The sequence below is a fragment of the Apilactobacillus intestinapis genome, assembly GCF_049166695.1.
Classification (GTDB): Bacteria; Bacillota; Bacilli; order Lactobacillales; family Lactobacillaceae; genus Apilactobacillus; species Apilactobacillus kunkeei_C.
Map to the genome: position 1 here is coordinate 115,343 of NZ_JBMHFD010000002.1, position 81,887 is coordinate 197,229.

Genomic DNA, 81,887 nt, shown 5'->3' on the forward strand with positions numbered 1-81,887 from the left:
TGCCAGCGATGCATTTAGTGGTGCGAATGCCGGATTTGCGGATGGTACATTAGGAAACAACAATTATCCAAGTGATACAACTGCTAAACCAGTATACTGGGCAGCTTATAAGAAGGCCCAACAAGCTGCAATTAATGCGGCAATTAAGGGTGTTCAACAATTTGCAGCCGGTAATTCTCAACCTGATAGTTCAGGTCAAAGTGATCAGGTATCTAACGCTGAAAACTATGGATTTAATCAAGCTCAATCTGGATACCAAGATTTCTTTAATGATGGAACAGCTAATAGTACAAATGTTTCATATATGTCAGGATATAAGTTAGCTAATGATCAACAAAATGGTATGAATGATGCTCTATCTTCAAACCCAACATATGATGATTCTAAAGCTCAATACAGTAAGGATGCTTATAAAGCAGCCTTTGATGGAACTAAGAACGGTTTTGTTGATGGAAGTCAAGGTAATACAGCACACATCAATCCTGAAAATTCAGGTCAAAGTTTAATTTATAATTCAACCTATGGACTTGCTATTACTAGCGGTAAGTATTGGTCTCAACAAGGGGTAAGCGGCTTTATTAATGGATCTCCTGATGATCTAAATAATAATGTTCAATCTAATGCATACCATCAAGGTTTTGTTGATGCATCTAATGCTAAACGCGATGCATTTGCTAACTACCCAGGCACTAGTTCCTCTGGAAATACCAATTACCAACAAGTATATGCTGGATACCATGATGCAATTGATGATGTTGTAAATGGTAGAGCACAAAAGCAAATCTCTTCACTAGATATGTATTACCCAGCGTACGTAAATGGTTATAGATATGCTACTAAGTTAGCTACTCAGGGGGCAAAAGACTTCTTGACTACTGGAACACAAAGTAATCAAGCTTCTGCTGCTGAAAATGCGGTATATCAAAAGGGATATCAAGATGCATCCAATGCTTACACAGCTGCGGTAACTGATCCTAACCAAACTGAACCTGCATCATATGTTGCAGGTGGTAACGCTGATAATACATTCAATGGTGCGGCTCTAGCATTTAATGAAATAGCTGTCGGAAGTACTGACTTAGGTACAAATGGCAACACAAATCCAATATTCATCGCTGCTTATAATAAGGCATTGAGTGAGGCTAAAACTTATTCAGATAAAGGTGCGATTGCGTTTGGTAATTTGACTAGACTAAATGATGTAGTTAATACAGTTCATAATCAAATTGCATTTAGTAATGCTTTAGTAAGTGGATATATCACTGCTCAAAGTGCATATGCTGAAGCTCAAGCTAACTTGAATGAAAATCACAGCACTGATAGTACTTATGATCAAACCTATCAGGGTGCTACAGCAGCATTCAAAGCCGTCATTGATGGCAACGAAAGTGACACGCATGCTAAAGATAACAAGTCTGCAGTATTTAGTGCAATTTATGATCGAGCACTTAGTCATGGGATTGCCCAATCTAAGAAGGGTGCCATTGCATTTGCTAAAGACAAGAAACAATCGGCTAATGATACTGCTAACGCAGCAATGTATAACAAGGGATACACCGATGCACAATCAGCTTATGCATCTGCGCAAACTAATCCTAACCAAGCTGCACAACACACTAATAACACGAATGTGGACAATGCATATAACGGTGCCGCTGCAGCATTCAATGATGTAGCAAAAGATACGCCAAATGCTCACCAAGATAATGATAGTGCTGTTTACAAAGCTGTTTATGATAAGGCAATAGTTGAAGCTCAACAAAATGCCCTTGCCGGAGCTAATGCTAGACTAACTGGTGTAAACCTTAACGATGGAATTAAGAACATGAGTACTGCTTCTGCTCAAAACGCTTATACCACTGGTTTCCAGGATGCTGATAAAGGTTATGTAGCTGCTCAAAATGATATGACACAGGCTAGTGCTCATGGAACTACAAGTAATGTTGATAGTTCATACCGTGGAGCTGCAGCAGCATTCAATGATGTTGTAAACAACACCATCAATGCTGGTAAGAACGCCGATAGTAGTTCTGTATATCAAAATGCATACAATTTGGCATTGGCAGAAGCCGTTGCTCATGCCAATGATGGTGCTCAAGCATTCTCTAATGGTCAAACATTGGCTGATAGCTTGAAGAACCTACTAAACGATTCTGCAAAACGTGCATTCACAACTGGATTCAACGATGCTAAGAATGCTTATGCAGCCGCAACTGCTAACCCAGCAGATACCACTCATACTAGTCAAAGTAACTTTGACGAAACATTCCGTGGTATTGCGGACGCATATAAAGCTGTAGCAAGTCATAAGTCATCAGATGCTGGTAAGGCTTCAGATACTAACAAGGCTTACACCGCTGCATACAACAAGGCATTCGCAGAAGCTACCAAGTTTGCTCAAACCGGTGCAATTGACTTCGGTAAGAGCGTCGATGCAACCCTTGGTCGTACCCAATTTGGTAACAACCAAGCTGCAAAGACTGCTTACACCACTGGATACAATGACGCTAAGGTAAGTTATGCTAAGGCACAATCTAACCCAGGTGATCAAGGTAACCACACAAGTCAAAGCAACGCTGATGAAGCATACAATGGTGCTGCCGCCGCATTTAACGATGTTGCTAACAACCAAGCTGGTAAGAATGCTACAAATGGCAACTCAGTTTACGCATCAACTTACGCTCGCGCATTGAACGAAGGTAAGGCAATCGCAAGTAAGGGTGCTCAAACTGCACCACTTGGTAATGACGCTGTCAACCAAGCGCTTGCAGTTTACAAGAACAACCAGGCAGCTCAAAAGATGTTCAACACCGGTGTAACCAACGCTAACGCTGCTTACGCTGATGCAAGAACCAACCCTAACAACACAATCGATCACAACACTACAAGTGATTACGATGAAGCTTACAAGGGTGCTGCTGCCGGATTCAATGATGTCGCAAGTGACCAATTCAACAGTCAATTTGCTAACGATAGCAACCCTGTATACCAAAACGCTTACACTAAGGCTGCAAATGAAGCAACTGCTTATGCAACTCAAGGTGCAATCCTAGGTAACACTGGTAAGCAAATTACTGATGGTTTGAATGGCTCAACTGACCAAGCTGTAATCAACGCCGTAACTTCTGGTTACAACGATGCTTACACTGGTTACGTTGCAGCTATCCAAGATCCAAGCAAGAACTTCAACCATACTTCAAATAGTAATGTCGATAAGTCATACAGCGGTGCTGCCGCAGCATTTAACGATATTGCCGGAAACAATGGTAAGGCTAGTCGTTCAATTAGCTCGGATCCTGTATACACAACTGCTTACGACAAGGCATACGCACTTGGTTTGCAATACCAAAACCAAGGTGCCGCTGATGCTGCTAACAATGTCGATGAACAAACTGGTATCAATGCTTTGAATGGTAACCAAGGTTTGATTGACGTATACGACCGTGGTTACAGAGATTCAGGCGATGGTTACAAGCTTGCTCAACAAAACAGAAACGACCAAGCTAACCACACATCAGACAGTAACTCCGATGTATCATACAACGGTGCTGCTGCTGGATTCACCGACACAATCAACGGTGAAGTTGGTAAACATCAAAACGATAACCAAACACCAACTTATCAAAATGCTTACACTCGTGCTGTTAAGGAAGCCCAAGCACAAATCCATCAAGCAACACTTGATTTCAACAATGGTTTGAATAGAGACACTCAAGCTCAACAAATCAGTGCTGGCTCTGACAAGGATGCTTACGTAACGGGTTACAACAACGCCAGTGACGTATACAAGAGCGTCCAAGACTCAGGTGAAAACGATGGTAAGCACACATCAGACAGTGTTGACGATGAACAATACCGTGGTGCAATGAACGCATTCACAGATGTCATCAACGGCACTCCTGGAGCTAACGCTTCAACTGATAGTGTGGCTGCTTCTGAAAAGGAAACCACAAGTGACGTCTACACTAGTGCTTACGCTAAGGCTCAAGTCGAAGCCACTCAAGATGCCTTGAATGGTGCAACTGCCTTCATCTCACCAAACGCCGCTGGTAATGCACCAACTGCTGCTGGTAAGTTGAAGGCATACGACAAGGGTGCAAGTGATGCACAGGATGCTTACGAATTAGCTCAAAACGATAGAACTCAAGGTTCAACTCATTCAACTGATAGTAACTTTGATGTTGTCTACACCAATGCTGTTGCTGGTTTCAATGATGCTATCAACGACCCATTAGCACCTGCTAAGAGTGGCAATGACCTAGCAACATTGACTTACAACAAGGCATTAGCACAAGCTAAGCAATCAGCCCTAAACGGTGTATTGGCATTCAATAACGATGACCAAGATGCTGCATTGGCTAAGGAAACTAAGCCAAGCGATCGGGATGCATTCAACGTTGGTTACAACCAAGCACAAAGTGGTTTCACTGCTGCTGAAATCAACTACTTGGATGCAGCTCATCACGACACTAACTCTTATGCTGATCAAGTCTACACCAATGCTGCTAAGGCATTTAAGGATGTTAACAACAGAACTGGTCAAGTTAAGGACAATGCCGCAAACGACGTTGCAGGATCTGCTTACAACAAGGCCTTCAACGAAGCATTCACCATCGCAAACAATGGTGCTGATGATTCAGTTAAGGGTGTAGCACAAGCTACTAATGTTGCTCAATATGCTGGTAAGAAGGCATTAGCTGATGCCTACAACGCAGGATACGATGATGCAACTAAGGCCTACGCGGATGCTGAAAATGACCACAGTAAGGCAAACGACCATACTAGTGATAGTAACTACGATCGTGTCTACCGTGGTGCCGCACTTGGATTTGGTGATATTATCAACCATCAACCTGGTCAAAACGCCAAGGTTGATTCCAACAAGGCATTTGTTGATGCATACAACAGAGCATCACAACAAGCATTTGAAAAAGCTCATGATGGTGCTATCGATGCCAACGGTCCAAAACAAGCTCATCAATTGAACATCAACGCCGACAAGCAAGCTTACCAAGTTGGTTTCAATGATGCTACCAACGGATACAGCGAAGCTCAAGGTAACCCTGATGATAAGTCTAAAGCCGATGAAACAACCAATGCTGGTCTAGTATATGCCGGTGCCGCAGCGGCATTTAACGATGTTGCGGATGGCAAACCAGGTGAACATGGTCAAACAATCGCTGATCTTGTTTACCAAAATGCTTACAACAAGGCATTGACTGAAGGTAAGGCTAATGCAAATAGCGGTGCTACTGCATTTGGTCTTGGTCACACACTAAGTGATGACACTAAGCAATTTGCAAGTTCTGGCGCTAAGGTTAAGGACTACACCAAAGGGTACGATGATGCTCAAGCTGCATTTGCTGCAGCCCAAAGTGATGCTAGTCAAGTCGACCAACACAGAAGTGGCAGTGATTACGATGAAGTCTACTCTGGTGCTGCAAACGCCTTTAACGACGTTTCCAACCACACAGTTGGTCAACACAGAAATGACTCAAATAATCCAGCATACGTTGCCGCATACGACAAGGCATTAACTTCTGGTCAATCAAACACCCAAGATGGTGCTTTGACATACTTGACTGATAGCCAAGATTACGACCACAAGATGGATTCATTCGCCACTCAAGCTGAAAAGAGTTCATTTACAACTGGATTTAACGATGCTAAGAAGGGTTACGAATTAGCACAACAAAATCCAATGCTTCAAAGTCATATTGATCAAAATGATCTAGATGACACTTACCGTGGAGCAGCTGCCGCATTTAACGATGTGAAGAATGGAAATGCTGGACAACACGCTAAGAGCGAAGATAATCCAATTTACCAAAAGGCATACGACAAGGCATTAGCTGAAGCCATGAATTCATTCACCGATGGTGCTAACGAATTCAATGACAACAAGCCAAACTCTGCAAGTGGTGTTGATGCAAATAGTCTAGACCACAACAAGGGTTACCAAGATGCTAAGGCACAATACGAAAACGTCTTGGTAAATGGCGATGATAACCTTCCTGACAATGCAAATCCTGCACAAAAGATTGGTTACCAAAAGGCTAAGTCAGTCGTAGCCGGAATTATCGACGCAACTAGTGGTAACAAGCAACAATCAGATGATCCAAACTATGTATTGGGTTACAATTCTGCTCAAGCCGCATTACGTGATGGTCAAGCATTTGCTCAAGCCAACGGTAAGCTTGATAATGTAAATGACATTCCAGTTCCTGATGGATTAGATCCAGATGCATATCGTCAAGTATTTGCCGGTGCTTATGAAGGTTACAAGACTGGTGCAGGACTACAACCTAAGAAACCAAGTCAAAATAACCCAGCATTCGTCAATGCTTACAACAATGGTTACAACAAGGCTGCCAGCGTTATTCCAGCTAAAGAAGATTACCTATACAATAGTAAGAAGACTGACTTCGACAGCAGAACCGACAAGAGCTCGTATGACCAAGCATACAAGCAAACCGGGGATGGTTTTGCTGATGGAATTAAGGATGTCGGCATCAAGAACCCTGATTCTGGTTACTACGTAAATGGTTACAACGCTGCCAAGATTGTGATTGCCGCAATGAAGAAGGCTAAGACCAACGCTAAGTTGACTAACCAAGAACTAAAGGCTCTAGGTGGAGTAACTTACGTCAATGCCTTTAACGGATACCGTCAAGGTGTTAAGGCAGCTCAAGCAAGTGCTCGTACCCACAAGAAGTTAACTGCTAAGCAATTGGCTGCTAAGGGTGAAGTATTCGCATACACTTACAAACAAGGATTCAAGATTGAAACAGCTCATCAAACTAAGATTGGTAAGAAGTCCGGAAGTGCCCGCGCAATCAAGCGTAGTCCAATTCCAATGAGTATTACCAAGAACCACTCAGCAGCATATGCTAAGGCATATATTGCAGAGTACAAACGTCAATTCAAGGCTCACATGCCAAGATATATTTACAACGTTAAGACTATCTATAGTCACAGAAGAACTAAGTTCTCCAAGGGTTCTAGAATCATCAAGTACAAGTACTCAAGAAGATACAACGCCCACGTATTCAAGGTTATCGGTATCAAGTACTACAAGAACCGTGTACCAAGATATGTTGTATCTGGTGGTCGCCTAGTTACTGCCGGTCAAATGGTCCAAGATGCATATTACCGTGGTGATACTGCTAAGACTACTAAGAATAGTGGCAACAAGAAGACTAAGAACAAGCCAATGGTATTCCGTGTAATTAAACCTACCGGTGCATTGATCCATACAAGTAAGAAGTACAGCAAGCACAATGTAATCAGAAGAGTTCGTCAAGGACAATTGATTCACGTTGTTAAGGTTGTTAAGTACTATGGATTGACAAGACTATACCTAGGACACAACAGATACTTTACTTCAAACAAGACCTTCGTTAAGAAGGTAAGATAGTCGAAAAAAAGACCTAGCAATTTTTGCTAGGTCTTTTTTTAATCTAATTTATACAGTTTGTTTAGCGTTTTTTAAGTTTTCCTTAAGGTTGAGCTTGATAGATTAACTAAAGGTTATAGTGGTAGTAGAATGAAATTGTGAAGCTTAAGGACGTTGATTTCATAGGCATTTAACCAAATTTAATCGACAATCAGTTTTGTCATTCACAAGGCATTTACGTGAATATTATGTTCAAATTTAAAGGGCTTCAACTTTTGAAATTGGTTAATTTAGTTGTTCTGTTTGTATAAAACACTAAATTAAAAATCCAGAGAGTCAAAAATAATGGGGAGGGCTTTCTTTTGCAATACAATAAGAATGAAATTCAAAAAACCAATGATAAAAAGATTCTACGTAAAGTAAAGAAACAATGGGTTGTAGTCTCATTAGCTTCTTTTGCTTTTCTAGGTGGAACTTCGTTGGCATTAATGTCACACGGAGTTTCTGCTCACGCTGATAACAATACATCAGTTGTTCAAACTAATAACAATCAGCAATCATCGACCAATCAGTCCGATGATAATAATCAAACTGCATCAAGCAATGATCAACAAAATCAAAGCAACCAAAATGATGCTAACAAGGATAATGGTCAAAGTACTACTAACAATAGTACTCAAAGCCAAACCCAAAACGATAACATCAACAATAATGATGATCAACAACTATCAAATCGTTTAGGTTCTAGTGACCAATCCAACAATCAAACTACCGACATTGTTAACAATCAATCTGCAGATGCTGCAGCTAACTACCAAAAACATCTTCAAGGTAATACTAAAGATGATAATGATAACAATGCTCAATACACTCAAGCCATTAACAAAGGTGTTAATGACGCTTACAGTAATCGTAAAGCCGACAATGATGACATAACTGATAACAACAGCAAGGAACTATACAGTGCTGCTTACGAAGGGGTTAATGCCGACCAATCAAAGAGCGTATCTGATAACATGGCAAGCTCATCAATCAATGATATCAAGAATGCAGCTGCCAACACTTCTTCAATGCTATACATTGCCTACAAGTATGGTGTTGATTTCAAGAAGACCGCAGATGCTGCATTTAACGATGCTACTACATCAGGTTCAGATGATTACACTCAAGGAAGCAATCGTCCTAGTGCTGATTCTGGTTTGCAAGCTATGTACGATAATGCCTACATGGGTGTTAGAAACGCTTTAAATCAACAATTCGATTCAAACAACAAATTTAACGTCTCTGGTTATGACGCCAGTCCAGACGATAAGAACGTACCACACAACAACACTAATACCAGTGCTGCTCAATACAAGGCAACCTTCAACAAGATGGTTAATGACTTTAACAACGGGATTGTTTACGCTAATAACAATGCTCAATTTAATAGTGCCATGGTTGCCTCAGGTACCAACAACATTCAAAAAATTGTTTTAACTAACAACATCTCTTCAAACGGAACTGTTACCAACCTAGGTAACTTGACTATTGATGGTCAAAACAAGTTCTCACTAAGCGGTGCTTATACTTTCAACAAGTCTGATAATGGATCTGTTGTCAAAATTCAAAACGTTACCAGTTTAGGTAGTCCCTACGTTGTAAACGGTAATGGATTCGTTGAATACGATAACGTTAGATACAATGGTACTTTCGATAACCTATTCAATCCAAGTAACGGTAATGGTAACTATGTATTAGGTGCCAACGTTTACACTTCAGACGCAACTAACAACAATGGTGTAATTACTTACAATGAAACCTACAAGAACTTAAATACTTTAGGTGGTAAGTTCGTTGTTGGTGCAGATGGCCAATATTCATTTAATTCATTGATTGCCAATTACATCGTGTTCCAAGAAGGCTCAACTGTTAACTTGAACCCAGTGGAAATTGATAATCATGTATACAAAAGTAGCTGGGGAAAAACAGTTCAAACTAATAATTTGGATTCAACTATCATGCCTAGCTACGGTATTATCGCCAATAACAACATTAACGTGCACACCGGTGCTACCGTTAACATCACATTGAGTAATAATACTAACGGTATCCGTGTTGGAAACATTAACGATCCTTCAGATACTGGATCAGGTGATAGCGGAAACGTTGTTATCAAGGGGATTATCAACCTAGTTGTTCCAGACGGAGTTACACCAACTGCTTTGGATCCTAACTTAGTTAATAGTTCAAAAAACACATCATCTGTTGCTAGTGGATGGAACAACAAGCGTACTGACGCCGTTGTGTGGCTAGGTCACGGCATGCAAATCCTAAGTGGTGGTACATTTAAGGTTGACGCCAAGATTCCTACTACCACTAATGGTGGTTTGTACAACGCCTTTATCTATGGTCCATACTCAACCATGAACAACGGTAGTCGTAGAAACCAATCAACAAGTAAGATTATCGTTCAACAAAACGGTACTTTAGATATTAACATGAATACTGGTTCGAAGGATCACCCACTTCGTGTTGCCTTTCTACCAATCGTGGCTTTCAATCCAAAGAAGTTTAACTTAACATTGAATGTTACACCGGGAACCGCATTAACCGGTGCGGCTGGTCCTAAGCTAAGTCTATCTTCAATCGATGTCTTTGGTGCCATTTTGGATAATGGAAACATTGACAGTATTAGAACTAGCAGTGGTTACCAACTAAACCCATACATTTATCACTACCGTCGTAACGGTACTGCATTGGGTGAAAATGATGATAATTTTAACAGTAGTGAAATTTTCCAAGATATTAATGGGGTAACCAATGGATACAAGCCAGCTGGATCTGATAGTAGTAAGAAACGTTTCAGTTTCAGTTATCCATACACATGGTCAACAATTCCATCAACTGGTGTTACAGACAATGGGGTTAGCTTTGATACTGCTTTTGATTACCTACAATACTTCGTTCAATTGTACGAAGACATTCTTGCAAGTAAGCAACAATACAGCGATCAAGTCCAAAATGGTAACATTGTAACCAACGATACAAGTCGTTCAGGTGCATACAATCCTGATAAAGCTAAGAATGGTGACAATCCAACTCAAGCTGAAATCAATACAGCAATTGCTAATGTTTGGAAGAATGATGTTAGCAGGGTAAATGGTCAAACAGGTGTCTTAAATGATACTACCTGGGCAAGTGGCCTTAATAGTCAAAGAGCTTACTTGAATGGTCAAACATTCCAAGAAGTTGCTGGAATGAGCAAGAAGGAATTCATTAATAAGCTTAAGAACATTAATGATCCTCAACTACCAGGCATTATCATCAACATTGCCAACGCACTAGGTAAGACTGTTGCAAGTATGTCTAATAATTCAAAGGTTATCAGCAGATTCAATGAAGCCTTTAATGGTAATAATCCAAAGGTTATTTCAGGACAAAACGCCAGAAACGATACTTCCATCGACTTCTCTGGTTCTCCTTCAATTGAATTTGACCACAATATCGAAGTTTACCAAGATAATAATGGACACTACCATGCTAGGTTTGACGCCACATTAAACAACCCAGGTGACGATGCTAAAGAACACCAAGTTGAAATTCACTACGTTACCGGTTCATTTGATGCGAAGTCAAACAACGGTGATGTTTACCGTAATATGTACAAGGCTAATAACAATAGTGAAACATTAGCCCAAACCATTACACTTGATTCAAGCAATTCTACTACCCAAAGTGATGGCAGCATCAATTTCAGTGGTGATATTGATTTAGGAACTAAACCAGTTGATACCGTTGGTATTCGTTTGAATACATTCATGGGTACCGATTTAGCTGATTGGCAAGGATCCCCATACCAACCAATTGCCAGTGTAACTAGTTCCATTCGTCCAGGTAACAACAGTTACCAAACTAACGTTGAAGGTTTCAACAGTGTATGGACTCGTCTAGATGATGGACAAGAACTTAAGTTAAAGGGTAACTACGGTTCCGATAACGATATGCACTCAATTGCTGCTATGCCTACAGCACAAGGATTCTTGAACAATATTAGTGGTATCTTGAGTCACTTAAACGATAGTGATCAAAGTCAATCACAATACTACACAAACAAGACTTCAAGTGATCCACTACCAAGTCCTGAATATCGTGAATATTTAATTAATAACCAAAACATCACGCCATTTGATGATTCATCATACAGTGGTGCTGATAGTAATAACACAGATACAAGCTACGCCACAGTTAGAGTTATCGCTTCTAACGGTGCCAAGACTAGACTAGTTGGTATTACTAAGCTACCAATTTCAACAATCCTAGGAAACGGTACCCTAGATACCTCTAACTACCAAGCTAAGACTGCCTTTACCAAGCTAGCTAGTGACGTATCTAACAACAACAAGGGTTACGCACTTGATTTATCTAAGACTCCAATGAAGCAATACGATAAGTCAACTTACGACATCTACGTTCCGGATGTTCAATTCATGCAAGATGGTACATTGCTACCAATCGATACTCCTTCAGGAAGCAGAATTCCATTCAAGGGGATTGCTAAGGTTGATAAGAATACTGGTAACGTAATTTCCGTAACTCCACAACTACCTGGTTTCGCCGTTGTCCAAAACAACACAGGACTAAACCCTGATAGTTACGGTATGTACACAGTTCAACCAGCTGTTGGTACTGCCAATGTTTACCTAGATGATGCTAATGGTAACCCAACTGGATTAACCGCATCAGTTCAAGTAAAGGGTAACAGTGATGGCTCAGTTAACGCTGTTAAACCCGTAACTATTTCATCAGGTAAGAACGACGGATTACAATACGTCATTGATACTAAGACCAAGATTGGTATTGTTACCGATGCTAACGGTAACCCAACATACCACGTTCAATTAACCGCAACCAGTGACAAGAAGTACGTCAATGTTGTTACTCCTTCAGGTAGCCCAGTTGATCAAGGTGGTTACAGACGCCAAGATGCCGATGGTACTTTACACACCGTAACCTACCTACCAGGATTCGATTCATCTGCAAGTACTCAAACCACTGGTTCAGGCGCTAACCAAAAGGATGTTGTGACTCCATCTGCTACACCAGTAACCGTTAAAGTACCGGTATATCAACCAAACTCAACAACTCCATTAACTGTTAACGGTCAACCAGTATACGTTGACGTTTCTGCTCAAGGTCAAAATGACGGTACTTCAAAGATTACCGATGTGAAGGGTAGACAAGTCTTCAACACTGATTCTGGTAAGTACAAGGTTAATGTTGGTGATAATGTGAAGGCATACACTGACAACTCAGGAAATGTCATCACATACGTTGAAGGACAAGTTGATAAGGACGTCATCACCAAGACTCCAGCCGTTCTAGCTGACGGGCCAAGTGTTGATGGTGGTGCTACCGTTACAAATAGTGATGGTACATTGACTATCAAACCAGGGATGCCAGGTTTCGATGGTACTAACCCTGGTCAAATGAAGGGTAACAGTGCTGTTGTGGCTCCATCTGCTAACCCAGTTAAGGTTAATGTTCCAGTAATCAGCAGTGTTGACGGAAGTCATGTTGGTAAAATTGATGTGGATGTTCAAGGTAGAAACGATGGTCATTCATACGTTACTAATGTTGATTCACAAAATAGTTTCACAGACAGTAATGGTAATACCTACACCGTTAATACAGGAGCAGTATTAACTCCTCAATACAATGGTGGTAGAGTAACTCCAACAATCATAGTCACTCCTGAAACACCAGCAGACGTCGATTTAGGTGCGGTTACTGACAAGGGTAACCCAATCGCAGCAGGTGCAACTATTCATACAGAAAACGGTGTAAAGAGTTCAATCTCTAAGATGCCAGGTTTCGATGGCAGCACTCCAGCTAACATCGATGCTAACAACCACGCTGTATTGACTCCTTCAAAGAGTCCGGTTCAAACAACTATCAATGTTTACGATGCTCAATCAGGTAAGAACATTGGTACCATGACCGTTCATGTCCAAGGAAACTCTGATGGTAATTCATACATTACATCCGTAGATACTCCAAGCAATGCTACATTGACTGATGGACACAACGGATACAACGTTACAACCGGAACTGCAATTAGTGTGGACCCTAATGATCCAAGCAAGGTCAGCGTATCAGTTAACCCAACTTACGTTGGTACGGAACAAGTCAACGCTGTTACCGATTCAGGTAACGCAATCAAGGGTGGTGCTACCATCTCAGCTAACGCTTCAGGTGGTAAACAAGCTACTGCTAATATCCCTGGATTTGCTACAGCAACCAATGCCCAATTTGACAACAACGGTAACGCTGTCTTAGTACCTGCTACTGCACCAGTTCAAACTAACGTTGATATTGTCGATCCTGTAACCGGCAAAAAGGTTGGTACAGCGACCGTAATGGTACAAGGTAACGAAGACGGTAATTCATACATTACCAGTGTCGTTAGTGGCGGTTTCGTCGGAACTCAAGATGCCGATGGTAAGCACTACAGCTACACCGTTACTCCTGGTACTGCACTTGACTTGAACAAGGATAGCCAAGGTAACTACACACCAATTGTTAACGTAACCAAACAAGCATTTAACTATCAAACAGGTGATAAGGTTCCTATCCAACGTGAAGATGGAACCACACTTCCATTCCCTGGAACAATCAGCTATGACAAAAACGGTCATATGATTGTTACTCCTGATTTGCCAGGATATAACGCAACGCAAAATGACCAAGGTGGTTCATTTAACGTTACAACTAACCAAACACCTCAAGCTGTCAATATTCACATTTACAATGCTTTGACTGGTAAGGATACTAACAAGGTTGTTAATGTTTTAATCACTGGGCACAGTAATGCAAGCAAGTTAGATACAAAACCTGTTTACATTGATATTACAGCTCTATCAGACCAACAATCGTCAGGGGTTACTGCAGATAACAGTGATACAAGTAAACCAGTTGCTCAGATTACCGATAATGATGGTAACAAGTACACAATCAGTAATGTTCTAACAGTTAATAAGAATGTCTTAGTTCACGTTGCTGCAAATTCTTCTGATTCAAACTACTACTACCTATCATTGCTACCAGACGGTACGCCAGCTGACCAACAAACAGTTGATGTTGTTACTGCAAATGGTTCAAGCGTAGGTAAGGGTACTTACAACGCTAATACCGGAAACGGTGCACCATTTGTAACTCCAGACAATCCAGGTTTCACATCATCAAACGCTAAGAAGTACAACGGTCAAGACAAGTACATCGTTACACCAACCACAGCGCAAACTAACATCTCTGTTACAGATGGTAATGGAAATGTGATTGCGCAAAACGTCAGTGTAACAGTAAGTGGTGATAATAACGGAAATACTACAATTACCAAGGTACCAAACAACGGTACTATTACCGGCTCTGACGGTAACACTTACCAAATCAGCACTGGTCAAATCATTCAACCAAACCAACCAAACACTGTTGGTAATGGTTACAATACCACTGGGCAACTAGTGGGAATGGGTAATGTTCCTGTAACTTCTGATGGTCAAATGACTAACTCAACTATTAGTAATCTTCCAGTGACAACTGATGCTGACGGCAATCAAGTGGTTACAAAGAACACAGCAAGTGCGGATGGTTCATACATCATTCCTGCAGGAACTGTTGTAACTAAGGATGCTAACAACCAACCAAGTGTTGATGGTTTTGCATACAACCCAACTGATCAAACCGTTACAATCAGCAATGTTCATTTCATGCACAGAAAGAAAGACACTGGCCTAACTTCAGATATCAAGGGTGTACTTGGCCCAGATGGTACTATTACTGTTCAGAAAGACACCACATTAGTCGGCAATGACAACAATGCTTACACCGCTAAGGCTAAGACATTAATCAAAAAGGATGTTAATGACCAAGGTAAGATTGAATATCATGTTGAAACTGTTACTCACAAGATTAAGCAAGATGTTCCAGCAATTGCCGGAGCAAACGGTCCAGTTGTACCAGGTGGGGCAACCGTTAACTACGATCCAAACACAGGTGTAAAGACAGTTACTTCAAACGTTCCTGGATTTGGTTTGGATAACGGTCAAAAGACCGAAACAGTTCCGGCAAACACTGACACTACTCAATTCAAACTAACACCAATCAAGGAAACAATTGATGGTGTACACAACGACCAAAACGGTACAGAAACCGGCTCAACTACCGACCAACTACCAATTCAAGGTCATGATGATGGTACTGTCACTGTTGTATCCAACACAACTTCAAAGGATGGCAAGTACGTCGTTCCAGCAGGGGCTAAGGTAACCAAGAATGCTGATGGCACTTACCATGCTGAATCATTATCAAGAAACCCAGACGGCACTGTTACTATCAACAATGCTTCATATGATGGTGCTAACGGTACAAGTGTTGTTAAACCAGTTGTGGCTCATCTAAATGATGATGGTTCATTAACCGTTAACAGCGATACTGCCGTTGAAGATGGTAACGGTAATGTTTACGTTGCTAAGAAGGGCAGCAGCATTACTCCAGTAGTTAACCCAGACGGATCAACTACTTACCACATCGCCAGTCAAGTTCAACAACAAGACCAAGTCGTTCCAGCCAAAGCTGGTGAGAACGGTCAAACTGTTCAAGGTGGTGCAACCATCCATACCAACCCAGATGGAACTAAGACAATTACATCCAACGTTCCAGGATTCACTGGCGCTAATAACGTTTCAATGGACACTGACACCAGTCTTCCAGTTCTAACTCCTGGTATTACTACATTACCAACTACTCATGCTGATGATGACAAGAGTAATGACACTGGAAAGACAATTACCAACATGAGTGTTCAAGGACACGATGATGGTTCAATTACAGTTGTTAAGAACACCAAGACCGATGATGGTGCTAATGTTGCCATGGCAAACTCACCAGTTACCAAGAATCCTGATGGAAGTTACCATGTTCAAACTCTTCCATTGGATAACGATGGTAACGTTTTGATTAACGATGCAGCTATTACCGATGACAAGGGTAACAAGATTAACAGTCAAAATATTACTGCTCATCTAAATGATGATGGTTCATTAACATTGAACCAACAAGGCGGCGGTATTCACACCATTACTCAAGACGGTTACGCATACCAAGCTAACAATGGTACTTCAGTCGTGAAGACCGGTAACGGTTACCAAGTTAAGAGTGAAGACGATACCGCAAGAATTACTAATGCCACATTAATCGACGAAAAGGGTAATAAGGTTGATGGAACAGCCTCAATCAATGTTGATAAATCAACTGGTAAGGTGCTACCAAGTTCAGACCTATCAAATGTTGCTACTCTAGGTGGTAACCACGAAGGATACCACATTAGTAATCCTGATACTCAAACCGTTAAGTGGAGCGACGATAATGGTAATGTCGACACCAACGCTTCTGTTAAGGTTGTTGAAAACTATCCATATGATTTCATCAATGATGTTAAGTTCAAGAACTCATATACTGGTGAAGTCTTTACCGATGGTTCCAAGAAATATACTTTGAAGGTTACTCATTCAGATGGAATGCCAATTAATTACGGTACCAAGAATGTTTCCCAAGCAATTGATCAATTGCCAGATAACTATCTATACGATGCTGGTAAGAACATCATTGTTAACAAGAATGCTGACGGCAGTTACGAATATGTAATTCCAGTTGTTCCAACACAAGCTCAACTACCAACAGCCGTTATTGACGGTAAGGATAACCAAGAAAAAGCAGTTACCAAGTTGCCTGTAACCACTGCTAGTGATGGCTCAATCACCACTTCAGAAGATCACGTGGCTAAGGGAATGAATGATGATCCTAACTACTACTTCGTTCCAAAGGGTTCAACTGTTCGTCATGAAGCAGACGGCACTTACCATGCTGACGGATACACCATCCCCGCAAATCCAGATGGTACATTTAACATTACCAATGGACAATACGAAAAGGATGAAAACACTTCATACCCAGGTAAGATTACCGCAAACGTTGATCCAGATACTGGTAAGATTACCATCGCCAAGGCCTCAGTAACTAAGGCCCCAGATGGCACAATCTACCAAGTTGATGCAGGGGCTACAGTAACTCCTAAGTATGAAAACGGCGACGTTCAATACCACGTACCCGCACATGCAGTTCCAGCTACTCAAAATATTCCTGCTAAGACCGGTACTAACGGTCAACGCATCGATAATGCAGCCACAGTCATCATCAACCCAGATAATGGTACCAAGACAATTCAATCTAATATCCCAGGATTTGCTGGTCAAACCAATGTCCCAGTTGATCAAGATACTGGAAACGTTGTTTTAACACCAACTAACGATGTAGCCAAGGGTGTTCACTTTAACGCTGATGGCAAAGACACTGGTTCAACCGGTGACGTTCCTGTTAAGGGTAACCAAAATGGTGACATTGTCGTTACTAAGAACACTAAGTCAAGCGATGGCAAGTACATGGTTCCGGCTGGTTCTACTATCACCAAGGGAACTGATGGTAATTACCACGCAGAATCATTCCCAGTCAACCCGGCTGGAACTATTAACATTCCAAATGGTAGTTATGATGCTTCCGACAACACATCACAACAAGGTAAACTAATTGCTAAGGTTGATGACAATGGAAACATGACCGTCGCTAAGGCAACTGTTGCTAAGGATGATAAGGGTAATGTTTACATCGCCCACACCAACTCACCAATTACCAAGGAAGTCGGCCCAGACGGCACCGTTTCATACCACGTTAACGCTGAAAAGGTTGCTCAAGATCAACCAGTTCCAGCTAAGGCTGGTCAAAACGGAACCATGGCAGATGGCGCTGCTAAGATTCATGTAAATGATGACGGTAGCAAGACTGTTATTTCAAACGTTCCTGGTTTCAAGGGTTACGATATTCCAGAAGGTCAACCAGTATCAAACCCAGTAGTGCTAACACCTAGTGCAGGCACTATTAATGGAGTTCACATGGATGACATTAATGGTAACGACACTGGTTCAACCACCGATAATGTTCCTGTAATTGGACAAGACGATGGTTCAATCAAGACAACCAAGTCAATCACAACTCCAGACGGTAAGATTATTCTTGCTAACACAACTCTTACTAAGGATAAAGATGGTAACTGGCACGCTCAATCATACCCATACGATGCCGGAAACAGACAGGTAACATTGTCACAACTTCCAATCAAGGATGACAGGGGCAACGTTATCGATCACCAAGACGTAGTCGCAAATGTCGACCTAGCAAGCGGAACACTTTCAGTTGCTAACCCACAAGGAGTTCACGCAACCACAAGTACCGATGCATACCAAGCTGATGCTGGAACTCCAATCGTTTCAGATAACAACCACTTGTATGTAAACACCAAAAACGATACTGCCGTTATTCATAACGCTACATTGATTGACGTTCTAAATAATGCCAATGTCGGAAACGGTGAAGTTAGAGTTGATAAGACTACTGGTAACGTCTTAACCGCAAACCTACCAACTACTGGTGGTAACCAAAACGCAGGATTCCATGTTTATGACCCAACCGGTCAAATCGTTAAATGGAGCGATGCAAGTGGTAACGTTGATGACAACGCAATTGTTAGAGTTACCGACAATGCTCCATACCACGAAAACAACCATGTGAAGTTCCTAAACGTTTACAACAACCAAGTATTTACTGATAACACTAATAACCCATCAGTTAAGGTTAACGATGATGACTTACTACCAATCTTTGCTGGTAGTTCAAATGCTTCTCAAGCTGTCACTGGTATTCCAAGTGGATACAGCTATGCTAAGGGTAAGCAAATCACTGTTCAACAAACTAATAATGATGATGACAGTGATAAGGACAAGCGTACCTACATTGTTCCAGTTGTCCCAGCACAAGGTGAAATCACCAATGCTAGTGTCTTGGATCAAAAGGGTGACGTTAAGGTCGACCACAGTCAAACATTACCAGTTCAAACCAACGATGATGGTTCAATCAACACTACCAAGGATGTTATTTCCAAGGGTAAGGACGGCAACTACTACGTCATCACTAAGAACACCACAGTTGTACCAAATAGTTCTGGCGATGGTAGTTACACCACTCAAGGTAGCAAGTTAGTTGCTAACCCAGATGGTACTGTTGATATTGATAAAGCTCATCTAGATGACAAGACTGATCCTTCCAAGTCTGTAATTGGCAAGGTTTCAGCAAACGTCGATCCATCAAACGGCACAATGACTGTCAACAAGACCACTGTCGTAACTGATCCAACCGACCCAACTAAGGCATACCAAGTAAATCCTGGTGACCCAATTACTATCACTAAGGATGACAACGGTGAACCTGAATATCACATTCCAGCTACGATTATCGAACAAGATAAGAAGGTTCCTGCCCAAACTGGTCAAAACGGTACAGTTCAAGACAATGCTGCTACAATTCATGTAAATAATGATGGTAGCAAGACAATCATTTCAAACGTTCCTGGATTTACCGGTGACACCATTCCAAATGGTGAACCACTACCAACTAACCCAGTATTGAAGCCAACTACTGGTACCATCGATAATGTTCATATCCTTGATAACGATGGAAAAGATACTGGATCAACCATTGATAAACTTCCAATTCAAGGTCAAAGCGATGGCACAATTAAGGTAACTCAACCTGTAACTACTCCAAACGGTAGAATCATTCTACCTGGTAGTGAAGTCACCAAGGATAGCAATGGTAACTGGACAGTTCCATCATATCCATATGATGCAGGTACTCGTCAGGTAACATTGCCAAACGTTGCTGTGAAGGATGAACAAGGTAACGTTATCGGTGTTCGTGATGTCCACGCCAACATCGACTTGAACAAGGGCACAATGACTCTTGCTGATGAAAACGGTGTTCACATTGTTAAGGGCAAGCAAGCATATCAAGCAAATGCTGGTACCCCAATTAACAACAACAATGGGGCATTTTCATTGACTGCCAAGGATGATACCGCCGTAATCAATAATGCTACATTCATTGATAATAACGACGGTGCGCCTAAGGGTAACGGTCAAGTTATCATCGATAAGACCACTGGTCATGTTCTAGACGCTAACTTACCTAGTGGCGGATATGAAAACAATGGATTCCACGTTTACAACCCAGACTCACAAGTGGTTGATTGGATGGATAACAACGGAAACGTTGATCCAAATGCCAAGGTTGTAATTGCTGATAACTCACCTTACTCAGCAAGAAATAACGTTCAATTCATTGATATCTACACCAACAAGCCAGTTTCAGCTGACACTACTAAGTACTTCATCTACGCAAGTGATAAAGATAATACTCCTATCTATGCAGGTGGTGCGGACGCCTACAAGGCTGTTCCATCAATTCCAGATGGATACAAGTACGCAACTGGTAGACAAATTCAAATGGTTACTGACCCAACTGATAAAACTAAGACCTTATACCAAGTACCAATTTACCCATCTAAGGGTCAAATTGATAACGCCTCAGTTTACGATCAAGCCGGTAGTGTTCAAGTTGACCACGGTCAAACACTACCAGTAACAACTGACGATAACGGTAACATCACCACAAATGATAACGTCATTGCTAAGGGTAAAGATGGTAACTACTACATCATCCCAAGTGGTTCCAACGTCAACATGAACCCATCTGACCAATCATATGAAGCTGTTGGTAGCAAGTTGAACTCACCAAGTGATGGAATCGTTAATATTCCAAATGCTCACTACGATGACAAAGATGATAAGACAATGTCTGCTGTTGGACCAGTAACCGCTAAGGTTGACCCTGAAAAGGGTACAATGACAGTTGCTAAGACGGCAGTTGTCAACGATCCAACTAACCCAGGCAGAGCTTACCAAGTCAACGAAGGCGACCCAATTACCATCAAATCAGATGGTAAGGGTGGTGTTGAATACCATATGGATGCCACTCCAATTGTCCAAGATAAGTCAATCGATGCTCAATTAGGTGACAATGGTAAGACTCAACCAAACGGTGCCAAGGTTCATTACAACAGTGATGGTACTAAGGATATCGTTTCAAACGTTCCTGGATACACTGGTCAAACTGGATTGCCAAACGATGCTGATACAAGTCATGCTAAGTTGACTCCAGTTAACGATGTTGCTCACGACGTATCATTTGATACTGATAAGAAGGCCACTGGTTCAACTGGTGACGTTCCAGTTAAGGGTGATAACGATGGTAATATCGTTGTAACTCAAAACACCAAGTCAACCGACGGTAAGTACATGATTCCAAAGGGAACCAACATTACCAAGGGTGACGATGGTAAGTACCATGGTGATTCTCTACCAGTCAACGAAGACGGCACCGTAACTATTAATAACGCTAACGTTAACGATAGTAAGGGTGATACTAAGGCTCACAAGGACTTAGTAGCCAACGTTGACGATCAAGGTAACATCACAACTGCCAAGAATGAAATTGCTAAGGGTGATGACGGCAATGATTACATCATTCCTGCCGGTTCACCTGTAACCAAGAACCCTGCAACTGGTCAATACCAAGTAGCCGGAAATCCTCTTCCAATTAAGGATGGCAAGGTTACAATCGACAATGCCCACTATGATGACAAACTAGAACCAGGTAAGGGTGTCATCAACAGTATCGTGGCAAACGTCGATGAAAACACTGGTAAGCTAACCGTAAGTCAAGACACTGTTGTACCTGATCCAAGTGATCCAAGTCGTGTCTACAAGGCAACTGCCGGTGATCCAATTACCATCAAGCCTGATGGTAAGGGTGGTGTTGAATACCACGTTGATGCAACTCCAATCGTTCAAGACGAAAAGGTTCCAGCACAACCTGGGAAGAATGGTAAGTCTCAACCAGATGGCGCAACCATCCACTACAACGGTGATGGTACTAAGGATGTCATCTCAAACATCCCTGGTTACGCTGGCCAAACAAACGTACCATTTAGTCAAGACACTACTAAACCAGTATTGACTCCAACTCAAGGTACTGCTTCTGATGTCCACTTCGATAACGGTGGTAAGGATACCGGTTCAAAGGCTGACCTACCTGTTAAGGGTGATGACGATGGAAACATCATCGTAACCAAGACTACTAAGTCAACCGACGGTAAGTACGTAATTCCAGCTGGAACTACAATTACTAAGAATGATGACGGCACTTACCATGGTGATTCACTACCAATCGATGCAAACGGTGATGTTGATATCGCCAACGCTAACATCGTTGATGATAGTGGTCATCCACAAGCTCAAGCTGACTTTAGGGCCAGAGTTGATGACAATGGAAACATCGTGACAACTAAGACCAAGGTCATTAAGGGTAACGATGGTAACTACTACATTGTTCCTGCTGGTTCATCAATCACCAAGAATAAAGACACTGGAGCATACCAAGTAAACGGTACTAAGATGTCAGCCAACGCTGATGGTACTCTAAACATCGATAATGCATTCTACGATGATAAGAATGACAATACTAAGTCAGTCATTGGACCATTGGTTGCTAAGGTTGATCCAAATACCGGTGACTTAACAGTTGCTAAGACCTCAGTTGTAACTGACCCAACCATTCCACACCGTGCTTACCAAGCCGATGCTGGTGAACCAATTACAATTGAAGTTGATGAGAACAACAATGTTTCATACCATGTTGCCGCAACCCCAATTCAACAAGATGAACCACAACCAGCTCGTCCTGGTGAAAATGCAAAACCTGTTGATGATGCGGTAACTATTCACACTAATAACGATGGCTCAAAGACAATTGAATCCAACGTCCCTGGTTACGCTGGAACTACTATTCCAGAAGGTCAACCAGTACCAAGTGATCCAGTATTAACACCTGTTAATGATGAAATTAACGATGTTCACTTCAACCACGGTGGCAAGGATACTCAATCAATTGGTAACATCCCAGTTAAGGGTGACGGTAATGGAGCAATTATTGTAACTAAGCCAACTCGTTCAAGTGATAACAAGTACTTGGTACCTGCTGGGTCAACAGTTACCAAGAGTCAAGATGGAAGCTACCATGTTGAATCATTCCCAATCAACGCTGACGGCACAATTACAATTGACAATGCGCATCTCGATGCCAGTGATAAAACCTATGCAATTGGAAAAGTGATCGCCAAGCTTGATGGCAATGGCAACTTGATTGTTCAACACAAATCAGTTGTTAATAATGGTCATGGTTACAACTACACTGCTAATGAAAATACAATCATTAAGGTAGTTGTTAATAGCGATGGTACAACAACCATGCATGTAGTTGCGCTTAAGAGTCGTGCAGGTGAATCCCCTGAATCTGCCGGTAGAAAACGTGCTGCTAAGCTATTACCAGTTGAAAACTTGAAGCACAAGGATGCCGATTATGTATCTAGATACATGAAAGCATACAAGGCCGAATTGAAGAGAAAGGCTCCTTCATATGTATACAGTGTGAAGGGACTATACCTACACAGTTCAGCTCACTTCACAATCAAGAATCGTGTGAAGGGTTATGCTAAGAAACCAAGAAGATTAGCACATGTCTTCAAGGTTAGAGGCGTTGTTCTAGATCATAACAAGTACCCACGTCTAAAGGTTAATGGTGGTTACATCTACTTCAACAAGAACATTAGGGATGCATACTACCGTACTAACCATCCATTATTCCGTGTCATCAGAAAGACTGGAGTATTGGTTCACACAGACAAGAAGTTCCATTACGGCAAGAGACGTGTAATTAGACTTCGTCGTGGTGCATTAATCCACGTTAAGAAGGTTGTTAAGTACTACAGCATTACTCGTCTATACATTGGTAATGGCCAATATGTAACTTCTAACAAGACTTATGTTGCGCTTGCTAAGAAGAAGAGAGCACCACTTTACGTTTACTGGACAAACAAACGTGGAGTTTACGTAAATACTCACTTCACTCGCAAGAATGCCGTTAAGTACTTCTCTAAGAGACCAAGAAATAAAGCTAACGCATACAAGGTATTGAGAATAGTCAAGACTAAGAACGGTACTAAGTACCGCATTAAGAAGGGCTACATCAATGCTAAGAGCACAATTCCAGCATATTACGTTCGTCGTACTAAGCTAATTCGTGTCATCAGAAATAGGGGCATCTTAGTTCACAATGCTAAGAAGTTCACTAAGCGTAATGCAGTTAAGCATTTCAGAAAGAACGCATTGATCCGAGTACAAAGCGTAGCAAGATTCTACGGAATTACCAGATTCTACATTGGACATGGTGAATACATCACGGCTAATAAGACCTGGGTTAACAGAATTAAATAGAATCTAAAAATACCCGTTAGGATTTTTCCTAACGGGTATTTTTTATACTTTTGTCTAAATTTGGACCATCACTCCAGAAAAATAAGAAAAAATCTCAGCGAAATATTAAGGAATTATTTACTTTTTTAAGATTTTATAAAATCGATGTTTTAAGCGAGAAATCGCGGTATTAATAGGATATTATATTCGTTGTATAAAAACGATTTTATAGGTTTATCACTGAAAATTTAAAGAGGAGGTGCCTTTTCATTGAAATACAATAAGAGAAAAATAAGAAAGCTAAACGACAAGAAAATGTTGAAAAAAGTAAAGAAAAACTGGGTTGTAGTATCCGTTTCTTCTTTTGCGCTTTTTGGTGCGGCTAGTTTTACTTTGATGACAACTCAAGTTAGTGCAAATGCTGATGAAACGACAAAAGGTCAAGCAGCCGCAGTTGTGGATCAAAGTACTTATTCAAGCAATCAATCAAAGAGCCCAGTAGTAACAAGTAACACCAGTTCAACATCGTCTTCACAAAGCAGTTCAAGTAGCGTTCAAGCTAGTAGTTCAGCTTCAAGTGTAAACACATCGGTAAGTAGTGTTAGTAGTTCAAATGTGCAATCAAATTTAGACACTAGTACCAATAATAGTCAAAGTAGCGATTCTAATAATTCACTAACAGGGGTTAGTTTGTCCGAAGCTCAAGCCATCATTGACCAAATGGCTTCATCAGCACAAAGTGATATTGATAGTAATGCTGCCGTGTATCGTGCTAACTTGGCGCAAGGCTTAAGCTATCGTGATAACTTTGGATCAACACCTCAAACTGTTTATTTCAATGATGCCAATGGAATGCAACAACTTGGTGGTGGTGCATCCCGAGGTTTTATGGCGAACAACACCAATCCCAATAATTATCAAATTTTAAATTCAGCAACACCTAGTGCAAACAACGTTAACCAATTAAATAACGCTAACAATATTAATAGTCCAGGTACGACTTATGTTATAACTGCCAATGCACCACTAAATATAAGTTATTTAGGAACACCAACTGTAACAGTTGAAGTTAAGGGGACTAACCCAACTTTCCTAACACCAGTAACATTCGTTGATGCCAACGGAAATGCAATTACAGGAACAGATGGTAATAACGCTGTTGGGATGGCCGTTTTAAATAGTTCAACTAATGCTTTGCAAAAGGTAACTAGTTACTACAATCTTAACGGTACTAACTACGTAGCAAACGTTGGATCACAATTGAGCATGAACTCAAACTACGTCTACGTTGTAACATTGGTACCTGCTGCAAAACCAAAGCCATTGAACTTCTATAACACTAGTGGTCAATTGGTCGCAACCGGTACAGTTAACATTAATAACGACGGTAGCATTACTAACACATACACATTGGGGAACTTGCAAACTCAATACTACTATGTACCAAATGCTTCAACTCCAAACATTACTGCAGATGCTAAAAACAACGGTCAATACGCTGTCACTGTTAACCAACAAACTGCAACATTGAACTTCGTAACTCCAAACAATCAAATCCTAACAGACAGCAACAATAATCAATTGACTGGTTCTGTTTATCTAAACTCCGATGGATCAACCACCATCAACGATACTACCAGCATTAATGGTAGTGGATACCACGTAGCACCAAATGCTAAAGCCGTATCTAACGGAAATGGAACTTATTCAATTGCCGTCCTAAAGAACGCTAGAACATCAACAGTAACATTCACTAGTAAGGGTGTACCGGTAGTCGATAACAGTGGAAACACTGCCGTAGGTCAAGTTAACGTTAACGGAAACAACGTTCCACAATTAGTTGACTACGGAAACCTAGCGAACAGTAACTACCACATCAGTCCTAACGGTCAATTGATTAAGGACGCAAATGATGACAACTTCACTATGGAAGTTGTTTTAAACAAACTAAGCAACTTCTCAAGTGCAACTTTTGTTGATGGCAATGGTGGTACCCATGGTCAAGGAACAATTGCATTTGATGCTAATAACAATCCTAAATTAATCGATAACGGTAGTTTAGATATCAACAACTACTACGTCGTCAATGGACAAGTTACTAACGTTAATGGACAATACCAAGTATTGGTAAATCCTGACGTAGTGAATAATCAAGCGTCATTAACATTCGTTGATGCGAATGGAAACGCTCATGGTACAGGGCTAGTTGCGTTTGATGCCAACAATAACCCAAAGATTGCCAGTGTTGGAACTTTTGACAGTAATAACTACTACATGGTTAACGGCCAAGTGGTTACAGTAAATGGTCAATACCAAGTAGTCGTTAACCCATACTCAATCAGCAGTACTTTACCGGTATACTTTGTTGATAGCAATGGTGGAAACCATGGTCAAGGATCCATCGTTTTAAATGCAAATAACACACCTAGATTGGTTGATAATGGAACTTTTGATAGTAATAACTACTACATGACAACCGGTCAAATTATCAACAATAATGGTCAATACCAAATCAACGTTACTCCAACAGTAAACGTTGTTTACTACCCAATCCAATTCATGGATTCAAGTGGTAGATATGTAAGTGGACAAGGACAAGTTGCAGTGTACAACGGTAATACTAATAATCCTGTTGTAACTTCAGTTACATCTTTGGATAATAACTATTACCTAAACAATCAAAACTCTACAGGTCATGTAATACCACAATTGTGGAACGGAACAGCATATATCTATGTTCTTCCAAAACCACAAGTGGCCGATTCATTGGCTGCTGCAAGCAGTTCTTCTGCAGCTGCTTACATTCAAAGCTCACAGGCTGCACTTAGCCAATCAATCACAAACGCAATTAATTCAGCTTCTAGCCAAGCAAATTCAATTGCTAACAGTATTGCAGCATCCAATTCTGCAATCGCTAGTGCAAACTACCAAAACTCACTAACAACAATTCAAAACCAATCATTACAAGCTGCTCAACAAACAGCTCAAGCATCACAACAAGCTTCAAGTTATGCTCAATCATTGATTGCTTCTGCTAACAGTGCATTACAAAGTTTGAGTAGTTCAGCTTCAATTGATAAGGCTAACGCAATTAGTCAAACATTGACTTCAGTGCAATCATCAGCCCAATCAGTCCAAGCTTCATTGAACACACAAAACGCCCAACAGTTGGCACAACTACAAACTCAATACAACAACAGTTTGGCTGCCGCATCCAACCAAGCAGTCATCGATAAGAGTAATGCGGTTCAATCAGCGACCGATTCAATGAATGCTGTTAACCGTCAAAAGATTAACGACATTAACGCGCAAATTCAACAAATGCTAAACGGATTGGCTCAAAAATCCATCGCTGATTCACAAGCTGCTAAAACACTTGCCGATTCATTAAGATCAAGTGCTGTTGCCAGTGTTCAACAATCAGCTGCCGGTGTAATGACTCAATTAACTAGTCAAAACCAAAGCTTGACTAACAGCTTGAACACCAGTTACCAAACCGCGCTACAAACATTGAGCGATTCTGCCAACAATGCAATCAACAGTGCTGCTACATCAGCTGCTAATTCAATGAGTGCATCAGCACAAGGTGTATTGACTAGCACAATTGCTTCACTACAAGCACAATACGCTCAAAGTAGTTCAGCACAACAAGCGCAATACCTTGCAGCTTCAACTGCCGCTTCACAAGCTGCCCAAACTGCACTAAACAACGCAATTACAAGTGTTACTAGTTCAGCTAATGATACTTTTGCTAAACAAAGTGCGGACAACTCTTCAGCAGTCCAAAGTTTACTAAACAAGAGCACTGCCGATTCAAAGGCAGCATCACAACAAGCAGCACAAAATCTTGCTGACGCATTGTCTGCTGCTAGTGTGACTGCAAAGCAAAATGCCGATAGTTTAGTTAAATCAATTACTGATGCTAACAACGCAGCAATTGCCGCACTTCAACAAAAGAGTGAAGCAGATTCAAAGGCAGCTGCTGACAGTGCAACCGCAGCAATCAACAGAGCAGTTCAATCTGCAATTGATGATGCTAACGCTAAATCAACAGCAACATCAATTGCCAACTCACAAGCAGTTGATCAATTGAAGGCTAAGTACCAATCAGACTCAATGCAAGCATCTAACGATGCACAATCAGCAATGAGTAGTGCGGTGAAGTCAGCCCAAAATTCAGCTAACTCTTTAGCTCAATCTGTTGCTCAACAAAATCAAGATGAGATCAATAATCTACAATCAAAGGCTAAGCAAGATGCAATTAACGCATCTAACAGCGCGGATGCAGCAATTTCACAAGCTGCTGATAACGCTAAATCATTAGCTGAAAGCAAGGCTGCCGAAGATTCAAAAGCCGTTTCTTTAGCTAATGCACAAAAGATTAACGATCTTCAAACTCAATACAACAGCAGCATGCAATCAGCTCAAAATTCAGCTGCCGAAGCAATGAACAGTGCGGTTAAGTCAGCCCAAGACTCAGCCAACTTACTTGCACAATCAGTTGCACAACAAAACCAAAACGCAATCGATAGCTTACAATCAAAGGCAAAACAAGATTCAATCAATGCATCTAATAGTGCTCAATCAGCAATCGCTCAAGCTGTTCAACAAGCCCAAAGCGATGCTCAAGCAAAGGCTGATGCAGATTCAAAGGCCGTTTCTTTAGCGAACTCACAAGCCATTGTTGATTTACAAAGCAAGGCCCAAGACGACCTAAACAACGCTTCACAACAAGCAAATAGCGCAATGAGAAGTGCTATCAAGTCAGCCCAAGACTCAGCAAGTATTGAAGCCACACAACTATCTTCAGCTAACGCTAAAGCAATTGAAGATCTAACAAACAAATCAATTGCTGACTCAAAGGCCGCAGCTCAAAAGGCTCAAGACGACATGAATTCTGCTGTTGCCTCAGCGATTTCATCAGCGCAAAATGATGCTGATTCAAAGATTGCTTCATTATCTGCTGAAAATAGTAAGGCAATTGATGCCATCAACGCTCAAAAGAGTCATGAATTGAATCAAGCCCAAAGCAGTGCTACCACTGCAATTAGTGACGCTGTTTCAAAGGCATCAAGTGAAGCATCTAGTCAAGCTTCAACAGAATTCTCTGCTCAAAGTAGTGCCAACTCTGTTGCTATTGATGACTTAAACAAGAAGAAAGAACAAGACCTATCAAGTGCAGCCGACAGTGCGCAAGCAGCAATTTCCAGTGCGGTTAAGTCAGCTCAAGACATTGCATCTCAACAAGCTGCTCAACAAATTCAATCAATTGCCGATTCAAACGCTAAAGCAATTAGTTCATTGAACCAAAAGGCAATTGATGATTCAAATGCTGCCGTTTCACTAATGAACTCAACTGTGAACGATGCTGTATCACAAGCTAAGAGCCAAGCTGAATCAATTGCAGCTGCTAAATCAACTGCGACTTCAATTGCCAACTCCAAGGCAATCGACGATTTGATTGCTAAGTCACAATCTGATTCTTCAGCTGCCTCAGTAAATGCTGAAAATGACAAGAACAGTGCCGTATCATCAGCACAACAAGTTCTAAATGATTCATACCAAGCTCAAATTAATACTTTGAACACTGACTATGACAAGATTATTAATGAATTGCGCAATGAAATTAGCAAGGCTAACCAATCACTTTCTAACTTGGAATCAAGTGCAAGCGCGCAAAATAGTTTGAATTCATCAGCAATCACCAGTCTATCTTCAGCTAGTTCAGCTGCTTCTAGTCAAGCTACTTACGATAGTTCTGTTGCGGCTAGTTCCTATGGATCAGTTGTTGCCTCATATGAAGCTGTCATTAACAGTCTAGAAGCTGATAAGAACACTGCTTCTAACGAGGTAACTAAGTACCAACAACAACTAAGCAGCATGCAAAATGATTTCAATACAACCATCTCATTAGCACAAAGTGCTGCTGAAGAAGCCGCAAGACAATCTTCAGCTGCAATTTCAGATGCCGCTTCAACAGCTGCTTCAATTGCCGCACAGCAATCAAAGAACTCATATGAACAAAGTGTTGCTGCTGATAACGCTAGAAGTTCAGCAATTGCTGAAAGACAAAGAATTGCCAACTCATACAGTGATTACATCAGTACCCTACAAAAGGAATCACAAGCTAGTTCTTCCGCAGCGCAAGCTAAGATTGATAGTGCTACCTCTCAAATGAACAGTTACTCAAGCAAGATTACTAGCTTGATGGCTGACAGTTTGGCTGCTGCACTTAAGAATAGTTTAGCGATTACCGAAGCCAATGATAAGGCTGACAGTATTGCTAGTTCATATGCAAAAGAAGTAACTGATCTAAATACCAAGTACGCACAAGATTCTCAAAATGCTGCAACCAGCATCAGTGCGCTTCAAAGTTACGCTAGCAGCTTATCTTCTGCTAATGCCAACTCAATTAGTTCATTGAACAGTTCTTATGCTACTAAGCAAAATCAACTGGCTCAATCATATGAAGCAGCGCAAGCAGACGCAGTTAAGAAAGCTGTCGATGCCGCTAATAGTTTAGCAGCGCAACAATCAACAGCTGCTTCAATTGCGAACTCACAAGCTTTGGATGCTGCTAGAAGCAAAGCAACCACTGATAGTCAAAACGCTGCATCATCAGCCCAAGCAGCTATTCAAAAGGCTGTCGACGATGCAATTGCCCAAGCCCAATCCGTAGCTGCTGCACAATCTAGTGCAACATCAACTGCGAACTCACAAGCATTATCTGCAGCAATCTCAAAGGCTAATGCTGATAGTTTACAAGCATCATCACTTGCTAAGTCCATCATGGATTCAGCAATCGCTTCAGCTCAAAAATCTGTGCAAGATTCAGCCAACTCAGTTTTTGCTAACCAATCATCAGCTAACTCACAATCATTGTCTGATGCCAAATCAAAGGCCGCAGCAGACAGTATTGCAGCTTCAAACTATGCTGATTCATTGATGAGTCAAGCAATCGCTTCAGCCCAATCAGCTGCCAAATTGGTCACCGATGCGCAAATTAAGCAAATTGAAGACTCATACGCAAAGATGCTAAACGAACAAGCTGATCAATACCAAGAAAGCCTATCTGAAGCTAGTCAAGCAGCTGTTTCAGAAAGAGAAAGTGCGGTATCATCAGCTCAATCAGTTGCTAGAAGTATTGCAGAACAACAATCAATTGCGGTCGCTGCTGAGAACTCACAAGCATTGGTTGATGCCCAAAGCAAGGCTAAACAAGATAGTTTGATGGCTGATAGTCTATACAACATCAAGCTAAGTGCTGCTAGTATTGCTGCTCAACAATCAATTACAGCAGCATTGAACAGTCAATCAGCTGCTAACTCAATTGCATTGAGTTCTGCTCAACAAAAGGCAATTGACGACAGTTCAGCTGCATCAAGCCGTGCCGAATCCGTTAAGAATTCAGCATTGGATTCAGCTAGACAATCAGCACAAGATTCAGCCAACTCTTTGGTTTCTTCACTAAACAGTGCTAACCAAGCTGTTATCTCAGCCGCTCAACAAAAGGCGCAACAAGATAGCTTGGCTGCGCTAGAAAGTGCCCAAAGTGCTATCGATGCTGCTCGTGAGGCACAAAGAAGTATCGCTGCATCACAAATTGCTTCACTACAAGCTAAGTATGAAGATGAATTGAGCTCAGCAAGACAACAATCAACTGCTAACAGTATCGCAGCTCAAAAGAAGGCAGAAAGCGATATCGCTGACGCCGTTTCTGCTGCGAAGAGTCTAACTTCATCACAAGCTCAAGTAACAATTGATTCAATCAATGCTGCCAACTCACAAGCGCTAAGTTCAGCTAATGCTAAGTCAGTAGCTGACAGTATCGCAGCATCTAACAGTGCTCAAGATGCTATTTCAGCCGCCAAATCATTGGCAGAAAGCATTGCTAACTCAAACATTGCTTCATTGAATACTGCCAACTCACAAGCATTGAGCGATGCCCAACAAAAGGCATACAACGACAGCGTTTACGCTTCAAATAATGCCGATTCAATTCGTAGTTCAGCAGTTTCAGCAGCAAAATCAGCTGCCGAAAGTCTAGCTAGTTCACAATCAACAGCTACTTCAATTGCGAACTCACTAGCACTATCAAGTGCTAACTCAAAGGCTAAGGCAGACAGTGAAGCCGCTTCATCAGTTGCTCAATCCGTAATGGATTCAACAATTAACTCAGCTTCAAGTCATGCTGCTAGCGTTGCGAAGTCAATCGCTGATTCCTACGCTGACTCATATGCAAAACAAGTGCAATCATTGAATGATCAAACTTCATCTCAATCATCAGCTGCTAGTCAAGCAATTGAAGATGTGAGAAACACTATGAACAGTTCAGCACAAGCTCAACTAGATAGTTTGGCTCAATCAAATGCCTCAGCTCAACAAGCTATCAAGAGCCACTACGATAGCCTAGTTGAAAATGAACGTAGTAAGGCTCAATCAGCAATCGACAGTGCTGCATCAAGTGCAGCCAGCGTTGCCAAGAGCATTGCTGACAATGACATGAACGCCCAAAAGGCATCATTGGAAAGTCAATACTACGCTTCATCAAATGCAGCTAACTCAACATTTGCTAGTCAAATGGCATCATTGAGTTCACAAGTGGAAAGCGATAAGCAATCAGCAATCGCTCAAGCTAACTCACAAGCAGACAGTATGATGGCAGAAAAGAGAGCTGAATACTCAAGTGCAGTTGCTTCATTGAACGCACAAAGAGATGCCGAATTAAGCTCTCAAGCTAAAGCCAACCAAGAAGCAATGAGTAGCGCACAAAGCGTTGCAGCTAGTCAAGCTGACTCACAAGCTCAAGTAATTAGAGATTCAATTGCCAACAAGTATGAAAATGCAATTAGCATTATCAAGGCGCAACAAGAAGCAATGTCTATTGCTGCCATGAATAATGAAGAATCAAAACTAAGCAGCCAAGCTGCTTCATTGAATGCCCAATATCAAGCTCAATTGGCAGAAGTAACCAAGTCATTAAATGATAAGAATGCAGGTAACGAAGCGTTGATTAATCAATACAAAGCACAAATTGATCAACTAAATGCTCAATTGAATGATGTGAAGGCCAACAACAGTAAGTACTACTCAACTAACGAACCTTCAAACGAATACATCGTATCCGCTCACAAGGGTGTTTGGGTATACGGTAGTACAGAATTCGGTAAGCACGAACGCAAACGTTTCATGCGCTATGGTTCCGAATTCAAGGTTGAAAAGGTAGTTGAATACAATGGAATCACTAGACTATATCTAGGTAATGGTGAATACGTCACTTCCAACAAGAAGTACGTTGCGCTAAGAAATGATTTCGATAACGTTCCTAAGTATGTTTACAATCTAAGCGAAGATAGAAAACATTCTTCTGTTCGCAAGGTCTCAGGATACAGATATGTACACGGTCGTTTACAATTGAAGATCCATGGCCACTTCGTGGATAGTTCCGATTACACAGATGGTTATTACGCCGTTGAACCACAAAACAACGACAGATACTATCGCGTAATTAGACACCAAGGAATTGTTATTTACAACAGTCCAGTTTTTGCCAAGAAGCATGCCGTTGGAAAGATTAGTTCTAACAGCAGAATAAAGGTCGAAAAAGTTGTTCATTACAAGGGCATCACCAGACTATACATTGGTAAAGGTAGATACATTACTGCTAACAAGACCTGGGTTAACAAAGAATAATAAAGAAGCTCCTATCGAGTAGATAGGGGCTTTTTTTATTTGGCTTAGATGATTTCAAATAATTGATTCCATTGTTTCATGACATTGTCAGCACTGAACTTATCAGCTTTTTCAATGGAGTGTTCACTTTGTTGCTTGTGCTTTTCATCGTTAGCTAGGATATCGATGACTTTGCTAGCAAACTTACCTAGGTCACCTGATTCAACTAGTGCTCCGTTCTTATCGTTGTCGATAATTTCATTTGGACCATAGTTAACGTCGTAGGCAACTTCAGGAATTCCGTAAGATAAACCTTCGATAAGTGCCATGCTTAATCCTTCACCCTTGGAGGATTGGACTAGGACACGGGTCTTTTCTAAGACGTTTTGCTTATCTTGACCGGTCTTGTAATCGATCATTGAAACGTTGTCGGCAACGTCTAGTTGTTTGATGATTTCGTCTAATTCATTCTTGAATTGAGCGGATTCGAAGTATCCCATCATGGTTAAGTGGACATCTGGGATGGTTTGCTTAACGGCAGGGATGATAGAGATTAATTCGGCAACGTTCTTGTCTCTAAATACACGACCCATGTAGGTGATTTCATGATTGGTTACGTCTGAAGTAGGCTTGTGCATTTCAAAGATGGCAGTATCAAAGATGTTGTAAAAGTTCATCTTTGGATAGCGTTTTTCTAAGTCCTTCTTTTGTGCTTCAGTAGGGGTGATGACGCCCTCGTAAGTGTTTTGGTATTTATCAAATAGTGGGGTTAAATTGTCGAACAGCTTTGCCTTAGGATTACCAGCTTGTGATGGATCTTCGGTATGTTCGTTATGCATGATTTGGTACTTATGCTTGGTAGCTTTTACTTCACCCACGGCAACAGTCAATGAAGGACGGTCATTGATAATGACAGTGTCCTTATCTGAGATTTCGTTTATGAAAAATGTGTATAGTTCATCTTCGGTGTTGAAACGAAGAGTCTTACCCTTGTAGTTTAACAGCTTGTACATTGTAGGCATTAGTTGTTCACCAATGTTCATGTGGGTGATTTCCATGACCGGATCCCCAGCCTTGTTTAAGACTAGTTCGTGTCCGATGTTGCCATCTGGATGCATGTAGATGGTCTTTGATTTGAAACCACGGTAGTCAAAGACGTCTCGACTGGAGACATTACCGAAGTTATCGTAGTAATCGACGTTTCCAATTTCACCAACAGTAAGTGGGAAGATGGAAACCTTGGCCACGCGTTGACCTAATTTTTCAATGTATGACTTGTTGTTGTCGACACCGTTAATCTTGTATTCATGCTTGTCGACTAGGTTAGAGTATCTTAGGTACTCATGGTGCTTCTTAGGACCCATTTCACCTTGGAAGTAGTCGTACATGTTAATGATATCGTCATCTGCGATACCGTATTTTTGAATTTCTTGATGCAACGAAGGGTTGTAATTTCTGGTAACAATCTTGGCATCAACGTTATTTTGTTTAAACAGTTTGATTCGGTTCATGGCTGAAAATTCAGTTCCCGAATTGAATGTAAAAATGTTTTCATTCACGAATAAAAATTTCTTGCTCATGATTATGCCTCCTCAGTGTGTTCCATATCACTTAGACCCTTTTTGATGTCGAAGTGGTATGTCTTTAGTTTGTCTTGCCAAGTCTTCTTAGCAGAATCGATTAGTTGTTTCCAATCTGCCCAAACACTGTCTTCTGAGAAACGGTTTGATAATTCATAAGCTTGATCTGACATCTTTTGTAATAATTCGTCGTCTGTAAACAGTTTGACCATTCTATCGGATAGGGCCTTGGTGTCGTCGTAATCAACGACGTAACCATTTTCGTTATCGACGATTAATTCGTTTGGACCGTAATTGGTATCAAAGGTTACACCAACATCACCTTGAGCTTGAGCTTCCATTAGAGCAAGGTTGAAACCTTCCATGACAGAGGCTAGGGCGTATAGTTGGGCGTTTCTTTGCACTCCAGTAACGTCATTGGTGTAGCTGTGTAGATGAACAGCATCCTTTAAATCGTATTCGTCTAATGAGGCGTTAATGCGCTTCATTGCGATATCGTCGTTGGAGTGGTCAACATATCCGTAGACATCCATGTTGATGTCAGGGACTTCCTTTTTGGCCATTCCCATAGCGTCGATAATCTTGTTGATTTGTTTTTCAGGAGCGACTCTGGCAGTTACGACGATACTGTGTTTCTTACGATTCTTCATTGGAATGCGTTGACCTTGTAGGTCTTCGTTTTTAATCACACCAACGGGGATGGTGAACATATCAACTGCTGGGTCGAAACGACGTTTAACGTCTTTAGTTTGTTTTTCAGTAGCAGAAACAATTGCGTCGTATCTGTTAGCATCGGTTAGTGAGTATTCGTAGTTGTTGTTCATGATTGAAGTATCTGGTTCTTGAGCGTCACCGGCATGTGAGTTATGTAGATGCAAGACGGTGTAGGTAGGAGAACTCAAGTTTTCTAGGATTTCTTCGAAGTAATCAGAACGATCCATTACGTAGATGTTTGGATGGTCTTGGTCCATGAATTCAACGTTGACTTCTTCTAAGAATTCTTGAAGTAATCCCACAATGTTGTTGTGAGTACGAACAGTGTCGTTTTCATCGATGGTCTTAAAACCAGATTTTTCCATTTTACCTTGGGCGTTTAATCTGAAGTAGTCTTCGATAGCTGGACGACCTTCAGGAGTGTACCAAGTTTCAGTGGCAATCTTGTTGTCAGGAGTATACCATTGAGCCATTGATAGAAAACCGCGGTAGTCGTAGAAATCAACACGGTAAAGGTTGGCAAATCCATCGAATAGTTCAACAGACTTAACGATTTGATCGTTGGTAACTTCCTTATCAAATAGGTTGATACGAGCGACGATTTGGTTCTTGCTGTAGACAATCACTCGATTGTGATCTTTTTCGTCTTCGTATCTTAGATTAGAGACACCAAAATTAATGTCTTTTGGACGGATTGTCTTTTTTTGTACGTCGGTAGCTTTTTGGAAATAATCGAAAATGCTTAGGATATATTTATCCGCAATTCCGTTATTGTTTAAATGGAAGTGTAGTAGTGGGTTCCATTCACGAAAGACTAGGCGGTAGTCTTCGCCGAATTTTTCGAATAGTTTTGCGCGTTTTAACTGGGCGTGTTCAATCCCGGAGTTTTTTGCATTAAAGCTAGAATTTAAGAAAAAATTCATATCGGATACTCCTTTTTATGTAGTTACAATTATTATAACGCAGTGAGAGTTAAATTGGAGTAAAGAAAATCTTAAGAAAGATTTTTACATGATTTTTTAACAAAAGTCTAAATTAGTTTTACAATAAATAATGAAGTATTATTGGGAGGATAATTATGACAGAAAGACAATTAATTCAACAAATTCTAAACACAGTGGATGTGGAATACAATTTCGTCAACGTTGACTCAGATAATTCCGCTTACGACATTAAGGCGTTCCAACAAAAAGAAGATCGCCGTCCACTAAAGAATGTGAATGATGAATTAAAGAAATACTTCAAAGAAGCTGGCTTTAATTACACCGAACACATTGGTGACGATTTAGACTTAAAGATTAGCAAATAATACTAATAACAAATCTAAAATAAAAAGACTCAAGATATTATCTTGAGTCTTTTCTTTTAAAGTGTTGGTCCTTGATGATTGATTTCATCAGGGTTCATGTCAGTTAGTTCACAGTCAATGCGATGTTGTTTTAAAACATTTTGAGAATCAACATCAATTGGTTTGAATCCTTTGTTCACTAGGCGTTTGATGTACATAGTGTTGTAACCCAATCCCCAGATAACAGCACCTACAAAGTAGGTAATGTTTGCGGCGTTGCTTGGGTCAACGTTTAGTACAAGTTGTAAGAACATGTGAGTCGCCATGTAGATACAAGCATCAACACCGACGATACATGCAGTGTTGTAGTAGTCAGAACGCAAGATGGAAGGAATCCAATGTAACAAGAATGATAGAATTGAAAATCCAAAACGACCAAACTTGATGCGATCATCGCGCTTAATCATGAAGACGAAGTTTTGCTTGAAATCTGGTGGTTTAGGGAAGTTATCCATTTGAATACCTACTTTCTATCGATTATTTTCTAGTAAATTTAACGACCGCTTCACAACGTGGTGTTTGTGGCATCATGTCGATTGGTTGAATGAAGTCCACCTTGTACTTACGAGTTAGTTGGACTAAATCAGCAGCCATGGTTGAAGGGTTACATGATACATATACGAATTTTTCTGGCGCACTCTTTAAAATAGCGTCAATTAATTTATCGTCTAGACCAGTACGTGGTGGATCAACGATGATGGCATCCGGTTTGAAACCTTCTTCTAACCATTCTGGAAGGAGGTCTTCAGCCTTACCAACTTCGTAGTATGCATTTCTAATCTTGTTGATGATAGCATTGTGGTTAGCATCTTCAACGGCTTCTGGAATAATATCCATTCCACGAATTTCTTCAGCGTGTTTAGCTAAAGGTAAACCGATGGTACCAACACCGGAGTAAGCATCAACGATTTTTTCGTTTCCGGTAAGTTCAAGTGCTGAGATGGCAACTTCGTATAGACGAGGAAGCATGATTGAATTCAATTGTAGGAAAGCACGAGCTGAAAGTTCGAAGCTTAGTCCCTTAATCTTTTCAACGATGGTATCCTTACCAGCTAAGTGCACTGTCTTGTCACCCCAGATAAGAGGGGAGTCACCAGGATTGATGTTTTGCATAACGGAAGTTACTTCTGGTAATTCCATCATGATCTTCTTTAGCATGAAACCTTTTTTAACGAACTTAGGAGTGTTGGTAACAAAGACCACTTGAACGTCGTCGGTGTTTAATGCGGCACGGACGATGACAGTCTTTACGATTCCAGAATTGTTTGATTCGTCAAAAACAGGAATTTCTAGTTCTTGGATGAATTCGACAATCTTTCTCATTACCTTCATGGTAGCAGGGTATTGAACTGAACATTCTGGAAGGTCGACTAAGTCGTGAGTTCCTTCTTTGAATAGTCCGGCGATGACCTTGCCATCCTTCATACGGACTGGGAATTGAGCCTTATTACGGTATTCGTATGGATCTTCCATTCCCATAGTAGAACGGATTTTGAAGTTCTTGTAACCTTGTGGTTGGAACTTTTCCAGTGCTTGTTTGATTAGATCACGTTTGAAACGAAGTTGTGCGGGATATGATAGTGATTCAAGTTCGAATCCACCAACACTGCCGGCATAACTATCACGAGGTTCAACACGGTCTTCGGATACACGGTTAATCTTGACGGCTTTTGCCTTGATGTAATTAGGGTAGACCTTAGTTACTTCAGCGACGACTTTTTCATCGGTAAAGGCACCGGTAACAAACACAAGCTTGTGTTCGTAAAAGCCAATTCCTTCACCGTTAATGCCCATTCTTTTGATGGTCATTTTAAATTGTTGGCCAACTTCGACTTCAACGTCGTTATAGTTGGAACGATTATTGCGATTTTGGTATGCCATTAAAAACGTCCTTTTCATTTATACAATATTAATTTACATTATATCATGTTAAAAATGTTTTTAAATTATCAGTGTATCATTTAGCGATTATTTTATTGCAAAACGGTGTCCAAAGCGTTTAAATAGATACAGTAATTAAATTTGAGAGGGGCGACTTTTGACATGAAAAAGCTAAGAAATCTGTTCTTACTTTTGACAATCATTGCAATGTTAGTTTCGTTACCTTCAATTGACTTTGGAATTAAGGTATCCGCAGATGCCAATAGTAGTTCCAACATCATCGATGATAAGGATCCAGAAGCTATCGATGGTGATGCAACAAAGCCAAACGAGGGGACACAAAAGTCTGGTGATCAGTTCAACGATAACAAGACCATCAGTGATTCTATCAACACCGATGGAATTGCAACTACCACCAGCGATAATGCTTATGTTGATAACAACACTAAATACCATATTATCGACACCAAGCTACCTAATATTACGCCAACATGGGGTAACTACACCCGTGTTCGTGACATGGATGTGCCAAGTAATTACGCATCCATTGATTCAATTAACACCGGTTCAACAACCTTTAAGACTAAGTGGTTCCTACCTGAAGGATTCCACGTTAGTCCAGAAGAACACGGAAACTACCAAGGTGGAATCATTGCTAACAACAGTATCTACTTTGTAGAATCTGCCGGAACCAACACTAACAAGGGTGCAATTGTAAAGATTGGCCTAGATTCCTTAGATAAGCTAGGGATTGATGATAGTACCCAACAAAACATCTTAGCCAAGGTCTTTAACTTCTTTAACAGAAACTCTGTTTACGGCAGCGACCACAGTAAGAATTTGTCTGACTTCATCGTTGATACTGATGGCTACAGAAAAGATAACGATAATATTCAACAAAAGATTACCGACATGAAAAATGAAATTGCTGCTGCTAACTTGAATATCAAGAATAATCAACAGACCTTTAACAACGCAACTAAACTAGCTAAGAACCAGTTAACTAAAACAGTCAAGGCTAATCGTAAGACGGTTAAATCTAATCGTAAGGCAATTAAGGTTAACCGTAAGGCAGCAAAGAAACTAAATAAGAGTCTAAAAAAGGCTTTAAAAAAGAGACATACAAAAGCTAAGATAATTAAAAAGCTTAAGAAGCAAATTGCTAAAATTAACAAATCGATTACTAAACTTAACAAGCAAAATACTAAACTTAACAATGCATACAAGAAGTTAAATGCGCAAAAGAATAATATGCAAAAGCTTACGCCAAAGGCATTTAAGACTTACAACAGTGTTAAGCAAGCTCAAGGGAAATTAATCGATAAAGATAATAAGGAGATTGATGCTTTCAACGCCAAGATTGATCATAACAACCGTGAAATTGATAGCATTAGTCAACGTAATGACTTGTTTAGCAAGTACTTTGACTTATCCAAACTACTAACAATCAGTCCAGTTACCAATATTGGTCACGGTCAAACATTGTCATACAACCCAAGTAACAACCACGTTTACTTGGCCCAAGATGATAAGTTAGGGGTCGTTGGAGACGACTTCTACAACCAAGTAACTGAAATGGATGCAGAAACCATGAACCCAGTTCACGTTTACCGTTTCAAACTAAACAACAAGGGTCATTACTACGCTGTCCATACTTTGACATTCGATAACGATGGTAATGCATACTTTGGTGTTCGTGGTGGTCCTAAGAAGATGAAGGGTACCTACACATTATTCCATGGAACAATGAACGGAAATGGTATTCAATTCACTCCGGTCAAAGGATTAATCAAGTGGCCAGGAAGCTTTAACCAACAGGTCACCTACAATCGCAACAACAATCGTCTATACCTACTATCAAACGATATGATTATTTCCATTCCGGTAGATGAAGTCAGAAATGACAACATCCAACCACAAGATGTTCACTACACTACCTTTGGTACCAACCGTGAATTCGAAAGTCTATCATTCGATAGCAGTGGTTACGGTTATCTAGTCGTACTTTGGAGATCCGAAGTATTGAAGTCAACCACACCAATCGATTAATAAAAAAAGCAACCACACAATGTGGCTGCTTTTTTATTATGGATTATTAGTAAGAATATTAATTACGTAGAAGATGATGATACCGATGATTAGTGGTTTGTTGGTAAAGAAGAATTTGGAAATTCCCGATAACCATGATTGGAAATAATTGTTTCGATCAATGTGATTAACGATATTGTTGACTATCATTGTGAATTCAAATGCTAACCAGATATATAGCAAGCCGACTAATAGGTTAAGAGAAGCGGACCAGTATAGTCCAGCTAATACTCCTAGAATTGTTGAAGCTAAATGAGTAGATGCGGATAGTAAATAAAAAGTGTAGACAATGATGGTCACGATTTTATTTGTAAACAGTGAAGCGATGGTGTAGTAGAGAAAGAACATAACGATTGGTAGTAGACCGTGGTAAAGAGACGCTAGGTTAAATGATATTCTTTCGTCTAATAGGATTGGAAATATGTAAGTGTTAAAGAATGTGAAAAGGACCAAAATTACGCCACCGTAAATTAGAATGCTCTTTTTGAATGCTTGGTTATTCATTAAACTTGCTCCTCGTTGACTTATTTTTGATAATTATAATACAAAGGATTTCTTAATCAATACAATCATAAATAAAAATGTTATGATTTGATTAATTAATCTAAATGATTTTTAGGCGCTAAATTCATGAAGGAAAGGGGATGCTTGAATGCATTTAGAACCACTAAGTTGGAACGACATCTTCGAGCTAGCAAGTGCGATTGGAACATTTATCACCGCATACATTGCGTTGTATTTGAATCGCCGCCAGCCCCCAATGAGAATCAGAGTCGATCGTTCATCCGTTAATGGTCAGGGAGTCTTCATCTACTTCTTGGATGAAAAGTTAAACACTAGTGGCTTTATTAAGTTAAACCGCATCTATATGACACTACATGGTGAGGAGTTGGCTCACAGTGTGAACTTGGATTTGTTTAGGGAAGGATTAACGAGGTGGCGTCCGATTTCCAACGACTATATCGTTACAATTTCAATCAAACGTAGCAGTGATGACGAACAATTGAACCGTATCATTGCCGAGGCCTTCTCGATTGCCAAACACGAACACGATGACATTTCCCACAACGATATCTCAAAAAAGGATTTCCAACTGGGATTCGAATTTATGGTTAACGATCCGAGGGTCCATTTGAATCCGGTTGAGTTTAACTTGAAGAAGCTAGAAGAATCTAGCGTAATCGATATGAATAAAATTAAGGAATTTATGCACTAAAAAATGCATGTAGATAAAAATTATCTGCATGCATTTTTTTATTTGTTCAAAATCATTTTAATGTGTGGAGTTTGGTGGAACTCGTATACATCACCAACTGATTTGAAACCAAACTTGGCATAAAAGCCTTCTTTATCATCTTGTGAATCGATTTCAACTCTTGGATGATCGAAGTGTTCGTCGATTTCCTTTAATACGCGTTCAATTAATTGCTTGCCCAATCCTTTGCCACGAGCGGCAGGGGTGGTAAGTACTCTGCCAAATGAAGTGTGGTCTTCCCCATGAAAGACCCTGGCATAGGCTAGTAGTTGCCCATCTTCTTCAGCCCAGATATGTAGTGCTTTTTTGTCGACATCATCGACTTCTTGGTAAGGACGTTTTTGTTCCACCACAAAGGTTTGAACACGAGCAAAGTAGATGGCCCATAGTTCATCACGTGTGATTTCATCAAATGTTTTTACTTTCCATTCCATGACACAACCTCCTAGATTGATTATTTTCATTCTACTATTTTTTATATTGAAAGTGTAAGATTTTGCAGTTTTATGCCAAAAAAGCGCGGTGTTATTTTTGCGAATCGATGCTATTTTTTTAATCGTTCAAGGGCCCTTGATCAATACGCAAAAGGATTGATTAAGATGAATAATTTAGATGCCGGTTTTGATTTCTTAATGAAAGAAAACCATGTTGGCATTGTCTATGGAGTGTTAAAACGATTAAACATTAGAGTTGATAACCCACAATTTGATGACCTAAAGCAGGAGGGCTTTATCCACCTGGCAACAAAATACAGTCAATATAATGACGAACTAGATGACGATCGGGTTTGCGGCTACCTATTTCAGGCGGTCTATTGGCACCTGCTAGATATTTTAAGAAAGCAGCAACGTACCAACGATCACGTTATTAATGTCGAATCTGAAGTAGATGGTGATGGCTTTTCACCACATGATGAGATTGACGGCATTGATTTGTTGAACCAACTTTGGCTGCACTGTACCACTAACCAAAGAAAGTTTTTATGCTGTGCCTATAACGAATCGATGACCGTTACCGAAATTGCCAGAAAGTATCACGTTAGTCGAAAGACGGTCTATCAATGGAAGAAGGGCGTCCAAGAAGAATTTTACAAATTGGGGTAACACTTTTTTAGGTCGGCACGTTATTAATAGTGTAAGGGTTGGCGCTAATCACTTATGAAAATTGGAAAAAGAGGTAAATCACAATGGAAAAGAAATGGAACAAGTCAAAGATTACAGTTAATACTTTAGGAAGCGACAAGGTTATGAGAAAACGTAACATTGCCAACGCAATCCAAGAAGTATCACCTGAACAAATGGCTCAACTAACCGCAATTGTTGCCGAATTAACCGGTGGTAAAGTCGATGGAGTAACACTAGTACAAGAAAGTAACTACTTGGGCTAATTTTAATTGGAGGACAAATTAATGAAAAAACTAGAATTAACATTTAAGAGCGAAAACGGTAAGAACAAGAACTTAGGTTTTAACTATGTAGAAGGTGATCTAAGTGCTGATAAGGTAATGCCAGCCATGCAACGCCTATCAGAATTAAACCTATTCCGTGACAAGGACGGTAGCTTATACCAAGAACCAGTAGCAGCTAAAATCATTGATACCACAAATCAAGTTTTATTCGACAAACGAATCAAGACTGACAATTCTGCTAAGTAATAAAAAAAGTCGTGTTGCATTACGCAACACGGCTTTTTATTTTAGGTATCCATCTGGATAATTTGATTCGATAAATTCACGAATGCATGACACCATCTTTTGTGCAGCAGGCGTCTTCATTTGAACTGAGTTCATTACCATAAAGATTGAACGGTAGAAATCATCATCAAATGGGTATAGTGAAACGTCACCGTTAATTCTTTGGAACGCTAACTTAGGTAGAATTCCCATACCAAGACCTGATTCAACCATTGCAATGATTGATTGGTCATCGATACTGAATTGAATTGAGTTAGGAGCAACGTTGTATTGATCTAACACTGCTTTGGTATCACCATCGTAATCTGATTTTTGTAGAATGAAGTGTTGGTTTTCAACATCCTTTTTGGTAATTGACTTACCATTAGCTGGAACGAAGTCCTTAGGGGTAATGCAGTAAATCTTGTCCTTTACCAATAGGGCCTTTACTAATCTTTCATTGATTGGCTGACATGTGAAACCAAGGTCGATTTTACCTTGGCGCGCCTGGAGGGTGATGTCGTTAAAGTCACTTTGAATCAGCTCAACTTTGACGTTGGGAAATTGACTATGAAAGTTATGTATAATCGTTGGCAACCAGTTGATGCAGACACTACTAAAAGCACCTAGTCTAACTGTTCCAGAAGTTAGTCCTTTGATTTTATTGGCTTCTTGTTGAAGACGTTCTTCATTATTTAAGATATCTTGAATAATTGGAAGAACATCCTTACCATCTTCGGTTAACTTAACTCCAGATCTATCACGGATAAGTAGTGAGAAACCAAGTTGTTTTTCTAGTTTATCGATTGAATGAGAAATTGCAGAAGGTGTTACTTCTAACTTTTGAGCTGCGTGGTGAAAACTCTCTTCGCTAACTACGGTTACAAAAGCTTGGTATGAAAAAGAAATCATGTACATCATCCTCTCGTCTACAATAAAAAACTTATTGTTTTAGATTATATATGTTTTTGTCAAAATATGTAACAACCATTTGAAAAAAATTATGTAAACTATCGAAATAAATTCGAATAGAATAAAAGACGCTATCAAAATGATAGCGTCTTTTTTATTATGGATACCAAAAACCAAACGCTTCTTGTGACCAACGATGATATCTGCGAGCATCCATGTTATTTACGCATTTGATAATATATTCCAGCGGCTTCGGCCGTGAACTGGTAATGATTGCTAGCATGTAGTGCATATCATTGGCACAGTAGATTTTATCTAGTGCCTTATTGCAGGGGTAATAATGTTTATCTCCGACATATTTGATAAGCTTATTTTGGATTTTTTGACGTAGCTTGCGACGGAGATGCTGATTGGCCTGCTCGAACTTGGCATCCAATTTTAGTCCTCTATATAACTGACGCAAATAAATCCCTCCCTTCAAATATCTATATAAGATAGTAGAAGAGTTCGTAGCTCAAATAGCGAAGGAGACGATATCAGTCTCTTTGCATGATATCAATCAATACGTTTAATAGGTCTGAATTATTACGATATTTATCAGTTAGGATTAGTAGGTAGTTAACAACCTCGAAGTTATTTTGTTTACTAAGAAGTTGTTCAAATTGTGGGTATTTCTCATCGTCGCCGAATTTTTTAGCGATAATTTGCTTTACATAACTAGCAAAATAGTTCCGTAATCTAAGTTGTGCCAAAAGGTGTGTACTTGGATTGTTCGAACTAAATGTTTCTGTCATTGGCAATACCTCCACTAATCTTTTTACCTTACTTTAATATTTTTTGGATTAAATGTCTAAAGTATGGCACTGATTTTAAAATTATTTAATAAAACACGACAATTTATTAATGAAATAGTTAAAAAGTTAAAATGTGTTATAATCTAGATTATAAAATTATTGGAGGAATCAAAATGCAATCATTTTTAAAGAAGACAGTCTATGCTGGACTAACTCTTTTTGCATTAGGTTCATTAGCAGCAGTTAACACAACCACTGCTAATGCCAAGAAACACGTCACTACTAAACGTGTTGCCAAAAAGGTAAAAACAGGGAAGCACACAAAAAAACAAACTAAAGTAACTGTCACATACTACAAAGTTCATTTCGCAGAAAATGCTGCATATGCTAAATCAAACGGGGTCGTTAGTATCATGAACAAACCCGGTAAACTGGGTAATGCTAAGGTTGTTGCCGATAAAGTAACAATGCGTCGTTTAGCAAAATCGAAACTACCTGAAAACGTATTCTATGTATATGGAATGGCTAAGACTAACACCGGTCTATACTACGCTCACGTTGTCACTTTAGGTGGCAAGTACCGTGGTTGGATCTACGTTGGTAGAAATGACTTCCAATACAACCTAGATAGCATTACTAAAAACACTGGAATTTCAGCTACAAAAACATTAAAATACGGTGCAAACCCAAGCAACGTAAACGTTAAAATTCTAGACAATCTATGGACTTATCCTAAGTTCAGTCGTTACAACGCGCGTGTAGTTAGCCATAAGAAGGCTTCATATATCAACGATGATTTCGTTGTTGAATCAGCCGTATACAACACCCGTGGTTGGTTATACTACTACGTTCAAGACACCAAGAAGAAGAGTGTTAATGGTTGGATTTACAGCGGTAGCACTACTGCTCCTAATGCTAAGAAGGATACTAAGAAGACTTCTAACAAGAAGACTTCTGCTAAGACACCAACTGATAACAAGCAAACACAAACTAACTCAACTACCACAACACCAACACCAAGTACTTATAACCTAGTATTTAAATACAATGGTAACTTTGTAAGCACAAAGATTGTTAACTTATCAGATCTATCAGTAAACGGCACTCCTGTCGTAACTCCTGATTCAATCGCTAAGTTTATCCCAAGTAACTACCAAATCACTACTGATTCTAATGCTATCAATACTGATGGACCAATCGTTAATGGTGGAACTGCCATCATCAACCTAAATGCGGTTCCAGCAACTCGTTTAACAATTGCCATCAAACAAAAAGATACTGGTGTACTTTTGACTCCTTCATCTGATTTAGTAACTACTCTAAACGAAGCTGGTCAAGACTTATTGAATCAAAAACTAGTACTAAATGGTCAAAGTATTAATTCCGATGCCGTTAAGTCAATCTTAACTAACCGTAACTTACTAAGCATTGATCAATCAAAGCTATCAACTAGTGGTGCCGGTTCACTTCAATTCGTAGGTGTAGACACAACCGCAATTGATGCAAGTAACCCAACAGTTACTCTTTACTACAAATAAGAGATAAAAAAGCTTCCCAAAAAGGGGGGCTTTTTTACTTTTATTTAATTTTCAGTGAATATTATACTAATATGTATTATTATTATTAATGTATAAGATTAAAACGGAGTGATAAAATTTGAAAAAGTTCTTAGTTTTCTTGTCATTGATAACTGTACTTTTAATGTTTTTTTCAGTTTCTGGACAAGCTGTCAATGCACAAACCTACGTATATGTTACAAGAACTGGTAAAAGATACTACTATAATCGAAATGATTGGGGCTTAAAACGGGCGCACCAAGTTTATCGTGTGACCTTAAGTCAGGCTCAGTCACGTGGTCTTACTTTGGCCAAGGACGAAAGCACCAGTCGTACTGTCGTTACTAAGGTAACAGCCAAAAAGGCTAGAAAGATACATAAACAAGCAGTTAGTCATAGTGGCAAGACTAAGATTGCTAACAATCAAATTGTGATTCTAAATGGTAATAATCCTGCCTTTAGTAAGTCCGACATGTCACTAAAGCATGGTGCATGGGCAAGATATGGTAGCTTGGATAAGCTCAATCGTTCAACCACTGCGAATGCAATGTTAAACTATTCATTGATGCCAAAGGTTAAAAGAGAACCTTTATATGTTGATCCTACGGGTTGGCATAACAAAAGAGATGGCGGAACATGGTTATATAATAGAAGTCATCTAATCGGCTATCAGTTTACAGGTCAAAATAATAACTTACGTAATCTGATGACAGGAACGCGTTCATTAAATGATCCTGCGATGAGTACGTTTGAAAATAAGGTTGCATACTATCTACGCAGTAATCACCATCACTACGTTAGATATCAAATTAAACCGGTGTTTAAGAAGAACAACCTCTTAGCGTCTGGTGTGATTATGCGTGCCCAATCGGTTGGGAGTAACGCAATTTCGTTTAATGTTTACATTAAAAATATTCAAGAGGGATTCAAACTGAACTACGCAAATGGAACTAGCGTAGCTGAATAATGAGGAGAATTAATGATGGAAAAATTAAAGCAGTTTTTAAAATGGTTAACACCATTTATTATCTTTTTAGTTTTAGCGTTATTAGTCGTTGCGATTCCACTAGTTAAGAAGCAAACATTCTTGGGATCAGATTCACTATTTCACTTTAACCGTTTCTACGATGCCGCAATGCAATTAAAGAACCATAAGATTAGTTATTTCCAAACTAATTATGGTTTCTTAGGTACAGGTAGAATGCTAAGTACCTTGTATGGACCAGTCGCAGCCTATGTAGGTGGTTTTCTACTATTATTAGCTGGAACCTGGTTTAAGTTCGAAATTTTAACCGATTTAATTGTGTTAATTGTTTCAGCTCTTGGAATGTACAAGCTATGTCGTGTTAACAACGTTGATAAGTACCCAGCTATTTTCATGGGCTTTATTTACATGTACTCTTCATTGGTAATGCAATGGGTTACTGCTCAACAATTTACCGGAGTAGGGGCCATGTTTGTGCCATTTGTCATGATTTATGCTACCCAAATGGTGAGAAAAAATGACGTCTCATTCTTCGGATTCGCATTCGTAATGAGTTTATTGATTGAAACCCACTTGATGAGTGCAATGATTGCCTCACTTGGCATTATTCCATTCTTTGTTGTAGGGATGATTAACGCAGTAGATAAAAAACAACGTGTGCGTATGCTATTACATACAATTTATGCGGCGTTGATTACAATGGTTTTAACGATTAATGTTTGGTACAACTTAATCTACATTTCATCAACCAACCATTTACTTTCAGTCTACCCTGTAACCCACGTTCGTACCTATGGATATAACTTTAATGTTCAATCATTAGTGAACATTATGAAACCGACCGAGTTTATTTTATTCGTTTTTGTATTATACTTTGTTATTAGAAGATTCAAACAAGTCGATATCTTAACTAAGACAACTGCACTAACTGGATTTTGCTTCTTATTTATGGCTTGGAGTCACTTCCCATGGGGAGTTCTTCAATATCTTATTCCACAGTTATCATACACACTTCAATTTCCAAAACGTTTCTTGGTAATTGCGTTTGTATGCCTATTAGTAACTTTCGGTCGAATTTTAACCTATGAAATTAGAAATAATACTCATAAGAGTAACTATGTTGTCGTAGCAACAATCTTATTATTGATTCTTGGTAGTACCGGATTGGACTTTTATGCCATCCACCAACGTAGTATTAACTATGTGAACCTAAATACTAAGCGTCACAAAAATAATAAGAACGACAACTCACTTTATTACTATGTAAGAAAACACCATAGAACAATTCAAAAGGACACCCAAAGCCACAATCTTTCATACTTGCTAGAAGATATTATTAAGGCGACTCCTGACTATGTTCCTTCTTATAAACAAATTACGGGACATATTGAATACAGTAATCTAGATCCGTACAGATTGTATTACAATGATTACATTGCAAGAAACCATGATAAGAAGGTTCATTTCAAACACATTGTAAGAAAAGATGGATCACTAAGTATTAAGTTTAAACTAAAGAAAGCACAAGAAATTCAAGTTCCATTGGTTAAGTATGCCCAAACACAAGTAACGGTTAATGGAACCGTCAAGAATGTGAAGACAACTAAACTAGGAGCAATAATCGTCTCAGCCAAGAAGGGTAATAATAGAGTAAACATCAAGTATGTAACTTCATTTACTACTCGTTTGATGATGGTACTAACATGGATTAGTTGGATTTTGTTTGGAATTTTTGCATTAACAAAAATTAGACGCAACAAGTAGGCCGAATGGGCCTTTTGTTGCTTTAGAGGAAATGAATAATTTCCGATTACTGGAGGGATAGTTTTGGAACAACTGAGAAATGCGGCTAAAAAAGTTCATGAAAGCCGCTTTTTCCCGCTGCTCGTGTTTGGATTATTGGGGTTGATTGCTCTTAGCGGTTTGATTTTAAATAATACGTTAATTTTGAGCTACGATACGATTTTTCACTTTAACCGCTTTTATGACACTGCTGAGCAAATCAGAAATGGAAGTTATAATTACTTCCAAATGAACTACGGTTTCTTACAAACAGGAAGAATTGTCAATGCCTTGTATGGACCGGTAGTGGCCTACATTGGTGGCTTTGTCCTGTTGCTAAGTTACAACTGGATTGTATTTGAAATTGTAAGTTCAATGCTAGTGATGTTAATCGCTGCATTTTCAATGTATTGGTTATGTAAGGTTAACGGCGTTAGTCGTGATTACTCCATTTTGATGGGTTCACTTTACATGGTTGGATCATCAGTGTTTCTATGGGTAACCACTCAACAATTTACCGGAGTTGGAGCTGCGGTAATGCCATTGTTTTTCATTGGAATTACTTTAATGTTACAAAAATTAAGGATTCCAGTACTAGGGGTATCCGTGGGAATGGCAGTCCTAATTCAAACCCACGTGGTTTCCAGTTTGATTGCCTTTGGTGCTGCGCTTCCAATCATCATCGTTTCTTTAGTACTAACCAAGGAAAAGTGGAAGATGATTAAGGATGGGTTAATCGCAATTGTGTTAACACTTGCATTAACCTTTAACGTTTGGGGAGTTATGATTTCAATCTTTAGACATAATTTCTTGATTCCAACATTCCCCGAAACTAGCATGCAACTATTCACTGTTTCATTACATGGTGAATCAATCCAAAGTGTTGTTAAGCCAATGGAACTATTGATATTCTTGTATGTTATCTATTATGTGATTACGAGATGGAAGAAGTTAAACTACGTTGTTAGAACATTGGGTTCAGTTGGTTTTGCTTTCTTGGTTTTATCAACGAATATCGTTCCTTGGACTCGTTTACAAGTTGAATTTCCAAAGCTAACCACATTGGTGCAATTTCCAAAGCGTTTTGCAGTGGTTCCATTCATCCTATTCTTCTTATTACTAGGGATGATTTTGACTAACGACAAGCATGCCTTGACGTTAAAACCATTGCACTACCCAAGTCGCGCATTCACTTATGCAATGCTCTTCTTTGTTTTTGCATTAAACATGGAATTAAACTTCCAAGCAATTAACCTAGGAGTGTCTCAAACCATTGCGATGAAACAAAACAATGATTCTGTAATCCCGGTTAACCATGCTTTTAGCTACAACAAGAGAAATAATCGTACTTACTTACAAGATTTAGAAAGTACGAATAAATCATACTTTATCAACGATATCCTAAAGACAACGCCTGATTACTTACCAACCACTGAGGCAGTCAATGAGGATAATTATGCTAATGTGCATCCATACCTAAATAACCACCGTCAGTTGATTAAACACAACTTCAAAATTAAGGGTGGTTACACCAAGAAGGTGAACAAGGATGGATCATTGACCGTCACATGGTATAACCATCACTCAAAGACTAGACGCTTCAGAGTAACCGTCGTTAAGTACTCAGCCACTAAGTTAGTTCTAAACGGTAAGAAGATTAAGCCAGCCCGCATCAGTCAGGTTGGTGCTGTCACCGTTAAGGCCAAACCAGGTAAAAATGTGTTAACAGTATCCTATCGTACTGGATTAGGAATGGATGTTATCTTCCTAGTTACCACACTTAGTTGGGTCGGCGTCTTCGGATATGTCATTGTCAGAAGATTTAAAAACAAAAAGAGTAACCAGTAATGGTTACTCTTTTTTATTTGCTAAATAATCCTCATACATGTACTTAGCGGTCTTTAAATAGATGTTGTGGTATATTTGGTCGTCGAATAAGATCGAGTTAGCACAGGACAAATTTGGATTGTTAAAACGACTCTGTTTGACGAAGTTGATACAACTAATACTCTTTTGGGTGTAGTAGATAATGAAGTTATGAATCATCATCAGGTCTTTGAATTTGTTTTGCAGATAGTAGCCACTGGCATTGATCTTGAGGTGCGTTTCTTTGCCATGCATGTACAGGTAGGAGAACTTATCAGTGGAATAGGGGATGCAATAGCTCAATAGGTTGGCGTTAAACCAGGAGTAGGACCGAGTCTTATGACTGGATGGCAATGGAATTAGTGATGCCTCGGTGGTTAAAATTGGAAACTTATTTTTGATATGCAGTTCCTCACAGATACTTCGATTGAAGTGTTTATGCAACATGCATTCCATTTGCAACTTCTTATTGATTAAAGCTGTGGTCGATGATTTCAGTAAGTAAAAGTTAAAACCATTTTCAATTACCATGGTCGCATAACGTTTGCTGCGGTCGTAAACATCCACCAGCATCAATAGGTTATGCCAGTTGATTTGTTTGAAATTAAAACGGTGGTTGACCAGACTAATCGGTAGTTTATCTACATCGACAAAGGTGGTGCCATCCTTACTTTCAATCGCTTCGTTTTTTAAATTTGTTTCATTCATAAAAAAATCCTCTCGTGTGTTTTGCGTTTAACAAGCTAGCACGAGAGGATCTCTTAGGCGAATTATTTCGGCCGATTTAAGAAAATCTTAACTATTTTTGATTAAGTCACCTATGTAAAAGGCAAGTTTACGATAAGTATAGGCGTTAGGGTGGACGTGTTGATCTTGGTACATTTCCTTGTAGTTAAAGTCGGTGATGAATTCTGAATGATATTCACGCCAATCGATGAACGGAATTTGGAATGCTGAATAGACTTCAGTCAAACCATCTAGTAGTTCATTGAATGTGTAGTTAGAATATCTAACGACTTCAGCAGCATTCTTATCTTCGTCAAAACGAGTTAGTGGCAGCACGGCGTAAATCTTTGCTTCGTGGTGTTCACTAATCAGTTGGCGAACCAATCTAGTTAATTTGGAAATGATGCGGACTAATGGAACGTCTAAATGACCATAGTCGTTAGTCCCAATCATCAAGACGATGATGTCGTATTTCTTATCATTGATTTTTTCAATTTCTTTTTCTAGTGTTTCATAGATGGTAGCACCATTAATCCCGTTGTTGCAGACACGGCAATTATAGTATTTGGCTAAGTATCGTGGATAGTTGTAGCGTAGGTTTACGGTTCCGTCGAATCCGCGGGTGACTGAGTCACCTAAGGCCACGACTGTTTTGTTTGTAAGATCCAATTTAATCAACTCCGATGAATATGTATATATTAACTAATATAATATCAAAAACTTAGTAAAAATTTAATTTTATATACTCGGAATTTTTTTTGGTATAATGGAGGTCCTTGGCAGGGGCACAAAAGCCGAAAAAAGACGCGGATATCCGCGCCTTTTTTTATTGACACAATTGCCATTTATGATATACTCATTTGTTAATAAATAAAATTAGGAGGGCACACAATGACACACAAAAGAATGATTGTTTTGGATATTGCTTCACTTGGTTTAGGCGAAGCTCCCGATGCTAATCGTTTTGACTCTATTGGTGCCGACACATTAGGCCATATCGCTGATAAGGGGCTAAATGTTTCTAATTTAATTAACCTAGGTCTTGGCAATGTTCGCTGGGACAACGAGATTAAATCAATTCCACAAGTTGACGCTCCTCGTGGCTTCTTTGGGAAAATGGTTACCACTGTTGATAGCAACAGGGGTAGTGCCTCATTTCGTGAGATGTTTGACTACACTGCCGGTGTCCGTACAGCTTCTGTAATGGACTTGTTGGCAGAAAAACAACATAGTGTTTCAATTATTTCAAGCTTTGCTTATTACTGGGAAAAGCAGGACGATATTTCTATGGTCCAAGTACCTGATGATAGCAAAGCTTTTATTGAATTATCATCTAAAATGAGGACCCAAAAGAGCGGGTTAATTTACTGCCAGTTACCAGAACTACGACACTTCGCCAGAATGGATGACAGTGTTGGGTATGCTAAGCAATTAAATGTGTTGGATGAAACAATCGGTAAGGTCTTAGAACGACTAAGGGATAATGATTTACTACTGATCACATCCTCATATGCCATTGATCCAACCAGAGACAATCGAATTACGCGTGAATACTTACCACTAATTGTCTTCAATCCAAATAAGGATGAAGGTAAGTCATTAGGAATTAAGCGTTCATTAGGTGCGGTTGCTAACGCAATCGTTGCGTTCTTCGATTTAGATGATGGGGAAATTACTAAACCGAACTTTATCAACGAAGTTATGTAATTAAGCAATATTGAAAGGGGTGTTGCGCAACTAAAATAAGCTATTTGTCACTATATTTTTTTGTCGCAGAGAAAGGATTAGAATTTTTATGTATTTGTTAGTTAATATTTTAGGAATTATTGTTTTCCTAGGGATTGCATTTATTTTTTCAAAGAACAAGAAAGAAATTAAATGGCGTTCAGTAATTACTGTTTTAGTGTTAAACCTAGTAATCGCTTACTGTTTAACACAATTTTCATGGGGTCGTGCTGCTGTTGAAGCCGCTGCCAATGGTTTCTCAGCATTAGTTGAAGTGGCCTACCAAGGTATCGCTTTTGCTCTACCTAGTTGGGTTCACGTTAAGTCAATGGACTTTGTAACTTCAGCACTTCTACCAATTTTATTAATCGTTCCAGTGTTTGATATCTTAACTTACATTGGAATCCTACCTTGGATCATCAAATGGGTAGGTAAAGGTTTGGCATACATAACTGGCCAACCTAAGTTTGAATCATTCTTCGCTGTTGAAATGATGTTTTTAGGTAACACTGAAGCACTTGCTGTTTCAACTCTACAATTAAAACAAATCTCAGCAGTAAGAAATGTTGTCATTGCCATGATGTCAATGTCATGTGTTACTGCCTCAATTCTTGGCGCATACACTCAAATGGTTCCAGGTCAATACGTATTGACTGCCGTTCCATTGAACATCTTAAATGCTGTTATTGTAACTAGTATTTTAATGCCAACTTCAGTTAGCCCAGAAGAAGATACTATCGCTAAGCTAGGTAGTTCTTCACAAACTGCTGAAGTTGCCGTTGGTGAACATCCTGAAAACGCAGAAGAAGCTAAGAAAGAACCATTCTTCTCATTCTTGGGTGACTCAATCCTAGGTGCTGGTAAATTAATCTTAATCATTACTGCAAACGTTATCGCATTCGTTGCTTTAGCTGCATTAATCGATAAGATCTTAGGTGCAATCAATCCTAGTTTATCCCTAGAACACATCTTAGGAATCATCATGTTCCCATTCGCTTGGTTAATGGGTTCAGACGTGCATACTGCTTTTGATTTTGCACAAAACATGGGTACTAAGCTGGTAACTAACGAATTTGTTGTTATGGGTAAAGTATCATCACACATCGGTTCATACGCTCCTCACTACCGTGCACAATTAACTGTCTTCCTAACTTCATTTGCTAACCTTTCTACAGTAGGAATGATCATCGGTGCATTCAAGGGTATCGTTAACCGTGAAGTAAACAACGCTATTTCAAAGAGTGTAGGTTACATGATTCTATCAGGAATTTTAGTTTCACTACTATCTGCAGGAATCGTTGGTCTATTTGTATGGTAAAATAGAAATATAATATATATATATAGATTAAGGATTTTGTTTAATGAGTAATAAGTTGAACAAAACGTCAAAAAAAGAGACAGCCTCGCTGTCTCTTTTAGACGTTTTAAGGGACAAAGAAATTTTTAAGACAGAGGTCTTAGGTGGCATCACCGGATTCTTCGCAATCTCTTATATTTTGGTGGTTAACCCAATGATATTAGCTGATGCGGGGATGGATGTTCACCAGACCGTCTTTGCGACAATTATTAGTTCTGTTATCGGTTGTTTTATTATGGGATTCTACGCGAACTCCCCGGTAGTGATTACGCCAGGGATGGGTGTCAATGCATTTTTCACCTACACGATGGTGTTGAACATGGGATTGTCATACCAAGAAGCATTGACCGTTTCATTGGTATCGACGATTGCATTTGCATTAATTGCATTTAGCCGATTTACGGACATCTTACAGGGTGGGATTCCTGATTCATTGAAGTCAGCGATTACCGCCGGCATTGGTTTATTTTTAGTTGAGATTGGTCTGCAAAAGGCCGGTTTGATTCAACAAGGGAAGAATTCATTATTAACGATTGGATCATTTAAGAACCCATCGTTGCTACTAGCTATTTTTGGTTGGATTCTAACAATTGTTCTATACATTAATGACGTGAAGGGAAATTTCTTCATTGGAATTGTGATTACTACAATTGTCGGCATCATCTTCCACATTCATGATAGTGGGGTTAAGACCACCCACTTGATTGATATCTTGCAATACCACAAGTCATTGTTTGACTTTAGTTTTGAAAACGTCTGGACGACACCGTTTATCATGGCATCATTTTCAATGACGATGATTTTGGTGTTCGAATCGATGGGATTAAATGCCGGCATCTTACCGGACATGAGAAAGTTCAAGAAGACATTTAGAAGTGTCTCGATTACTGGAATCATCTCCAGTATCTTAGGAACTAGTCCAACCGTATCAGCTGCCGAAAGTGTGGCTGGTTTTCAACTAGGGGCAAGAACTGGAATCATGTCAATTACCGCTGGAATTATGTTCTTACTTTCAACATTTTTCATTAGCTTTTTGGACTTGGTACCACAAGCAGCAATTGCCCCAGTCATCATCATTACAGGAGCTTTGATGTTATCCAACTTAAAGACAATTAACATGGATGACTTTGCTGAATGGTTCCCAGCGTTTTTAATCGTGGTATTGATTCCATTGACCGGGAGCATCTCAATTGGATTAGCGTTTGGTTTTGTAGCTTATCCAATCGTGAAAATCTTCAACGGCCAAATTCAATCAATTAGTACAATTAACTATATTTTAAGCGGGTTGTTTTTAATCAATTTGATAATGACAGCAATGCTATAGAAAAGGCGATCGAACGATCGTCTTTTTATATGTATTTTTTTGATAATCTAGTGACGAATTAGTCTAATTTTGGTTATAATGGAGAAGTATATGTTTCATGATTGTAAAAAAGATTAATATCAGTTAAAGTATAGATAGATGTGAAACAATCATGTTTCACAATAGGAGGATTTGCATGAATCCAGAAGAATTCAAGAGTCAATTAGCAAAACACAATATCGAATTGACTGACCACCAAATGCAACAATTTGCCGATTACTACGAGTTGTTAGTATCCACTAACGAACACGTTAATCTGACAACCATTGTTGATAGGGATGAAGTATATTTAAAGCATTTCTTTGATTCAATTACTCCTGCATTCTTTGCAGAAGATTTGAGAACCGAAGAATTAACCCTATGTGATGTTGGAGCCGGTGCTGGTTTCCCATCCATTCCGTTAAAAATTGTTTTTCCTAACTTAAGGGTCACCATCATTGATTCATTGAACAAACGAATCAACTTCTTGGACGAACTAGTTACTAAATTAGGATTAACCAATGTTGAATTACACCATGCCCGAGCAGAAGAATTTGGTGGTAAAAAATCTCAATATCGTGAATCATTTGATATCGCAACCGCACGTGCAGTTGCTCGAATGAGTGTGCTTGCAGAATTCTGTTTGCCACTAGTTAAGGTTGGCGGACGAATGATTGCACTAAAGGCATCAAAGGCTAAGGATGAACTATCAGACGGAAAAAGCGCGATTACTACTTTAGGTGGTAAGATGATTTCCGATGATGAATTCAATCTTCCGGTCTCAAATGATCCACGTAACATGGTCGTGTTAGAAAAAGTAAAGAACACACCAAAACAATACCCAAGAAAAGCGGGTACACCAAACAAGAAACCAATTGGTTCAAGTAATAAGTAGACTAGAGGAGGGGTTTTAATGGGACACGTTATATCATTAGCTAATCAAAAGGGTGGAGTTGGTAAGACTACTACTTCCGTTAACCTAGGTGCAGACCTTGCGACAATGGGTAAAAAGGTATTACTAATCGATGCTGATGCCCAAGGAAATGCAACTTCAGGAGTAGGTATTCAAAAATCCGACATCCAAAAAGATATTTACGATATCTTGGTTAATGAAGAACCAATCTCAGAAGCCATTATTCCTTCAAAACATGAAGGTTTAGACATTGTACCAGCAACAATTCAACTATCAGGGGCAGACATTGAATTAACTCCTCAAATGGCGAGAGAAACACGTTTATTAAATGCCCTAAAATCAGTCTCAGATCAATACGATTACGTACTAGTTGACTGTCCACCTTCATTAGGATTAATCACTGTGAACGCATTTACTGCCAGTGATTCAATCTTAATTCCAGTGCAAACCGAATACTATGCACTAGAAGGTCTAAGTCAATTATTAAACACTGTTCAATTAGTTAAGAAGCACTTTAACCCAGACCTAGACGTTGAAGGGGTTCTACTTACCATGTATGACTCACGAACTAAGTTAGGTCAACAAGTTAACGATGAAGTTCGTAAGTACTTTGGTGACAAGGTTTACGACACAATCATCACTAGAAATGTGCGTTTATCAGAAGCCCCAAGTTACGGATTACCAATCATTGATTATGATCCAAATTCAAAGGGTTCAGAATTATACATGCAATTTGCAAAGGAAGTGTTAGCTGCTCATGGTGAATAACAAAGGACTAGGTCGAGGCATTCAAGCATTGTTTGCTGATAATGATATCGACGCCAACTCAGAAGACGTATTGGAATTAGAGCTAACCAAGTTATCTCCAAATCCTTTCCAACCAAGAACGCATTTCGATACAAATGCACTTAAAGATTTAACCCGTTCGATTGAAAAATCTGGGGTATTCCAACCAATCATTGTAAGAAAGACTAGCGGCAGCAAGGACGAATACGAAATTCTTGCTGGTGAAAGACGTTACCGTGCCTCACGTATGGCAGGTAAGGAAAAGATTCCAGCGATTGTTCGCGATGCTTCTGATGAACAAATGATGGAAATCGCAGTGATGGAAAACCTTCAAAGAGAGGATTTAAATCCAATCGAAGAAGCAGAAGCTTACAACACCTTGATGACTAAGTTAGACATTACACAAGCTGAAGTATCAAAACGTTTAGGTAAATCACGTCCATACATTGCTAACTACTTACGTCTATTAGGTCTACCAACTGAAGTAAAGGACATGCTAACTAAGAACCAACTTTCAATGGGACAAGCAAGAACATTACTATCTGTTAAGAAGAAGGATGAACTAATCAAATTAGCTAAGAAGGCATACGAACAAACTATGACTGTTCGCCAACTTGAAAAGGAAATTGAAAACCTAAGTTCATCACCTAAGAAGAAAAAGAAGCCACGTCGTTCAACTAAGAAGTCACCATTCTTGCGTGCTTCTGAAAATGAACTACAAGACAAATTCCAAACATCTGTTTCAATCTCAAATAACCGTTCTAAGAAGGGTACAGGTAAGATTGAAATCAGTTACGCATCAGATGATGATTTAAACCGCATTTTGCAAATTTTAGATATTAACTTAGACTAAAAGGAGTGCTCAATATGTATTCATTAAATGATGTTGTCATGATGAAGAAAGCCCACCCATGTGGAGAGAATAGTTGGAAGATTATTCGAATGGGTGCAGACATTAAGATTGAATGTCAAAAGTGCGGCCATGTGGTTATGCTTCCACGTCGCGAATTCGAAAAGAAAATGAAAAAAGTAATTCAAAGTACACAAGAAGATTAAATCTAAAGAAAAGAGTGAATTATTAATATGTCATTAACAGCAGGAATTGTTGGTTTACCAAACGTTGGTAAATCTACATTATTTAATGCGATTACTAAAGCTGGTGCGGAAATGGCTAACTACCCATTTGCCACAATCGACCCAAACGTAGGGATGGTGGAAGTACCAGATGACAGACTTGATCGAATTCAAGAACTAATTCCAGCTAAGAAGATTGTACCTACTACCTTCGAATTTACCGATATTGCCGGTATCGTTAAGGGTGCAAGTAAGGGTGAAGGTCTTGGTAACAAGTTCCTAGAAAACATCAGACAAGTGGACGCTATCGTTCACGTTGTTCGTTCTTTTGACGATGACAACATTACCCACGTTACTGGTAAAGTTGATCCAATCGCTGATATCGAAACAATCAACTTGGAACTAGGTATCTCTGATTTAGATGCAGTTACTAAGCGTTTAGGTCGTGTTCAAAAGGCTGCTAAGGGTAAGGATGAAGATGCCCTTGCTGAATTAGCTGTCCTAGAAAAGATTAAGCCAGTCCTAGAAGCTGGTAAACCAGTGCGTTCAATCGACTTTGATGAAGATGAACAAAAGATTGTTAAGGGATTATTCCTATTAACTTCAAAACCAGTGCTATACGTTGCTAACATCTCAGAAGATGACATGGCTGATCCAGAAGGCTCAAAGTACTTCCAACTAGTTAAGGAATATGCTGCTAAGGAAAATGCTCAAGCAATCGGTATTGCTGCGGAAACTGAAGAAGAAATTGCTGAATTAGATGACGAAGACAAGGCGACTTTCTTAGAAGCCGAAGGTGTTACTGAACCAGGTCTAAACAAGCTAATTCGTGCTTCATACAACCTATTAGGTTTAGAAACATTCTTCACTGCTGGTGGTAAGGAAACTAAGGCTTGGACTTACCTAAAGGGTACCAAGGCTCCTCAAGCTGCCGGAATTATTCACTCAGACTTCGAACGTGGTTTCATCAGAGCTGAAGTTATGGCCTTTGACGACCTAGACAAACTAGGTAGCGAACAAGCCGTTAAGGAAGCTGGTAAGCTACGTGTTGAAGGTAAAGATTATGTTATGCAAGACGGTGACATTGTAAACTTCAGATTCAACGTTTAATCGGAAAGGACGACATCAATGACTGAAAAGAGAAATGCTCATGTACAACAAAACAGACATGAAGCAGAACAAAAGACTCGTCAACAATTTGATGGGATTGGTTTGACTAAACGTAATTCAGATTACATGTTTAGATTTAACAAAGAGTTAAAGAAGACCAAGTTATCAGACGAACGTAAGGTCGAAATTGTTAACCAAATGAAGGATGAATTGCTAGTTGAACAAAAACACGGTGCAACTGCGCGTAATTTATACGGTACTGTTGAAGAACGTATCAACTTCATTATGAACCCACCAAAGAAAAAGATTTCAATGATGGATAACTTTGCGCCTAATGCAATCTTTAATGCATTGTTCTTCTTCGTTATCTTTAACTTGCTATACGGAATCACTTTGATGATTCAAACTAACGCTAAGGACAAACAATCAGTCGGAATCTTATCACTTGTATTGATTTCTCTAGTATTTGGTATCTTTATGCCAATTATGACTAGATTATTGGACGGAAACGTTAAGCACAAATACAGTGGACTAGTGCGCTTTGGTTTACTAATCCTATCAGTAATTGTGTGGATTGGTGCGTTCATGGTAATTGTTTCAATTCCACAAGCAGGAATTAACATTGCCGTATCACCAATTGTTAACTTTATTTTAGCTGCAATCTCAGCATTCGCAGCGTTCTGGATTCACAAAAACTACGAAATTACAGTTAATGTGATGACACCTAGAACACCAAATCGAAGATAAAAATAAATGTCAGTGAAAATTAAATTTGATTTTCTCTGGCATTTTTTGTATATTAGACATTAAAAAATAAATAGATAGGGGTTTTATGATTATGGATAATTGGAACACAAAGTTTGCCAAAAAGGGATTAACATTTGATGACGTATTGCTTATTCCAGCAGAAAGTCACGTTTTACCTAATGATGTGGATACTTCAGTTCGTTTATCAGATGATGTTAAGCTCAACGTACCATTTTTAAGTGCAAGTATGGATACTGTTACAACCTCAGATATGGCGATTGCCATGGCTGAAGTTGGTGGATTAGGTGTAATTCACAAGAACATGATTATCGATGATCAAGCCGCAGAAGTTAAGAAGGTCAAAGCAGTAGAAAAGACCGACAAAACCCCTAACGCAGCAGTTGATGCTAATAACCATTTATTATGTGCCGCCGCTGTTGGTGTTACATCAGATACATTCAAGCGTGTGGAAGCTTTGTTTGCCGCTGGTGCTGACGCTATTATTATTGATACAGCTCATGGTCACTCTGCAGGAGTTATCAGAAAAGTAAAAGAAATCAAAGCCAAGTATGCTGAAAAGACTATCATCGCTGGTAACGTTGCTACAGGACAAGCAACTAACGATTTATTCGAAGCCGGTGTTGACGTAGTTAAAGTTGGTATTGGCCCTGGTTCAATTTGTACCACTAGAATTATCGCCGGTGTTGGTGTTCCTCAACTAACTGCTGTATACGATGCAGCTGAAGTTGCTAGAAAATGGGGCAAGCCAATCATCGCCGATGGTGGTATCAAGTACTCTGGTGATGCTGCTAAAGCAATCGCTGCCGGTGGTAACGCTGTAATGCTTGGAAGTATGTTATCAGGAACTGACGAAGCTCCTGGTGAAATCTTCGAAGAAAATGGAATTAAGTATAAAGCATACCGTGGAATGGGAAGTGTTGGAGCCATGCAACATGGTTCAGCTGACCGTTACTTCCAAGGTGAAGTAAACGAAGCAAACAAGCTAGTTCCAGAAGGTATCGAAGCTCGTGTTGAATACAAGGGTTCAGCTAAAGACGTTGTATTCCAAATGGTTGGTGGTCTAAGAGCAGCCATGGGATACACTGGATCAAAGGATATTCAAGCAATGAACGATGACGCTCAATTCGTCCAAATCACTAGTGCAGGGCTAATTGAATCACATCCTCATGATGTCCAAATTACAAAGGATGCACCAAATTATAAATAAAATGTTAAAAATATTAAAAGATGCTAATTTTTAGCGTCTTTTTTATTTACATTTATATAACAAATCTTTATATTGTGTTAATATTAGACTATATAAACGAAAAGAAAGAAGGCGTCTCAATGAAAGTTCTAGTAGTAGACGATGATCAAGAAATTGCTGAATTATTAAAGATTTACATACGAAACGAAGGATACGAAACAGTCATTGTAAATGACGGGGAAGCCGCCCTAACTGAATTAAGAAAAAATAGTGATATTGGACTTATGATTCTAGACATTATGATGCCAAAAATGTCTGGTTTTGAAGTATTAAAACGAGTAAGAAGAGAAATTAGTTTACCAATCATGATTCTATCTGCCAAGACAGAAGACATCGATAAGATTGAGGGACTTGTTGGTGGTGCTGATGACTACATAACAAAACCATTTAATCCACTTGAAGTAATGGCTCGAATGCACTCAATTTTAAGAAGATACACTGACAAGGTTGTCGTCGGGGAACCTGAAGTACTAAACGTCGCTACTTTGACTATTAACCGTGAATCACACGAAGTTAAGACTAGTGATGGCAAGTCCATTCAATTAACTGCAATTGAATTTGGTATTTTATACTTATTAGCAAGTCATCCTGGTCGTGTATACTCTGCCAATGAAATCTTTGAACGAGTATGGCGTCAAGAAAGTATTATTTCTGCTAAGACCGTTATGGTTCACGTAAGTCACTTGCGCGATAAGTTAGAGGAAGCTACAGATGGTAAGAAGATTATCGAAACTGTCTGGGGAGTAGGATACAGAATCAATGAAGAATAATAGTAAATCAATTAAGTTAACACATAAGGAACGAATTGGATTAGTTACTGATGCTATTCTAACTAGTTTGTTTATATTGTTAGTTAATTTCTTGGTTTTCTTTGCAACAGAGGTGTATTACACAACCCATCCGGATTGGCGTAACCAGTTAATCCGCTTTGGTAACTCTTTAATTGCAGGAAATCATATCCAACTATGGAGTTGGAGCAATGGATTTGTAGTTATGATTGCCGCATTGGATATGTTTGTGTTGTATATTCGTTTGTTCATGCATTATAAACGTATTCAAGAGCAACATATTATTAACGATTTGCACTATATTGCGGATGGTAATTTCGATTACACAATCCCATATAAGCTAATCGGTGATGATCAACGAATCGTTGAAAGTATTAATGTATTAGTTAATAACGTTATTCACTCAATGTCTGAAGAACTAAAGACTGAAAGATCAAAGGATGAGTTAATCTCAAACGTTTCTCATGATATCAGAACACCTTTGACTTCCATCATTGGTTACTTAGGTTTGATTGAAAACAAACAATACACAAGTGAAGAAGATTTGGCTAAGTATGTTCATATTGCCTATTCAAAGGCAAGACAAATGAAGACTTTAGCTGATGATTTATTTGAATACACAAAAATTACTGATAAAGATTACAGTAAGCTAAACACTAGAAAGATTGAAATGAAGGCAATGATTGATCAAATCGCTGCTGGATTTGATTTAGAAATGGCCGAAAAGGATATGCAAATGCATAGTAAGACCAACTTCGATAAGTTAGTGATCGATGGTAGCCCAACCGACTTGGCTCGAGCTATTAATAATCTAATCAATAACGCATTGAAGTACGGTCATGACGGTCACAACATTTATGTTGAAGGTTTCCGTGTCAATGAAAAGGAATTAGAAATCAAGGTTTCTAACGATGGTGAAAAGATTCCTGAAGAATCAATTAAACACGTTTTTGATCGTTTTTATCGTGTCGAAAACTCACGTAACAAGTCAACTGGAGGAACCGGTCTTGGATTAGCAATCGTATACGAAGTGGTGAATATCCATGGTGGTTACTGTTCAGTGGCATCTAATGATGAATTAACAACGTTTACTCTCCATCTACCAATCAAACATGGTGATAAGTTAACACCTAATAAACATGAGGAAGGGCAACAGGAGGTTATCGATAATGCAAAGTAAGCTTGTTCCCAAGCTTAGTATTGCTTTAATTGCATTAGTTATATTCATTACAATGCCTTTAACAGCAAGTGCTCAAACAACTAAGGCTACCAAGGCCACTACTACAACTACTGCTGATTCCAACACCTCAAAGGCTGTTGCGATTGAACGCAGTAAGGAATTAGGCCAACAGGTCGATAAATTATTAAGTAATAATCAACCACTAACACTGACTGCTAAGTCTGCAATTGCGATTGATTACCAAACTGGCCAAGTGTTGTATGCTAAAAATATTAATGAATCACTACCAACAGCTTCAATGAGTAAGCTGCTAACTTTATATGTTACTTTGAAGTACATTAAAGAAGGTAAGATTCATTGGGATGACAAAGTAAAGATTAATAAGGCACTCCATAATTTAAGTGTTAATCGTAACTACGCCAACGTAAAACTACGTTTGGGTCATTCATACACAATCAGACAACTTTACCAAACCGCCATCTATTCAGAAAATGCCGCAACCATGGCATTGGGATACGGTGTCGCGGGTAGTACACAAAAGTTTGCCTTACTAATGCGTAAGGAAGCTAAGAAGATTGGGATTACCGATGCCAAGATTTATACTGCCTGTGGTTTAACCAACGGTGAAGTTGGCTCGCTTGGTTTTAAAGGTGTCTCAGCTGATGCAGAAAACAAACTATCAGCTCGTGATATGGCGCTATTAGCAATGAAGATTTTGAAATACTACCCAGATATTTTAAAGACAACTTCAGCTAATACCACCAAGTTTGACGGACAAACGATGCTAAATTGGAACTGGATGATTAAGGAGAGAAGCCAAGAGCTACCTGACATCAAGGTTGATGGTCTAAAGACTGGAACATCTGATACCGCTAAGGCCTGCTTTACAGGTACTGCGGTTAAGAACGGTCATCGTATCATCACCGTTGTGATGGGAGTTCCTAACGCTGGACAATACGATCCAGCTCGTTTCATTCAGACCAGAAAGCTTATGAAGTACGTCTATGCTAAGTATCACTACGTTAAGCTATCTCATGGTCAAACCGTTAAGGACGCCACTAACGGTAGAAGTACCGGTAAGATTAATGTTGAAAACGGTAAGGACGACTCAGTTGATTTAGCCGTTTCAACTACGCAAGGTGTTTGGTTAACTAAGAAACAAAAATTAAATATTAAAGATATTAAGTCAACTGGTAAATATGCTGATGGATCAAGCGTTGATGCCGGATTCGATAAGGGCGATAAAATTGCCACTGCAAAAGTTTCTAATGTGAAATATATGAAGGGTGTATCCAACCGCATTGATTTAATTGCTAATCATGATGGAGATAAACCTAACATTTTCGGGAGAGCATGGAGATGGATTGCCAGTTTATTCTAAAAAAGAGTTATCAAAATGATAACTCTTTTTTTATTGCGAAAATTGAACAAACAGTATATTCACTGTGTTTATAGTAATAAAATGATGATGTTTTATTAAAATTATGTAAATAAGTTAGATAAAATAAACTATTTTGCGTTATAATAATAGGTAAAGTTTGATTTTTATCTGACTGTTTATAAATCGTTGAAAATTAAGACCTATTGTTTTTAAACGGGGGAATATTATTTGACAAAGCAAGTACCAAATCCAAATGAACCGCGTTGGCTAACCAACTTGAAGACGGCAATGCCTTTGAATATTAGCTACGTTCCCATTGGAATTGCATGTGGTATTTTACTTCATGCAGCTGGATTTAATACTTTATTAACAGCTTTAGTATCATTGATGGTTTTCTCTGGTGGTGCGCAATTCTTGATTGCTTCCATGTTAACCATTAACTCACCATTATTATCAATTGTAATTATGATGTTTTTCCTAGAGTTGAGATATGCATTATTAGGATCCAGTATTTCTAAATATTTACAAGGTAAGTCATTTTGGTTTACTGTGTTATTTGCAGTTTCATTAAATGATGAAACATACGCTGTAAATTATTTGAAATTATCAACTGATAAGAAGTTTACTGCTAAAGATGCATTGCAAATTGAACACTATGCTCTGGTTGTGTGGACAATTAGTACCATTATTGGTAGTTTAGTTGGCTCGTCACTTTCAATTAACCTAACAGTTGTTCATTTTGCGCTAACTGCATTATTTATTTATATGATCGTTATGCAAATGAAGTCATTACTAAAATTGTTAATTATTCTATTAACAATTGTATTGGCAATTGCATTCATGTTATTGATGAAATCCACTTTAGGATTAGTCGTTTCAACTCTGTTAGCTTCATTCATTGGATTCTTCGTTGAATCATGGATTAGAAGCCATTACGAAAAGTACAAGAAGAATCGCTTGCTTCGCTTATTTAAGAACCCAGCGGGAACCCCTGAAGATAAGTTTGATGAAGAAGAAGAAGAGACTGAATAACTTTAAAAACGGATTAGGAGATATTCTATGGAATGGAATTCAACTCAACATTTTTGGTTGATTATATTATGTTTTGTGGTTGCTTTTATCCCTAGATTCGTCCCACTAGCTTTCTTTAGAACAAGAAAGATTCCTAAGTGGTTTAACGAATGGATGGGTTACATACCTATTGCCTTATTTACCTCGTTGGTTGTTAAGGACTTATGTATCACATCATCATATACCTTATCGGTATCAGGAAAAGCACCCGAACTAGTAGCTGCCTTAATCGTGTTTATTATTGCTTATTGGACAAGATCAATGGCGCTATCAGTTATTTTGGGATTAGCTGCTGTGTTAGTATTAGCAGTATTTATTTAAATTAAGAATAAAATAAAAGCACTGGTCGATTGACCAGTGCTTTTTTAGTTTTGTTTTATACGATATGCATCTTCATATCATCGTCTTTTACCTTATGACACGCCTTTAATATCTTTAGTATGGTTATTGAGATAATAGAAGGCATCACAATGCCTAATACAACATAGATTGCTAGTTTAGATAGACTTTGACTAGCGAAGGTTAGGGGAACGATTAATGAATTGGTCCCCAGACCGGCTAATTTGTATGTTGTGGAAAAATGGAATAATAACGTGCCAATTGGGGCGACAATCGCCGATGACACCATTCCAGGAATCAGAATATACGGATTCTTGGTGATGTTTCCGAATTGCACCTTGGGGGTAATTAAACCTTGGGCAATGTTTGCACCAGGACGGTTTACTCTAAATGACATTACCGTGTATGAAACGTATTGGGCGGTAGTCCCGAGTAGTGCCGATCCAGAAGATAGCGGATCTAACATGACCGCAATCGCTAATGCCGCTGACGATGCTGGCGTCATTAAGAAGACTGACCAGACTAAAGCGACGGTAATTGAACCGACGATTGGATTTACAATCATGCTTTTGGCAATTACTTGTGATACCCATACTAAAGCAGGGGTTGTGATTGCTGCTAATCCTAACGCAATTATTGATCCCAGCATTGTTGCAGAAAAGGGTACTAAGAACATATCCAATGGTGTTTTCCCTGATAGGTGCTTACCGATAAGTGTAGCGATAATAGCACCACCTAAAGCACTAATTGGTTGTCCAATCATAAATACTGATGACCCGGTAGGCTGAGATAGCAAATGACCTGTCGCTGTGACGGCGTTGATTGTTTTTTCAGTGAAGAAAACGTTGTTGGCACCAACCGTTGCGGCAATCATCGAGCTAAACATAACCAATGTGTTGGTCTTTAGCTGATGAGCAACGGCAGCACCGATAGCGGGGGCCATTAGGACCTGGTCAATTACACCAATCTGGTATAGTGCGGACCAGTGTACTAAGTTGGCGATGGCAACTATCAACATTCCGATACCCAGCGTAACAAAAATTGCGTTTGAGACGCCACTTACTACCAAAAAGACATTTTCTTTGACGGAAGACAAAGGCTTTACCATATCAATTTGTGGGGCGTCTTTTTTTGCTACATCAATCATTTGAATCCACTCCCTTATATAGAAAACTAAGTTCTACCGGGCCGCAAATATACTAAAAAGCACTAGCGATAACCGCCAGTACTTTTTTAATGATTAGACAAGATCGATTTTCATGTCGTCATTTTTGATTTTATGAGCAGCCTTTAGAACTTTAACAAGTACCACTGAAATTACAGCTGGTACAACTACACCCAAGACTACGTAGACAGCTAGTTTTGGCATACTTTCAGAAGCAAGGGTAATTGGAGCAATTAGTGAGTTCAAACCTAATCCAGCAATCTTGTATGATACTGAGAAATGAAATACTAATGTTCCAACTGGACCGATAACTGCAGCAGATACGATACCAGGAATTGCGATGTATGGATTTTTGGTAATGTTACCAAATTGAACCTTTGGAGTAATCAAACCTTGGGCAATATTTGCACCTGGCTTGTTTACTCCATATGACATCACTGTGTATGATACGAATTGTGCTGTTGTTCCTAATAATGCAGCGCCTGATGATAATGGATCCAACATAACGGCAATTGCTAATGCAGCTGATGAAGCAGGGGTCATTAGAAACATTGCCCATACGACAGAAATTACTAATCCACCAACGAATGGGTTAATAACCATTGTCTTGGCAATTACTCCTGATAACCATACAAGTGCAGGGGTAGTGACTGTTGCAAAGCCTAAGGCCGCAACACATCCTACAAATGTAGCTGCAAATGGTACTAAGAACATATCCAAAGGTGTTTTTCCGGTTAAGTATTTACCAATAATTGTGGCGACAACTGCGCCACCTAATGCACTAACAGGTTGACCGATCATGAAGACGGCAGAACCTGCTGGTTGAGGTAATACGTGTCCGGTTGCAGTAACTGCATTCGTCACAGCAGAAGTGAAGAATACGTTGTTTGCACCAACCGTAGCGGCAATCATTGAACTAAATAACACCAATGTATTAGTCTTTAATTGTGAGGCAACGGCAGCACCGATGGCGGGGGCCATTAAGTATTGGCAAATTAATCCAATTTCGGCTAAAGCTGTCCAGTGGACAAAGTTGGCAATAGCACCTAATAATAAACCAACACCTAGTGTGACTAAAATCGCGTTAGACACCCCATTGAACACTAAATATACACTATCCTTAAACCCAGATTTTACTTCAACGTGCGCAAGATTCGCGGCGTTCATCTGAGGTGAATCGTCTTTTGTTGCATTTATCATATTGAATCAACTCCCTTACTTAAAAAAGTATTTGTATTTGAAAATTAAAATTAGATTAGAAACTAATTAAAATTTTTATAATTAAACCATAATTCAGGAATAAAAGTCAAGACAATTAAAAGAAAAAACATCGGTGAAATTTTTTCACCGATGTTTTTTAATAGATTTTTTCAATTATTTATACATGTAATCTCTAGTGATTGGTAGTACTTGTCCTGAAGGACCCTTTGAGATTAAGTATTGCATAACATCAATGTTACCGGCCTTGAATGAACCAGCACATGTCTTAAGGTATAAGTCCCACATTCTTAAGAAGCGTTCGTCATCACCCATAACTTCTTTAACTTCATCAATGTGATCGTTAAAGTTCTTGTCCCAGTGTTCCAATGTGTATTGGTAGTGTCTTCTTAATGATTCTAAGTCATAAATTTGAAGACCATTGTTGATGATGTGATCTAGGTTTTCAGTCATACCTGGAACATATCCACCAGGGAAGATGTACTTGTTAATCCAACCATTGTAGGCTCCACCTTGTTGTCTAGTAATTCCGTGAATTAAGGCAACACCATGTTCCTTTAGGTATTTGTTGATGCATGAGAAGTATTCGTTTAAGTTTTCTTTACCAACGTGTTCAAACATACCAACTGAAGTGATGTAATCAAAATGTTCATCACCTAGTTGACGGTAATCTTGTAAGCGAACTTCAGCTTGATCTTGTAAACCAAATTTTTCAATTTGTGCGTTTACGTAATCGCATTGTTCTTGACTTAAAGTAACACCGACTACGTTTAGTCCGTATTCTTTAGCAGCAGTTAGCATTAATGTACCCCAACCACAACCGATGTCTAGTAGGGTACGACCTGGCTTAGGATTTAGTTTCTTGATAATGTGGTGTACTTTTTGCATTTGAGCATCGTACAAGTCATCGTCAGGATTTTCAAAGTAAGCACATGAATAGGTCATTGTCTTATCTAACCAAATCTTGTAGAAGTCATTACCAATATCGTAGTGACTTTGAATGTCCTTCTTACTAGTGGACTCGTTATGATTTTGCTTAGGTAGGAAATTAATGTATTTATGGTCACGAATAAAACTAGTTGATTTTTGGTAAGCAGAAACGATTAAGTCTTCAATACTTCCGTCAACATCGATTTTTCCGTCCATGTAAGCTTCTCCCAATGCGATAGAAGCATTCTTTCTAATATCCTTGATCGGAATTGGTTCTTTCATAGTGATGGTAGCCTTAGGTTCGCCTTCACCATATTTTTCAGATTTGCCGTCCCAATAATTTACTTGGATTGGTTCATTAAATCCGTGTTTAAAAAATGTTTTAAAAAAAGTTTTTTCAAACATGAGAACAGTCCTTTCTTTATTAATAAAACCACGACACCATTATACTCTTATGAGGGTACTTTATGTAAGTAAAGACACCGACTAATTTCATTATTTTTTATAGTGTAAAATGTTATAATTAGAACATAACTAAATAGCGGGGTGAATTATGAAACTGTGGGATAAATTTTTAGCCAACGTTAAATTAAGACGCTGGTGTGTATTGATTTTTATAATCTTTGTTTTATATCTAATGCGCTCAATGATGAGTATGTTACTACTAACCTTTATCTTCTCACTGCTAGTCACCAAGTGGGTTGGCTTCGTTAGAAGATACATCAAGATTCCAGCACCTATCTTAGTCATTTTGACTTATCTACTATTTATTGCTGGGGTAGTAAGTGCGGTTGCAATTTACTCACCGGTAATTTACGACCAAGCTGTTACAGCATCAAAACACATTATTGATTTCTATGAAGATCCAAATAACCTTCATGGTACTACCCAGATTAAAGACATGATTGTTCAGTTCATCCACCGTTCTAACTTCTTAAGTGAAGTGAAGGGGAGCTTCTCAATTATTCTTCAATATGTATCTAGCGTAGGCCAAATGGGGGTAACATTCTTCTTATCTCTAATCTTGAGTTTCTTCTTTACATTAGAAGAAAAATCAATGGGTGAGTTTAGTAAGCGCTTCTTGGATGCAGAATTTTCATGGTTCTTTCAAGACGTCTACTACTTTGCTAAGACATTTACCAAGACATTTGGGGTAGTGTTAGAAGCACAATTCTTGATTGCGCTATTTAACACCATCTTTACCACCTTAATTATGGCATTCATGGGAATTCCACAATTGGTTATTCTATCAATTATGATCTTCTTCCTAAGTTTAGTGCCAGTTGCTGGTGTAATCATTTCATTGGTACCTTTATCAATTGTGGGATATTCTGTGGGTGGATTGAAGTACATCATTTACCTAATTATTATGATTGCTGTAGTTCACTTCCTAGAAGCATACATTTTGAATCCAAAGTTAATGTCTTCTAGAACAGAGTTGCCAATTTTCTATACATTTTGTGCCTTACTAATTGGTGAAGAAATCTTCGGAACATGGGGACTAATTGTCTCGGTACCAATCTTAGCCTTCTTCCTAGAAATTTTAGGAGTGAAGGGTGAAAACAAAAAGACAATAAATATAAAGAGAATTGTCAAATAGGATGTAAATTTTCTACTTTTGATGTAAAATAGTATTGTTGATTTAAGAAATAGAAAGGGGTTTTCGACCTATGTCAAAACTTGTATTAATCCGTCACGGACAAAGTCAATGGAACCTTTCAAACCAATTCACTGGTTGGGAAGACGTTGATTTAAGCGATAAGGGTGTAGAAGAAGCTAAAGAAGCTGGTAAATTAGTTAAGAAGGCAGGACTAGAATTTGATTACGCATACACTTCAGTTCTAACTCGTGCTATCAAGACTTTACACTACGCCTTAGAAGAATCAGACCAACTATGGGTACCTGAAACTAAGACTTGGAGACTAAACGAACGTCATTACGGTCGTCTACAAGGTCTAAACAAGAAAGAAACTGCTGAAAAGTACGGAGACGAACAAGTTCACATTTGGCGTCGTTCATACGACACACTACCTCCACTATTGAGTGCAGATGACGAAGGTTCAGCTGTAAACGACCGTCGTTACAAGGACTTAGATCCTAACTTAATCCCTGGTGGTGAAAACCTAAAGGTTACTCTAGAACGTGTTATGCCTCTATGGGCTGACGAAATTGCTCCTAAGCTATTAGACGGCAAGAACGTTATCATCGCTGCACACGGTAACTCACTACGTGCATTAAGCAAGTACATTGAAAGAATCTCTGATGACGACATCATGGATCTTGAAATGAAGACTGGTGAACCTGTAGTTTACGAATTCAACGATAAACTAGAAGTTCAAAACAAGACTAAATTAGACAAGTAATAATTAAAAAAGAAGTCCTCTCTTGAGGGCTTTTTTATTTTCTTAAAAAGAGTGCTAAAAAAACCATACGATTAATTCGTATGGCTTTTTGTTTTAGTTAGCTTTTCTTTAAGAACCATTCTCTAATACTTGGCCAACTGTTTGTATTAATAATCATTCTTGGTGTGTAGATTGGATCAGTGTGATCTCCGTTACCGTGGTTGTAAACAGTACCGGAATCTAGTGTACCAACCCATCCTAGGTGAGGTTGTCTTGCCAAGAATTGTGAAATTCTAGGAGTACCACCACCGTAAGGGTAGGCGAATGAATCGGCATAAATACCAGTGTGTGCTTTTAGCACTTCTCTAGATTTAACGAAGTCTTTTGTAAATCGATCGTAGTTCTTAGGTAGGTTAAACACCGGAATTAGGTTTGAAGTAAGGTAATGCATGTTGTTAGTGTGAACACCAATTGTCATTAGGTTACCAGCTTCTCTTCTAGCGTAGTGGATTTGTGACCATGTTGCTAGTTGAGTACCTTCACGATATCTACCGGTGTTACCAGTGATAATGAAGGTTGTGAATGGGTAGTTGTACTTCTTCATGATTGGAATCGCGTTATCAATAGTGGTTCTATCGATATCATCAAATGTTAGTACAGCGTACTTACCTTTGATAGGCTTCTTTGAATTGGTCATCTTAACCATTTCATCACCTGAGATAACCTTGATATTGTGCTTATGTAGGAATTCCATTTGTTCTTTGAATTCATTAGCAGGAACATCAAAGTCATGAAGTTGTGAGTTTGTTGATAGGGTTCTTGAAACGTTAACCCCTAGGTTGTTCTTTAGGATACGATGGTAACAAAATACCAAGATACCGTTTTTAGCTTTTTCTTCTTGCTTAGTTAATCCGTAGTATTCACTACTACCTTTATCGTATTCAACAGATCTGTGAATAGTAAATGACATAATGACGAACAAAATGATTGCTAGAATAATAACAATAATCTTACGTTGTTTTCTTGTCATTTTTTTATTCTTATTTGACATCTTTGTTTAACCTCCGTAAGTAAACTAATCTAAACGTTGAGTATATTGCAGTGATAATGATTAATCCAGCAATTGCAATTAATAGTTTGATGTATAAATCGTAGTTTAGGTTTAATAATAGGTAGAAACTAACGAAATCATCACTGTAAAAACCAAATAGAAACGCGAAGTTTACGACTAAAACAAAGGCAACATAAATCCATAAAGCAGTGAATAGAATAAAGTGAACTAAACGTCTTAATGGACTAATGCGCTTTCTAATTACGAATGTTTCGTAATCTTTTCTCAAATCTTTCTTCATAATTATTTTACCCCCCGGTCTGGACTACTCCAGGTACCTACATTTTCAGGATCTAGGAAGAATGAAACTAAAGCCAAGATACATGAAATTAAGTTAACCATCCAGTAGTAAACAATGTAAGCAGGAATCAATAGTAAATCGACGAAGCTTAGTAGGGCGGTTTCGTGTGAACCGTAGAAACCGATGAAGAATTGTAAGATACTGACGATGATAAGTACTAATAAGACGTCACCATCTAATTGAACTTCATGGATTAATAATAGGTTGAAGAAATAAGAGATAGTACTTAATGCGGTTAAAACAGCCCAAGTACTACTAATAATTGTTTCATACATTAAAGCTTTTTGAGTAATTGAACCGTGTAGTAGAAGATCCTTGTTCTTAGCGATAACTTCCATACCACCACGAGCCCAACGACGACGTTGTTTGATTAAGTTTCTAGTGTTTTCTGGAACTAGAATCCAACAAATTGCAGAAGGTTGGTAGCTAACGCTCCAGCCCTTACGGTACATTCTCCAGGTAATATCAATATCTTCGGTAATAACATCAGTGTGCCATCCACCTACGTCTTCTAGTGCTTCGCGTCTGAAACCAACGATAACACCAGAAACAGTATTGATACGTCCATATAGGTATGATTGAGCTTTCTTGATAATATCGATAACACCGATGTATTCAAGAAGTTGTAAACGACCTAAAACAGTAGTTCTATTTCTAACAACTGGCTTACCAGCAACGGCACCAAGTTTTGGATTAGTCTTAAGTGTTTTAACTAGTTCAGTTACTGAGTTTCTTGCTAGTAGGGAGTCTGAATCAATACCAACAATGTATTTTCCTTCCGCAACCTTAAAACCTTCGTTCATTGCGTTAGCCTTACCTTGGTTGACGGCAATTGGAACGACTTTGATTTTGAATTGATTAGCGTATTGCTTTTGTAACTTGTACATAATATCTAATGTATCGTCGTCACTTTTGTCATCAATTAACACGACTTCGAAGTTCTTGTAGTCAATGTTTGAAATTGCTGAAATCGCTTCGTTTAACGTATCACTTTCGTTATGAGCGGGAACTAGAATTGAAACTAGTTCAGATCCATCCACTTTAGCGAATTTTTCAGAGCGGTGGTAGATGTTACAATATAGCGCCCCGACAATCCAAATTGCTGACACAACAATTGGATACCCGATAATGAAATCGTTAATAATATCTAAAAACCACATTATAAATGAATTCCTCCTTTAAGGACCACTAAATAAGATATTAGAATACAATAAGATATTTTAGCGTTTGTTCATATGTATGACTGTAAAAACCATATATTTATCATACCTTAATTATAAATTAAAATTCCTAATATATCAAAGCTATGAGCCTCAATTGTTTCAATATTATTACAAATAAAAAATGAATTCCATACTTGGAATTCATTTTTAGTTTTTCTTAATAATTTGGGCTTCTAAATCACCGTCATAGTCGACAAAGTAGATGTGTTTTTCTGGGTCATCTTTTAGTGGTCCCATGTCGATTGCGGGACGCTCATCAATCATGTCAATGCAGTTAAAACGCTGTTTTGCGATTCTGTGTAATAGACTTCCTGTTCTATCAAAAACTTCAGCTTTCTCTGCTGCCTTAGCAAGGGTATATCCTGAGTTCAAAAATGATTTAATTAGCTCTACCTTAATAATTGATGAATAAGGGTAACGATGACTCTTGTTTTTATCACATTTTTGACAGTGAATGTATCCTTTTTGTTCCCAATATCTAATCTTGCTTTGTGGCACATTGCAGGTTCTAGACAATCCACCAATGCCGATTGACAAGTCAAGATCTTGCATTAACTTATGAATACGACTGGAGTAGTCTTCAATGTCTTCCTTAGTATATTTTTCTTCCACTGTGTCACATCCTTTTCTTCTTAAATTTTCTTAAGTGATGTTACATAATCAATAATTATTATATATTTTTTAATATCTTTGTCAAATTTGTTGACAAAGAAAAATGCCAGATGTATATTAGTTATTGTCGAAATTTATAGAGAAAACAAAATATTAATGAAAAGGGGTTAGATTATGAATGTAGATGCAAACGGTAAATCATACAACAAGATCATGCTTGTTGTGATTTTATTGGTTGGTACTTTCTGTACTATTTTAAATCAAACAATTTTAGCAACTGCGTTTCCTACATTAATGAAGGACTTTGACATTAACACTTCAACTGTTCAATGGTTAACTTCCGGATTTATGTTAGTAAACGGGATTGCAATCCCAGTTAGTGCATGGTTATCAAACCGTGTTAATACTAAATGGTTATACCTAGGAGCAATGTCAATTTTTGAAGCAGGTACTGTTATTGCTTTCTTTGCTCCTAACTTTGGTACTTTGTTAGCAGCTCGTTTAATTCAAGCTCTTGGTGTTGGTGTTACAATGCCATTGCTACAAACTATCATGCTTAGAATCTTCCCACCTGAAAAACGTGGTGCTGCCATGGGACTATCCGGTGTTGTTATCGGATTAGCTCCTGCGATTGGACCTACATTATCAGGTTGGATTTTAATTAACTACTCATGGCGTGATTTATTTGGAATCATTATTCCAATCGTCGCTATTGTGATTCTATTAGGTCTATACTACATGCGTCCAATTCTACCTACTAATAAGGAAAAGATTGATGTATTGTCATTAATTCTTTCAACTATTGGTTTTGGTAGTGCACTATACGGTTTCTCAGAAGTTGGTACTGATGGATGGGGTAGCACAACTGTTATCTCTACATTAATTATCGGTGCAATCTTCATCGTATTATTTGTATGGCGTCAATTAGTAATGGAAAAACCATTCCTAGACGTTAAGGTATTCAAGTCAGCTAAGTTCTCAATTGCAACTATCCTATCATCAATTACTATGATGGCTTTAGTTGGTTTTGAAATGGTTCTACCTTTATACCTACAAATTGTTCGTGGTATGAACGCTTTCCATTCAGGACTAAGTCTATTACTTGGTGCTTTAATGATGGGGGTTGTTTCTCCATTCGCCGGTGCTATCTTTGATAAGCACGGAGCTAAGAAGCTAATTACCACTGGTCTAATTCTATTGTTCTTCGGTACATTGCCATTCGCATACATTACTGAAAACACTGGGATTGCCTACATTATTATTTTATATGCAGTTAGAACATTCGGTATGGCTCTTGTAATGATGCCTTCAACTACTTACGGTATGAACGCATTGCCTGATGACAAGATCAACCACGGTACTGCTGTTAACAATACTGTAAGACAAGTTGGGGCTGCCATTGCCACAGCCGTATTGGTTTCAATTTTATCAAACGTAACTACAAGCAACATGCCTGCTAAGTCACTATTAAAACTAGATCCATTGGCTTACAAGGATTCAGCAATTAACGCTACTTTAAGTGGTTACCACGCTGCATTCTGGGTAGCTGCATTCTTCATCGTAGTTGGATTCATCGCTAGCTTCTGGCTACATGACAACAAAAAAGGGGGTAAATAAATAATGATTTTATTTGTACTATGCATTTCTGCATTCCTATTCTTTATTTGTTTTAACCTATTAACTAGCAACAAGGTATTGCACGCAATTACTTCTATTGTATTTGCTGTTCTATTTATCCTTTCAACTTTCTTCATTACTATTAACTTCCATGATCACTATGGGATGCATAAAGTTAGCCACGAAACTTCAACTAAGTTAGTTTCAAGTTCTGACAAGGGCATGAACATGTTACTTTACCAACCAATCGGTACTTCAGGTAAAGACAAAGTCGTTATTTACCGTACTGATGAAAAGGCAACTAAGCCATCACACACTGGTACTGATAAGGTAGAAAACAAGATTATTACTATTAATAGTGATAAGGCTAAGTTAGTAACTAAGACTGTTAAATATGAATACAACTCAAGTGCTAATCGCCTATGGTTTGGTTTGGCACAAAAGCCAACTAGAGTAAAAACAATCAATTACTTCTATGTTCCAAAGAGCTGGATGACTTTAACAGTTAACCAAGCAAAACAATTGCCAACAATTATCAAAGAAATTAGTGGATCAAACACTGCTGCTCAAGCCCAAATGAAGATGGCGGCTGAACAATACGTTCAAGCTCAAGTGAAGGCAGCAATGATGAAGAACCCTAAGATGACAGGTGCACAACAAAAAGCACTAGTTAAGAAAGCAACTGCTGAATTCACTAAGAAAGCACAAGCTGAAGCACTTCAAAAGATGATGCCTGAAATCAAGCAAAAGCTAAGCCAAGTTAAATAGTGTTGACTTTTATTTCTTTGCTGATTATTATGATAGTATCTATTAAATATAAAGCTAAGAAGTAGTTACCAGTATTTAATGCGATTTGTGTATTCAGAAACCTAGTGGGAATGCGAACTAGGCAAACGCGTTGAAGAATTACACCTACGGAGCTTTCCATTATTGGACGAGTCATTTCGTTATAAATGATTGAAAGAGATCGTACATTAGTACGATAACTTGGGTGGTAACGCGGATTAACAAAAAAAACATTTCGTCCCTGACAATTTATTTGTCAGGGACTTTTTTATTAGGAGGAAGAAACATGGACATTATCGATGATTTACAATGGCGTGGCGCCATTAATCAACAAACTGATGCTGAAGGCCTAAAGAAAGAAGTAAACGAAAAGAAGATTGGTCTATACGCAGGAATTGACCCAACTGGTGACAGTATGCACGTTGGACACTTAATTCCATTCATGATTTTGAAGAGATTCCAACTAGCTGGATACAAGCCAGTTATTCTAATTGGTGGAGCTACTGGTTCAATCGGTGACCCATCAGGTAAGAAGGCTGAAAGAAAGCTACAAAGTATGGAACAAGTTAAGCACAATGAAGAATGCCTAACTAATCAAATGAAGAGTTTGTTTGGTGAAGATGGTAAGTTCCAAATTGTTAACAACTACGACTGGACTTCAAAACTATCACTATTAGACTTCCTTCGTATTTACGGTAAACGTTTCAACGTTAACACTATGTTAAACAAGGAAATCGTTTCAAGCCGTCTAGAAACTGGTATCTCATACACTGAATTTACTTACCAAATTCTACAAGCAATGGACTTCGAACACCTATACAAAAACAATGGTGTTGAACTACAAATCGGTGGTGCTGATCAATGGGGTAACATCACTGGTGGTATCGAACTAATCCATAAGACCCAAGGTGCAGATGCTAAGGCCTTTGGTTTAACTATTCCATTAATGCTTAAGGCAGATGGTACCAAGTTTGGTAAGACTGAAGGTGGAGCTGTATGGTTAGATCCAGAAAAGACTACACCTTACGAATTCTACCAATTCTGGATTAACACAGATGATAGGGATGTAATCAAATACTTGAAGTACTTCACTTTCCTAAATAAGGAAGAAATCGAAGAACTAGAAGAACAAGTGAAGAACGAACCATGGAAGAGAGTTGCTCAACGTCGTTTAGCTGAAGAAGTAACTGAATTCGTTCATGGTAAGGATGCTGTGGTAGAAGCACAAAACATTACTGAAGCATTATTCTCAGGAAACGTTCAAGACCTAACTACTGATGAAGTAGAAACCGGATTCAAGAACATGCCTTCTGTTGAAGTTAGTTCAGACAAGAAGAACATTGTTGAATGGTTAGCAGACGATACTTCAATCGAACCATCAAGAAGACAAGCTAGAGAAGATGTAAGCAACGGAGCTATCCGTATCAATGGAGAAAAGGTTGACGATGTTGATTTTGAAATCGACCCAAGTACTTCATTTGACGGTAAGTTCGTCGTTGTTAGAAGAGGTAAGAAGAAGTACTTCTTAGCTAGAATTAAATAGTAATATGATCGTTTAAAAGTAGATTGATTAATTCAATCTACTTTTTTTAATTTATTTGCTGAGAAGTGTTGACTTTATAAGGTTTACCTGGCATAATATTATTTGTTGTTGAGAGAGGTAATCAAAAATGATTACAAATCAACAACGATTAATTTTTCAAAACATGTTGACACGATGTCGTTAATTTGATATTATAAATGAGTTGCGTTATTGATATGACGCAAACGTCATTAAAAAAAGTTGTTGACACGGCTTTGGTAAGATGATATGATTAATAAGTTGTCAATTGAGACAGCAAGCTAATAAAAGGTAGATCTTTGAAAACTGAACAAGATTGATAATCGATGATGTGTAAGGAACTTACAACTTGGTTGTAAGAATTAAACATTGCGAAGTCAATTCGCTTATAAAATAACAATTTATTCAGAAGAGCTA

51 protein-coding genes (1 of these 51 cut by a window edge) are annotated in these 81,887 nt (G+C 38.9%); 33 read left to right on the plus strand and 18 right to left on the minus strand.

Annotated elements, in window-relative coordinates:
* From ACOMA7_RS02560 to ACOMA7_RS02570, 3 genes are all read left to right on the plus strand, one after another.
* A protein-coding gene (locus ACOMA7_RS02560; RefSeq protein WP_421391756.1) for a DUF5776 domain-containing protein crosses the window boundary here: on the plus strand, positions 1-7,417 show its end. The gene continues 17,651 nt to the left of window position 1, outside the view; only the last 7,417 of its 25,068 coding nucleotides appear in the window; its start codon lies beyond the left edge, outside the window; its stop codon occupies positions 7,415-7,417.
* Between the two features lie 341 nt (positions 7,418-7,758).
* On the plus strand, positions 7,759-24,714 hold the full coding sequence (locus tag ACOMA7_RS02565) for a DUF5776 domain-containing protein (protein ID WP_421391759.1): 16,956 nt from the start codon (positions 7,759-7,761) through the stop codon (positions 24,712-24,714).
* A 249-nt stretch (positions 24,715-24,963) separates the two neighbouring features.
* Positions 24,964-34,386, plus strand: coding sequence for a DUF5776 domain-containing protein (locus tag ACOMA7_RS02570; protein WP_421391762.1), 9,423 nt, complete (start codon positions 24,964-24,966; stop codon positions 34,384-34,386).
* A gap of 44 nt (positions 34,387-34,430) precedes the next feature.
* Here the strand turns inward: ACOMA7_RS02570 and ACOMA7_RS02575 are convergent, their stop codons facing one another.
* Together ACOMA7_RS02575 and ACOMA7_RS02580 are read right to left on the minus strand one after the other, a co-directional pair.
* The gene (locus tag ACOMA7_RS02575; protein ID WP_421391764.1) at positions 34,431-35,945 is read right to left on the minus strand and encodes a glycosyltransferase; all 1,515 of its coding nucleotides are present in this window, start codon (positions 35,943-35,945) and stop codon (positions 34,431-34,433) included.
* A gap of 2 nt (positions 35,946-35,947) precedes the next feature.
* Entirely contained in the window at positions 35,948-37,582 is a 1,635-nt protein-coding gene (locus tag ACOMA7_RS02580; RefSeq protein ID WP_421391766.1) for a glycosyltransferase, read from the minus strand.
* Between the two features lie 155 nt (positions 37,583-37,737).
* On the opposite strand from ACOMA7_RS02580, the gene ACOMA7_RS02585 reads away from it, so the two are divergent.
* The gene (locus ACOMA7_RS02585) at positions 37,738-37,968 is read left to right on the plus strand and encodes a hypothetical protein (protein ID WP_054606172.1); all 231 of its coding nucleotides are present in this window, start codon (positions 37,738-37,740) and stop codon (positions 37,966-37,968) included.
* Between the two features lie 56 nt (positions 37,969-38,024).
* Here ACOMA7_RS02585 and ACOMA7_RS02590 read toward each other — a convergent pair whose 3' ends face one another.
* Together ACOMA7_RS02590 and rlmD are read right to left on the minus strand one after the other, a co-directional pair.
* On the minus strand, positions 38,025-38,462 hold the full coding sequence (locus ACOMA7_RS02590) for a hypothetical protein (RefSeq protein WP_421391770.1): 438 nt from the start codon (positions 38,460-38,462) through the stop codon (positions 38,025-38,027).
* A 22-nt stretch (positions 38,463-38,484) separates the two neighbouring features.
* A complete protein-coding gene (gene rlmD / locus ACOMA7_RS02595) occupies positions 38,485-39,888 on the minus strand; it encodes a 23S rRNA (uracil(1939)-C(5))-methyltransferase RlmD (protein ID WP_155451835.1) in 1,404 nt (467 codons plus the stop codon).
* Positions 39,889-40,050: 162 nt separating this feature from the next.
* Between rlmD and ACOMA7_RS02600 the strand changes: the two genes are divergently transcribed.
* Complete coding sequence (locus ACOMA7_RS02600) at positions 40,051-41,937, plus strand: hypothetical protein (protein ID WP_421391772.1); 1,887 nt, start codon at positions 40,051-40,053, stop codon at positions 41,935-41,937.
* A 36-nt stretch (positions 41,938-41,973) separates the two neighbouring features.
* On the opposite strand, the gene ACOMA7_RS02605 is transcribed toward ACOMA7_RS02600, so the two are convergent.
* Positions 41,974-42,480: a hypothetical protein gene (locus ACOMA7_RS02605; protein ID WP_414827320.1), complete on the minus strand. Its 507-nt coding sequence runs from the start codon at positions 42,478-42,480 to the stop codon at positions 41,974-41,976.
* Between the two features lie 148 nt (positions 42,481-42,628).
* On the opposite strand from ACOMA7_RS02605, the gene ACOMA7_RS02610 reads away from it, so the two are divergent.
* Positions 42,629-43,192, plus strand: coding sequence for a hypothetical protein (locus ACOMA7_RS02610; protein WP_053792426.1), 564 nt, complete (start codon positions 42,629-42,631; stop codon positions 43,190-43,192).
* Positions 43,193-43,230: 38 nt separating this feature from the next.
* Here ACOMA7_RS02610 and ACOMA7_RS02615 read toward each other — a convergent pair whose 3' ends face one another.
* Positions 43,231-43,665 (minus strand): GNAT family N-acetyltransferase, encoded by a 435-nt coding sequence (locus ACOMA7_RS02615; RefSeq protein WP_054607881.1) that lies wholly within the window; start codon positions 43,663-43,665, stop codon positions 43,231-43,233.
* A 165-nt stretch (positions 43,666-43,830) separates the two neighbouring features.
* Between ACOMA7_RS02615 and ACOMA7_RS02620 the strand changes: the two genes are divergently transcribed.
* The 3 genes from ACOMA7_RS02620 to ACOMA7_RS02630 all read left to right on the plus strand — a co-directional run bounded on the left by ACOMA7_RS02620 (position 43,831) and on the right by ACOMA7_RS02630 (position 44,885).
* Entirely contained in the window at positions 43,831-44,334 is a 504-nt protein-coding gene (locus ACOMA7_RS02620) for a sigma-70 family RNA polymerase sigma factor (RefSeq protein ID WP_414827439.1), read from the plus strand.
* 83 nt (positions 44,335-44,417) lie between these two features.
* A complete protein-coding gene (locus ACOMA7_RS02625; RefSeq protein ID WP_054607883.1) occupies positions 44,418-44,618 on the plus strand; it encodes a hypothetical protein in 201 nt (66 codons plus the stop codon).
* Between the two features lie 21 nt (positions 44,619-44,639).
* Positions 44,640-44,885 (plus strand): DUF2922 domain-containing protein, encoded by a 246-nt coding sequence (locus tag ACOMA7_RS02630; protein ID WP_054607884.1) that lies wholly within the window; start codon positions 44,640-44,642, stop codon positions 44,883-44,885.
* Positions 44,886-44,921: 36 nt separating this feature from the next.
* Here the strand turns inward: ACOMA7_RS02630 and ACOMA7_RS02635 are convergent, their stop codons facing one another.
* The 3 genes from ACOMA7_RS02635 to ACOMA7_RS02645 form a co-directional block, all read right to left on the minus strand.
* Complete coding sequence (locus tag ACOMA7_RS02635) at positions 44,922-45,815, minus strand: LysR family transcriptional regulator (protein ID WP_034531417.1); 894 nt, start codon at positions 45,813-45,815, stop codon at positions 44,922-44,924.
* Positions 45,816-45,972: 157 nt separating this feature from the next.
* Positions 45,973-46,278 carry a hypothetical protein gene (locus ACOMA7_RS02640; RefSeq protein ID WP_054607885.1) on the minus strand — a complete coding sequence of 102 codons (306 nt, stop codon included), beginning with the start codon at positions 46,276-46,278 and terminating at the stop codon, positions 45,973-45,975.
* Positions 46,279-46,351: 73 nt separating this feature from the next.
* Positions 46,352-46,609, minus strand: a complete 258-nt coding sequence (locus ACOMA7_RS02645) for a hypothetical protein (RefSeq protein WP_414827322.1) — start codon at positions 46,607-46,609, stop codon at positions 46,352-46,354.
* Between the two features lie 173 nt (positions 46,610-46,782).
* Between ACOMA7_RS02645 and ACOMA7_RS02650 the strand changes: the two genes are divergently transcribed.
* The 4 genes from ACOMA7_RS02650 to ACOMA7_RS02665 all read left to right on the plus strand — a co-directional run bounded on the left by ACOMA7_RS02650 (position 46,783) and on the right by ACOMA7_RS02665 (position 52,780).
* Positions 46,783-48,147 (plus strand): hypothetical protein, encoded by a 1,365-nt coding sequence (locus ACOMA7_RS02650; protein ID WP_414827323.1) that lies wholly within the window; start codon positions 46,783-46,785, stop codon positions 48,145-48,147.
* Positions 48,148-48,265: 118 nt separating this feature from the next.
* Entirely contained in the window at positions 48,266-49,132 is an 867-nt protein-coding gene (locus ACOMA7_RS02655) for a DNA/RNA non-specific endonuclease (RefSeq protein ID WP_414827324.1), read from the plus strand.
* Between the two features lie 15 nt (positions 49,133-49,147).
* Positions 49,148-50,914 (plus strand): hypothetical protein, encoded by a 1,767-nt coding sequence (locus ACOMA7_RS02660; protein WP_054607888.1) that lies wholly within the window; start codon positions 49,148-49,150, stop codon positions 50,912-50,914.
* A 63-nt stretch (positions 50,915-50,977) separates the two neighbouring features.
* Positions 50,978-52,780: a glycosyltransferase family protein gene (locus tag ACOMA7_RS02665; protein ID WP_054607889.1), complete on the plus strand. Its 1,803-nt coding sequence runs from the start codon at positions 50,978-50,980 to the stop codon at positions 52,778-52,780.
* 3 nt (positions 52,781-52,783) lie between these two features.
* Here ACOMA7_RS02665 and ACOMA7_RS02670 read toward each other — a convergent pair whose 3' ends face one another.
* Positions 52,784-53,506, minus strand: coding sequence for a hypothetical protein (locus ACOMA7_RS02670; protein WP_054607890.1), 723 nt, complete (start codon positions 53,504-53,506; stop codon positions 52,784-52,786).
* A gap of 87 nt (positions 53,507-53,593) precedes the next feature.
* Positions 53,594-54,193: an SGNH/GDSL hydrolase family protein gene (locus ACOMA7_RS02675; RefSeq protein ID WP_421391781.1), complete on the minus strand. Its 600-nt coding sequence runs from the start codon at positions 54,191-54,193 to the stop codon at positions 53,594-53,596.
* 222 nt (positions 54,194-54,415) lie between these two features.
* On the opposite strand from ACOMA7_RS02675, the gene ACOMA7_RS02680 reads away from it, so the two are divergent.
* The 15 genes from ACOMA7_RS02680 (at position 54,416) to ACOMA7_RS02750 (ending at position 68,586) form a co-directional block, all read left to right on the plus strand.
* Positions 54,416-55,231, plus strand: a complete 816-nt coding sequence (locus tag ACOMA7_RS02680) for an alkaline phosphatase family protein (protein WP_053791469.1) — start codon at positions 54,416-54,418, stop codon at positions 55,229-55,231.
* A gap of 88 nt (positions 55,232-55,319) precedes the next feature.
* On the plus strand, positions 55,320-56,567 hold the full coding sequence (locus tag ACOMA7_RS02685) for a NupC/NupG family nucleoside CNT transporter (protein WP_053791470.1): 1,248 nt from the start codon (positions 55,320-55,322) through the stop codon (positions 56,565-56,567).
* Positions 56,568-56,610: 43 nt separating this feature from the next.
* Positions 56,611-57,930 carry an NCS2 family permease gene (locus ACOMA7_RS02690; RefSeq protein ID WP_421391785.1) on the plus strand — a complete coding sequence of 440 codons (1,320 nt, stop codon included), beginning with the start codon at positions 56,611-56,613 and terminating at the stop codon, positions 57,928-57,930.
* A gap of 175 nt (positions 57,931-58,105) precedes the next feature.
* The gene (gene rsmG, locus ACOMA7_RS02695) at positions 58,106-58,843 is read left to right on the plus strand and encodes a 16S rRNA (guanine(527)-N(7))-methyltransferase RsmG (protein WP_301945868.1); all 738 of its coding nucleotides are present in this window, start codon (positions 58,106-58,108) and stop codon (positions 58,841-58,843) included.
* A gap of 18 nt (positions 58,844-58,861) precedes the next feature.
* Positions 58,862-59,629 carry a ParA family protein gene (locus tag ACOMA7_RS02700; RefSeq protein WP_034535006.1) on the plus strand — a complete coding sequence of 256 codons (768 nt, stop codon included), beginning with the start codon at positions 58,862-58,864 and terminating at the stop codon, positions 59,627-59,629.
* Positions 59,619-60,500 (plus strand): ParB/RepB/Spo0J family partition protein, encoded by an 882-nt coding sequence (locus ACOMA7_RS02705; protein ID WP_034532676.1) that lies wholly within the window; start codon positions 59,619-59,621, stop codon positions 60,498-60,500. Before ACOMA7_RS02700 ends, ACOMA7_RS02705 begins: the two co-directional genes overlap by 11 nt.
* A 14-nt stretch (positions 60,501-60,514) precedes the next feature.
* Positions 60,515-60,703, plus strand: coding sequence for a DUF951 domain-containing protein (locus ACOMA7_RS02710; RefSeq protein ID WP_034532678.1), 189 nt, complete (start codon positions 60,515-60,517; stop codon positions 60,701-60,703).
* A gap of 27 nt (positions 60,704-60,730) precedes the next feature.
* Positions 60,731-61,831: a redox-regulated ATPase YchF gene (gene ychF / locus ACOMA7_RS02715; protein ID WP_034535011.1), complete on the plus strand. Its 1,101-nt coding sequence runs from the start codon at positions 60,731-60,733 to the stop codon at positions 61,829-61,831.
* Between the two features lie 18 nt (positions 61,832-61,849).
* Complete coding sequence (locus ACOMA7_RS02720) at positions 61,850-62,578, plus strand: DUF1129 family protein (protein WP_054607893.1); 729 nt, start codon at positions 61,850-61,852, stop codon at positions 62,576-62,578.
* A gap of 91 nt (positions 62,579-62,669) precedes the next feature.
* Positions 62,670-63,806: an IMP dehydrogenase gene (gene guaB / locus ACOMA7_RS02725; RefSeq protein ID WP_301945866.1), complete on the plus strand. Its 1,137-nt coding sequence runs from the start codon at positions 62,670-62,672 to the stop codon at positions 63,804-63,806.
* 119 nt (positions 63,807-63,925) lie between these two features.
* Positions 63,926-64,615 (plus strand): response regulator transcription factor, encoded by a 690-nt coding sequence (locus tag ACOMA7_RS02730; protein ID WP_034532684.1) that lies wholly within the window; start codon positions 63,926-63,928, stop codon positions 64,613-64,615.
* A complete protein-coding gene (locus ACOMA7_RS02735; RefSeq protein WP_301945865.1) occupies positions 64,605-65,813 on the plus strand; it encodes a sensor histidine kinase in 1,209 nt (402 codons plus the stop codon). The genes ACOMA7_RS02730 and ACOMA7_RS02735 overlap by 11 nt, the downstream gene beginning before the upstream one ends.
* On the plus strand, positions 65,803-67,194 hold the full coding sequence (locus tag ACOMA7_RS02740) for a serine hydrolase (protein ID WP_421391795.1): 1,392 nt from the start codon (positions 65,803-65,805) through the stop codon (positions 67,192-67,194). Before ACOMA7_RS02735 ends, ACOMA7_RS02740 begins: the two co-directional genes overlap by 11 nt.
* A gap of 288 nt (positions 67,195-67,482) precedes the next feature.
* Positions 67,483-68,226 carry an AzlC family ABC transporter permease gene (locus tag ACOMA7_RS02745; protein ID WP_421391813.1) on the plus strand — a complete coding sequence of 248 codons (744 nt, stop codon included), beginning with the start codon at positions 67,483-67,485 and terminating at the stop codon, positions 68,224-68,226.
* Positions 68,227-68,253: 27 nt separating this feature from the next.
* Entirely contained in the window at positions 68,254-68,586 is a 333-nt protein-coding gene (locus ACOMA7_RS02750) for an AzlD domain-containing protein (protein ID WP_034532687.1), read from the plus strand.
* Between the two features lie 55 nt (positions 68,587-68,641).
* Here the strand turns inward: ACOMA7_RS02750 and ACOMA7_RS02755 are convergent, their stop codons facing one another.
* From ACOMA7_RS02755 to ACOMA7_RS02765, 3 genes are all read right to left on the minus strand, one after another.
* On the minus strand, positions 68,642-69,751 hold the full coding sequence (locus tag ACOMA7_RS02755; RefSeq protein ID WP_414827331.1) for a PTS sugar transporter subunit IIC: 1,110 nt from the start codon (positions 69,749-69,751) through the stop codon (positions 68,642-68,644).
* A 93-nt stretch (positions 69,752-69,844) separates the two neighbouring features.
* Positions 69,845-70,936 (minus strand): PTS sugar transporter subunit IIC, encoded by a 1,092-nt coding sequence (locus tag ACOMA7_RS02760; protein ID WP_421391816.1) that lies wholly within the window; start codon positions 70,934-70,936, stop codon positions 69,845-69,847.
* Between the two features lie 207 nt (positions 70,937-71,143).
* Complete coding sequence (locus ACOMA7_RS02765; RefSeq protein ID WP_301945863.1) at positions 71,144-72,322, minus strand: SAM-dependent methyltransferase; 1,179 nt, start codon at positions 72,320-72,322, stop codon at positions 71,144-71,146.
* Positions 72,323-72,470: 148 nt separating this feature from the next.
* Between ACOMA7_RS02765 and ACOMA7_RS02770 the strand changes: the two genes are divergently transcribed.
* Together ACOMA7_RS02770 and ACOMA7_RS02775 are read left to right on the plus strand one after the other, a co-directional pair.
* A complete protein-coding gene (locus ACOMA7_RS02770) occupies positions 72,471-73,517 on the plus strand; it encodes an AI-2E family transporter (protein ID WP_081034481.1) in 1,047 nt (348 codons plus the stop codon).
* 70 nt (positions 73,518-73,587) lie between these two features.
* Positions 73,588-74,280 (plus strand): 2,3-diphosphoglycerate-dependent phosphoglycerate mutase, encoded by a 693-nt coding sequence (locus ACOMA7_RS02775; RefSeq protein WP_034532690.1) that lies wholly within the window; start codon positions 73,588-73,590, stop codon positions 74,278-74,280.
* A gap of 97 nt (positions 74,281-74,377) precedes the next feature.
* On the opposite strand, the gene ACOMA7_RS02780 is transcribed toward ACOMA7_RS02775, so the two are convergent.
* The 4 genes from ACOMA7_RS02780 to ACOMA7_RS02795 form a co-directional block, all read right to left on the minus strand.
* Entirely contained in the window at positions 74,378-75,310 is a 933-nt protein-coding gene (locus ACOMA7_RS02780) for a polysaccharide deacetylase family protein (protein WP_301945862.1), read from the minus strand.
* Positions 75,300-75,611, minus strand: coding sequence for a hypothetical protein (locus ACOMA7_RS02785; protein WP_034532692.1), 312 nt, complete (start codon positions 75,609-75,611; stop codon positions 75,300-75,302). Before ACOMA7_RS02785 ends, ACOMA7_RS02780 begins: the two co-directional genes overlap by 11 nt.
* 2 nt (positions 75,612-75,613) lie before the next feature.
* Entirely contained in the window at positions 75,614-76,831 is a 1,218-nt protein-coding gene (locus tag ACOMA7_RS02790) for a glycosyltransferase (RefSeq protein ID WP_301945861.1), read from the minus strand.
* A gap of 210 nt (positions 76,832-77,041) precedes the next feature.
* A complete protein-coding gene (locus ACOMA7_RS02795; protein ID WP_414827332.1) occupies positions 77,042-77,506 on the minus strand; it encodes a MerR family transcriptional regulator in 465 nt (154 codons plus the stop codon).
* Positions 77,507-77,680: 174 nt separating this feature from the next.
* Here ACOMA7_RS02795 and ACOMA7_RS02800 point away from each other — a divergent pair, with 174 nt between their 5' ends.
* The 3 genes from ACOMA7_RS02800 to tyrS all read left to right on the plus strand — a co-directional run bounded on the left by ACOMA7_RS02800 (position 77,681) and on the right by tyrS (position 81,452).
* Positions 77,681-79,123 carry an MDR family MFS transporter gene (locus ACOMA7_RS02800; protein ID WP_414827333.1) on the plus strand — a complete coding sequence of 481 codons (1,443 nt, stop codon included), beginning with the start codon at positions 77,681-77,683 and terminating at the stop codon, positions 79,121-79,123.
* 3 nt (positions 79,124-79,126) lie between these two features.
* A complete protein-coding gene (locus ACOMA7_RS02805) occupies positions 79,127-79,891 on the plus strand; it encodes a DUF4811 domain-containing protein (protein WP_301945858.1) in 765 nt (254 codons plus the stop codon).
* Positions 79,892-80,195: 304 nt separating this feature from the next.
* Positions 80,196-81,452 (plus strand): tyrosine--tRNA ligase, encoded by a 1,257-nt coding sequence (gene tyrS / locus ACOMA7_RS02810; protein WP_301945857.1) that lies wholly within the window; start codon positions 80,196-80,198, stop codon positions 81,450-81,452.
* The last annotated feature ends 435 nt before the right edge of the window (positions 81,453-81,887 follow it).

What these genes read in the sequence shown, in the direction of transcription:
- ACOMA7_RS02575 (WP_421391764.1), bottom strand. Translation starts at nt 35,945, where the DNA reads ATGAGCAAGAAATTTTTATTCGTGAATGAAAACATTTTTACATTCAAT.
- ACOMA7_RS02580 (WP_421391766.1), bottom strand. Translation starts at nt 37,582, where the DNA reads ATGAATTTTTTCTTAAATTCTAGCTTTAATGCAAAAAACTCCGGGATT.
- ACOMA7_RS02585 (WP_054606172.1), top strand. Translation starts at nt 37,738, where the DNA reads ATGACAGAAAGACAATTAATTCAACAAATTCTAAACACAGTGGATGTG.
- ACOMA7_RS02590 (WP_421391770.1), bottom strand. Translation starts at nt 38,462, where the DNA reads ATGGATAACTTCCCTAAACCACCAGATTTCAAGCAAAACTTCGTCTTC.
- rlmD (WP_155451835.1), bottom strand. Translation starts at nt 39,888, where the DNA reads ATGGCATACCAAAATCGCAATAATCGTTCCAACTATAACGACGTTGAA.
- ACOMA7_RS02600 (WP_421391772.1), top strand. Translation starts at nt 40,051, where the DNA reads ATGAAAAAGCTAAGAAATCTGTTCTTACTTTTGACAATCATTGCAATG.
- ACOMA7_RS02605 (WP_414827320.1), bottom strand. Translation starts at nt 42,480, where the DNA reads ATGAATAACCAAGCATTCAAAAAGAGCATTCTAATTTACGGTGGCGTA.
- ACOMA7_RS02610 (WP_053792426.1), top strand. Translation starts at nt 42,629, where the DNA reads ATGCATTTAGAACCACTAAGTTGGAACGACATCTTCGAGCTAGCAAGT.
- ACOMA7_RS02615 (WP_054607881.1), bottom strand. Translation starts at nt 43,665, where the DNA reads ATGGAATGGAAAGTAAAAACATTTGATGAAATCACACGTGATGAACTA.
- ACOMA7_RS02620 (WP_414827439.1), top strand. Translation starts at nt 43,831, where the DNA reads ATGAATAATTTAGATGCCGGTTTTGATTTCTTAATGAAAGAAAACCAT.
- ACOMA7_RS02625 (WP_054607883.1), top strand. Translation starts at nt 44,418, where the DNA reads ATGGAAAAGAAATGGAACAAGTCAAAGATTACAGTTAATACTTTAGGA.
- ACOMA7_RS02630 (WP_054607884.1), top strand. Translation starts at nt 44,640, where the DNA reads ATGAAAAAACTAGAATTAACATTTAAGAGCGAAAACGGTAAGAACAAG.
- ACOMA7_RS02635 (WP_034531417.1), bottom strand. Translation starts at nt 45,815, where the DNA reads ATGATTTCTTTTTCATACCAAGCTTTTGTAACCGTAGTTAGCGAAGAG.
- ACOMA7_RS02645 (WP_414827322.1), bottom strand. Translation starts at nt 46,609, where the DNA reads ATGACAGAAACATTTAGTTCGAACAATCCAAGTACACACCTTTTGGCA.
- ACOMA7_RS02650 (WP_414827323.1), top strand. Translation starts at nt 46,783, where the DNA reads ATGCAATCATTTTTAAAGAAGACAGTCTATGCTGGACTAACTCTTTTT.
- ACOMA7_RS02660 (WP_054607888.1), top strand. Translation starts at nt 49,148, where the DNA reads ATGGAAAAATTAAAGCAGTTTTTAAAATGGTTAACACCATTTATTATC.
- ACOMA7_RS02670 (WP_054607890.1), bottom strand. Translation starts at nt 53,506, where the DNA reads ATGAATGAAACAAATTTAAAAAACGAAGCGATTGAAAGTAAGGATGGC.
- ACOMA7_RS02680 (WP_053791469.1), top strand. Translation starts at nt 54,416, where the DNA reads ATGACACACAAAAGAATGATTGTTTTGGATATTGCTTCACTTGGTTTA.
- ACOMA7_RS02685 (WP_053791470.1), top strand. Translation starts at nt 55,320, where the DNA reads ATGTATTTGTTAGTTAATATTTTAGGAATTATTGTTTTCCTAGGGATT.
- ACOMA7_RS02690 (WP_421391785.1), top strand. Translation starts at nt 56,611, where the DNA reads ATGAGTAATAAGTTGAACAAAACGTCAAAAAAAGAGACAGCCTCGCTG.
- rsmG (WP_301945868.1), top strand. Translation starts at nt 58,106, where the DNA reads ATGAATCCAGAAGAATTCAAGAGTCAATTAGCAAAACACAATATCGAA.
- ACOMA7_RS02700 (WP_034535006.1), top strand. Translation starts at nt 58,862, where the DNA reads ATGGGACACGTTATATCATTAGCTAATCAAAAGGGTGGAGTTGGTAAG.
- ACOMA7_RS02705 (WP_034532676.1), top strand. Translation starts at nt 59,619, where the DNA reads ATGGTGAATAACAAAGGACTAGGTCGAGGCATTCAAGCATTGTTTGCT.
- ACOMA7_RS02710 (WP_034532678.1), top strand. Translation starts at nt 60,515, where the DNA reads ATGTATTCATTAAATGATGTTGTCATGATGAAGAAAGCCCACCCATGT.
- ychF (WP_034535011.1), top strand. Translation starts at nt 60,731, where the DNA reads ATGTCATTAACAGCAGGAATTGTTGGTTTACCAAACGTTGGTAAATCT.
- ACOMA7_RS02720 (WP_054607893.1), top strand. Translation starts at nt 61,850, where the DNA reads ATGACTGAAAAGAGAAATGCTCATGTACAACAAAACAGACATGAAGCA.
- guaB (WP_301945866.1), top strand. Translation starts at nt 62,670, where the DNA reads ATGGATAATTGGAACACAAAGTTTGCCAAAAAGGGATTAACATTTGAT.
- ACOMA7_RS02730 (WP_034532684.1), top strand. Translation starts at nt 63,926, where the DNA reads ATGAAAGTTCTAGTAGTAGACGATGATCAAGAAATTGCTGAATTATTA.
- ACOMA7_RS02735 (WP_301945865.1), top strand. Translation starts at nt 64,605, where the DNA reads ATGAAGAATAATAGTAAATCAATTAAGTTAACACATAAGGAACGAATT.
- ACOMA7_RS02740 (WP_421391795.1), top strand. Translation starts at nt 65,803, where the DNA reads ATGCAAAGTAAGCTTGTTCCCAAGCTTAGTATTGCTTTAATTGCATTA.
- ACOMA7_RS02745 (WP_421391813.1), top strand. Translation starts at nt 67,483, where the DNA reads ATGCCTTTGAATATTAGCTACGTTCCCATTGGAATTGCATGTGGTATT.
- ACOMA7_RS02750 (WP_034532687.1), top strand. Translation starts at nt 68,254, where the DNA reads ATGGAATGGAATTCAACTCAACATTTTTGGTTGATTATATTATGTTTT.
- ACOMA7_RS02755 (WP_414827331.1), bottom strand. Translation starts at nt 69,751, where the DNA reads ATGATTGATGTAGCAAAAAAAGACGCCCCACAAATTGATATGGTAAAG.
- ACOMA7_RS02760 (WP_421391816.1), bottom strand. Translation starts at nt 70,936, where the DNA reads ATGAACGCCGCGAATCTTGCGCACGTTGAAGTAAAATCTGGGTTTAAG.
- ACOMA7_RS02765 (WP_301945863.1), bottom strand. Translation starts at nt 72,322, where the DNA reads ATGTTTGAAAAAACTTTTTTTAAAACATTTTTTAAACACGGATTTAAT.
- ACOMA7_RS02770 (WP_081034481.1), top strand. Translation starts at nt 72,471, where the DNA reads ATGAAACTGTGGGATAAATTTTTAGCCAACGTTAAATTAAGACGCTGG.
- ACOMA7_RS02775 (WP_034532690.1), top strand. Translation starts at nt 73,588, where the DNA reads ATGTCAAAACTTGTATTAATCCGTCACGGACAAAGTCAATGGAACCTT.
- ACOMA7_RS02780 (WP_301945862.1), bottom strand. Translation starts at nt 75,310, where the DNA reads ATGTCAAATAAGAATAAAAAAATGACAAGAAAACAACGTAAGATTATT.
- ACOMA7_RS02785 (WP_034532692.1), bottom strand. Translation starts at nt 75,611, where the DNA reads ATGAAGAAAGATTTGAGAAAAGATTACGAAACATTCGTAATTAGAAAG.
- ACOMA7_RS02790 (WP_301945861.1), bottom strand. Translation starts at nt 76,831, where the DNA reads ATGTGGTTTTTAGATATTATTAACGATTTCATTATCGGGTATCCAATT.
- ACOMA7_RS02800 (WP_414827333.1), top strand. Translation starts at nt 77,681, where the DNA reads ATGAATGTAGATGCAAACGGTAAATCATACAACAAGATCATGCTTGTT.
- ACOMA7_RS02805 (WP_301945858.1), top strand. Translation starts at nt 79,127, where the DNA reads ATGATTTTATTTGTACTATGCATTTCTGCATTCCTATTCTTTATTTGT.
- tyrS (WP_301945857.1), top strand. Translation starts at nt 80,196, where the DNA reads ATGGACATTATCGATGATTTACAATGGCGTGGCGCCATTAATCAACAA.